Here is a 115,343-nt window from a genome sequence, read left to right as displayed (position 1 = left end):
TATTATCCAGTCTGTTATTTTTCTAGCATTATTATTTTTGTTAGGCAAATTTGCCTGGAAACCTATTTTAAAATCGATCAATGACAGAGAAACTTCTATTGTTGATGCTCTTAATCAGGCTAAATTGGCAAGAAAAGAAATGGAGACTTTAAAAGAGGATAACGAAAGAATTATTCGTGAAGCTAAAATCGAAAGAGATGCTATCCTTAAAGAAGCGAGAGAAATTAAAGATAGAATCGTAGGTGAGGCTAAAGATGCAGCTAAAAATGAAGGCGACAAAATGATTGAAGCAGCTAAGCAAACGATCCAGACTGAGAAAAATGCTGCTATGGCAGACATCAAAACTCAAATCGGTGCTTTATCTGTAAACATCGCTGAATCTATCCTTAAGCAGAAGTTGGATAACAACGAAGCTCAAAACGAATTAGTTCAAAATTATTTAAACAAATCTAACCTTAACTAAGAATGCTTACATCTAAAGTAGCTAAAAGATACGCACAGGGACTGATTGATTTCACCAATGAATCAGGTCAGACAGCTGCTGTATTTTCTGAAATGAAAGATGTAGTGAAGATCATGTCTCAATCTGCGGATTTGAACAAGTTCTTCGGTACGCCTTACATTGATGCAAAAAAGAAAATAGAGGTAGCAGACCAGATCTTTAAGGATTTTTCAGTTTCTTCGCAGAATCTGATCAGACTAGTGATCAAGCACGGACGTGTGAATCAGTTGAAAAATATTGCTCAGGAGTTTATCAATAAGGTAGAGGATATCAACGGGGTACAGAGAATTACTCTTACTACAGCGACTCAGCTTTCTCAAGAGAACCTTGATCAGATCTTAAGATCTACCAATCTGGTAAAAGCAGATTCAAACTTTGATCTTAATGTAAATGTGAAGCCTGATATTTTAGGGGGTTACATTTTAAGAGTAGGTGATCAGCAGATCGATGCATCTGTGAAAACCAAATTGAATCAGATTAAAAAAGATTTTCATTTAAATTAAGAAAAAACAACCATATAATGGCAGAAATAAATCCGGCAGAAGTATCTGCGATCTTAAAACAACAGTTGGCCAACTTCGACACTCAATCTAACGTTGAGGAAGTAGGTACAGTTTTAACCATCGGTGATGGTATTGCTCGTGTATACGGGTTAGAAAATGTACAGTACGGTGAGTTGGTTAAATTTGCTAGTGATGTAGAAGGTATTGTACTTAACCTTGAAGAAGACAACGTAGGTGTTGCTCTACTTGGGGAAAGTAAATTAGTAAAAGAAGGAGATACAGTAAGAAGAACAAACAGAATCTCTTCTATCAAAGTAGGAGAAGGTATGTTAGGAAGAGTAGTAGATACTCTTGGTAACCCTATCGATGGTAAAGGTCCTATTACTGGGGATTTATACGAAATGCCATTGGAAAGAAAGGCTCCTGGAGTTATCTTCAGACAGCCGGTAACTGAGCCTTTGCAGACAGGTATCGTTGCGATCGACTCTATGATCCCTGTAGGAAGAGGTCAGAGAGAGCTTATCATTGGTGACAGACAGACAGGTAAAACTACTGTTGCGATTGATACGATCATCAACCAAAAAGAATTCTTTGATGCAGGACAGCCTGTATATTGTATATATGTTGCCATCGGTCAGAAAGCTTCTACCGTAGCACAAATCGTTAAAACCCTTTCTGATAAAGGAGCTTTAGCATATACTGTAATCGTTGCGGCTAACGCATCAGACCCGGTTCCGATGCAGGTATATTCTGCAATGGCAGGTGCTTCTATCGGTGAGTTCTTTAGAGACTCTGGTAGACCGGCATTGATCGTTTATGATGATTTATCCAAACAAGCGGTAGCTTACCGTGAGCTTTCTCTACTATTGAGAAGACCACCGGGACGTGAAGCTTATCCTGGAGACGTTTTCTATCTTCACTCAAGACTATTGGAAAGAGCAGCGAAAGTAATTGCTGATGACAATATCGCGAGCCAGATGAACGACTTACCTGAATCTCTAAGACCAATCGTAAAAGGAGGCGGTTCATTAACTGCACTTCCGATTATCGAAACTCAGGCTGGTGACGTTTCTGCGTATATTCCAACGAACGTAATCTCTATTACAGACGGACAGATCTTCCTGGAGTCTGATCTATTCAACTCAGGGGTTCGTCCTGCGATCAACGTAGGGATCTCTGTATCAAGAGTAGGAGGTAACGCTCAGATCAAATCAATGAAAAAAGTGTCTGGTACTCTTAAATTAGACCAGGCTCAATATAAAGAATTGGAAGCGTTCGCTAAGTTCGGTTCTGACCTTGATGCTTCTACTTTAGCAGTAATCTCTAAAGGAGAAAGAAACGTAGAGCTTCTTAAGCAGCCGGTAAACTCTCCGCTTCCTGTAGACAGTCAGGTAGCTATGATTTATGCGGGTACTGAGAACTTAATGAGAAACGTTCCTATCAAAAAAGTAAAAGAATTCCAATTAGAATATATTGAGTTCTTAAGATCTAAGCATCCTGAGACAATGGCAGCTCTTAAAGCGGGTAAAATCGACAACGATATTACAAGTGTTCTTAAGCAGGCGGCTAACGACTTAGCATCTAAATATAACTAAAAAATTCAATGTTTAAGGTTTAAAGCTGGCCTTTGAACCTTAAACTTTATACATTGAAAACATAAAATGGCAAACTTAAAAGAAATACGAGGAAGAATCAGTTCAATTTCATCTACGATGCAAATCACACGTGCTATGAAAATGGTTTCCGCTGCGAAACTTAAAAAAGCACAGGATGCAATCGTAATGTTAAGACCTTATTCTGAAAAGCTACAGGAGATCATCCAGAATGTAAATTCTAGCTCAGATCCTGATCAGGTTTCTATTTATGCTCAAAAAAGAGAGGTTAAAAGAGTACTTTTCATCGCTGTAACTTCAAACAGAGGTTTGGCTGGTGCTTTCAACTCTAATGTTGTAAAGGAGCTAAACATCCAGTTTCAGAATAAAGCTCAATATGAGGTTGAAGTTCTTACAATTGGTAAAAAAGCTTACGATGCTGTAAGAAAGACTCGTGCAGTTTACTCAAATGAAAGCGCCGTTTTTGATAATCTGAACTTTGAAGCAGTTTCTCACCTTACTGAAGCAGCCATGAGCAGTTTCAAAGAAGGTAAATTTGACGAAGTTTATGTCATCTACAATAAATTTATTAATGCTGCTACTCAGGAAGTAACTACAGAACAGGTTTTGCCTATTTCTATGGCAGAAGCTAATCCTGCAGAGCCTCAGGTAGAAACAGATTATATTTTTGAGCCGAATAGAGCTGAGATTTTAGATAATTTGATTCCAAAGTCTATTAAAACTCAGGTTTTCAAAGCTGTTTTAGATTCTGTAGCGTCTGAGCACGGTGCAAGAATGACAGCAATGCATAAAGCAACTGACAACGCACAGGAGCTTAAGAATGACCTTGTCATTTTCTACAACAAAGCAAGACAGGCTGCTATTACGAACGAAATCTTAGAGATCGTTTCAGGAGCAGAAGCTTTGAAAAATTCATAAAGAATTATTTTTATATCATACAAAAAGCATCGACACGGTCGGTGCTTTTTTTGTATAATTAAAGTTTGGCAGATAGAGAATATTTATGGTTTTAATTGTTTTTAATGGAGAATGAATAACTCTTTTATCTTTCTTTAGCCTGTAAAACCTTCGGTATTCCCAAATATGTATTCCGTGTTCAAAAAAGATTCTAAATCGTTTTTTAATACTCTGGAGACTTCCATTTTTACGCTTCTATCTTCTGTCTTAGAAAATTACATTCCCAAAATATCTTAACCCCAATGCAGGTTATTTTTATTTTATCTATCTTTGTATCCTAAAAATATACAACTTCTAAATGGACTCGGACATAGTCAGGCTTTTGCTAGCCTTATTTCTTGTTTTACTCAATGGCTTTTTCGTAGCCGCAGAATTTTCAATTGTTAAAGTTCGTTATTCACAAATCCAGTTAAAAGCCGCCGAAGGTAACTCTATGGCAAAGCAGGCAGAACATATTATCAAGCATCTTGATGAGTACCTGTCCGCTACACAGCTTGGTATTACCTTAGCATCTCTTGCTTTGGGTTGGGTAGGTGAAAGCGCTCTGCATCATGTAGTTGAAAGTATCTTCCACTCTTTGAGCGTAGAACTGACTCAATCTACAATTACTACAATTTCAGTAGTAACCAGTTTTGTACTGATCACAGTAATGCATATTGTATTCGGGGAACTTATTCCTAAATCAATTGCAATCAGAAAATCTGAAGCGACTACAATGGCTACAGCAGTACCGTTGAGAGTTTTTTATACCATCTTCAAACCGTTTATCTGGTTGATGAACCTGATGTCTAATACCTTCTTAAGGCTGGTAAAAATACATCCGGCTTCCGAACAGGAAATTCACTCCACCGAAGAGCTTCAGCTTTTGGTAAAACAAAGTGCGGACAGCGGTGAGATTGAAGAAGAGAACTATGAGATCATTAAAAATGCTTTTGATTTTACAGATCATTCCGCAAAACAGATCATGGTTCCAAGACAGAACATCACTTCAATTGACTTTGAAGAAGATATCAACGAAATCATTAATAAGATCATGGATAGTGGTTATTCGCGTATTCCGGTGTATCTTGATTCCATAGACAATGTGATCGGTATTTTCTATACGAAAGAAATTATCAGAGAATATGTTAAAAGAAAAGGGGATTTAAGCCATGAGGATCTTAAAGATCTGATGCGTGATGCATTCTTTGTGGTAGGAAGTAAAAAGATTTCCGACCTACTTAAGATATTTCAGCAGAAAAAACAGCACCTTGCCATCGTTATCGACGAATTTGGAGGAACTGAAGGTATTATCACCCTGGAAGATATTCTGGAAGAGCTGGTAGGAGAGATTCAGGATGAAGAGGATGATGAAGACAAATTGGTAGATAAGATCGGAGATAATATTTATTGGGTTCAGGCTACACAGCCTTTGGACGAGATTAATGAACATCTTCCTAAAAAGCTGCCTCTATCTGAGGAAAGCGAATATAATTCCCTGGCAGGATTCATTCTGCATGAGCTGGAAGATATTCCGGAAGAGAATGATGAATTTGACATGGAGAACTATCACTTCAAAATTCTGAAAATGAATAACAAAAGTGTAGAACTCGTTGAATTAGTGTATGAAGGCCCGAATGTACTCAGTGATCTGGCCGATAAATTAGGTGAAGTTTAAAGAGAGAAAAAGAAATGATTTTTTATAACAGCATAAAAGATTACGAAGATCCGAAACGTCAGTATGAAGAAGAAGTACTGGTACTGGATGATACGGATGAAGTGTATAAGCTGGTTCTTCACAATGATGACATTCACACGTTTGATTATGTGATCGATTGTCTTGTGGAGATTTGTAAGCACACCCTGGAGCAGGCAGAACAGTGTACCATGCTGGTGCATTATAAAGGTAAATGCACTGTAAAAACAGGTTCCCTGGATCTTCTGAAACCCATGCATGAAAAAATGCTTTCAAGAGAATTGACAAGCGAAATAGTATAAATGAAACTCTGCCAGAAGGCAGAGTTTTTTATTTAAAATGTATTTTTTCTTAATATTTATACACTTATTAGTGAAAAATAAGATTAAATTTATTTATATTCGCAATTAAGACACGTCAATTTAATATATAAACCAATGAAACAAAAAATTACTTCGCTTATTCTCTGTGGTATATTATGCTGTTCTGCATTAAACGCTCAGGAATCATCTTTTGAAACACCGGCTAAAAGCTGGATCAAAGAAAACACAAGAAATTTAGGAATTCCAGGATTCAGTGAACTTACACTAAGCTCGGTACGTAAAGGAAATACAGGTGAGACACTGCGCTTTCAGCAGATGATCAAAGATGTGCCGGTTTTTCAGTCTGTAATTGTCGTTCATTTCAACAAAGAGGGCAAAATAAGCTATACCGGAACTGAAAGTTTGAAAAAAAATCTGAAAGAAGTTGATACCGTTCCTTCTTTTCCGGCATCAGAAGCCGTTCAAAAAGCTCATATCGCTTCTAAAACAAAAGGGGCAGTGACTTTTGAAGAAAACAAACTATTTGTTTACAATACAGAATCAGGAGACACGAAGCTGGTTTACAGGGTTGTGACGAGTTCTTTTGACAACCCCGGTAGCTGGGAAACCATTGTAGATGCAAAAACAGGCAGTGTAATAAGCATGCAGGATATTTCTGTAAAGCATCACGATAAAAACGATCCAACGCCAAAGAAAAATAAAAAAGTAACACCAAAGAAAGCTCCCGTAACCGGTAGCGCCTATATTTTTGAACCGGATCCTTTGTCTAAAACAGGATCAGCTTATGCAGGTAACTTTGTAGATAATAACGATGCGACCAATGCCAGCCTTGATGCGGCAAGAACTTTAGTGACTATTCCTGAACTTGATCTTACAGGAGGAGTTTACACCCTAAAAGGAACGTATGCAGAGATTAAAGAAATAGAAGCCCCTGCAAAAGGGATTTTTACACAATCTACCAACCAGTTTTTATTTAACAGAAGTGATGATGGATTTGAAGCTGCTAATGCTTACTGGCACCTTGATAACAGCCTTAGATACATCAACGTAACGTTAGGGATTGTTTGCAAACCTGCACAAAACAATGGTGTATTAAGATTTGATCCTCATGGTTTTAACGGTTCTGATAATTCCCATTATCTGACCGGAAGCGAGTCACTTGGATTTGGAGAAGGTGGTGTAGATGATGCTGAAGATGCCGATGTAATATTACATGAACTGGGACACGGAATTCATCACTGGCTGGCTGGAGGAATTTCCAATGCAGACGGACTGAGTGAAGGATGCGGAGATTACTGGGCACATTCCTACAGCAGAAGCTTAAATCAATGGCCTTCCACAGCTCCTGAGTATCAGTGGATGTTTAACTGGGACGGGCATAATCCTTTCTGGCCAGGAAGAATAACCAATACAACCATGACTTATCCGGGATCAGGATCTTACTATGATAAAGCACAGATCTGGTCTGCTGCATTGATGAGAATCTGGAATAGAATAGGTAAAGAAAAAACAGACAGAGCCTTTTTAGAAGGACTGGACTTAACGACTTCAACTACTAACCAGCAGAATGCCGCTATTGCCGTAAGACAGGCAGGAATTGATATGCTGGGACAATTTGGATTCAATTGTAGTGATATTACGGCTATGACAGAGGAATTTACGGCAGCTGGATATGTACTGCCTGAATACAGTTGTGTACTGAGCACAAAAGAAACGACAAAAGAAAATCTGATTTCAGTATATCCAAACCCTGTTTCTGATCTGCTGATCGTTTCATGGAAAGGAAATAAAGAAGAAAAAGCTGAAATATTCAATATGGAAGGAAGAAAAGTAATGGAAACCACGATAGGAAGCAACAGAAATAAAATTGATGTTTCAAACCTACCGTCCGGAAACTATATCCTGACTGTAAAAGGCATTGAATTGTCTGCAAAATTCATCAAGAAATAAAAATCTTAAATAAAATTTTAAAATCCGGTGTTCAGACATCGGATTTTTTTTGTTTTAAACCAATTTGTAGAAGGATTGTTTTAATTGCATTCATCTAAAATAGTATATTTGTACCAACTATAAAGAAACAAAAAAAGAATGCTTGTAATAGGAATTGCTGGAGGTACAGGATCCGGCAAAACTACAGTTGTTGACAAGATACTGCAACAGCTTGATATCGAAGGAATGAATATCCTTTCTCAGGATAATTATTATCACGATAACCCGAATCTGACACTGACCGAGAGAGAGGCGCTTAACTACGACCACCCAAAGTCTATAGATTTCGATTTAATGATAAAACACGTGAAAGCTTTAAAAAACAATGAGCCTATAGAACAGCCCATTTACAGCTTTGTAACGCATTCCAGAACGGGCGACCACGTCACTGTAGAACCTAAAAATGTATTGGTAGTAGAAGGTATTCTGGTCCTTACGAACAAAGAGCTGCTGAAAGAATTCGATTTAAAAGTATTCGTTCACGCAGATTCAGACGAAAGACTGATCAGGAGAATCAGGCGGGATACCCAGGAAAGGGGAAGAGACCTGAGTGAAGTCCTTCACCGTTATCAGACCACTTTGAAGCCAATGCATCAGGAATTCATTGAACCATCAAAGAATGACGCAGATTTGATCATTCCGAATATGAGACAGAATTCCGTAGCGATTGATTTTCTAACTACTGTTATTAAAAATTCGTTGAGAAAACATTAAAATGGAAGAAAACAAACTTATTAAAGACATCCAGCCGAAGTCTGAAACATTGAAAGTTATTCAGAAATATGTCCTGAATAAATACACCATTACCATCTGTATGTTTCTGGTCTGGATGATATTCTTTGATAAAACATCTTTCCTTGTTATTAATGAACTGAACGGCGAAATCAGCCGATATGAAGACCAGCTGGAATACTATAAAAAGGAATACGAAAAAAACGACACCTTTTATAAAAAGCTGATGAACAATAAATCGGAAAAAGAAAAATACGCCAGAGAAAACTATTTTATGAAAAAACCGGATGAAGAAATCTTTATCCTGGTAGTAGATAGTGCCAATGAGGCGAAAAAATAATTTGAAATGTGAAAAAGTCAATTTGCTTCGCAGTGAATTGTCAATCGTCAATTTTTGTAAATTTACCATTGACTTGCGGAGCAAAAATTCACCATTCACAAGATAAAATAATAATAATGTCAATAGTGAATAGTGAATAGTCAATTTTGTAGATTCACCATTGACTTGCGGAGCAAAAATTTACCATTCACAAAATAAAATAATAATAATGTCAATAGTGAATTGTCAGCTGTCAATTTTATAGATTTATAATTGACTTGCGAAGCAAAATTCACCATTCACCTATTGACCATTAACAAATAGCCAATGTCCAATACAGATATACTTCCAAACTGGGAAGCCTTAGTTAAAAAACAGCTTAAAACAGAAGATATTTATTCTATCCTGAAAAAAGAAAATCTGGAAGGAATAGAGGTGAAACCTTTTTACAGTGAAGTTCAGAAACCTTTGGCCAACCTGCCAAAAGTGGAAGAAAACACTCATCTGGTAGCCAGATATCATGAAAGTCTGGAAGAGGATGTATTTGCGTTTATCTTAGACCATAATGTAGAAACGCTTGAGCAGAAAACGCTTTTTGTTAATAATAAAGATCTGGCCGGCCACATCAGTCCGCAGGAAGAAGATCAGTATTATTCTTTAATTGATGTTTTTAACGAAAACGAAGGGAATATTGATGACCAACTGGCTAAAGAACTTTTGGCCAAAGATTTCAAAAGGAACATCTGTGTGGATATTTCACTTCACCAAAATGCAGGAGCAGCGATTTACCAGCAACTGGGAATTGCTTTGTCAAAAACAAAAGAACTTACTGAAATTTATGGTCCTGAAATTTTAAATAAACTGATTTTCAGAGTAGCTGTAGGAGGAAATTATTTCTTTGAAATGGCAAAACTGAGAGCTTTTAAAATAGTCTTTAACCAACTTTCCAAAGAGTATGGTTTAAATGAGATTCCCTATATTTTTGCTGAAACGTCTTTGAGAAATAAAGCGGTTGCAGATAATGAAAATAACCTGATCCGTTCTACACTGGAACTTGCTGCTGCCATGATTGGAGGAGCAGATGCTGTTTTCAGCAGTAATTATCTGGTCAACAGAAGTACGGACATTTCAGAAGAAATCTCCTTTAAACAGCAGATTGTTTTAGCTTACGAGAGTATCATTAACGTATTTGAAGATGCATCGAACGGAAGTTATTATGTAGAAGATGTCACCAGTCAGATTGCAGAAAAAGCATGGGATTTGTTTGTTGAAATGGAAGAAGCTGGTGGTTATCTTGTGCTTTTAAATCAGGGAGTTATTCAGAAAAAAATCTACGATCAGGCTGTTCAGGAGCAGCAATGGGTAGAAGAAGGGAAAATAAAGCTGATAGGAGTTAATTTATACCCCAAACTGGACGTTAAAAGATCCATTCAAGATCTATACAGCGAAAAGGAAATAAAAGCCGTACGTTGGGCTGAAATGTTTGAATAATTTCATCGGTTCTTTTATTGTATACAAGTGCAGCTTTTTAATTTTTAAAAATTAAACGCAAACATCTGTGAAACCCGTGCTATCTGTGGTTAAAAAAATAATATCCAAGCAATGCAAGAAAAGCTGATCGACCTATTTGAATACACCCATCATTTCAACAGAGAAATGATTAAAGTTATTTCTGAAAACATCATAAAAGTGGATGAAAAAACGATCAGTCTGATCAATCATACGCTTAATGCCCAACAGATCTGGAATTCACGGATATTGGGTGAAGAATCATTTGAAGTCTGGCAGATCAATCCTTTTGAATCTCTGGAAGAAATCAATCATCAGAATTTAAAGAAAAGTATTGATATTATTCAAAAATCTGACCTTGATAAAAAGGTAGCATATCAAAATTCAAAAGGAACAAAGTTTGAAAACAGTATTTTTGAAATGCTGTTCCACGCCATCAATCATTCCACCTATCACAGAGGACAGCTCAATTCACTACTGAAACAGAATGGTATTGATCCATTGTTGACGGACTATATTTTTTATAAGAGATAAAAAAAACATATGATGTTTTAACTTTGCGTAATATAACACACAACAACCAATTAAGGGGCAGCTTGTATTCGTGATGTCCTGCTGAGCGGAGTCGAAGCATTCTTAGTTAGTGTTAAATTATTTATTAATAAAATTCTAGGCGAAATCTGTGGAAAATAAATTAATCAACAAAGAAATTCAAGATTATATCAATGCAAATCTAGATACAGATCTGCATACACTCTTATTAAAAAAATCCCCATTTCCAGATGTTTCCATGCCGGAAATCGTTCAGCAGATCAAAGGAAAACAAACAGCCCGGAAGAAATTTCCGTTTTTACTGAAAGATGGAATTGTTTTTCCACCACAGCTAAATCTGGAACAGTCCTCTTCAGAGAAAACAGCTGACTATAAATCCCAAATTCTTAAAGGAAAGAAATTTATTGATCTGACCAGCGGCTTTGGAATTGACGCTTATTATCTGTCCAAAAATTTTGAGGAAATCACTTTGGTGGAGCAGAATCAGGAATTATTGAGCATTGTGGAACATAACTGGGGCATTTTAGAACGAAAAGCGACATTCATCAATCAGAATCTGGAAGACTTTTTACAGACCAATCAGGAACATTTCGATGTCATTTATCTGGATCCTGCGAGAAGAGACCAGAATAAAAATAAGGTATTTCTTTTGGAAGACCTTTCGCCGGATATTCTTCAGATCAGAGAAAAACTACTCACTACGGCAGATCAGGTAGTCGTAAAACTGTCTCCATTGATTGATCTGAAATATCTGATTTCAGTGGTTCCGGGCATTTTCAGGATCGAAATTATAGGGGTAAAAAATGATGTTAAAGAAGTTGTCATTTTCCTTTCCAATGAACAGAAAGAAGGAATTACAGTGAACTGCATCAATCTTGAAAGCGGAGAATCTGCCTTTAGTTTTACATTTGGCGAGGAAGAGAATAGTCAGGCAATATATTCTGAACCGGAAAAATTCATCTATATTCCCAATAATGCTATTTTAAAAGCAGGAATTTTTAATTTGATCTCAGAAAGGTTTGGGTTAAAAAAACTTCATCCCAACACCCATATTTACACTGCATCCGAAAAGATTAATAATTTTCCGGGAAGAGAAATAGAAATGGAAGTAATTGAATCTAAACAGGTTAGAAAGAAAGGGCAGTTCAATATCATTTCAAAGAATTATCCTTTAAAACCGGAAGATATTAAAAAGAAATACGGGCTAAAAGATGGCGGAAAGGACTATCTTATTTTTACACAATCCAAAAAAGGGAAAATTATTTTAAAATCAGTATAAAAATGTTGCCCCAAAAAGCAGGATTTCTTAATTTTGGGCAATTAAAAATTTAAGAATGAAATCGCTTGCTGTTAAAATAATCATAAACGGCTAAAATGATGCGATTCCATATGACCTTTAAAAAATAAATTTTACATATGAAAAAATTAATTATATGTTTAGCTGTTGCGACGGTAGCTGTAAGCTGTAAAAAGATCCAGGCAGGAGGAAACAAGAATACGCTGAAACTGGAAGAAGGAGTAGAGAGATATTCTGACGACGCTCAGGGTGGAGGTGAAGCACACGGTCATGAAGCTGCTGCAGGACACAAAGAAGCGGCTCCTGCTGAAAAGCATGAGGCTGTAGCTCCTAAAACAGACAGTACTGCTTCTGTAAAGCCTGCTGAAGCCGCAAAAGCTCCGAAAGCTGAACACTAATTACTAGTACACGATATAAAAATGTCCTGCCGAAATGCAGGACATTTTTTGTGCAGATTCTAATGAATCAATTTCAAAATTTAAGGATTAGATAAGCTTTTGTATCACTTGGTAAAAGACTTTATCTGTCCCTTAAGTGTGGCAGGTGATCAGATTTATTTTTCTAACAAAAAAATATTATAAACATTAAGAAATTAAGATCTTAAAAGATAGGGTGCTTAAAAAACTTAAAAAAATCAATTTATTGATTTCTTCATTCAAACAGTAAGCGTGCTGCTTAAATCCTTAATGTTTAAATTAAGAAATAAACTAAAGTTTATTAAGGTTAAGAAAAATAAGATCAATCTTAAACAGACTCTGATAGGTTTGATTAAATTTATTTTACTCCCCAAGTTTTGAAACTGAGCCTGAATAATAACAGTTCTTCGGAAAATTATCTGTTTTTGTTTGCTGCTGCAGACCAATTTTTTTACTTTTAACAAAACAAATTTTTAAAATGCAAGAGACATTAAATTACATTAACGAAAACAAACAGCGTTTCGTGGATGAATTATTTGAGTTACTGAGAATTCCTTCTATTTCTGCAGATCCGGCTTATAAAAATGATGTATTGAAATGTGCGGACGTGTGTGCAGAACATCTTAGAAATGCAGGGGCAGATCAGGTTGAAGTATGTGAGACAAAAGGCTATCCGATCGTTTTCGGAGAGAAAATATTAGATAAAAACCTTCGTACGGTATTGGTATACGGACATTATGACGTACAGCCTGCAGATCCGTTGGAATTATGGAAAAAACCACCTTTCGAACCTTATATTGAGAAAACTGAACTTCACCCTGAAGGAGCGATTTTCGCAAGAGGTTCTGCTGATGACAAAGGACAGTTTTTCATGCATGTGAAAGCGTTTGAAGCGATGATGAAAACGAACACACTTCCTTGTAACGTTAAATTTATCCTTGAGGGTGAAGAAGAAGTAGGTTCTGTGAGCCTTGGAGACTTCGTTAATGAGAATAAAGAAAAACTTTCTTGTGACTGTATTCTGATCTCAGATACGCATATCTATAGCAACGAACAACCTACAGTAACAACAGGTTTAAGAGGATTAAGCTATGTAGAAGTTGAAATCGAAGGACCCAACAGAGACCTTCACTCAGGACTTTACGGAGGGGCGGTTCCAAACCCTATTCACGTACTTTCCCGAATGATTGCTAAATTGATTGATGAAGACGGACATATTACCATCGATGGATTCTACGACAATGTAGAAACAGTATCAGATGCAGAAAGAGCGGATATGAATAAACTGAAGGATAATCCTGAAGAGTTCAAGAAATCTATCGGACTGAGCGGAGTGGAAGGTGAAAAAAGCTATACAACGCTTGAAAGAACCTCTATTCGTCCTACGTTAGACTGTAATGGTATTTGGGGAGGATATACGGGAGAAGGAGCTAAAACAGTAATTCCTTCTAAAGCTTCGGCTAAGATTTCAATGCGTCTGGTTCCTTATCAGACTCCGGAAGAGATCACGGAAAAATTCACGAAGTATTTCGAAAAGATTGCTCCTGATAATGTGAAAGTAAAAGTGACTCCTCACCACGGAGGTATGCCTTACGTATTGCCAAGTGATACCAAAGAATTTCTTGCGGCTAAAGAAGCTATGGAAACTGCGTTCGGTAAAGAAGTTCTTCCGTACAGAAGTGGGGGAAGTATTCCAATCACAGCGATGTTTGAAAAAGTATTGGGAGCGAAGTCCGTGTTGATGGGCTTTGGGCTTGATTCAGATGCAATTCACTCTCCGAATGAACATTACGGATTGTTCAATTTCTATAAAGGCATTGAAAGTATTCCATTGTTCTTCGAAAATTATTCTAAATAATTAATATTTTATAAAGATATTGTATAAAGCGTTCCAACATCGGAGCGCTTTATGCTTTTTTATGATAATATCCCTATCAAATGATATTTTTTTAGTTAATGTATGTGATTATTTTTAGTTCAACCTAAAAATAATACCATGAAAAAAATTTACTCTATCGCACTCTGCTTATTTTCAGCAATTTCCTTCGCTCAGCAGCAGATGATTTCCTTTGAAAGTTTGGATGGATTTTATATAGGAAATATCCACGGGCAGGGAACCTGGATCAGTACCCCAACAGGAGATGTGCCTCCCAATGTTCTTAACCAGTTAATCTGTACAGACAATGCAACAGATGGAATAAATTCTCTGAAGATTGTAAAAGAAAATACATACGGAACTCAATCTATTCCCATTATCGGAGCATTTGATAACCTACCCATTCTGCTTTCTCACAACAGCTTTACGGTTTCTTTTGATATCAATATGTCTCAGCTTAATGGCTCAATTTTCAGCTTCCAGGGATTGAGCAGCGCAGACGAGAAATATGTGGTCAGAGTGGATTTTGATAACACAGGAACGGTTAAAATACTAAAAATGTCTTCAGGGGTTCCTGTCATGGAGTCCACCGCTGCAACTTGGTCACCGAATATGTGGTACAGACTTATGGTGGTAGGAACTTCTACAGGGATTAACTATTTCCTCAATGGAATTTTAATATATTCCGGTACAGCCGCCGAGGCAATGGGGATCAACCAGCTGCGTTTTGTACATGATAATGCGGAAGGAACGGCATATTTTGACAATCTTAAGGTGTATAATCTAGCCATGCTATCAACTGCCAATGTAGCGGCCAATAAAAACAGTATATCAGTATATCCTAATCCTGCCACCGATTTTATTCAGATTAATTCTTCCTGTAAAATAAAAAGTATACAGCTGTATGATTCAGCGGGGAAAAAGATTCCAACAACAGCAGAAAATAACAAAATGGATGTAAGAAACCTTACTGCCGGGCTCTATTTGGTTAATATAAAAACAGAGAATGGTAATTTTTCTGAAAAGTTTATTAAAAAGTAGCTTGATTTCTGTATGATCGTAGTTTTCATTGCTTTAAGGTTTATTTGTCTCTGTATGGTGAATATTGTTGCTTTTTACTGATTCTTTAGTTAAAATATTTTTGTTATGAATGATTTGTAGAAATATAATTTTAATATTGAATTTGCTTTAAAATCATTAAAATGACAGATTTTATATTTTTTAATTAAAAAATTGTTATATAGTAATGTTTTTAAGTGATATTTTTTTTAATTAGAGTAAATGTTCTATATTTACCGGCATAATTAATAAAATAAAAAAAATATCATGAAAAGAAATCTACTATTGAGTTTGACATTACTTTCCGCAGTGTCTTTTTCTGCGCAGGTTCTGGAATTTGACAATTATAATTCTTATACCAATGGGAATGTTGGAACCAATACAACAGGTGCGTCGATGGGACAGGGAAGTATGTATCTATCCGGTGGAGCAGCAGCTGACTATCAAATCGTGACGGGTGACGCAGCACACGGAAAATATCTTCAGATCATTGGGGGTAATGAAGGAACTGCGCTTTCTTCCAGAGCGGCTTATAAAGGCAGTTTTGCTACAGCCTGGGCAGCTAGAACCCCGGGTAATAATATCGTTAAAGGGAAAGTGGATATTTTTACGGGAACATCTACCAATCAACACGCTTCAGGAGTAGGCGTATTTGGGGTTACGGATGGTATCGTGGGTATCAGATATAACTCTGAAACTAAAACAATTAATGGATTAGCCTATCTCGATGTTCCGGGACAAAGCGGATTTTATAATATAACCGGTATTACAACGAATACCTATCCTGCTAATACATGGGTGACTTTGGCATACACGTATAATAAAACATCGGGAGAAATTACGTATCAGATTGGTAATGAAATACCGCTTGTATTGGCCGTAGATGGAGCTGATACCGTAGCAGGTCTTGATCCTGCCAGATTCAGAGTCTTAAGTTCTCCTACAAGAGCTACGGCAACAGGGCCTATTAATGCAGGACCAACCACTTTCGGAATTGATAATTATGTAGTAACAGCATCTAACTCAATTACATTAGGAACTTCTGATGTTGAAACTAAAAAAGCTTCCGTTATAGCGATTGGACCTAACCCAACTGCTGATTATTTAAATATCCTTACAGACTTAAAGATAACCAATCTTGAGATCTATGATATTTCCGGAAGAAAAATTTCTGCTCAGCTTGAGGGAAATAAAGTAGATGTAAAGAATCTTAATCCGGGAACTTATATCCTGAACTTTGAAACGAAAGAAGGCAAAACTTCTGAGAAATTCATCAAAAAATAATTCTGATCAATCTTAGTATCAGTAAAACGCTCCATTCGGAGCGTTTTTTTTGTTTTAAAAAGTACCTGAAATCAGGTAGAAATAAATACTGTTTTTTAAGGATTGATTATTTACTGTTATCAGAATAGCTTTGCTCAACATTGATGAAAAAGAATTTTATACGTAGAAATGAATGAGATAAATAATAATATCAAATTAAAAAATATGTTATGAGAAAAGTTTTATCAATTAATGCGCTTTTATTGGTTTTATGCCAGACATTGAATGCCCAGACCTTAGAAAGCGATCATTTTAATTCCTATATTATAGGGAATGTGGGTACAGATATCACCGCGACTGACCCCGGGCAAGGCGGATTTTATACTGATTTTGCAAACGGATCTAATTCAGAAGCACAGATTGTAAACATAGATGCCGCTCACGACAAATCTTTGCAGCTTACCGGAAGCGCAACGGCGGCCGGAACAAAGTATATGTGGAAGAAAGGACTGGGGGCAGCGTGGGCCGCAAGAACGGCAGGAAATGATATCCTTAAGCTGGAATTTAATTTATACACGGGAAGTGCTACAGGTGGTGCAGGTAGAGCAACGGTTTTAGTGTATGACGGAACAACTCATAAAACCCTGCTTGGCGCTGGCTATGATTATGCTTCACGAAGAACGGTAGGCATTGCAAATTATACCAATACGACGACAGGGGTAACAGGGAACATCCTTTTTTATCTGGAGCCCAATACCTATACTTATCCTGCCAATACATGGATTACATTAAAATGTACATTTAATAAAACGACAGGAACAGTGGTATGGACAGGTCCCGGAGGAATGCTTTACAGCCCTGCCGCAAACTATGTACCAGCTGCGGCTGGGGTAGATCCTTTTGAAATGGATTTCGTTTCAGTGGTTAATGCGGGAAACACAGTGGCTCATATCACTTCTTTTGACAACTATGCACTGACTGCTACGAATAATACGGTGTTAGGTACAAAAGAAGCTATTGTAGAAGAAAATAATATTTCAATTTATCCTAATCCTGCGACTGATTTTATTACGGTAGAATCGAAATCACAGATTATAAAAGCTGAAATTGTTGATATGGCAGGAAGAAAAATGCACGCCAAATTTGATCATCATAAAATTGACGTAAGGAATCTTAGTCCGGGAACTTATATTCTTAGTATTGAAACCAAAGGAAATACATGGTCTAAAAAATTCATTAAAAAATAGAATACTGATAAATCTTAGTAGATATAAAACGCTTCAATTGGAGCGTTTTTGTTATTTTAGAGCATTAAAATTCAAAAATATGTCAGATCAAAAAGTAGCTTATATAACCGGAGGAACCAAAGGAATAGGTTTCGGAATAGCAAAGATACTGTTGGAAAACGGGATCTCAGTCGCGTTTTCAGGGCGTAAAAGAGATGATGTAGAGAAAGCGGAAGAGGAGCTCAGAAAGTATTCTGAAAATGTCCTTGGGGTGGTTTCGGATGTAAGAAGTCTCGAAAGTGAAGAAGAAGCCGTAAAATATACTCTCGCAAAATTCGGAAGACTGGATTTTGTCATTGCGAATGCAGGCTTAGGAATCTTCAAACCTGTAGATGAGTTGACAGCCGAAGAATGGAATGATATGATAGAGACCAATCTGACCGGGGCTTTCTATACATTAAAAGCTTCCGTAGAAGCATTGAAAAAAACAGAAGGGTATTATATTACAGTATCAAGTCTGGCAGGAGCCAACTTCTTTGAAAACGGAACAGGCTATAATGCTTCAAAATTCGGAGTTGTAGGATTTACTCAGGCGGCGATGATTGATCTCAGAAAATACAATATCAAATCTACCGTTATTATGCCCGGATCTGTAGCCACTAATTTTAACGGCAACGTTCCTTCTGAAAAAGATAACTGGAAGATACAGCCCGAAGATATGGGGAATCTGGTGCTCGATATTTTAAGAATGAATCCGCGCGTATTGCCCAGCAAGATAGAGTTTAGAGCAACAAAACCAGCCTAGTAAAAGCATTTAATGTATTGAATAGTAAAAAAATAAGTATTATGCATGCATAATATATTTTTTAATTATATTAGCAAAAGTAAAATATAACAAAATCTCAGCATAAAACAGTAAGGTTTTTTATGCATTAATGGGAAAAAATAAAATAGTACACATGAAAATATTAGTTTGTATCAGTAGTGTTCCAGATACTACTTCCAAGATTAACTTTACGGCAGATAAGTCTGCTTTCGACAAAAATGGAATTCAGTGGGTAATCAATCCTTTAGATGAATTTGCATTGACAAAAGCGGTTAAACTTCAGGAATCTCAGGGTGCAACTGTAACAGTGATCAACGTAGGAGATGCTGCTACAGAACCGGTAATCAGAAAAGCATTAGCTATTGGTGCCAATGATGCAGTAAGAGTAAACCTTGATCCTAAAGACAGCTATTCTACAGCGAAAGAAATTGCTGCTGTAGCTCAGAACGGAGGATATGATCTTATCCTTTGCGGAAAAGAATCTATTGACTACAATGGAGGATCTGTTCCGGGAATGGTAGCTCAGTTATTGAATCAGCCATTCGTAAATGCATCTGTAGGATTAGATGTAAACGGAAGCGAAGCGACTGCAGTAAGAGAAATTGAAGGTGGAAAAGAAACTATATCAGTAAAATTGCCTGCCGTGATCGCAGGACAAAAAGGATTGGTAGACGAAAAAGACCTTATCATTCCGAACATGAGAGGGATTATGTCTGCAAGAACGAAGCCTTTACAGGTTACAGAGCCAACTTCTTCTGAAGTGAAAGTTCAGGGAGTATCTTATGACAGCGTTCCACCAAGAGCGGCTGTGAAAATGGTTTCTCCTGACAATCTTGATGAATTGGTAAGATTACTTCACGAAGAAGCGAAGGTAATCTAATCTTTTAATCCTTAATTTTTTAATCTTTAAATTTTAAAAAAATGGCAGTATTCGTATACGCAGAAAATATAAACGGAGTTTACAAAAAAGCAGCTTTTGAAGCAGTTTCTTATGCTAAAGCGGTTGCAGACCAGGCAGGAGACACGGTGACAGCAATCTCTGTAAACCCTACAGATTCTTCAGATTTATTGTATAAATATGGAGCATCAAACGTAATCAATATCAAAGATGAAGGTCTTAAAAGCTTTTCAGCTAAAGCATTTGCTCAGGCTGTAAGTGAAGTGGCAGACGGAAACACAATTGTTTTCCCTCACACGACAGACGCTTCTTCTATCGCTCCAATGCTTGCGGTAATGAAGAACTATTCTTTAATTACCAATGTTTTGGAAGCTCCTGAAAGCCTTTCTCCGTTCCAGGTGAAAAGAAGAGCTTTCTCAGGAAAAGGGTTCATGCATGCAAAAGCAGAAGGAAACGGGGTGATCATCACTGTTTCTCAAAATGCTTTCGGAGTAAAAGAAAACGGAGTGTCAGGTTCTGAAGAAGTTAAAAATCTTTCAGTAGCGAATGAAGATACTAAAGTGATTTCTCACGAGCAGAGTTCAGGTAAATTAGACCTTAAAGAAGCAGAAGTAGTAGTGTCTGCAGGTAGAGGGATGAAAGGTCCTGAAAACTGGGGAATGGTTGAAGATCTGGCTAACGTTCTTGGAGCTGCTACAGCTTGTTCTAAGCCTGTTTCTGATATCGGTTGGAGACCTCACACAGAGCACGTAGGACAGACAGGTAAAGCGATTTCACCTAACCTTTATATTGCAATAGGTATTTCCGGAGCTATCCAGCACTTAGCTGGGGTAAACTCTTCTAAGACTATTGTAGTAATCAACAACGACGCTGAAGCACCATTCTTCAAGTCTGCAGATTACGGGGTAGTAGGAGATGCTTTCCAGATTATTCCTGCATTAACAGAGAAAATTAAAGCAATTAAAGGATAAAAAAGTCAATAGTGAATTTTGCTTCGCAAGTCAATAGTGAATTTTAAAATTGACACGAAGTAATTCACAATTTACAATTCACATAAAAAATAAAAGCTCGGGCTTTTCCGGGCTTTTATTTTTGCGTAAAAAACTGAAATCACAATAAAAAATTAATCTATATTTGTAGCTATGGATTATAAGCAGCTAATTATTCGCGGAATATCGTACAGCCAGACACAATCGGGGGCGTACGCTTTGTTACTGGAGCATGAAGAAACACATATAAAATTACCTGTTGTCATAGGAAATTTCGAGGCTCAGTCCATCTCTCTCGGACTGGAAAAAGACATCCATCCGCCTCGTCCGCTTACCCATGATTTATTCACAAAATTTATAGTTTCAGCCAATTACGAATTGGTTTCAGTGATCATTTACCAGATCGTAGACGGCGTATTTTTTTCCAATATTAATTTCAAAAATAAAGCTAACGAAGAAGAACTGATCCTTGATGCAAGAACCTCAGATGCGGTGGCCATGGCCGTAAGATTTGACGCGCCTATTTTTACCACTCAGCAGGTTCTGAATGAAGCAGGAATCCTTTTGGAACTGGAAGATGTTTCAAAAGAAGAACAGCCTTTCTCAGAAACGGTACAGTCAGAAGACAATCTGAAAGCCGTATCGATGGAAGAACTTCAAAAATTACTGGATGAAGCCGTAAAGGAAGAAGACTTTGACACCGCTTTGGAAATTCAGGAAGAAATTAAAAGGAGGAAAAAGAAAATTGACTAAAAGAGATACTTTATACTAAACTATGAATTTAAAATTACGACTGACCATCCTCAGTTTTCTCCAGTTTTTTGTCTGGGGAGCATGGCTGATTACGATGGCTAATTTTTGGTTCGGTACAAAACACTGGGACGGAACCCAGTTCGGAGCCGTTTTCGGAACAATGGGAATAGCTTCTATTTTTATGCCGACCATCACCGGAATTATTGCCGACCGCTGGGTGAATGCAGAACGCATGTTTTCGGTACTGCATATCCTTTATGGGGTTGTGCTTTTTATACTGCCTCATTCCGCTGATCCTAATTCTTTTTTCTGGCTGATGCTTCTGGCGATGTGCTTTTATATGCCGACTATCGCTCTTGCGAACTCCATTTCTTACACCATCCTGAAAAACAGCAACCTCGATGTAGTGAAAGATTTCCCGCCGATCCGTGTATGGGGAACCATCGGGTTCATCGTAGCGATGTGGATTACCAATCTTACTGGAAACAAGGCTACGGAAGGACAATTCTATATTGGAGGAGCCATTGCTGTATGCTTAGGAATCTATGCGCTGACTTTACCAAAATGTCCGCCACAGAAACTAATCGATAAAAGCGCTCCTTTATCGGAACAGTTAGGACTGAATGCATTTAAGCTTTTCGGAAGCTATAAAGTGGCTTTATTCTTTCTGTTTTCAATGCTTTTGGGAGCAGCCCTTCAGCTGACGAATGCTTACGGAGATGTATTCTTAAGTGAGTTCTCTCATTTTCCAAAATATGCAGATTCTTTCGTAGTTCAGAGATCTACGATTATAATGTCTATTTCTCAGGTTTCCGAGACTTTATTTATTTTGGCGATTCCTTTCTTTCTGAAGAAATTCGGAATTAAAAAGGTAATGCTGATGTCGATGCTGGCGTGGGTACTTAGATTTGGGTTCTTTGCTTATGGAGTTCCGGATGGATTCGGACTTTCTCTGATTATCTTCTCATGTATCGTTTACGGAATGGCTTTTGATTTCTTCAATATTTCAGGTTCTCTTTTCGTGGAAACAACTACTGATAAAAAGATCCGTTCATCTGCTCAGGGATTATTCATGATGATGACCAACGGTTTTGGGGCTCTTTTCGGGAGTTACATCGCAGGTTGGGCTATTGATAAGTTTTTTACCCACAGATTTACGAACGTTGCAGACCTGACCACTTATCTTGACACGACTCCGGATAATCCAACATTCCTGCAGATTCTTAAAGACAGCTTCAATTCAGCGGTTAATGCTGATGGGACGCTTTCTTCCGTAGTTATGGTAAAAGACTGGCAGAACATATGGTTGTCTTTCGCCATCTATGCATTGGTTCTGGCTATATTCTTCGCCATTTTATTCAGACATAAACACAATCCGGAAGAAGTTTCTTCAGTGAAACATTAATTCTACCGGACTGATTTTTAAAATATTAAATTGCACTTTTGAAAAAAGGTGCAATTTTTTTTTATTTTCAGGCAACCTTTTAAAATAAATTCCGTCTTATAGATAGAAAACGATACATGGAGCATCTCGAAAAGAATTTTGTAATGGCTAAAAAGCAGGACCGCAAGGCCCAGAAAGCTCTGTATGAGATGTTTTCAGCTAAAATGCTGGCCATATCAAATTCTTATACGAATAATATCCATGATGCAGAGGATATCCTGATCAACGCATTTATGAAATGCTTTACCAAGCTGGATGAATGCAGAGACTGGAAGAGTTTTCCGTTTTGGCTGAGGAAAATTGTGGTCAATGATTCCATAAGCTTTGTCAGGAAGAGCAGGAATATCCTGTATGCCGATATAGAAATCGCAGATGATTATTATGATGAAGATGTGGATGAACGACTGGAGGAAATCAATATTGAGGAAATATTTTCACAGATGCCAACGGGATACAGATTGATTTTCAATTTATATGTCTTTGAAGAAAAAAAGCATCAGGAAATCGCAGAGATTCTGAATATTTCAGAAGGGACCAGTAAAAGCCAGCTGAGCAAAGCAAAAAAATGGCTTACCGAATTTTTAAAAGCAAAAGAAAATGAAAAAAGAGATACGGAAACAGTTAAAGTCTGATTACGAGAGGCTCGAAAGAAGCCCTTCTGAGGATCTTTGGGACAGACTGGACCAGAAGTTGGATGAGAACTCTGATGCGCCATTAAAACAGTCTTTTCAGTGGTGGAAATATGCTGCCGTGATATTGTTGTTCATCTCTGCTGGAACGTTTATTTATTTCAACAATTATAAAACGAAATTTGATTATAAGGAAACGGATTATGCCGTGAAAAAAGGTATTGAAAAAACAGTCAATCCAATCAATACTGATTTTGAAAACCCATCTGTTATTTCAAATGACCCGCCGGTTGAGAAGAATGAAGTGAAAATAGTCAGTGAAGATCACAGAAAAAATACCTCTGATAAAGCCTTGCCTCCAACAAAAGAAAAGAAAATAGCAGAGACTCAGGTTACACAGCATAAAGAACAGACTCATACGTTGAAGCAGCCGGAAAATATTTTCGTTAATCCGGGGAAGGTTGAAAATATTACTCCATCCAACGCTCCTGTAATTGCGGAAGTTAATAAGTCAAAACAGAATTATATCAATCCCGATGAACTTCTTCTGGGAAGAGAATTTGACAAAGCCAGGGAAAAAGCCAGTAAGGATGAACGGAAACTGGGAGCTTTCAAGTTCGATAAAGTTGTTCCAAATGTAGGAAATGTAACCGTTTTAGGAGTGACCGTTTACCTGGAATCTAAATAAATCTTAAACTTTTATAAAATCAAAATACTGTCCTGAAGTATGGACAGAGGTAAAATATTGTCTAAAAATTAAAAAAATAAATATGAGAACAAAACTAATTTTAATGGCTGCTGTAATGGCTTTTACATACGGTGCCGCCCAGGAAAAACAAAATGTGAATCCGCAGATTAAAATCTATTCAAAGAAAATTGACAGCATTGTGGTTTCGGAAAAATCCAAAATGAATGCAGAGCTCGATATGATCGATAAAGATTTTAAAGATAAAAAAATCACTTCGGAAGAGAAGCAGAAACAACGTACTGAGATTGCTTCGAAATACCAGCAAACCATTAATGAAAAAGTAGATGCTCAGCAAAGCGAACTGCAGTCTGCTACAAAAGAAATGGTTAAAAATGCAGTCTTTATGGATCGGGACAGCATTCATAAAAATGAAATGTGGGTGGGACTTAACGGGCTTAATATGAAACTGGGACAAAGGAGAAAGACCAATCCGATGCATTCTTTAAAGACAGTGGAGCTTTCTGTCAGTATGATGGGAACTGGCCTGACTTCCAAAAATCAGCCATTTAATTTTTATGATAAGAATTCTGATACGAGAAATACGATTATCAACTCTTCACAAATGGCATTGAGATATGAAGGTCAGGTGGGAGGCTTTAAAAGTCCTGTATTTTACCGTGTCGGCCTCGGAATGAGATTTGACCAGTATGTTCCTAAATATGGAAAGGTTTTCAAACAGGAAGACAACAATCTGTTCGTAGATGATTTTGACCGTGGTAATTTGAAGAAAACCCAGTTCAATAATACCTATCTTTATGTACCGGTAGATTTAAGATTTGTATTGAATCCAAAATATGTGGAGTATAACGGAGTTGAATATCTTGATAACAAAAAGAAGCAGCTGAGCCTGGTAATGGGAGTATATGGCGGCGTGAAAATAGGAAGTGTGAACTACATTAAATATTCCAACGAAAATTCCAGAAGAATTGTAGAAAGAGAAAGAATAATGCAGGGCGTGAATGATTTTATTATAGGTGGGAAATTCGGAATCAGCTATGGCAGTCTCAAAGTATTTGTTCAGAAAGATTTTACGCCTGTGTTCAATGACAGTGCGCTTCTGAAGAATAAATATGGAGTGCAGATCGGTATAGAATTCGTTAATATCATTTTTTAATTACATAATAAAAAACGATATTTATTGTAAATAGTATATTTTTAATTGATTTTTATTGATGCTAACGAATGTTTGTACGCCAATCATCCGTTTTTAAAACACACTGTTTATAAGTGTGTTTTTTTTTGTATTTTGGCACTTTAGTAAATATGAAAAATATTCAGTTATTAGGATTGATTTTAGTAGTGGCAGGCAGTTTTCTGCCGCTTGTACATGTTCCCATTATCGGAAACTGGAACTATTGGAAACTAGATCATTATCTGGCCATTGCCTGCTGGATTTTTGCGGCATGTGCCGTTTTTGGGATTGTGAACAACAATGCGAAAGTGGTAAGATTTTTTGGAGTATTGCTGATTCTGCTATTTGCTTTCACATTGGTGGCCGTCAAAATGCAGTCTCTGGAATATTTCAGCTTTCTGCCATTTAAATCCTGGAGAGAAGCTTTTGCAGGAGTTGTAAAACTGAAGTGGGGATGGGCAGTAGAGTTTTTAGGAGCTTTCCTGATGGTTTTCGCTATAGGCGGTAAAAAAGTAAATAAACGTACACAGATATAACATACATCGATATGAAGCATTTAAAAATAGGAGCAGCAGCTTTATTTATGGTGGTATTTTCGCAGGCTAAATCTCAGTCTACAACATTTGATAAGCCGGACCAGCCAGCCAAATGTAAAAGTATTAGAGATGGAAAGTTTCTGCGGGCCAACTATCCTGAAGAAATATGGCATATGACTGTTAAGGGTAATATTCAGACGGAATATTTCAATAATGGGAAAGATCATATCAAATCAACGCTTGTTTTTGTAGATGACTGTAATTACAAGGCGATAGTTCTGGAGAAATCAGACAAAAATGATCCGGTGCAGATTGGAGATGTTTTCAATAATCAGATTATAGAAACGCAGGACAACTCACTGAAAGTACAGTCTAGAATTGAAAAAGACCAATTCGAGGTGGTTTACATAAAGGTAAAAAAATAGAATAGTATAATGAGGCCGTAAGGCAGCATTTTGTTTAAAAAAGTAAAATATAATACACATGAAAGAAGTATTCATTGTTTCCGCAGTAAGAACACCTATCGGGAGTTTTATGGGAAGCCTTTCAACGGTTCCTGCTACGAAGCTGGGATCTGCTGCTGTAAAAGGAGCATTAGATAAAATCAATCTTGATCCGAAAAATGTTCAGGAGATTTATATTGGAAATGTGCTGCAGGCAGGAGAGGGGCAGGCGCCGGCCCGTCAGGTGGCATTGGGTGCAGGTCTGTCTATTGAGACGCCTTCTACTACAGTAAATAAAGTATGTGCTTCAGGGATGAAAGCGGTAACTATGGCTGCACAGGCTATTAAAGCAGGTGATGCTGAAGTGATCGTTGCCGGAGGTATGGAAAATATGTCTTCAGTTCCTCATTACTACAATGCTAGAATCGCTACTAAATTAGGCGATATCAAAATGCAGGATGGAATGGTACTGGATGGCCTTACAGATGTTTACGGTAAAGTTCATATGGGAGTATGTGCTGAGAAATGTGCTGTAGATTATGGTATTTCAAGAGAAGATCAGGATAATTTTGCGATAGAGTCTTATAAAAGATCAGCAAAAGCATGGAGCGAAGGGAAATTTACGGAAGAAGTAGTTCCTGTAGAGATTCCTCAGAGAAAAGGAGAGCCTGTTATCTTTGCTGAAGATGAAGAGTACAAAGCAGTAAACTTTGACAGACTTCCTACACTTCCTACAGTATTCAAAAAAGAAAACGGGACAGTGACAGCAGCTAATGCATCTACTTTAAATGACGGTGCTTCTGCTTTGATCCTTGTATCTAAAGAAAAAATGGAAGAATTAGGACTTAAGCCTTTAGCTAAAATCGTTTCTTACGCAGATGCAGCTCAGGAGCCTGAAAACTTCACAACTGCCCCTGCAAAAGCGCTTCCAATTGCTCTTAAAAAAGCAGGTTTAGAGATTTCAGATATCGATTTCTTTGAATTCAACGAAGCATTCTCTGTAGTAGGTCTTGCTAATAATAAAATCTTAGGACTGGATGCATCAAAAGTTAACGTAAACGGAGGAGCAGTAGCCATCGGACATCCACTGGGAAGTTCAGGATCCAGAATCATCGTGACGCTGATCAATGTATTGAAGCAAAATAATGCTAAATACGGCGCTGCAGCTATCTGTAACGGTGGTGGAGGAGCTTCTGCTATCGTGATTGAAAATATGTAAAATTCTCTTACAGAATATTTTGCCATTAAGGAATCGATAATTTTTCTAAATTCTTATCGATTTCTTAATGGTTTTTCTATTTTTGTGCTACTAATATTTATTTGAAATGTCTGAAATTGAGAATCAACAACCTCAAAACATAAAAAATAATCCTCGGATTATGAAAGCCTGGGCCGTATACGACTGGGCGAATTCTGTTTATTCACTGGTGATTACATCCACTATTTTCCCTATTTATTATTCCATACTCACCACAGCTTACGAGAAAAAGGAGTACGTGGAGGAAACAAAATCCTGGATTGATGTTCCTGTAAGGCATATGATCAAGATTTTCGGGAAAGAATATCAGCCGGATGCGGTATACGGATATTCACTTACGATATCATTTTTTATCGTAGTGTTGCTTTCTCCGTTCCTGTCTTCACTGGCGGATACGATTGGAAATAAGAAATCATTTCTGCAGTTTTTCTGTTATCTTGGGGCTACCTCATGTATGGGATTAGCTATGTTTACTGGGATGCACAATGTATTTCTGGGGCTCCTCTTCAGTATTACGGCGAGTGTCGGGTTCTGGGGAAGTCTGGTGTTTTACAACTCTTTTCTGCCGGATATTGCGACCCGGGATAAGCAGGATGCACTTTCTGCAAAAGGATATGTGTATGGATATTTAGGTTCTGTAGTTCTGGTGGTGATCTGTCTGGTACTGATCCAGGTTTTTGCAAAAGGAGCGGCACAGCAGCTTTTATTTACAAGAATCAGCTTCCTGTTGACCGGCGCATGGTGGTTTGGGTTCTCCCAATACACGTTTAAGCATCTTCCGCAATTTGGGGATGTGAAAGAAAAACTTCCAAAAGATTTAGTGCTTTTAAACTATAAGAATATCTTTAAAAAGCATGAAGAGCAAGGAGGTTTCTTTGAAGTTTTGAAAGATAATATGAGCTTCTACAAAGACATTGCGAAGGAAAGTTTCCATGAACTGTTCAAAGTAGGGGGTGTATTGTTTAAAGATAAAAACCTTAAATTCTTCCTTTCCAGTTTTTTCTTTTACAGTGTAGGGATGCAGACCATTTTCTTAATGGCGACCTTATTTGGGAAAAGTGAAATCAATCTGGCTCAGGATAAACTAATCGGAACGCTATTGGTCATTCAGATCGAAGCCATTATCGGAGCTGTTATTTTCTCCAGATTATCAAGAAAAATCGGAAATAGAAATGTCATCTCGATCGCTATTGTATTATGGATCGTTGCCTGTCTTTGGGCTTACTTCCTGAACAAGGAAAATCCTACGGTAGAATATCAGTTCTATGGAGTAGCAGCGGTAGTCGGATTGGTAATGGGCGGACTTCAGGCGATGTCAAGATCTACCTATTCAAAACTTCTTCCGGAAGACTCTATGGAAAATACCACCTATTTCAGTTTCTATGATGTATTGGAAAAAATAGCGATTATTATCGGAACATTCATCTTTGCTACATTGATCGAGCATTTCAATAATATGCGTATTGCTGCGCTTTCCATGACTTTATTTTTCGCGACAGGTCTCGTCCTGATCCGTTTTCTTAAAGTGAATATGTTGAAAGAGAGAGATACCCTGTAAAACAGCGATATTTTTAAAGCTTGTTTTAATAAAAATATAAGATGTCTTAAGTGTAAGGCATCTTTTTTTATTCAGTGATGGAGGATAAAAGAAAACCGTTAAGTTTTATAAATTGCCAGACTGTAGAATAGATGTATGTTTTTATATGTTAAATGGAATCAGGGAGATTGCTGGCATTTTAATTGTATCAGACTTGAAAAATAAATTAATATGAAAATTATGAAAAAAACACTGGCTCTGGGTATTATTTTAGTTGGAATCAATATGACGTGTGCACAGACAACAACGAAAATCAAAACCAAATCTGCTCATGGTAAAAGTGTGCAGACTGATAAAAAAATTGAGGTTGATGGTGTGGGAAATAAGCAGACTTATTCGTCAGATGGAGGAAATGCATCAGTAGAAGGAGTGGATAATGTAATTACCATCACCGGTTACACTGGAAAGCTGGAAGTATCCGGTTCCGGCAATACAGTCTATGCAGATAAGGTTTCCCGTATAGAGCTGGAAGGATCCAATAACAGGGTGTTCTATAAAACATCTCCCACAAAGTCAGGAAAAGCTGAAATTTCCTCAACAGGAGTGGGCAATAGTGCCGTGAAAAAATAGCAGAAAATCTCCAAACAAAGATAAAAACAGGAGCTGAATGTAATTATTCAGCTCCTGTTTGGTTAATATAATTCTATTGTCTCCGATGAAGATATTTATAAACCGTTATTTATTTGTTGTGATTTATCTTAAAATCAAATCGAATTGTTATTTATTTTTCACTAAATATTGATTTTTTTTGTTTATTTGTAGATCTAATTCAATGAAAAATGATTAAAAAAATTCTACTTTTATGTCTGATAGGATGCTTTGCCTTTGGTTTCTCGCAAAGCTTGAGACCCATTGCGCAAAAAATTACTGAATACCATGCAGAGAAAAATACTTTTCAAAAGTATGATCTGTTTGAGGTTAATAAGAATTCTCCTAAGTTTGCTGAATACAAAAGAGCAGCGACGGACATTACAGCCATCACGGTAAAATCTGCAGAACTGAAGAAGCTGGTCAAAGAAAAACCCGAATACCTTGAAATTAGTTTTCCTTTCGATGGAGGCAAACAGATCACTGTGGAACTTTATAAAAACCAGATTTTCACCAATGAGTTTAAAGTGGTTACCAACAAAGGGGAGATCGTGAATTATACGCCGGGTGCTTACTACATCGGAATTATCAAAGGAGATCATACCTCAGTTGCTGCCTTTAGTTTCTTCGATAATGATATCGTAGGCGTAGCTTCTACTTCTGAGCTGGGGAATGTAGTCCTCGGAAAAGCAAAAAATTCAGAAGATTTTGTAAGCTATTCCGAATCTAAACTGACAGGAGCTAATCCTTTCGTATGCGGTGTAGATGAACTCAAAGAAAACCAGGCCAAAAATATCTCATATGATCCGTCTTCAAATAAAAAAGCAATGACGGAAAACTGTGTGAGAATTTATTATGAGGTATGTTTCAAGCCTTATCAAAATAATAACTCTGATGTAGCCACTACGACTAACTGGCTTACCGCTGTTCATAACAATATTGCTGCACTTTATAGCAATGATGAGATCAGAGTAGCATTGAATGAAATCTATATCTGGACCACTCAGGATCCTTACACAGGAACACCCAATGCGAATCTTTCCAGCTTTAGAAATAACAGACAGACCTTTAACGGGGATCTTGCCCACCTGATCAATGCTCCGGCTACGACCAGTGTGGCGTACATCAATTCTCTATGCGGAACTTACAAGCACGCGTATTCAGGAATTTCTCAGACCTATTCTGAGGTGCCGGTATATTCCTGGACTATTCAGGCGATGACGCACGAAATGGGGCACAGTTTAGGATCTCCTCACACGCATGCCTGTGCATGGAACGGGAATAATACAGCGATTGACGGATGTGGAGCTCAGGCAGGTTACAGTGAAGGTTGTACAGGCCCAATTCCTTCCACAACGGTTAAAGGTACCATCATGAGCTACTGCCACTTAGTTGCAGGGGTAGGAATAAGCTTTAGTAATGGTTTTGGACCACAGCCGGCAGCCTTAATCAGAAGTACTATTGATTCAAAGCCTTGTCTGGGAACCAATTGTACTACGGCATGTGGAACGACGATTACCCAAATGAATATTTCAAATATTACCCAGGTTTCAGCCAATGCAGCATTTACTGATGCTGTTTCGACGACATGGAAATATAAACTTAACAAAATGGATGGAACACTTGTAGAATCTGGAAATACCACATCTCAGGCGCTCAATTTCAACAATCTGCAACCCGCAACTTATTATAATCTGTCTGTTGGCACAACCTGTTCTGCATCCAATGCTTTTCAGAGAACACAGGTATTCCTTACAGATGCTGCATGGTGTGCAGGTGCTCTGTTTACAGATACCGGTGGCCAGACTGCAGGCTATGGAAATAATGAAACCATCGTTAAAACATTTTATCCGGCTTCCGGAGCCCTTACAATGAGCTTTACAGAATTTGCACTGGAACAGGATTATGATTTTATGTATGTGTATAATGGCCCTTCCACAGCTTCTCCTTTGTTTGCCAATGGAAATAATCTGACAGGGAATACAGTACCTGGCCCATTCACTTCTACCCATTCTTCAGGAGCTATTACGGTAAGGTTTGTATCTGATCCGGGCGTTACAGGAAACGGCTGGAAAGCTGGTTTTTCATGTGCTGTCTTGGGAGTTGATGATGTTACTAAAACCGATAACACCATAAGTATTTACCCGAATCCTGCTAAAAGTATAATAGTTATTTCATCTAAAGATGCTTTGAAATCATATAAAATTTATGATGAATCAGGACGACTGGTCATTTCAGCTTCTTCATTAAAAGGGAATAAGCAGGAAGTTAATATTTCCTCGATCCAGACAGGGAATTATATTGTAACTGTGGAAACGGATAAACAAACGGTGAATAAAAAACTGATTAAACATTAAGAAAAGTAAGGAAGTACGATGTTTGAAGGGAAATTATGGAGAATAAAAATTGAAAAAGTAAATAGTATTTTGACCATTTCAAATGATGTTAATGATCAGAGATGATAAAACCAATATAGCTTCCATCATCCTTTTTCCATCTTGCAATCTTAATAAAAAAAGCCTGATTATTTCAGGCTTTTTTGCTGTATTGAAGCTAAAAACTTTTTTTTATACATAAATAAATTGGAATTCGGCGTGGGTTTTGCTTATATTCAGCGGAATAATTTTAACTTTGTAAAAAGATTTATTGTCAAAATGACGAACCCTCTATTTTATGCAAAAATAATTCTGTTCGGAGAATATGGGATGATTGAAGACTCCCAGGGGCTTGTAGTACCTTACAGTTTCTACAAGGGAACCCTTAAATTCTCAGATTTGAGTTCTGAATTTGAACTTAAATCCAACAGACATCTGCAGAAATACTCTGACTTTCTTGCAGCGCTTGATCTTTCTGATGATTTTCAGTTGGATATTGAACGCTTGAAAAACGATATTACATCCGGACTTTTCTTCGATTCTAACATCCCTCAGGGATATGGTGTGGGAAGTTCAGGAGCTTTAGTAGCAGCTATTTTTGAAAAGTATGCGCTGAACAAACTGGATCCGGAGCAAATCTCAAAAGATAATCTGAAGAAATTAAAAACCGTTTTCGGGGAAATGGAAAGCTATTTCCATGGTAAAAGTTCTGGAATGGATCCATTGATCTGTTATATGAACCTGCCAATCCTTATCGAAAATAAAGAAAACCTGGACCGGGTTTCCATTCCGGAAGGTGAGGAAGGAAAAGGTGCCATATTCTTAATCGATAGCGGTATAACGGGCGAAACCGGACCAATGATCCAGATCTTCTTTGAAAAAATGAAAACGGAAGGTTTCCGTAAGACATTAAAAGAAGAGTTTATCCGTTACAACAATGCCTGCATAGAATCATTCCTTAAAAAAGATATGAATCCTTTCTTCAGAAACCTGAAAAAGCTTTCTCACTGGGCGTATGAACATTTCCGTCCTATGATTCCTGAAAGTATTTTCAACATCTGGAAAAAAGGACTGGACTCTAATGCCTATTATCTGAAACTCTGCGGAAGCGGCGGCGGCGGATATATCCTGGGCTTTACCAAAGACTATGCGAAAGCAGAAAAAATGCTTGACGGCTTCCAGAAAGAAGTGATCTACAGATTTTAATTAGGTTGGAATGAATTCTGAAAAAGAAACTTTCCAATCTAAAAATTATGTATCAAAATCTATATTTTACAGATTTTCACAATTCGTGGGCTTTCTGATCGGTGCAAGGTTTTTTGTAGCAATACTGCTTACTTTTGCCCTGTATGTTTCTACCTTTTTCCTTTTTAATCAGGATGAAACTTTCAGAAAATTCGTCTTCGATTTTAAAGTTCACGGTATTATCTTCTGTACGGTTATAACCATTCTGGCTGGCGGAATTATCAATCAGTTTTACGATCTGGAAAAAGATCATGTGGTAAAACCTTTCCGGACCAGAATTCAAAGCTTCATCAAACAGAAATATTTTTTATACGCTTATCTTGTTTTGACAGCGATATCCCTTGGTGTCGCATGGATGATTTCCCATAAAGTTTTTGCATTCTTCCTGGTCTATCAGTTTTTTATGTGGTTTTACAGCCATAAACTGAGCAGGATTTTAATCATCAACAACCTCACTTTTGTAAGTCTCACACTGTATCCTTTTTTCGGAATGATGGTCTATTATGAAACCTTTTCCAAGAAGGTGGTGCTGATGGCTATTTTTCTGTTCCTGATTCTTTTATGCATAGATATTGTGAAGGATATGCTGACCAAAAGTGTGGACAAAGCATTTGGATACATAACGATTCCGAACTATTTTAAAACCAGAAATACTCAGATTATCATTATTTCTTTATTGGTCGTTACAATGGCTGTTTCTATGAAACTTATTGCCAAAACAGGGATCTCAGGTTTTATGGCCTACTATTTTACGGGAGGACTGTTTGTAATGATCCTGTGCATTTATCTGTTGCTGGATTCATCCAGAAGGAGTAAATTCTTTACACTCAATATATTAAGGTTCTGGGTTTTTGTCGGAATTATCGCAATGCTGCTGAACGGAATTGAGAGCAAATTATAGAAAATTTTCTTTAAATAAACTGAGGTTATTATTACCTTTGCAAAACTAAATTTAATAAAAAGGAATGCCCATTTTTAACGATACTAAAGTTGCATTTGCAGACAAGTCTGATGCACAATTGAGAAAGGCGTACTGGATGTTTAAGATGATTGAACAGCCTGCTCTTACCAGCCTTGGAACTTCTGTCCTTAATTTTACGGTACACAACAATTTTCCTTTCGTGACCGGAATTGTGAAAAGCACTTTGTTTGAACAGTTCTGCGGAGGGGAAACGCGTGAAGAAAGTATGAAGGTGGTGAAACAGCTTTTCAAAAGAGGAGTGGGAAGTATTTTCGATTATTCTATTGAAGGTAAAGAAGATGAAGAAACTTTCGATGCGGTATGCAAAGAGATTAAAGATATCATCAGATTTTCTGTAGGAAATCCTGCGATCCCTTTTATTGTATTTAAACCAACGGCTTTTGGAAGAATTGATCTGTACGAAGCAGTAGGAAATGGTTCAGAATTGACGTCAAGTCAGAAAGAAGAATGGGCGAGAGTGGTCAAAAGATTTGATGAAATATGCAGTCTTTGCCATGAACATGACAAAAAAGTAATGGTAGATGCCGAAGAAACCTGGATGCAGGATGCGGCAGATCATCTATGTGAAGAGATGATGGAAAAATACAACCAGGAAAAGCCCATCGTTTGGAATACCATCCAGATGTACAGAACCGGAAGACTGGAATATATGGAGGGAAACCTTCAGAGAGCCAGAGAAAAAAATTACTTTATCGGGTATAAGATTGTACGTGGAGCCTATATGGAAAAGGAAAGAGCAAGAGCTGCTGAAAAAGGCTATGCAGATCCGATCCAGCCCACTAAGGAAGCTTCAGACAAAAACTATAATGCCGGAATAGATTTCGTGATGAATCATCTGGACAAAGTATCGGCATTTTTCGGTACCCATAATGAGATTTCATCCGAACTGATCATGGATAAAATGAAAGCTAAATCTCTTGAAAATGGCAATCCACACATCTATTTTGGACAGCTTTACGGGATGAGTGATAACATTTCATTTTATCTGTCGGATAAAGGCTATAATGTGGCTAAATATCTGCCTTATGGACCTGTTAAGGATGTTGTTCCTTATCTTACCAGAAGAGCAAGAGAAAACACTTCTGTAGCCGGCCAAACGGGGAGAGAACTTGGGCTGATCAAAAAAGAACTTGAAAGAAGGAGAAAATAAGAATATCCTTTTATAAATATACCGGACCTGCAGTAATGCAGGTCTTTTTTTTGTTGGATGAATTTATAGGAAAAAGTACTGTTTGTTATTCATTTCAATAGTTTCACTCTATTATTGATAATTTTATAAAATTAACTTTATGTTATGTTTGTTTTAAAATTATTAACTTTTTATTGTTTATTTAACTATAATTTTCTATATTTGATTAAACCATAAAAAACTAATATATGAAAAAAACATTACTCGTTGTTGCCATTATAGCAACTAACTTTATCTTCGCACAAACCTTCAGCAATGGTGGTTTAAGTACGGGCGCTACTTCTAGTGGCGGGACTGCGGCACCTGCCGGATATACATGGTCTGAACTTCAGAATAACACAGGAAATACGACAGAATCTAATACCAGTTTGGGATTGGGAGGAACTTTCAGTTCGGCAACAGCAAGCTTTTTTATTGCTGACGACTTTACAGTTCCCGCCGGATCTTCATGGCAGATCTCTACCATTGATTTTTTTGCCTATCAGACCAATTATGCAGGAACTACTGCTCCTTTTAATACGGTGAGGGTAAATATATTCAGCTCAGATCCTTCAATAGCAGGTGCTGTAAGTGTATATGGTGACGATACCACCAATAGATTCAGTGTTGGGGCAGATGCTACTATGTACAGAACAGGAAATACTACGGTACCGCTTGTTACGGCACCTGGTACTGCAAGAAAGATATGGAAAGTTACAGCAAGTACTCCTAAAACTTTAGCGGCAGGAACCTATTGGATAAAATATCAGCTGCAAAATGTAGTGACTGCGAGTGCTGGCTTTTTACCGCCTGTTACGATTGTAGGAAGCAGAGGACTTCCCACATTTAATGCGAAACAGTTTGATGCTGTTTTGAGCACCTGGGTGCCTATTACAGATTTAGGAAACCCTGCAACAGCTCCGGATGTTCCGTTGGACATGCCTTTCGTTATTACATTTACTGCGACCACACTGGGTACACAGGAGACGATGCAGTATGATAACAGGGTTCAGGTTTATCCTAATCCGGCAAAAGATAATTTCAGAATTAATAATCCTGAAAAGCTTAAAATAAGCAGTGTAGAAATTATAGATGCTTCCGGAAAGCTGATAAGAACATTACAGGGTTCGGAAGAATACAATGTTTCAGATTTACCGAAAGGAAACTACATTCTGAAAATAAAGAATGAAGGCGGACTTACAAAAATGACAAAACTATTAAAGCAATAGCTTTAGTTTTCTTCTTCAAATATTTTTTATCCTGGCTAATTTCTTTGGCCAGGTTTTTTTAGGGCTCGAAACTCTCAAATTTTCCGTTTTCATAGAACAGAACAATTCTCTTTATCTTATTAGATTGATTTCCAATAACTTGATTAATGATTTGCTCATTGGGATTTTCTAATCGCTGAGAATCTGATATATTTTCCTGAGTCTTATATGGGGGTGGTATAAACGATTCTCGTGGGCTCTCTTTTACGGCCTCAATTTCCTCTTCAGCTCCGAAGTCTTCATTATCTTTCATCATGGTAAAAAGGTCGGGGAGCGGAGTAGGTTTTCCTCTACCGTCATCAGCTTTTTCTTCAGTTGACGGGTCTACTTCCGGTAATTCTGATTTCAGCATTTCTCCTTCTCCATTGACCAACCAATCCCAAAGAATCTCCGGGAAACTGGATTTGATCTTAATGATGAATTCAAGAGATGGTTTGTTTCTTCCCGAAGTAATATGGGAAATAGAAGAACGCTGCACATCAATCGCATCCGCAAACTCGGAAGGGCTGAGATTGGAATACTCAATAACTTGGGAAATTCTTTCGTTTAAACTCATAAAAATAAGTTGTCAATTGTGTTACAAATGTAAATAATAAAATTTACATAACCAAATTACATAAGTAAACTATGATTTTTTTTATGAATATACAGATGTAAATAGTAGTAACTGGCTTATATTCAGGTGTTTATAGTATTGATTATTCTTTTATATATCTATTTAACAAAGTAAACACCAATTTAATATGATCAATTTTTAGAACTAGTTACCTTTTAAACATTCTGCTTTGGTATGGCTCTCATAATGTCTATTTAACCATTAATTAGATGTTAAATGGCTGATTATTAATGTTTTCAAATGTAAACTCATAAATTACTGCATATTAGCACGAAATAAGGTATTGGTGAGTGATAAAATACCTTTATTTGCTGTATACAAACGTAAATAACACGTATAAATCATTAATTATAAGTGTTTTACAGCTAATTATCTTAAAATTAGGTCTATTAATACGTTCTTCTTTTTTGATGCCAGTAGCAGAGTATACATCAAAGCTAGATTTTGATTGAATTTCACATATAATGGCAAAAAAACAACGATTTACATTTGTATATATTTGTAACTGACTAAGTTTTCCACATTAATCTTGTTTAGTAATATTATGCCTATTTGCTGATTAACAGGCTTTTCTGTACTTAAAGCAATGTTTTAAATATGATTGATATAAACAGTGTAAAGTATTGAATTGTAGTAATTTGCGATATGCTGTTTATATTATATTCAATTAACAATTTTATCCACAGACAAAATGACAGTAGGCGTTGTTTGATTAAATTACAAATGTTAACTAATATTTTTTGCCTAAAAATCATTAAATTTGACTCTTGTAAATTATTTATAATGAATTTTGAACAGATCTATTTTCCAAACCCTAATTTCTTAAATCGCTATATTTCCCCTGAAAAATTATTTTCCTACCTACAGAACAATCTCAGCGGTTACATTCAGGAGATTGGAAGATCGTATTTAGATAAACCTATTTATCAGCTAAGCATCGGAACCGGAACTATTAAAGTTATGGCCTGGTCTCAAATGCACGGAAATGAATCCAACGCTACTCACGCAATGTTGGATCTCCTGGAAACTTTAGATAAGGCTCCGGAAATGAAGGAAGATCTTTTCAGTAAAATCAGACTGGATTTTATTTTTATGCTAAACCCTGACGGATCTGAAAAATGGACGAGGCTGAATGCTGCAGATATTGATCTGAACCGTGACTTTCACAATGAGTCTAGCACGGAGATTAAATACCTTAAAAAAGCTGCTGCTTCCAATACTTATGATTATGCCTTAAATCTTCACGAGCAAAGAACGATTTTCACAACGGACGGGATACATCCTGCTACACTTTCTTTTCTGGCACCTTCGGAAAATATAGAACGTACCGTGACGGAGAACAGAAAAAAATGCATGGCGGTTATAGGACAGATTTATGATCATTTAAAAGAATTAATCCCGAATCAAATCGGAAGATATTCTGATGAGTTTTATCCGACTTCTACCGGAGACAATTTTATTAAAGCTGGAATGCCTACAATATTATTTGAAGGAGGACATTTCGCAGATGATTATCCAAGGAAGGGAACCCGAAAATATTATACAGTAGCTTTATATTATGCATTAAAAGCAATCAGTGAATTGAACTCTGATATTGAAGGCTGGGAAAAATACCTTGAAATTCCGGAAAATCAGGAAACCCATTACGACATTATTTACAGGAATGTCAAACTGAATACGGATCATGAATGCATTCTGGATGTTGCGGTTCAGTACCGGGAGGTGATAGAAGAAGGAAAGGATGAGATATCTTTTGTACCTTTTGTCATGGAAGTGGGCGACGTGAAGAAAAGAAAAGGCTGGATAGAAATAGACTGTACAGGAAAGAAGTTTGTAGCACCGACTAAATATCCGAAACTGGATGCTGTGGCAGAATTTACAATAGAAGACTAGACTATCATTGTGCTTAAAATAAAACGTCCTCAGAAATACTATTTTCTGAGGACGTTGTTTTATGATAGACCAAAACTAGTTTACCACTTTGATTCCATTGGCTACAAATCTGATCTCTTCTTTAGGAGTTTTGATAGCGTCAATTTCAGCCTGAGGTTTTTTAGCATCCTCAGCGTAGTGTTTCTGTTCGTCTATAGAAGTTACTTTTCTTTCTGCTGTTCCTTCAAGAACCACAGTTTTACCTTTTAAGGCAGTAGGTACGAAGAATGCATAATCTTTCATTTTCACGAAAAACTGAGAATTATCTTCAGTCTGAATCGTTAGCCAGCATCCTTTTTTCTCGCATACATCAGTTACTTTTCCTTTCACTGCTACACCTTCCACTTTTTTGTTATCTTTTTTAAGCTTCTTGCTTAATTTATCTACGGTAATGGCTTTAGACTCGGACGTCGAAACAACTCCAGCTCCATAAGCATCACCTACAATAGCATTACCTTCCGGTGGTCCGAATTTTTTCTGTGATGTCTCTTGTGCAAAAGCTAAAGTGGAAACACTCACCGCTGCTGCAAATAATATAGCCTTGAATTTCATTTTTAATATTTTTTTCAAAAGTACTAATTAAAATTGAATATTAAATTGAGAAAAGGTTGATAAAAAACAGGTGGTGCAGTAAATTTTAAACAAATTCCAAAACGAAAGACAGATTTGATTATATTTGACGCCTATACTTGACTATGCAAAAAAAACTGAAACTTTGGGACGCCATTATGTTGGTAATGGGCTCTATGATCGGAAGTGGGATCTTTATTGTAAGTGCTGATATGATGCGGAACCTGGGATCAGGTTACTGGCTGATTGTAGTGTGGGTGATCACCGGAGTGATGACGGTAGCTGCAGCCATCAGTTACGGAGAACTTTCGGCTCTGTTTCCAAAGGCAGGCGGACAATACACCTATCTTAAAGAGATTTTTGGTAAAAAGATGGGATTCCTTTACGGTTGGGGCTTATTTACAGTGATTCAGACAGGAACTATTGCTGCTGTGGCGATGGCTTTCGGTAAATTTACAGCTTATCTTGTTCCTTCGCTGAATGATGCGGCGCCTCTTTTTCAGAGTGGAGAATTTAAAATCACCTGGATACAGATCCTGGCAATAGCCGTTATTCTTTTACTGACTTATATTAATACACGTGGTGTTGAGAGCGGAAAACTGCTTCAGAATGTTTTTACAGGTTCAAAAATCATTGCTTTAGTAGGCTTGATTGCGGCTGGGTTCATCTTGGTGGACTTTTCGCATATGGCTGAGAATTTCAGTTTAGGCTCAGATTCATTTAATAACCTTAAAAAAGATATCAGCGGTAATTTCCTTAAAGAAGGCTGGGAGCCTATCGGGGGAATGACTTTGCTTGGAGGAATTGCAGCGGCAATGGTAGGTTCTGTGTTCAGTTCTGTAGCCTGGGAAAGCGTAACTTTTGTTTCCGGAGAAGTGGAAAATCCGAAAAAGAATATTGTGAAATCAATGATCTACGGAACTTCTGCTGTGATGATCCTTTATATAGCAGTTAATTATGTTTACTTAAATGCTTTGGGCAGGGACGGTATCGCCTTTGCTACCAACGACAGGGTAGCTGTAGCCGCATCTCAGAATATTTTCGGAAGTGCGGGGACTGTTATTATTGCCGTTCTTGTAATGGTATCTACGTTCGGATGTAACAACGGACTGATTCTGGCAGGTGCAAGAGTATTTCAAACCATGGCCAAAGACGGAATGTTCTTCAACTCCGCTGAAAAGAATAATAAAAATGAAGTTCCTGAAAATGCTTTATGGATGCAGGGAATATGGGCTTCCATATTATGCCTGAGCGGACAGTACGGAAATCTTTTGGACATGATCTCTTTTGTGATCGTTTTATTCTACATGATTACCGTTTTCGGGGTTATTTATTTAAGATTTAAAAAACCGGAACTTGAAAGACCTTATAAAACATGGCTGTATCCTGTAACTCCAATTATCTATCTTCTGATCGGAACAGGCTTCTGTGTACTGCTTCTGATCTACAAACAACAATATACCTGGCCCGGATTTGTAATGGTCCTGCTAGGACTTCCGGTCTATTATTTCATTAACAGAAAAAAGACGGCAGATCAATCATAAATTTTAACCGTATAAACCCTATTTAAGGCTTCCGTAAAAACCCGGAAGCCTTTATTATATGCGATATTTTTTGAGGTATTTTCCGATTTATTTCATGAAAATGTGTATTTTGGTAGCTCTTTTTAAGTAAACTAGACCATGAAGTAAAAATAAGAAGCTGACTATGGATACACCAAATTACAGAATGCCTTTTGTACCTTCAACACTCATGACAGAAGGCGGAAGCATTGATATCTGCGACATGGGCGAAAGCATTGCGCACAATATCATGCTGCTGATCACCACCAAAAAAGGCGAGAATAGATATGATGACAACTATGGAAACGACGTCTGGAACCTGGAATTCGACAATGGGGTAACCAGTGCCGTATGGGAAAGCGTTTTCATTAAGAGCCTGAGAAGGCAGATTCAGGAGTATGAACCCCGGATCGTACAGGCGCAGGTTGATGCCCACATTCAATTTGTAGAACACAGCTACGATACCAAAGAACACACAGAAATCAAAAAGAAAGTAAGAATTGCCATCAATGCAAAAATGGAGGCAACGGGAGAGCGTTTCAGCTTTTCTACAGAATTATTTTTAAGTCCGATGTCTATTGACTAAATGTTTTTAACTGCAAGAAAAATTTATGAACTTAGATCAAAATATATACTCCAAAGAATCTGTAAAGGCAAGAATGCTTCAGAACGCCACCAAAGTGTGGGGACTGAAAAGCCCGCAATCTCTGGACCCTTTTGTAAAACTACTGATAGACGCATTCAGTACGGAAGTCTTTAAAGCCAATAACGAGATTCAGACCGTAAACGCCCGTATCCTGGAGAAACTGGCCAAACTTCTGACACCATCCATTTATACCCATCCGATTCCGGCTCATGCGGTGGCTTTTACGCTGCCTTATGATTCTTCGGAAGTATTGCTGGAACATACGGAATTCTTTTTCCGTAAGCAGATGACTTCTACGGTGAAATCAGAATCGGACAAACAGCTGAATATTCCTTTTACCCCTGTGGGAAATGTAAGGATCAATAAAGTACAGACGGCTGTCATGTTTGTAGGAAATACCTGTTATAGTGTAGACGACAGGCTTAATAAAATTCCGGTAGCAAGATTTCCGGGGAAACCTGAAGATTACAGAAAGATTACCATCGGAGTGGATGTCAGCAGATATGCGAGCGAGAATTTCCCTAAATATTTAAGCGTATTCTGTTCAAATCCGGCTTTTGAGCATATGGATTTTGTGTACAAACTTCTTCCTTATATTACGGTAACGAGCAACGGAAACCCTTTATTTGTAAGGGAAGGGCTTAGCTATCTGAGCAATAATCAGCCTGAAGGATATGAGCAGATGTTCAGGGAGCAGTCTATCCGCAACAAAGCGATTGAAGATATTAAAAGTATTTACCGCCATAAATTCATAGAAATCACAGGACTTTCAAGCAGTCTTTTCTCAGAACCCGGAAAATTGCCACAAAATCTGGATTTTCTGGATGGAAAAGAGGAAATTAGAAAACAGATCGGAGACAAGCGTTATTTGTGGCTTACTTTCGAATTTCCACCGCAATTTTCTGCCGAGATCCTGGATAACTTCTCATTTGTGATGAATGCTTTCCCGGTTTACAACAGAGGCTGGAAGAAAACGGAATACAGTCTGGACATTATGGGGAACAATATTCCTCTGGTTACAGACGAAGGTGAACATTTCCTTTATGTGGATGAGGTTCAGGACGGCGACGGAAGAAAATACACCGAAATTCCTTTTACGCCTGCGGATGATCTTAAAAAAGGCCTCTACACCGTAAGAAAAGGAGGAATGGAGCGTTTTACCAACAGAAATGCGGTAGATATGATCGCCAATGTTTTGGAACTGACCAGAGATGAGATCGCTGCATTTTCACTTTTAAACAGGGATAATGTTAAAGGAGTCCTAAGTGAAATGTCGGACAAAATGAAGACGATGGTGCAGAAGGTGAACAATGCCAAAAGAAATATCAGACAGGAACTGAATTATGTGATTATGGAGCCTGTAGAGAAAACAGACCATACGTATGCTTCTTTCTGGGTGACGCACTGTACTTTGGCCAATCATATGCGTCCTGGAACTGAACTTTCCAATCAGCTGAAATCGCAGACCGTGGTACTTCTTACTGAAACAATTGGAGGTGCGGAAGAGCAGAAAGGGACAGACAGTATTCAGGCTTACAAATATGCATTAACGACAAGAGATAAGATCATTTCTCTGGAAGACGTTAAAAACTACTGCAGAATGATCCTTAAAGATGAGGTGAAAGAAGTAAGGGTAAGAAGGGGAACGATGATCAGTAACCGCCCTAAGGAAGGTTTTGTAAGAACCGTTGAGGTAGAAATCATTCCGCAGAACTATTCTTTTTACGGAAGAGCGTACTGGGAAAACATGGCCAATATCCTCAGAAACCAGATTATTTCAAAAGCGATTGACGGGATTGAGTATGTAGTGAAAATAAGCAATGAAGACATCGATCTTGACGAAATATAACCAAACTTAAAATTATAACATATGAAAAAGATTATCGTACTTGCGATGGCCCTGACCTTTACATCGGTGAGTGTCATCAGCTGTAAAAAAGATGTCAGTAAACTGGGTAAATCTGTTTTGAATCTTGGAGGAGCGGATGATGCCAATGCCATCATTGATTTTAACAACAACTTTTTAGATTCATATAAAAGTACGTCCAGACATATCGAAAGTATCCTTAAATATGCTGATGCCGCTTCTGCAAAAGCAAAAGGGGAGAACGTTATGATCATGCCTATTGTGATCAGCTCGATGGATTATTCATTCGGAAAGATCAAAGAGGTACCTTCAGGATTTGGAAAAGACAAAGCAGCTATAGAGGCGGACTTTAATACTTACAAAGCTAAAAAGGAAAACATAGAGAAAAAGTTTGAAGAGCTTAAATCTTATATGACTTCGGAAGATTATAAAGATGATAAAGGGGCGAAAGCAGATGCGATAACAAAGGATATTGAAACTGAAGCGCAGGCTCTGTTTACTTCCGGAGAAAATGTGGTTGCCAAGATCAAACCGGGCACAGATGCCGCAGAAGAAGTGGTTCTGAAAGATCATCCGATGAAAGAGTACATCATTTCTTCTAAAAGTGTCATGAATTCTCTGGATTCCAATATTGATCTTCTGGACAAACAGTATACGGGAAAATTCAACGAAGCGGAAGCTCAGAAAAAGTATGATGAGCTTGCCAAAACGGTAGAAGCGAATTCCAAATTAGAATTCACCGTGAAAGATCCGCAGTATTCTTATAAAAAATCACAGTTTGAAAGTTTCAATAAAACGGCTTCAGGCTTTTTGGATACCTACAGAAAACTAATTCGTGATGCGAAAGGAACAGGAAAAATTTCCGACAGCGATCTCCAGCAGATCGATTCCTCTTACGAATCGGTATTGAATTCATACAATTCATTTGTAAAATAAAGAGCAAAATTGAACTTATAGAAAAAGACTGATACATGGTGTCAGTCTTTTTGTTTTTATTGACATAAGGAAGTCTCAACTTATGACTTTTAAAGAAAAATTTCAGCGCAGTTTTTAAAGTAATTGTTAAAAATAAGCGTCTACTGCTAACTCTCAACCTTCCTCTTTCAGTTCCCTTAATTTTAATTTTCTTAACCGGAGCCTCGATTAAATGAGCCCAATTGATTCTGAGTACGGCATCCTGAAAATTTAACTAAAATTAAACTCTAATAAAAACTTTCCGGTTCACACAATTCCATAAAATTCCGTAATTTTGCACATCGTGATTTTCAGGCAGAGTCACTTCAAATTATGAGCAAATCGACAGAATATATAGAAGTTTACGGAGCACGTGAACACAACCTTAAAAATATTAATGTTAAGATCCCGCGAAACGAACTGGTAGTCATTACCGGGCTTTCCGGAAGCGGAAAATCTTCTTTGGCTTTTGATACAATCTTTGCCGAAGGACAGCGCCGTTATATCGAAACATTCTCAGCGTATGCCCGTCAGTTTTTAGGCGGTCTGGAGCGTCCTGACGTAGACAAGATCGAAGGACTTTCTCCGGTCATTGCCATCGAACAGAAAACAACGAACAAAAATCCACGTTCCACAGTAGGAACGGTTACTGAGCTTTACGATTACCTGCGTCTTTTATATGCAAGAGTTTCTGATGCGTACTCTCTGTCTACAGGGAAAAGACTGGTAAGCTATACGGAAGACCAGATCCTGGATACCATCAAAGAAAATTATAAAGGCGAAAAAATAATGCTGATGGCTCCTGTGGTACGTTCCAGAAAAGGACATTACCATGAACTTTTCGTGCAGATGGCGAAGAAAGGCTACGGCCAGGCAAGAATCGACGGTGAACTTCAGGATATTGAATACGATCTGAAGCTTGACCGTTATAAAACCCACGATATCGACATTGTCATCGACCGTTGGATCATCGGGGAAAATGCTTCTGAAACCAGAATGGAGAAATCTCTGCGCACCGCTATGGAAATGGGCGAGGGGATCATCGGAATTCAGAAACTGGGAAGCACAGATATCGAATACTTCTCGAAAAACCTGATGGATGCCGAAACAGGTCATTCACTGGCGCTTCCGGAACCGAATACATTCTCTTTCAACTCTCCGAAAGGAAGCTGTCCTGATTGTAAAGGATTAGGAACCATTAAAAAGATCAATACAGATTATTTTATTGAGAATCCTAAACTTTCCATTAATCAGGGAGGATTATTACCGCTGGAAGATATTAAATCCAATAAATGGATCCTGTCTCAGATTAAAAATATTCTTGAGATCTTCGGATTGGGAATGGCTACGCCCATGCAGGATATTCCTGAAGAAGCTTTGGATTACATTTACAACGGATGCCACAAAGAATTTAACAAAGACCTGAAATACGCAGGGATTACCAAAAAAATAAAAATAAGTTTCGATGGTCTGATCACTTTTATGGAAGAGATCATCGACGAAAGAGAATCTTACGAAGCGGTGCTGCTGGAAAGACACTTCACCACTGAAGAAATCTGCCCGTCATGCGGCGGAACCCGTCTTCAGCCGGCAAGTTTAAGTTTCAAGATCGATGGAATGAATATCGCCGAGGTGAATGCCTTAAGCTTATCCGATTTAAAAGAATGGTTATCGGATGTTAAAGATAAATTCTCAGAGAAAAATAAAATCATCGCCTTCGAGATCTTAAAAGAAATTGAAACGAGACTTCAGTTCCTTCTGGATGTAGGTCTGGATTATCTAAGCTTAAGCAGAAGTTCGAAAACACTTTCCGGAGGGGAATCTCAGAGAATTCGTCTTGCCACACAGATCGGGTCGCAGCTTGTAAATGTATTGTATATTCTGGATGAACCGAGTATCGGACTTCACCAGAGAGATAATGAAAGACTGATCAGCTCATTAAAAAACCTTAGAGACATCGGAAACTCTGTGATTGTTGTAGAACACGACAAAGATATGATCCTGGAAGCCGATGAGGTCCTGGATATCGGTCCGAGAGCCGGAAAATTCGGAGGAGAAATATTGTGGCAGGGAAAACCAAAAGATCTGTTAAAGGCAGATACCATTACGGCACAATACATCAACGGAAAAAGAAAGATTGAAGTTCCTGCAGAAAGAAGAGTCGGAAACGGTAAAAACATTCTTTTAAAGGGGGCTACAGGAAATAACCTTAAAAATGTTACCCTTGACATTCCATTAGGGAAGCTTGTGGTGGTAACAGGAATTTCAGGAAGCGGAAAATCTTCTCTGATCAACGGAACTTTATATCCGATCCTTAATAAACATTTCTACAGAGCGGTTCAGGAACCTCTTCCATATAAGAAGATCGACGGACTGGATAATATTGATAAAATTGTAGACGTAGACCAGACGCCGATCGGAAGAACGCCGCGTTCAAATCCGGCAACGTACACGGGAATGTTTACAGATATCAGAAATCTTTTTGCAGAACTTCCGGAGAGTAAAATCCGTGGGTACAAGCCGGGAAGATTCTCATTCAACGTAAAAGGCGGAAGATGCGAAACCTGTCAGGGTGGAGGATTGAAAGTGATTGAAATGAATTTCCTTCCGGACGTTTATGTTCACTGCGAAACCTGCAACGGAAAACGTTTCAACAGAGAAACGCTGGAAGTACGTTATAAAGGAAAATCAATCTCCGATGTACTGGATATGACCATTGATGAAGCGGTAGACTTTTTCCAGCCGATTCCTAAGATTTTTGCTAAAGTGAAAACCCTTCAGGATGTAGGATTGGGATACATTACCCTTGGACAGCAGTCGACGACCCTTTCAGGAGGTGAAGCACAGCGTATCAAGCTGGCTACGGAACTTTCAAAAAGACAAACCGGAAATACGCTTTATATTTTAGATGAACCTACCACCGGACTTCACTTTGAAGATGTAAAGATCCTGATGGAAGCCATCAATCAGTTGGTAGAATTAGGAAACTCATTCATTATCATTGAGCACAATATGGATGTGATCAAATTAGCCGACCATATTATCGACGTAGGACCGGAAGGCGGAAAGCACGGTGGACAAATCGTAGCTCAGGGAACTCCTGAAGAGATTGTGAAGTCTAAGAAGAGTCTGACCGGGAAGTTTTTGAAAAGAGAACTGGAATAAGGACTTATATGAACAGTTTGGCACAAAAAGATGGAAGAAATACGAGGTATTATGAAATTCAGGAAGATGGAGTTTTTGTAAGAACTAAATTTGCGAAGGAACTAAATGAGTATAAAATTCATTTTTCAGATATTTATGATGATGAAAGTGTTTTTAGAAAATCAAAAGATCCTGTACTTATCGCTATAGTTATATCTGTGCTGGTGAACTCAATATTGCTCACTATTTTTATTAATGAAAGTTATCAGCTTTCTCAGTCTTCAGGAATGATTGTTTTTGGCATAGCAATGCTTCCTGCTTTAATTGTAACTGGTATATGTAATAATGAGTTCAGGGCTGAAAGTTCTAAAAATATTGCCGCTGCAAAATCACTTATTTTTTCCTACACGAAAAGAGAAATGGAAGAAGTTGACAGATTTATTGTTGAAATTAAAAAGAGTAAAAAAGAATACTATTTGAGAGAATATTATAAAGTAGACAATCTGATCCCTGTTCATACTCAAATAGCACGGATTCACTGGCTTTATGAAAGTAAATACATTACAGAGAGTGATGCACAATTTATTATCGATGAGCTTGAAACCAAAAGAATAATCAATGGATGGTAACATGTCCGGAAAATGATAAAATATAGAAAAGAATTTGTGAAAGCAGATTCTTTTTTTATTTCCCTCTCATTTCATGATAAATAGTTTCAAGCCTTACCCAATAATCCTCCTGCATCCATCCATATTTCTCGTAACTGATCCGGATCATTAAATTTTTAAATCTGTTTTTGGTTTCAATATGAGCTGTAATGGCCTCAATCAGCCATTTTTCATTAAAACAGGCCCATTCGCCCGCAGGCTGAAGCAGATTGGACTGAAGAACCGGGAAAACTTCATAGGTATTAATGGTTTTCACTTCTTCGAAAGTATACGGACTTTCCAGAATTGTTTTTGCAATATATCGGAAATCGGAATCCTGAAGTTCCGTATCCAGATAAAAATCAGAAAGAGCGATCCATACTGGAGTTCGCTCTTTAATACTCGAAGGTTTTAGCATTATACTTTTTTGAATAATGAAAATCTTGTGGGAGTCCGGGATTCTATAAAGGAGAGATGTAAACCTCTATTTTAGTTCCGTCGTAATTAAAAGTTCCGTCAGCATTTCGTTTGCCCAAGACCCATTTCATATCAACAGGCACCGACCATGCTGTTCCTAACGAGAACCCGTTCACAGATCTGATCTCAGAACCGCTTCCGGTGGTAACCGCAGAATGAAACCAGGTCTTATCTCTTACTCTGTAAAAACCAATGGCCTTTCCTTTGGGAATAACGGAGTATCCATCCCATTTCTCTCCTCCGGAATAATCGAACTTATTAAGCCATCCCTGAGCATGATACTGTACAAGTTCAGAAGGGGATATCGCGGCACCTCTCATGTATAAAGCATAAGCTACCACATCATGACATATTCCTTTGTTGTAACTGCCCATATCATCCTGCCCGGAAAGAAGACCGTTAGAGATCAGGGTCTTTTTTGTGGGATCCAGTTGGCCTGCATGAGCTCCTTTTGCTGTTATAATTTCCATATTTTTAATTGTTTTGGTGTATTTTTTTGGCTTAGTGAAAGATACGCATTAAATATTAAACCGTATTTCTCTGGTAATAGATTTATTTTTTTCTATGATAATCTATAAATAATGAAAGCTTTAAAGATTAAAATGTAATAATCTGATGCGGAATTCGTTATAAATTTGTCAAACATAAAATTAAAACGATATGAAAAATCTAAAGAAACTAACGAAAACCGATCTGAAATCAGTGTATGGCGGAGAACCAAAGAAATACTGCGTATTCTGCGAATGGATGAATAAAGTAGTATGCAGCGAGGTTCCAATCGCTCAATGCCCTTAAAAATGCAAAGCTGCTCTCAGAGCAGCTTTTTTTATGATGAGGTTTTACTGATCGGCATTTTGAGTGAATTCTTTCAGGCTTGTTTTCAAATCTTTCGCATTGCCGATAGTGTCAAAACGGATGTTATCAATTTTCCATCCCTGACCGGAATTGATCAACTGTACATAATCTGTCCACTTAATTTTCGGTGGGGATAAAGTGTATTCAAGTTCAACAGCTGCATTAGCTGAGGTTCCGGAAGGATCTATTGTAACTGACTTTATTTTATACCCGGTATATCCTTCGTAGAGACTGGAGAAAACAGCGCCCTCAAACAATAACGGTTTCTCATCCGGGTGATCACTTTTTTTCACTTTTTCAATATCAGCTTCTGATGCATGGATAGCGTCTTCCAAAGTCTTTTTCAGTTCCGGAGAAAACAGACTGTCTGAAAAAGATTGATTGTAAATCGATTTTTTTGAACCGTCGTATTCCGTATACAGCTGATTGACCTTTTGGGTAATTTCCGTATCAGCCGATACAGACGGGCGGGTTTCATTGTTTTTGCAGTTTACCAGAAGCAGGATACCGCTTAAGCATAGAAATAATTGCTTGATCATAATGAGTGTGATTTTTTTTCATTAAAGGCTCAAACCGTATGCCGATTTTTCTAATTTCACTAATTTAATAGGTTAAAAATAAATTGAGCAGTCAATCACAAAAAATGTATACATTTGAGTATAAAACATGATTTGTGAATCCTATTCTTGATGTTGTCGTACGTTCTCTGTGCGTTTACCTTTTTATGGTAATCGCGATCCGTCTTTTTGGTAAAAACCAACTTTCCCAGCTCAATGCAGGGGATGTGGTATTGTTGCTGCTTATTTCCAATGCTGTTCAGAATGCAATGGTAGGACCGGATACCTCGCTGCAGGGCGGTCTTATTGCCGCGTTAGTTCTTTTTGCAGCGAATTTTATTTTAAAAAGGCTCATGTTTGCCAACCGCAAATTCGAAACCTTTATGGAAGAGGATCCTGTCGTCCTGATCAGAGATGGAGTGATAGATCAGCCTGCTTTGAACAGGGTAAAGATCACCCGTGATGAGCTTGAAGAAGCGATAAGAGAACACGGCGTAGAAAAAATACAGAATGTAAAGCTCTCTATTCTCGAGGTAGACGGAAATATCAGTGTTGTTTCTCAGGACGAAACACAGACACAAACGCATTATTCAAGAATAAAAAGAAGAAATAAAAGAAAATACCATTAAAATAGTATGAATTACGAATTACGCGAAATGCTTCCCAGCGACGAAAAAAGGGTGTTGGAAATATTCAGACAGGGACTGGAAGGCGGCATGGCTACTTTTGAAACCGAAGTTCCTACAGCCGAAGCCTGGAATATGGAATATTTCAACGACTGCCGGTGGGTTCTGGAAAATGAAACCAACGAAATAGTAGGGTGGTGCGCTTTGAAACTGGTAAGCAAAAGGGAATGTTATAAAGGAGTGGCTGAAGTAAGCATTTATTTTGAGAATTCTTATCAGGGGAAAGGTTTAGGGTCAGTGCTGCTGAAAAAGATGATTCTCGACAGCGAAAGCCACGGATTCTGGACATTACAGGCCAGTATCTTCCCGGAAAATGAAGCATCCGTAAGATTTCATCAGAAAAACGGCTTCAGAACCGTAGGTGTCCGCAAGAAAATCGGAAAATTGAACGGCCAGTGGAAAGATGTTATCCTGATGGAAAAGAGAAGCGAATTAATACAATAAATAATGAGTAATGGGTAATGGGCAATTTTTAATGCTTAAATAATTAAATCTTTCAATTTTTAAATTGTAAATACTGCCACTCTGAAACACTCCAATTCATTTTGGCATCAACCTTGTTATTTCCCTACTGAAATTTGAAAAAGTAGAAAATGAAAAGTTTGATTAAAATGACGGGAGTCGTAACGGTCCTGTTCATGTTGTCATCATGTGTAGTGCATGATCAGCACGTGAGAAGGGTTCCACCGGGACACGCCAAGAAAATGTATGGGGGAAGTGCAAGGTATTATGCTCCGGGACATGTGAAAAAAAGAGTGTATTATTACGACGATGACGACAGAGGCCGCGGCCACAGACACAAAGGAAAGAAACATCACAGAGATTGAGAAAAATAAAAAAGCCCTGATTTTTTCAGGGCTTTTGATTTATATTTAAAATCTGGATTTTTTAGGATTCAGGAATGTATTGAAGATCATTACCTCGGTTCCGAATTTTTTCTCGACCCTTTCTGCAATGTTCAGCATTTCACTTTTAATGAAGTCTTCCCTGAGGTCTTCATTGTCAAAAATCAAAAGAAGATTATAATTCTTACCTTCGTCTATATAATCTGTGTGTACTTCAGAAAGAATATATTTGTTGACGTCCATCAGGTTTTCGGCCATCTGGACCAGTGTTTCGTCAATATAATTTTCCCATTCTTCAATATTGTTTTTCGTGCAGTGGAAAGTTATACTCAATAAGCTCATATTTTATGAATTTTTAAGATTTTGTGGATAAATTCTAGCACAAAAATCGGTAAAAATTTCGTAAATTAGCCCGTTAATAAAAATTGGAAATAAATAATTTTCAGACGCACAGCTAAAGGTCTGACTGTCATTATAATAAAATTTGTTTATGCAAAAAGAAGGAGAAAGACTGATTCCTATCAACATTGTTGATGAAATGAAATCGTCTTATATCGATTATTCGATGTCGGTTATCGTTTCAAGAGCGTTGCCGGACGTAAGAGACGGCCTTAAACCCGTTCATAGAAGAGTACTGTATGGTATGTATGGATTAGGGGTTTTTTCTAATAGAAAATATTTAAAATCTGCCAGAATTGTTGGGGATGTTTTAGGTAAATACCACCCGCATGGTGACTCTTCTGTTTACGATGCGATGGTAAGAATGGCGCAGCCTTGGAGCTTGCGTTATCCTCAGGTGGACGGACAGGGTAACTTCGGTTCAATGGACGGCGACCCGCCTGCAGCAATGCGTTATACGGAAGCAAGATTGAAAAAAATATCTGATGATATTCTTTCTGATTTAGATAAAGAAACCGTTGACTTTCAGAATAACTTCGATGATAGTATGACGGAGCCTACCGTTATGCCTACAAAAATTCCAACGTTATTAGTGAACGGAACATCGGGTATTGCAGTAGGTATGGCAACCAATATGGCGCCACACAACTTATCAGAATCTGTAGATGCCATCACTGCTTATATCGATAATAAAGATATTACGATCGATGAATTGATGCACCACATTACAGCACCGGATTTCCCTACAGGAGGTATTATCTACGGTTACGACGGGGTAAGAGACGCTTTCCACACAGGAAGAGGAAGAGTTGTATTAAGAGCAAAAGTGAATTTCGAGGAAATCGGAAACAGAAACGCGATTATCGTTACAGAAGTTCCTTACCAGGTCAATAAGGCGGATATGATCGCCAGAACAGCTGAACTGGTTAAAGATGATAAAATTGTAGGAATTCATGAGATCAGAGACGAATCGGACAGAAATGGTCTGCGTGTCGTTTATGAACTGAAAAATGATGCGATTCCTAATGTTGTCTTAAACTTATTATATAAGTATACAGCGCTTCAGACTTCTTTCAGTGTGAATAATATTGCATTGGTTAAAGGAAGACCGGAACAGCTGAATTTAAAAGATATCATTCATCACTTTGTAGAGCACAGACATGAAGTCATTGTAAGAAGAACTCATTTTGAGCTTAAGAAAGCGAGAGAAAGAGCGCATATCTTAGAAGGTTTCATGAAGGTGATTGGTGCTCAGGATTCATTAGACAGAGCTATCGCCATCATCCGTCACAGTGCTAACCCTCAGGGTGCAAAAGAAGGTTTGATCGAAGCATTTGATCTTTCTGATATCCAGGCTCAGGCTATTCTTGATCTGAGATTGGCCCGTCTTACAGGAATGGAGCTTGATAAGATCCGTGACGAGTACGATGCCATCATGAAAGAAATCATGAACTTGGAAGACATCTTAGCGAACGAGCCGAGAAGATTCGAGATCATCAAAGAAGAATTGGCTGAAATTAAAGAAAGATATGGTGACGAAAGAAGAACTGCCATCGACTTCTCAGGAGGTGAAATGTCTATCGAAGACATCATCCCGAACGAAGCAGTAGTTCTTACTATTTCGCACGCAGGATATGTTAAGAGAACGTCTCTTTCTGAATACAAAATTCAGAGCAGAGGAGGGGTAGGAAACAGAGCGGCAACTACAAGGGATGAAGATTTCCTTGAGTACATCGTTTCTGCAACCAATCACCAGTATATGTTGTTCTTTACAGAAAAAGGAAGATGTTACTGGTTAAGAGTATTTGAAATTCCTGAAGGATCTAAAACTTCAAAAGGAAGAGCGGTACAAAACCTGATCAACATCGAACAGGATGACAAGATCAAAGCTTATATCAGAACCAACAACCTGAAGGATGCTGAATATGTCAATCAAATGAGCGTAGTAATGGTAACCAAGAACGGTACTATTAAGAAAACGTCTCTTGAAGCGTATTCAAGACCAAGGGTAAATGGTGTAAATGCTATTGAGATCAGAGATAATGACCAGTTGTTAGGTGCTTACTTAACCAACGGTACTTCTCAGATCATGATCGCTACTAAAAACGGTAAATGTATCCGTTTCCCTGAAGAAAAAGTAAGAGAAGTAGGTAGAGGATCTATCGGGGTTCGTGGGATCAGCATGGAAGATGATGATGAAGCAATTGGTATGATTGTTGTGAATGATCTTGAAAATGAAACGGTTCTTGTTGTATCTGAAAAAGGATATGGAAAAAGAACGGCTGTTTTAGACTACAGAGAAACCAACAGAGGAGGAAAAGGAGTTATCACCCTGAACATTACCGAAAAAACAGGACATCTGATTGCTATTCAGAATGTGACAGACGAAGACGGATTGATGATCATCAATAAGTCGGGTGTTGCCATCAGAATGAATATGGATGAAATGAGAGTAATGGGTAGAAATACTCAGGGCGTAAGAATGATCAACCTTAAGAAAAATGACGAAATTGCAGCGATTGCAAAAGTAGAAATGGATAAAGATGTTGAAGATGACTCTGAAGAAAATGCAGAAGGAACTGAAATTGTAGCTGATAACCAGGAAAACAATACACCTCAGGCTGAAAACGAAAGTCCGGCTGAGGAAAATGAGAATTCTGATTCTGAAGAGTAAAATGTACAATTAATATAATATAGTTATTATGAAGAAACTCATTTTAGGTATAGCAATCGTAGCTTCTGCTTTCGTTTTCGGTCAGAAGGGCGATGTAAATGCCAAGTTACAGGAAACGAATAAAGCGGCAATGGATGCATATACTGCAAAAAATTACACCGTTGCTGCACCGAAGTTTTTAGAAGTATATAACTTGCTAAAAACGAATGGACAGGAAGATAAGATATACATGTATTATGCAGGGTTGAGTTATGCGTTAGCAAATAACAGCGACGAAGCGATCAAGATATACACAGAGCTTATCAATTCCGGTTTTACGGGTATTCAGACTACGTATACTGCAAAAGAGAAAAAGTCCGGACAGGTAGTTCCTTTGGATAAAACAACCTGGGATCTTATGAAGAAGAACAGTGACTATTCAGATTTTAAAACTGAACAGACTCCAAGTGTTGAACCGGATCTTTATGAAACACTAACTACATTGCTTCTTAATGCAAAAAAGCCTAATGAAGCATTAGCGATCATTGAAAAAGGATTGGCAAAATATCCTAACAATGCTAAACTTAAAGATGCTCAGGGTACTGCGTATTACGAGTCCGGAAATACGGAAAAGTTTATCGGAACTCTTAAAGAACAGTTGACTAAAAACCCGAACGATGCTACCAATTGGTACAATCTTGGGGTAATGCAGTCCAAAAATCCTGCTTCTTTGGAAGATGCTATCGCGTCATTCAAAAAAGCAATCGAGATCAAGCCTGACTTTGATAACGCTTATCAGAACCTTGTATACAGCGTAATCGGGGACGATTCTAAAATCGTAGACCAGATCAACGCGACAAGAAAAGAAAAGCCGGATGAAGCTACCAAGCTGATTGATGCAAGAAGAGAGAGATTTGCGAAAGCACTTCCTTATGCTGAAGGATGGTACAAAGCTGCACCAAAGAACATCGATGCGGTTACTGCCTTGAAAGAGATCTATGTAGTCACTAAAAACATGGACAAAGTTAAAGAAATGAAAGCTAAAGAAACTGAGCTTAAAGGACAGCCGAAATAGTCATTCTTTAATTGAATAATAAACAAAGCCGGAACAGAAATGTTTCGGCTTTTGTTTTTCATGATCCGAAAAAGACCTCTGTTTTTTCCTGTTATTATCGTTAAATTTCACCTTAAAAATTCTCTGTAATTCCGTATCTTTGAGAAAAATTTTTTACAAGATGATAGAGTGGAAAACCGTCAAAGAATACGAAGATATTACCTATAAAAAATGTAATGGTGTAGCAAGAATTGCTTTTAACAGACCAGAACTTCGAAATGCTTTTCGCCCAAAAACTACTTCCGAACTGTATGATGCTTTTTATGACGCCTCTGAGGATTCCTCAATAGGTGTTGTTTTGCTTACCGGAGAAGGGCCAAGTCCTAAAGACGGAGGCTGGGCTTTTTGTAGCGGAGGAGATCAGAAAGCGAGAGGACACCAGGGATATGTAGGAGAAGATGGAAGACATCGTCTGAATATTCTTGAAGTTCAGCGTCTGATCCGTTTCATGCCAAAGGTGGTGATCGCGGTTGTTCCGGGATGGGCTGTGGGTGGCGGACATTCACTTCACGTGGTGTGTGATCTTACTTTAGCGAGTAAAGAGCATGCTATTTTCAAGCAGACTGATGCGGATGTAACAAGTTTTGACGGTGGATACGGATCTGCTTACCTGGCAAAAATGGTAGGTCAGAAAAAAGCCCGTGAAATATTCTTTTTAGGAAGAAATTATTCAGCTCAGGAAGCGATGGATATGGGAATGGTGAACGCTGTAATTCCACACGCTGAATTAGAAGATACAGCATACGAATGGGCACAGGAAATTTTAGCTAAATCTCCACTGTCTATCAGAATGCTGAAATTCGCCATGAACCTTACAGACGACGGAATGGTTGGCCAGCAGGTATTTGCCGGTGAAGCCACCCGTTTAGCGTACATGACGGAAGAAGCGCAGGAAGGAAGAAATGCATTCCTTGAAAAAAGAAAACCGGACTTCGGAGAAAATCAATGGATCTCTTAAATATCAGTGATGAGCAATAAGTAATCGGCAATATTTTCCCATTACTTATTACTCATTACCCATTACTTATATATTATGTCGGATTGGATAAAAGCCGCAAGGCTAAGAACTTTACCGCTGTCATTAAGCGGAATTATTATGGGGGCTTTCATTGCAAAATGGAGGCTTTACCGTGAAGGCGGAATATGGGACTGGAGAATTTTTGCTCTGGCTCTTTTAGTAACGCTGTTGTATCAGATTTTATCAAACTATGCCAATGACTACGGTGACGGCGTAAAAGGAACTGATGCCAAAAGAATCAATGAAGCGGAAGCAAGAGCGGTAGCCTCAGGAAGAATTTCGGCAAAGCAGATGAAAAATGCAGTCATTCTTTTTTCTGTATTGTCTTTTGTGGCAACCATCGGGCTTTTATATGTGGCATTTTTTCCTGATTTCATGAAAGAGTTTTACACTTTCATTGGATTGGGCGTTGCCTGTATTTTAGCAGCCATTGGTTATACGGTAGGAAAGAAACCTTATGGATACATGGGATTGGGAGATCTTTTTGTATTTGTATTTTTCGGATTGGTTTCGGTATGCGGAAGTTATTTTCTGTTTACAAAAACCTTCAGCTGGGATATGTTGTTACCGGGAACAGCCATCGGAATGATGAGTATGGCGGTTTTAAACCTGAATAACATGAGAGACATTGAAAGCGATAGACTTTCCGGGAAAAACAGTTTAGCCTTGAGAATAGGCTTTAAAAATGCAATGATCTATGAAATGATCCTGTTGCAGCTCCCGTTGATCTTAATCCTTGTCTTTTTAGGGGTGAATGGCTTTATACAGGCTCAGAACTATTACGTTTTTATCGTAATGATCCTGCTGTTGCCACTGATGAAGTTGAGAAGAAATATCATGACTGTAAAAGAACCAAAAGAATTGGACCAGTACCTGAAACAGGTTGGGATCATGACTTTTATGATGGCAGTTCTTACAGCATTTGGACTTAACTTTTTTAACTAAAATAATACCACTATGAGTACTGATGTTTTTGTTGAAGCTCAGATGCTGATCAGAAAGCCGGTTGCGGATGTTTTTGAAGCATTTATCAATCCTGAAAAGACCACACAGTTCTGGTTTACAAAATCTACCGGGAAACTGGAAGAAGGGAAATCTGTGACGTGGGAATGGGAAATGTATGGCGTGAAATCCAATGTAAAGGTTCACAATATTGTTCCTAATCAACTGATCAAAACAGAGTGGGGCGATCCGGCAGTACAAGTAGATTACGAATTTAAAGAAATGGAGAAAGGAACGCTGGTGGTTATTAAAAGCTATGGCTTTGCCCAATCGGGTGAAGACCTGCTCAGAACGGTTAATGACAATACTGGCGGTTTTACGACAGTTCTAGACGGTTGTAAAGCTTATCTTGAACATGGGATTAAACTAAATCTCATTGAGGATAAATTTCCCCGGAAATAATACATGAAGAATGCTTTAGTCTACAAAATAACCTCCTGCTTATCCATTTTGTTGGCAACGGTATATTTGTATGAACTGATGAGTTACTTTGAAGGGTTTAAAAAATTATTCTTAGAAATAAGTCCGGTTGCCTTGGCGCTTACGGTTTTTCTAATCATTAATCTTTTACTTTCAATTTTACTTTTAACGAAAAAAATAAAAGTAAAACGGGTTCTCATCATCTTTCAAATTCTCATAATCATAGTAACAATTTGGGCATTATATGAAATTTATTCTTTTGAAGAAATCATCATAGATTCCCGGATTGTCTCTTAATTTAAAAATCATTAAAAATGAAAATACAATTTTTAGGACAAAACTGTTTTTTGTTTACGTACAAAGACAAAACAATTTTAAGTGATCCTTTTTACAATTACCAAAAAGCAGAATCAGGCTTTGATATTTCGGCGCAGAAGATCGATTATATCCTGCTGACTCATGCTCACGGTGATCATATTGCAGATGTGGCGGAAGTACTGCAGCACCATCCGGATGCTACCGTAATTGGAGTGCCTGAAGTATGCGCCTATTTTGAAACAGCGAAAAATAAAGATGATGTGAACTTAGGAGGATCGGCAAAAATCGACGATCTTAAAATTTCCATGGTACCGGCTCATCATACGAGTTCGTTCCCGGATGGGAGCTATGGAGGCGTTCCTGTAGGCTATATTTTCAGACTTCCTGAAGGAAAGAACATCTATTTAGCCGGAGATACCGGAGTAATGGCTGATATGGAGCTGTTCCCAAGGCTTTACGGGAATATCGACCTGTCTATCCTGCCGATCGGAAGCCACTATACGATGTGTCCTAGAAAAGCTTCTTTCGCAGCCGCAGAATTATTGAAAACTCCGAAAGTGATCGGTTGCCACTTTGATACTTTCCCTGCGATTAAGATTGATCACGAAAGTGCACTGAAGCATTTTGCAGATAGAAATGTAGAACTGGTTCTTCCTAAGTTAGGAGAGGAGTTTGAATTTTAAATAATAAATGAAAGGTAATCCGGAAATTAGAATGGAAATGTTGAAAAGTATAGAAACAAAAAAAGATAATCTTCCAATTACCTTACTTCAACTTCAAATAAAAAAAAATGGCAAGCTACCTAAATCACACCGCTACGACCAATTACCTTTGCTGTGTTCCCACCCTGGAGGGTTCTCAGGAGCTGGTTGTTTAGGACTTGCCGTTGCAAAGGTAGGAATAATTTATAAACTTCAAAATATTATTAAAGAAAATTAGTGAAAAAAATGCCGTGATAGCGCTAAACAGCTGGAATTAAGGGCGATAATTTTTCAACTTTTTTTAAAAAATCTAACATGACGAAAAGTCCATCAACATTAGGAATTATACTTTTTATCGCTACAATGATCATCTTTTTTGTAGCTTATTTCTTTTTCTCAGGAATCAATTATTTTGAAACCTCGCTGAAAATCAATGCGTTCGTACTGCCGATCATTTATGCGGGAGCCGCGTTCTGGTCCGTAAAATCGTTCTGGAACAAAAATAGAGTGGTCAGTTTTAAAGATGCGTTTTCAAGAGCGTTTGTTCCGATGTTCATCGGAGGAATTCTTTCCATCTTCAGTATCTATGCATTCCTGAACTTCGTGGATAAGGATGCGAAAAAGCTTCTTAACTACCAGTATGTGCAGAGACAGAAAAACGAATTGGATACTGAGTATCAGTCTGCAAGGAAAATTATGAAGCATCAGAAAGACATTGATGAATTAGACAAAAAGTACAAAGAAAGGCTTCCAAGCTTCTCTCCCGAGGCCGTTAAAGGAAAAGATATGCTTACGGCAAGTCATTTTTCAGGATATTTTGCGGCAATTCTTATATTTTACGTAGTTTTGTCAGTGTTTTTTGGAGCGTTTTTCAGAACGAGATCCGTTTACCAGGAAACAGAAAATCAAGAATAATTTTTATTAGAATTAAATGAATTTATCTATAGTTATTCCGTTATTAAACGAAGAAGACTCTCTGGAAGAGCTTTTTTCAAGGATTGATAATGTATGTTATACCAACAGCTTATCGTATGAAATCTGGTTTGTAGATGACGGAAGTACAGATCTATCGTGGAGTATCATCGAAAATATGAAGGTTCAGTACCCTCAGATCCACGCTATCAAATTTTCCAGAAATTATGGTAAATCACAAGCCCTTCATGCTGCTTTTGAAAGAGCAAACGGAGATGTGGTGATCACCATGGATGCTGATTTACAGGATTTTCCTGAAGAAATTCCGGAACTTTACAAAATGGTTATTGAAGACAATTACGACATCGTTTCGGGTTGGAAAAAGAAACGTTTTGACAATGTAATGACGAAAAATGTTCCGTCAAAACTGTTCAATGCGGCGGCCAGAAAAGTTTCAGGCGTTTATCTTCACGACTTCAACTGCGGTTTGAAAGCATACAAAAAACAGGTGGTGAAATCAATTGATGTATACGGAGACATGCACCGTTATATTCCGGTACTAGCTGCTAATGCCGGTTTCAGAAGAATCACGGAAAAAGAAGTACAACACCAGGCAAGACCTTACGGAACTTCAAAATTCGGAACCGAAAGATTTATCAGAGGGTTTCTGGATCTTGTAACACTCTGGTTTGTAAGTCGTTTCGGAGGAAGGCCAATGCATTTCTTTGGTGCGGTGGGAACTGTCATGTTCATCGTAGGTTTTCTTTCTGCACTTTGGCTGGGCGTTTCAAAACTGATTGATGTAGCAAGAGGAATTTACGGTCACCTGATTACCAATAACCCTTGGTTTTTTATCGCTCTGACGATGATGCTTATGGGAACATTGCTTTTTATAGCCGGATTCTTAGGTGAAATGATCATCAGAACGAACAGGGAACATAAGAATTATAATATTGATGAAGTGATCTAATACGTTAAATACATCATCAATAACCCATAAAATCCCCAGGAAGGTTTAAGCTTTTTGGGGATTTTTATGCAATTTTTTTTGGTAATCGCTAAGGCGCAAAGGTTTTAGAATAATGCTGTTTTAAGACACAAGAAAATCAATGATTTTCAGCAAGGTTTACTGAATTAATATTTTTACAGGAATAGAATGTAAAAACTCTGTCATAACCTATAAGGTTTTATTAACGGTTGAGAAAATTAAGATTTCAGCAAGGTTTACAGTATAAAAATTTGAGCAGTAATCAATTTTATCGCAGATAAAATCCTCGCGCCTTAACAATGTAAAGTAGATAATAATCTTCGCGCCTTTGCGAAAAACCAAAATCATCCAACAAATCAAAAAATACAGAATATTAGCAGAAAACGCAATTACAGAACCATTTCCGAAGCCTTTTTTCTTTATATTTGTGTGTAATTTATAAAATTGATAATAGAACAAAACAAGCTGGCAAAATTTATTTTAGTCTTTTTTTCCTTTCTTTTTCTATCTTCCTGCACATCATCCAGACTTCTGGGATCCTGGGAATTCATAGATTTATATGATGGAGTAGTGACTGAGATTGACACCTTGAAGTCCAAAGAAAATAATTCCAAATATGGAACAGGAACTTTGACTTTCAATATAGACAATTCCTTTATTTCAATGGAAGAATCTGGAAATTATCGAAGAAAAAATAAAATACTGAAGATGAAATATCCTGCTGTGGATACTGTTGTGATGAATATTTCCCATATAAGCAAAGATTATTTATTACTGTCAGCAGGAAAAGATCCGAAAACCTGGTTTTACAGAAAAAAATAAAATGTACAGATTTTTACAATGAACCCAAAAAGCTGTTTGAACTGCGGTCATAAGATCTCCGGTGAGTTTTGTTCTCACTGCGGACAGAAAGCAGATACAGCAAGAATAACCCCGCATTCATTGATTAAAAGTGATATATTAGGATCAATCTGGCATATAGAAGAACGGTTTTTCAGAACATTGAAACACGTTTTATTCGGTCCCGGAAGAATGGCGATGGATTATATTTCCGGGAAAAGAATTAAATATTACAATCTGTTTTCATTGTTGCTTATTCTGTTCGGATTCAATGTGTTAACAATGCATTTTTATTTAGATCTGAACCCAGCGGAAATTCCGAAAGACAGTGCTAAAATCATGCAGTTTTTTTCTAAATATTCCAAAACCATCCTTTTTGTAATCATCCCGCTGCTTGGGGTGAATGCTTTTTTCATTTTCAAAAGGATAAAATTGAATATTGCCGAGCATTTTATCATCGGAACAGTAAGCCTGTTAGGAATTTTAATCCTATTTTTGTTTAATGATATGGTAAGTCTTATCGGTCTGTGGCAACCTGCAGCGAAGATTTTTGCTATTCTGGATAAGGCTTCAGTTGTACTTCTCGTTCTCTTTCCGGCAGTTACGTATTGGAATGCATTTAAAAACTCATACTCAAAACCGGGCCTGCTTTGGAGAGTATCGGTACTGTATGTCCTGATGGGAATAGAAAGTCTTACCATAATTACGATTTTATATAGAATATTTTAAATTGAATATGAAAAAAATACTATACACATCCCTGCTTGTAGCGGCGGTTTCCTGCGGAAAAGTCTCTCCAAAAGGAACGATTGAAAGGAAAGACGTGGATGTTTCAGAATTTGTGAATCTGGATATGGAAGGTAAGTTCCGTGTATTTTATGCCAGAGGGGATAAGAATTTTGTAGAAATTGAAACCTATCCCAATGTAGCCAACAATCTGGATGTAGAGGTAAAAGAAAAGACCCTTTTTATCAAAGAAAAAAGGGGTACTAAAGGTGTAGATTTCTATAATGTGACGATTTATTCAAAATATAATCTTGAAAAAGTAGCCGTTGCAGACTCTGTGGAAATGAACATTTCGAGCGAAATTAAGACCGACAATTTTAGGCTTAATTTAAAAAATAATGCTACATTTATGGGTTCAGTGAACACGAGAAGAGCAGAAGTAGACATGCAGAATAAAAGCCGGGCCAACTTTTTGGGACTGACGAAAAATGCAGTGATAAAGATCTCAGACACAGCAAGTCTTATTGCTCCTTACTGGAAAATAGAAAACCTTAATATTGACTCAAAAAACGGAAATTACGCAGAAGTGAACGTAAAAGATTCTCTAAAAGGAAATATTCAGAACACTGCAAAATTCATCTATTATAACAACCCGATCCGTGCCTTTAAAATTGATAAGCAGGCTCGTGTGGAGAATAAGAAATTGGATTAATTAAAATAGAACGGAAGATGGAAGCTGGAGGAGGGAAGTTATTATAGGTAAAAAAGAAATGAATGAGTTTCAAATTTGAGAAATTGATTATTTGGCAAAAAGCTATGGATTTCGGGGAGATTATTTTTAAATTGTCTCAGAGTTTTCCAAAAGATGAAGCTTTTAATCTTACTTCTCAGATAAGACGGGCATCAGATTCAATAGGACTTAATATTTCAGAAGGAAGTATTTTACAGTCGAAACCGGAATTTAAGAAATTTCTTGGATATGCAACCCGTTCTTTAGCTGAAACCGTGACTTGTCTCTATAAGGCAAAAAATAGAAATTATATTTCAGAGGAAGAATTCAGAAACTTGTATAATGAGAGTTATAATCTAATGAATCAGATTATAGCTTTTAGAAATCAGTTAAAAGATTAAGGACTAGAAGTCAGATAAATAAAAGTAAATAAGAAGTGGAAAGATTGAAGTTGAGACAAAAACATCTCCTATCTTCGAGCTTTCATCTTCCGAACAAAAATAAACAGAATAGTAAAACAAAAGCAGGATAGATGAATTTGGATATAGAATTCCTTCCATCTTCAAGCTTCCCGCTTCCAAACTTAGATACACATATGACAACATTAGAAAAAGCGCAACTTTGGTTAAGTGATACATTCGATAAAGAAACAAGAGATGCTGTACAGACTTTGATCGACAGCAATTCCCCGGATCTGGAAGATTCTTTCTACAGAGAACTTGAATTCGGAACAGGAGGAATGAGAGGTATCATGGGAGTAGGAACCAACCGCTTGAATAAATATACATTGGGACAGGCTACACAGGGACTGGCCAATTATATGCTTCAGCAGTTTAAAGGAGAGGAAATTAAAGTAGCGATTGCTTATGACGTTCGCCATAATTCAAAAGAATTCGGGAAACTTGTGGCTGATGTTTTAACGGCCAACGGAATTAAAGTGCTTCTTTTCAAGGATCACAGACCGACTCCTGAATTATCATTTACCGTAAGAGACAAAAAATGTAACGGAGGAATTGTATTGACCGCATCTCACAATCCACCTGAATACAACGGGTATAAAGTGTACTGGAATGACGGTGCACAGATTGTTCCGCCCCATGATGAAGCCATTATCAATGAAGTGTATTCTGTGAAATTTGACGAAATTAAATTTGATGGAAATGATGATCTGATCGAATGGATCGGGGAAGAGCAGGACGACGTTTACATCGATGCCTGTCTTGAAAATTCTACGTACCAGAATGTAGGGAAAGAGAATTTAAATATTGTTTTCACGTCTATTCACGGAACAACATACACAACGATTCCGAAAGCTTTGGAAAAAGCAGGATTCAAAAAAGTGGATCTGGTAAAAGAACAGATGATCCCAAGCGGGAATTTTACTACGGTAGAATCTCCGAATCCTGAAGAACCTGCCGCACTGGAAATGGCTATGGATCTGGCAAGAATTACCAATGCTGACATTGTAATAGGAACTGATCCGGATGGTGACAGATTAGGAATTGCCGTAAGAAACCTGGATGGAGACATGCAGCTTCTGAATGGGAACCAGACGAATACGATCCTTACGTACTATATTTTAAATGAGTGGAGAAAACAGGGAAGAATCACCGGAAAAGAGTTCATCGGGTCTACGATTGTAACCTCTGATATTTTCTTTGATATTGCTCAAAAATTCGGTGTTGAATGTAAGTCCGGATTGACAGGATTCAAATGGATTGGGAAAATGATCCGTGAGGCGGAAGGAACGCAAAAATTTGTTTGTGGTGGAGAAGAAAGTTTCGGTTTTATGACTGGAGATTTTGTCCGTGATAAAGATTCATGCGGAAGTATTCTTGTTGCCTGTGAGATCGCTGCATGGTGTAAAGCCAACGGAAGAACAATGTATCAGTACATGATTGAGATCTATGAAGATCTGGGAATGTATTACGAAGGACTGGTGAACATCGTAAGAAAAGGAAAAGAAGGTGCTGAAGAAATTCAGAATATGATGAAAAACTTCCGTGAGAATCCACCGAAAGAACTGGCCGGATCACTGGTAGAAGAAGTGAAGGATTTTAAAGAACAGACTAATTTCACGGTTTCAAAAAATGAAACAAAAGTAATGAACGACATTCCAAAATCGAATGTACTGATTTATTATACCCAGGACGGAACCAAAGTTTGTGTACGACCTTCAGGAACTGAACCGAAAATTAAATTTTATATCTCTGTAAAAGATACGATTACGTCTGAAGCAGATTTTAAAGATAAACTGAAATCATTAGAAGCTAAAATCGAGGACGTAAGAAAAGATTTGAAATTAGATTAATTCAAGATCTTCAGAAGATGATAAAAAAGATTGTAGCAGTCTGTATGCTCTCTGTACTTGTTTTTTCCTGTAAAAAAGAAGTACAGAAAGTAGCGGAAACCAAAACAGTGAATGATTCAATCACTCAAACAGAAATAAAAGAAGATCTGTTTAAGCCTATTGATACAGCCTGTTCAACAGCTAACAAAACGGAGGATTATATTGCCGCTCTTCAATGGTATAAGGCTAAAACTGATAAAGAAATTGCAGTTAACAGCCCGGAACAAAATGATAGGCTGTACGAAGATTATGTCAAAATAAGAACAAAGTATACAGACTGTCTGAATGGTTTACATCAGGATATATTAGATCAATATACCGATTACCATACCAATGAACCGGATACTTATCGTTTGCCGGACAACGTAAAAAAAATTGCCGCTGAACTGAATAAGGCAGGTCTTGAATTTCGTGTTATGGGAGAGGGACTGACAGAAATTCACTCAGTGTACGGATATGATTATGCTGTATTTAAGAATAAAGTGACTCCTGATTATGAGAGCTATATTCTGCAGTTGGCGAATGACAGTAAAGAGAATTATGCTATAAACGGAGGTCTGATGATTACCTGGGAAGAATTAGGGGACAGACTGATCGCTTGGGAGAATTTTATGAATAAATTTCCTAAAAGCCCGTTGATAAAGAAAGCGAAAAGAGAATATGATGACTATTTATTAGATTATATTCTTGGAATGGACAGTTCCCCGACTTATGACAGAACAGAAGGAAGATTGATGGATGACACTAAAGAAGAGTACAGCCGGATCATAAAAAAATATCCGAATTCAAGGACTGCAAAAAAAGCAAAAGAACTGATAGCAGCTTTTGACGCGCATACACCTGTGGATCAGATAGAAGGCAGGATTAATTTGAGAAGATAATATTAGTAAATTTAAATAAAAATAAAGTGAAAGTTTCAAAATTAGCGGCGAACCTGATTGGTTCCGAAATCGTAAAAATTGGTAATGAAGTAAATGATTTAAAAGCAAAAGGAGCGGAGATAGCCAATCTTACTATTGGTGACCTGAATTCTAATCTATATCCTATTCCGGCATTGCTGAAGGAAGAGATTCAGAAGGCATATCAGAATAATCTGACGAATTATCCGCCAGCCAACGGACTTTTATCTTTAAGAAAAGAAGTTTCCAAAGACCTGAAAAACAGATGGAATCTGGAGTATTCACCCAACGATATTTTAATTACTGCCGGATCAAGACCTTTGATCTATGCGGTGTATAAAACCATTGTAGATGAAGGTGATAAAGTAGTATATCCTACACCGTCATGGAACAACAACCATTACGCTTACCTTACTTCCGCAGAAGCTGTAGAAGTGAAGACCACGCCTGAAAATAATTTCCTTCCGACAGCAGACGATCTGAGACCTCATTTAGGAGGAGCAGTTCTGTTAGCGCTTTGTTCGCCATTGAACCCAACAGGAACTATGTTTACAAGAGAGCAGCTTTCAGATATCTGCGAACTGGTTCTTGAAGAAAACAAAAAAAGAGGCGCAGACGAAAAACCATTGTACCTGATGTATGACCAGATCTATTCTAACCTTACTTTCGGGGCAGAACACGTAGATCCGGTTTCTCTTTTCCCTGAACTGAAAGAATATACCATTTATATCGACGGAATCTCTAAATGCCTTGCTGCAACAGGTGTACGTGTAGGATGGGGATTTGGTCCTGCTCACATTCTGGATAAAATGAAAGCTCTTCTGACACACGTTGGAGCATGGGCGCCAAAACCTGAACAGGAAGCTACCGCTAAATTCTATGAAAACCCAGAAAATGTAAATGTTTTCGTGGAAGATTTCAAAGGAAAATTAGAGGAAAGCTTAAAAGTTCTTCATGGTGGAATCCAGGATCTGAAAGGAAAAGGATTATCTGTGGAAAGTATCGAACCAATGGGAGCTTTGTACCTTACCATCAGACTTGATTATATCGGAAAAACAAAACCGGACGGATCTGTGATTGAAAATTCTTCTGACCTGGTTTTCTATCTGATTAATGATGCTGGTGTTGCTCTTGTACCGTTCTCAGCTTTCGGAGAAGCAAAATCTGAACCTTGGTTCCGTGCTTCTGTAGGAGGTTTAGCTGTGGATGAGATCAAAGTAATGCTTCCGAAGCTTGAAAATGCTCTGAATAATCTTAAATAGTTTTTAATATAACAGTATAGCAATGTATCAATATAACAATTCCAGTACTTACAATATTGGTAAACTGTTAGATTGATACATTGTTACATTAAAAATAAATAGATGCTTCGACTTCGCTCAGCATGACACCGTTATAGTCAATTGTTAGCATTAGCAGTGTCACGCTGAGCGCAGTCGAAGCGTTTTTGAAAACCAAACAGTAACTTATCGTCATAATATTAATTTATAATCAATGAAAATCATAGCTGTCATTCCTGCGCGTTACGAAGCAAGCCGTTTTCCGGCAAAGCTGATGCAGATGTTGGGAGATAAAACCGTTATTACAACAACATATAAAAATGTTGTGGAGACGGAACTGTTCGATGAAGTATTTGTAGCTACGGATTCAGAAATTATTTTTGAAGAAATCGTGAAAAACGGAGGAAAAGCCGTGATGACCGGACAGCATGAAACGGGAAGTGACCGTATTGCAGAGGCCGTACAGAACATCGATTGTGATATTGTGATCAATGTTCAGGGCGATGAACCTTTCCTTAAATTAGAGCCTCTGAGACAGCTTATCGACGTATTCAGAGATGATGACAACCAGGAAATTTCTCTGGCTTCCTTAAAAATCAAACTGACGGAAAAAGAAGAAATCGAAAACCCGAATAATGTCAAAGTCATTACGGATAACAATGGGTTTGCACTGTATTTCAGCCGCTCCGCGATTCCTTTCCACAGGGAAGTTTCTTACAATGTGAGTTATTTTAAGCATATCGGAGTTTACGCTTTCAGAAAACATGCACTGCTTCAGTTCTCGAAACTGGAAATGAAACCGCTGGAAATATCAGAAAAGATAGAATGCATCCGTTATCTTGAATATGGAATGAAAATCAAACTGATAGAAACCAATTTCATCGGAGTAGGAATCGATACACCCGAAGATCTGGAAAAAGCACGGAAATTAATTTAAAAATAGATTGGGAAAAGATTAACATTACCTGCACTCAGCGCTTTTGTTTTTTTGCCCAATTCCTCTTATATTTGAATGAATATACAGGCTATACATGAGGATTTTATTTTTAATAGTATTGTTTTGCTGTTCAAATCTGAAATGCCAGAACTTGAATAATAAAAAATTCTATGCCCAAATGAATCATAGATGTCAGGCAACAACAAATGGAGCGATCGATATCTACACATTTCTTGTGCTGGAATTTAAAAATAACAAAATCTATCCTTCGTATTTAACGATACCGTCTCAACAGCAAAGTATAAAAGATCCTATTAATTATAAATTTGAAAATAAAATAGTATATCTTGCAAAACCATTAGATTTTAAAGAAGATCTGGGGACTGTTTTCACTAAAGTAAATGGAAATCTGGTGCCCAAAAAGAAACAGAATGAATCGAAATTTATTTTCAGACCTTCTTTAGACCATTATTTTAAAAGAAATAAATGAAAAAAATAATATACTTAGTCCTTTTAACGCTTACCACTTCACTGTATTCTCAGACGGCAAAAGAAATTATAGACAGGAATATAGAACTGTCCGGAGGACTGACGAATTGGAAACTATTGAATTCAGTACTGTTACAGGGAAAAGTGATTTTAGGAATCAAAGATGAATATCCTATTAAAATTTACCAGCAGCGTCCCAATCTGACCAAAACGGTGATCAGCATCAGCGGAAAAGAAACGGCGATTGAAGGCTTTGACGGAACGAAGGGATATGCCATGAATTATGCGACCAACAAGCTTCAGGAATACCCTGAATATGTTTCAGAAAGTTTTGATAATGATTTCATCGACTGGGAAAGCAAAGGATTTGATGCCAAATATCTTGGAAAAGAAAAAGTAGGAGAGATCTACTGTCATAAGGTAGAACTGACGAAAAATGTCAATAAGAACATCTATTATTTTGACGTTAAAACGTTTATGCTTTTAAAAGAAGTTAAAAAAGATGATACGCTGATCTACTCGGATTATAAAAAAGTAGGAAACCTGGTCATGGCTTTCAGAATAGAATCTTCAAGCACCAAAAAAGACGGTGATTATATGATGATCCTGAATAGAATTGACGTCAATAAAGTATTTCCGACCAATATTTTTAAGTTTTAATTAAATATATTTACTTAGTGAAACGGTTGCTGTTTCATTAAGGTTAAATAACTCCGGCAAAACTGCCAACTAAATTGTAAAGAAATGAAAAATATTTTCTTATGGCTGCTTTCCACTGTGGCATTTTTACAGAGCTGTATCAATCAGAAAAGCGAAGTTTCTCAAGCTAAAACCAATGAACTTATGGGAAAAACAATATATGACTTCAAAGTTGAAAGCCTTGACGGCAGCGAAATCAACTTTGCCGATTTTAAAGGAAAAAAAATCCTTATTGTAAATACAGCATCAGAATGTGGATTTACGCCACAGTATGCAGATCTGGAGAAAGTGTATGAAGAATATAAAGACAAATTGGTCATTGTAGGATTTCCAGCCAATAATTTTGGAGGACAGGAGCCTGGAACCAATACCGAAATCGGAGCATTCTGCCAGAAAAATTATGGCGTTACATTTCCATTGGCTGCAAAAGTTTCTGTAAAAGGAGATGATACCGCCCCAATTTTCAAGTACCTAACGGAGAAAGAATTAAACGGAGTGAAAAATACCACGATCCTATGGAACTTTACGAAGTTTCTGATCGATGAAAACGGAAAACTGGTTGATACCTTCATCAGCACAACAAAACCTACTGACGACGCGGTTACAAAGTATCTGAAGTAAGATAAAAGCTATACAATAACGCTTCGACTCCGCTCAGCATGACAAAATCTAATACCGTATGTATTTTTTACTGTCACGCTGAGCGGAGTCGAAGCGTTTATTTGTTATGAAACGGTTATTTCAGCTGATCTTCTTTTTTGATCTTCTCATCCTGTTGTAAGATAAGGCTGTGCTCATTCTCCAATTTTTTATGTTCAGCGAATATCACCTGATCTTCTTTAGTCATCTTATCATGATCGATCATTAATTGGTCTAAAGCCAGTTTCCCTTCTTTATGTTTCTTTTCAAGTGCATCATGTTGCGCTATAATTTTTGAATGACTGGCTATGAGTGCCGCATGATTTTTCAAAATAGTCTGGTGAGCAGCTTCTGTTTTGTTGTGCTCACTTGTTTCAGGTTCTTTTAATGCGCTATGAATCTTATTAAATTCCTCATGCTGTTTTTCCATCTTCGAATGGGAATCTTCAAGTACTTTGTGCTCAGCTTCCAGCTTAATGTGTGCTTCAGATAATTCTTTTTCTATTGCTGCGGAATTATCATTTTTACAGGACCACAGACTTAGTGCCACAACTGCAGCAGTTGCTAAAAATAAATTTCTCATCATTTTGTTTTTAAATTCGAACAAATATACATTATAATAATGAGGTATATTTATTTCGTAATAAAATGATGTATTTAGTGATATATTGTCTTTATTTTAAATCTAAAATGAAATATTTATGAAAAAATACTGCAATTTAATAAGTATAAATCATTTTTATTAACCCGCAATCCTAATTTTCAACCTTCTTATCCGCAAAACAAAATATATTTCCCAGTTTAATACTGGAATAGCCATTACTTTTTATTTTAGAAGAATTGATCATGGCTTTGGCCAAAATATCTGTAGGCAAAGGTTTTTGACTTTCCAACAGACCAAGTTTATTTGCGAATTTTATAATTCTGCTGCCCAGGACTTCTCCTGTTCTTCCTGAATCTCTTCTTTCCAGCATTCCGGGTTTAAAAATAGTAATCTTCGTAAAATGCAGTTGTTTGACAGCTTCTTCAAGTTCCCCTTTCATCTTGGAATAGAATATCTTAGAGGTAGGATTGGCTCCGTAGGCTGATACGAGGACATAATCTTCCACATCATTTTCTTTGGCCGCCTTGGCAAATTCATACTGATAACCGAAATCTACTTTCCTTTGCGCTTCCTTGCTGCCGGCATCTTTAAGCGTAGTACCCAGACATGAAAACACAACATCGCCTTTCACTTTGTCTTTCCATTCTTCAGGATGTTCAAAGTTGACTACATGCACTTTAAGCTTGTCATTTTGAACATCTACAGGTTTTCTGACAAAAATATCGACTTCTTCAAACTCCTTGTCATTAAGCAGTTGTTTCACCAGATCTTTTCCTGTAGCGCCCGTAGCACCAATAACTAAAGCTTTCATAATAGTTGTGATTTGTATGGATAGTATTTTCTTTCTTAAATTTACTAAATTTGAAATTAATATCAACGATCATTACTCACTTATCATATATATAAAACAAAAGACGCTCAGCATAGCAATTGCTCATTACCTATTACTCATTACTTATAAAAACCATGGATGCCAACGAAATTCTAGACTATTGTCTTGCCAAAAAAGGAGTTACAGAAACTTTTCCTTTTGATAATGAAACCCTTGTCATGAAAGTAGGGACGAAAATGTTTTTACTGATGGGACTGGAGAGACAGCCATTAGGAATTAATGTAAAAACCGATCCTGAATGGAGCGCAGAACTCCGCGAGCAGCATCCACAGATCACCGGTGCCTTTCACATGAATAAAACCCACTGGAATTCAGTGTTGTTAGACGGTTTGAAAAGAGATTTGATCTTTAAAATGATTGATCAGTCTTATGATCTGGTATTTAAATCTCTGACTAAGAAGGTTCAGGAATCGATCAATAATTCATAAGGTAAGGAAGAGAGAAATTAAATTTTTTTTTTCTCATAGGGGTGAGGTATGAAGTTTGTTATTAATATTTTTAATCAAAATTAGGATTAACCAAAAATCAAAATATTATGAGAAACTATTTTTCATTGCTTGCTATAGCAGGTACATTGACGTTATTAAGCTGTAATACAGTAGATAAAAAAAATAACACAGCCAGTGCAGATTCCAATACTGTAAAAATAGAATTCTCAGGAACAGAGAATTTTACGATTAAAAATCCAAAATTGAAAGTAAGTTTATACGGAGCCGATCCCAATCTAGCTGATGCTCCTGCCACATTAATCACGGAAAAAGAATTTGAACAAAAATCAATTCCTTTCACGATTGATTTACCTGTACCAAAGGACGCAGAAAGCCGTATTAGTCCAAAACCTACTGGGGCTGTTAAATATTACATAAGCCTTGACTGGGATTCTGATGGAAATGGAAAGTCGAATGAAAAAGGAGATATATTTATAGATCACGATAAACAGTTCCCTACGGTGACATTAAATAACGAAACGCAGAAGGTTTACTTAAAAATATTAAAATAAACCTGATAAAAAGCCGGCTTATATGATAAGCCGGCTTTTTTTATATTTTTTAGAAATTAAACTCTTCAGTTAATCTTTTATCTTCATCCAGTCTCTCGATCAGTTTTTCAAGACCTTCAAATTTGATTTCATCATGGAGAAAATCTCTGAATCTTACCGTGATTCTTTCATCATAAATATCTCCGTCAAAATCAAGGATATAAACTTCAACGGTTAGCTTTTCACCATTCACCGTAGGATTGGTGCCAATGCTCAGCATTCCTTTATATTGTTGGCCTTTTACTTTTGTTTCTACAATGTAAGCGCCTTTTTTAGGAAGAAGTTTAATGGATTCTGTATCAATATTAGCCGTAGGATAGCCGATGGTTCTTCCGAGCTTTTTTCCGTGAACTACAGTTCCGGAGACAGAGTAGGAGTAACCCAGCATTTCATTGGCTGCTTTAATATTACCGGTCAGAAGGGCATTACGTACTTTGGTTGAACTGATATTGTTTTCGTGGATATTGATGGCTTCCATCTGTTCCACATCGAAGTCCAGTTCTTTGGACAGTTTTTGAAGAAGTTCGAAATTCCCGCTTTTATTTTTTCCGAACGAATGGTCATATCCTATAATAAGGTATTTCACATTCAGTTTGTCTATCAGGATCTGACGTACAAACTCTTCTCCGGTAAGGTTTCTGAATTCATCATCAAATTCTTTCAGGAATAAATGATCGATGTTGTATTTTTCGATCAGTTCTTTCTTTTCATCTACCGTATTGAGAAGCTTCAGATCTTCATTTGGGTTAAAAACAAATCGCGGATGCGGCCAAAAAGTAAGGATAGCTGTCTCCAGATTATTCTCTGAACCTACTTTTATCAGTTCGTCGATGATACTTTTATGCCCGAGATGTACTCCGTCAAACATTCCTAAAGACAGTGCTAAAGGCTTTTGAGAGGAATAATCTTTAAAATTCTTGAAAACTTTCAAAACGGAAAAATTTGACTGCAAATATAAAACCTTTATTTTGAATAGGACGAGTTTTGAGGTGCCGATTCGGTGATGTGTTGATTTGTTAATTCGATAATTGAATGATTAGACCATCAGAAATTGCAGGATCAGATAAGAAAATCTGGAATTTTGCAGATAATTTGTTATTTTTTATCATTCCAGACCCTGAAACTCGAACCCCGAAAACCCCGAATCTTGCATTTCGCACCGAAATCTCTCAAAAAGTATGATAAAAATCTTTTTTTTACCAATTGTGGGTTTATCAAGAATCATTATATTTGCACCAAGAAAAAATTTAGCAATGGCAAACCAAATTAAAGGTAAAATTTCTCAAATTATTGGTCCGGTAATCGACGTAGTATTTACAGACGTGGAAGTAATTCCAAGTATTTATGATGCGTTGGAAATTACGAAAGGGAACGGTGAAAAAGTAGTCTTAGAAGTAGAGCAGCATATTGGTGAAGATACAGTAAGATGTATCGCAATGGATGCTACAGATGGTCTTCAAAGAGGGCAGGAAGTAATTGGATACGGAAATCCTATTACAATGCCAATCGGTGATGCTGTAAACGGAAGACTATTCAACGTTGTTGGGGATGCTATCGACGGACTTCAAAATATATCTAAAGAAGGTGGTCTGCCTATTCACAGACCAGCTCCAAAATTTGATCAACTTTCAACTTCTGCAGAAGTTTTATTCACAGGTATTAAAGTAATCGACTTAGTTGAGCCTTACGCAAAAGGGGGTAAAATTGGTTTGTTCGGTGGTGCCGGTGTAGGTAAAACAGTATTGATCCAGGAGTTGATTAACAATATTGCAAAAGGACACGGAGGTCTTTCTGTTTTCGCCGGAGTAGGTGAAAGAACGAGAGAAGGAAATGACCTTTTGAGAGAGATGCTAGAATCAGGTATTATTAAATACGGTGATGATTTCATGCACTCTATGGAAAACGGAGGTTGGGATCTTTCAAAAGTAGACATGGAAGCTATGAAAGAATCTAAAGCTGCATTCGTTTTCGGACAGATGAACGAGCCACCAGGAGCAAGAGCTAGAGTAGCACTTTCTGGTCTTACATTAGCTGAGTACTACAGAGACGGTGGTGAAAGCGGACAAGGTAGAGACGTACTTTTCTTCGTAGACAACATCTTCCGTTTTACACAGGCTGGTTCTGAGGTATCTGCACTTCTTGGTCGTATGCCATCTGCGGTAGGTTACCAACCAACGCTTGCTTCTGAGATGGGAGCGATGCAGGAAAGAATTACTTCAACTAAAAACGGTTCAATTACTTCAGTACAGGCGGTTTACGTACCTGCGGATGACTTAACTGACCCGGCTCCTGCAACAACGTTTGCTCACTTGGATGCAACTACAGTACTAGACAGAAAAATTGCTTCATTAGGTATTTATCCAGCTGTGGATCCATTGGCTTCTACGTCAAGAATCCTTGCTCCGGAAATTATCGGGGCAGAGCATTATGACTGTGCTCAGAGAGTAAAAGAAATTCTTCAGAGATATAAAGCCCTTCAGGATATCATCGCGATTCTTGGTATGGAAGAACTTTCAGAAGAAGATAAATCTGTAGTGTACCGTGCTAGAAAAGTTCAGAGATTCTTATCTCAGCCTTTCCACGTAGCTGAACAGTTTACAGGTATTCCGGGATCATTGGTAGATATCAAAGATACGATCAAAGGTTTCAACATGATTATGGATGGTGAATTAGACCACTTACCGGAAGCTGCTTTCAACTTGAAAGGAACGATCGAAGAAGCTATCGAAGCGGGACAAAAAATGTTAGCTGAAAACGCGTAACTAGATAAATAGAATAAAGAAAAAAGAGTAAAGACACTGTCTAATTCTTTTTTCTTTTCTCTTTTCTCTTTAATCTAAGAAATATGAATATAAAAATTTTAACACCAGAGTACGTAGTTTTTGAAGGAGAAGTAGAATCAGTATTATTGCCTGGAAAGAATGGTGAATTTCACATCATGAAAAACCACGCAGGAATTGTTTCTTCTTTAATCGGGGGAAAGGTGAAGCTTTTTACCAATTCTGTTGGAGAAGCTTACGCTAAAAACCTGACTAAGGAAAATGATAAAGAGTCAGTTTTCTCTTATCCTATCAAAAGCGGTGTTGTAGAATTTAATCATAATAAAGGAATCATCCTTTGTGAATAATTAAATGAAAAGCTAAATATATTTTCAAGAAAGTGTAACTTTGGTTACACTTTTTTTTATGTGTAAAAGTCTGATTTTATGAAGAAAAGTACAATCATATTCTTTACCGTTCTGGGGATATTATCTAACGCCCAGAATTTCAAAACCAAAAGAGGAATTGTAAGCCTGGACGGAATTCATGTCGCTAAGATCGTCAATAAGTCCAATACCTATACTTTCCTGGATCTCAATGAAACCCCGATGTATACCATTGAGTTTGTTGATAAAAGTATAGTGGATTCTGTAAGAGACAGTTATATTAAACTGAATCGGGTGTATAACAGGGATAAAATCATAGAAATGGATTATATTTCTCCGTCTGCATTTTCGGGAGAAGAAAAATCAGCGGTTTATACTTCGATCAAAGGCTTGAAAATCATCGATAATAAAGGGATCAACATTAAAAATTTAGATGAAATCTTTAAGAATGTTCCCAAGAGAAAGCTGGATTCCAAGACAAAAGATGCTTACACCACCAGAAGCAAAATCGATAAAATGAATATCGAGGTCAATAAAGTGGGAGAGATCCTGTCCAATGGCGTTCCGGTAGGATATTTTACGAATCTTCCCGTAAGTTTCGGCTCGGAAGACACCATTTCTGATAAGACATTTGTAGATATTGAGATTTATGATGCTAAAAGCAAATTAATCGGAAGATATGTCACCACTACCAAACAGCTGAAAACAGCAGGAGGAAAGAGTTTTACGCTTTACAGGGAAATGTCCGGAAGAGCATCCATTTTAAAATATCCGACGTATAAGGCTATTGCCGAACGGATGGCGATTATGGATCCGACTTTTATTAAGGTTCAGGAAAAAGTGACGGTAGGTCCTGTTCAGAAAGAAAGTGCCGAAAAGTAAAAATAGACTAGATTTTAGTCAAAAACCATAAAAATCCCGGAAAATCAATTTTCCGGGCTTTATTTTGTTCAAAAATTAAAGACTCAAAATGACACCATTTTCCTTAAGTTGTTGCATCGGTTTTGAAAACCAAAACAGTTCAAAATCTTCGAAATTTTCTTCAAACTGATTCTTAAGTTGCTGAGCTGTAACTTTTTTCGGATTTTCTATAGAATTTTCTTCCAGAACTTTCATCAGCCATTCCGCCTTATCCTGCTCCAGATCTATCTTTACAATATTCGTTTTTAAGTGGAATGTAAGAAGCGTATATGGCCCGGAGTACTTCTTTTTATTTTTTATGCGATTCTCAGCGATTACGTTTTTGGTTAAAAACACCACTTTTGAGTTGCCTTTAAAACCAAATTGGTTTTCATCCAAAAGACAGTCGTGAATATGATCAGGATGAACCTGCGTTCTTGGAATTTTAAAATCAAACCAATCCTGAAGCGGAAATTCAAAATTGATTCCGTGCATATAATTGAAAAGAGACTTTTTCAGTCCGAAGCTGAATTTGCTGTGATCAATTCCGGTTTTGTCTTTGAAATCAATATCGTTGTTGGCAAACAGAATTTCTTCTTTCACGGGAGTCACTCCAAATTCTTCAGGATTAATTCCGACAGGTGAGTGGGCGGTCATGGCAAACTGATGCCAGAATCCACTTTGCAAAATTCCCATTTCGAACATCTGTCTTACCATTTCCAAAGAATCCACCGTTTCCTGAATGGTCTGGGTTGGGTAGCCATACATCAGATAAGCATGAACCATGATCCCGGCTTCCGTGAAATTTCTTGTCACTCTGGCAACCTGTTCTACCGAAACTCCTTTATCGATTAATTGTAACAATCTATCACTGGCTACTTCAAGTCCACCCGAAACCGCAACGCATCCTGAAATTTTTAACAGGTAACATAAATCGCGGGTAAAGCTTTTTTCAAAACGGATATTCGTCCACCAGGTAACGACCAGATTTCTTCTTAGAATTTCCAAAGCAACTTCACGCATCAATGCCGGTGGTGCGGCTTCATCTACAAAATGGAATCCGGTTTCACCTGTTGTTTTGATGAGCTCTTCCATTCTGTCAACTAAAATTTTAGCTGATATAGGTTCGTAGATTTTAATGTAATCTAAAGAAATATCACAGAATGTACATTTTCCCCAGTAGCAGCCATGGGCCATTGTCAGCTTGTTCCATCGTCCGTCGCTCCATAAGCTGTGCATTGGATTGGCAATTTCTATCACCGAAACATATTGATCCAACTTTAAATCAGTGTAATCCGGAGTTCCGATATCTGCCTGTTTGTAATCGTGTCTTTTGGAATTATTTTTATAAGTAACCTTTTCGTTTTCAATTAAAAATGTTCTTTTGTACTCAGCTTCTTCTGAAGGATTTAATACATTACTGCACAGAAGTTCTAGAGGAAGTTCACCGTCATCAAGGGTAATAAAATCAAAAAATTCGAAAACCCTCTGATCTTTTACTTCCCTCAATTCGGTATTGGGGAAACCTCCGCCCATCGCAGTTTTGATGTGAGGATAATGTTTTTTAATGAACTGTGCACACCTGAAACCTGCATATAAATTACCCGGAAAAGGAATTGAGAAACACACCAGTTTAGGCTGAACCCATTCTAATTTTTCCTGAAGAATCTTTAAGGTAAAATGATCAATAAAAGTCTGATCTCCTGATAGTTTTGAATATAATTCATCAAACGAATTCGCACTTTTTCCAAGACGTTCCGCATACCTGCTGAATCCGAAATCCGCATCAACATTTTCAATAATATAATCCGAAATATCCTCAAGATATAGAGTAGCAAGGTGCTTGGCTTTATCCTGAAGTCCCATATTTCCAAATGCAAAATCCATGTCGTCCAACTGATTGAAACGGGAAGCTTCTGGAAGGAAATTCATGCTGCAGATCTGTCTGGCCAGCGTAGGATTTTTGCCCTGCAGAAAATGAATAACCTGATCTATTGTTTTCAGATATTCTTCGCGAAGTGCATAAATTCTCTGTGAATTTTCCGAGATCTCCTGAAGATTAACCTCTGTGTTGAAAATTTTCTCAATTCCGTTTCTTGAAAATAATTCCAAAATAACATCCAGTCCCAGATCGGTCTGATAGCTGGAAATATCTTTGGTATTCAGAAAGCCTTTTATATAAGCTGTTGCAGGATAAGGTGTATTGAGCTGGGTAAAAGGCGGAGTGATGAGAAGCAGATCTTTCAACAGGAAATTTTTCAAATTTATTTACATTCAATCGGAGTTTAAATAATTGTATAACAGTATTTTAATGATATTGTTACAGTCCATATCTTCTCTCAGATTGCGAATGCAAAGATAGGCAATTTGTAAGGTATACTGCAAGTGACATTATTGAATAATATACCTATTGATAGGTTGTGAAATTTAAGCTGTATTTATAGAAATAGAGACTTAGGTTCTTTGATTTCAATATACTTCAGGAAAGATTCTTCATCAAAAAATCCGTTTTCATCAAGGATTTCAGGAATCAGTACAGATGCTTCATTTCCACGTTCAAGGGCTTTATTTTCTATTAATCTTCCTGATCTTCCTTCTATTGTATTGTGAGTGCTGAGTAAATATTCGGAATATATTTTACTCTCAGAAACAGTATATTGCCCATATTCTGCAATAAGCGAAGTGTTTATATTTCCTTCGATATACGTCTGATGATCATTAGCGGAGGCCCCAAACAACACATTGCAGGAGAGGCTTCCCGAGGAAAATAAAGAACCGTTAACTATAATATTTTTAGCTTTTATATCACCCATCACGATAAGCGTAACGTATTCTTCAACGAAAAGATTTCCGGTTAAATGAATATCGCTTTCAATAAGAATAATGATAAAGCCGTCACCCGGTTCAGTAACTAAATCCAGAGCAGTTGTGCTTTCATTTTTCATAAGAAAAATTTCCGGGTCGTCATTCTCAGTGTCCAGCTGTAGCGCTGTTTCTCTCATTTTTTCCACTGTTTCTGCATCCATTATTTCAAGAAACTCTGAGAAACTGTCTTCATCCCAATCGTCTCCGCTGGTGAACATCAATTCTAATGATTCATCAATGGCAGCATATAATCTTTCTGAAGTTTTTTTCACCTTCTGATTTAATTGTTCTCTTGTTAGTTTTTCTGTTCTTGTCATTGGTGTTCGGGATAAAATAAGGAAAATATATCTGTATAGATTAGAGTACAAAAATAGGTTAAAAAACTATTGAGGAATTAAAAGTAAGTTTAAAATTAAGTTAAGAACAGTCTCCCCAATTTCTAATTCAGTTTTTTTTGATATATTGTCATAGAGATTGATTTTATTAATCAAACACACCTATTCACAATGTCGAAAGAAACCGCTCCGCTTATCAGTTATTTTAAAACTTATATTCCTCTGTCAAAGGAAGAAATTGACGTATTGGAAGAAAGGATAACCGAGAGGAGAATAAAAAGAAAACAGTTTATTTTGCAGGAAAATGAGGTGTGCCAGTATTATACCTTTGTGGTTTCCGGATGTTTTAAAATGTTCAGTATTGATAAAAACGGGGTAGAGCATAACCTGCAGTTTGCTTCTGAAAATGACTGGATCGTAGACATTGACAGTTTCCACAACAAAAAGCCCAGCAAATTACACATCGTAGCCCTTGAAAATTCTGTTGTGCTGCAGATTGAAAAACACGATCTGTGGTTTTTATATACTTATTATCCAAAGTTTGACCGGAACTTCAGAGTGATCATTGAACACAAATTTATCGAACTTCAGAACCGTATGCTGCAAAATATCAGTGCGACAGGAGATGAAAAGTATGAATTCTTCCTTAAACAGTACCCGCAGCTGGCCAACCGTCTTTCCAATACACAAATCGCTTCATACCTGGGAATTACGCCTCAATTTCTCAGTAAAATCCGTGCGAAAAGGATAAAAGATTAATCCGTTTTATGAAACTATGTTAAGATTTCGCCTTACCAATTGTTAAGATGTTTTCTTAAACTTGTTTGCCGGTTTTTCACCGTTATCTGTGCTAATTTTGACCCATACAAAAACATTAAAATTTACAAAAAATGGAAACACAGAAAAAAGTAGCAGTGATCGGATTGGGAAATATCGGTAAAGCAGTAGCGAACAATTTAGTAAACAATAAGCATAACGTTATCGTAGCCACAAGAAATGCAGACGAAGCAAATGATTTTGCTGCGCAGTCAGGTGGATTTGCAAAAAGCACAACAATTGAAGAGGCGATCAATACAGCGGATATTATTATTCCTGCGATATGGTTTGGTGCTTTTAAGGATTTCTTTAATGACAACGGAAACAGTTTACAGGGTAAAATCATTGTTGATGTTTCCAATCCAATTGCTCCGGACGGAAATGGAGGTTTTAAAAAAATTATCGGAGAAATGGAGTCAGCAGGAGAGCTGAACAAAGCCATTCTTCCTAAAGGGGCTAAACTGGTTAAAGCCTTCGGAACACTGGGTGCAGGAACACTGGCATCATCTTCCAATCATGAACCTGAAAAAGACGTATTATTTTATGCTTCTGATGATATGGAAATCAATAATGATATTGAAGAAGTGATCAGAGAAACAGGTTTTGAGCCTTTGAGAGTAGGAGGTATTGATCAGTCTATCCGTATTGAGGTTTTCGGAGATCTTCATGAATTCGGGAAACTGGGGAAAGCCGTGAACATTGAGGAAGCTAAGTCAAAACTGTAATGATGAAAAAAATATTCATCGCCGCTCAGGTTATATTCCTATTATCAGCCTGTACCGAAAAAAAAGAAAATAGCAATCCTGCAATTAGCCCATCAACAGAAAAAAATACAACAATGGAAAATGATATCAAAAAGAATATAGAAGAAACTCTTCACGCCTACGAAAATGCCCTTAATGCTTCATCTACTGAACAGGTATTGCCCTTGTACACCAAAAACGGCATATTCATGCCTCAGGGAGCACCAAGTGCTGAAGGTCAGGAACAATTAAAAGGAGGTTACGATTTTGTTTTCAAAATGTTAGAGCTTAATGTAAAGTTTAGAATTGATGAAATTACCGTCATCAATGAAAACTATGCGGTTGCCCGTACCATGTCTAAAGGAACACAGCTGATCCGCGCGGAAAATAAAACAACGCCGGAAGAAAACCGTGAACTGTTTGTCCTGGAAAAGGAAGACGGGAAATGGAAGATCGCCCGATATATGTTTAACAAAGCGAAATAAAAAAATGCATGACGTTAGTCAGGCATTTTTTAAGGTCTTATGTGAATTGCGTTTTGACTTTCTGTTGTCTGAGATTACGTTGAGCGTAACACCTAAAAGAATCAGTGTGATGCCAATGAGTAAATTGGTAGTGAACCGTTCATGAAACATAAGAACACTTACCAATACAGCAACTACAGGTTCAAGCGCTCCCAGAATAGCAGTGGGCGTAGATCCGATATATTTGATCGCGTATACCAAACACAGGCTGGAAATAACCGTGGTCAGGAAGGCAAAAACAATGAAATTTAAAAAGACAGAGACTGAAGGAATCGCAAAAGATTCACCTTCGGCTGATGCCTTTATCATAAAAAATGCTGAAGTGAAAAGCATGGAGTAGAAGGAAAGTTTAAAACCTGAAACCTTCAGATCGGATTTATTCACGATCACCATATAGAGCGCATAAAACAGTGAACTCAGCATGACAATCCCTAGGCCTGCAAAATTGATCTCGAGACCTTTTCCTTTTAAACATAAAACGATGACTCCCGCAAATGCAAAAAAGAGAGATAGTACAGATAGTTTGGTCAGTTTTTCCTTATAAAAAAAGAACATGATCAAAGCAACGATGACCGGATAAATGAACAAGACCGTAGAAGCGATTCCCGGCGTCAGAAAATCATAGCCGATGAACAGAAATTCTGAGGACAGGGCATAGCAGACTCCCAACACAGACAGAATCAGCGCTTCTTTTTTATTGATCTTCAGACTTTCTTTGGAATACAGCAGATATCCTCCGACCATCAAAGCCGAAAATAAAAACCGGTAGAACAAAGTAATGTCCATTGAAAAATGCGCCTTCTTCAGCGGCAGGATAAAGATCGGGATCAGTCCAAATGAAACCGACGACAAAACTCCCAACAGGTAACCCTTAAATTTCATTTGCTATTTATTTTATAAAAAACCACTGAAAATAATTCAGTGGTTTTATTAATTTATATGATGATATCGGGATTACATTTGTTTGTACTCGATATTCATCTGTTTTTCCATTTCTCTGTAATGTCCGGAAGTTAGTTTTTCACGGATACCATCGAAAGCGGCTAATGTTTCATTAATTTCTGAATCTGTGTGCGATGCAGTAGGGATCAGTCTTAGTAAGATCATTCCCTTAGGAATTACAGGATATACTACTACTGATGTGAAAACGCCGTAGTTCTCTCTAAGGTCTTTCGCAAGAAGGGTAGCTTCAATTGTAGTTCCTTCAATGAAAACCGGTGTTACACAAGTATTGGTGTTTCCAAGGTTGTATCCTCTTTCTTTCAGACCGTTTTGAAGTTTATATACATTCTCCCACAATTTAGCTTTGATTTCCGGACGTGTTCTTAAAAGCTCCAGTCTTTTTAAACCTCCCACTACCATTGGCATGGTTAGAGATTTAGCAAAAATCTGAGAACGAAGATTGTATTTTAAAAATCTGATGATTGTTTCATCTCCGGAAAGGAAAGCTCCAAAACCGGCCATAGATTTAGCAAAAGTAGAGAAATAAACATCAATCTGATCCTGACATCCCTGCTCTTCACCAGCTCCCGCTCCGGTTTTACCCAAAGTTCCGAAACCATGTGCATCATCTACTAATAATCTGAAATTGAATTTAGATTTTAAATCGCAGATTTCTTTCAGTTTCCCCTGCATTCCTCTCATTCCGAAAACCCCTTCAGTGATCACTAAAATTCCTCCTCCGTTTTCTTCTGCTACTTTAGTGGCTCTGGCTAGGTTTTTCTCTAAACTTTCTATATCATTATGCTTGAACGTAAAGCTTTTCCCCATGTGAAGGCGAACTCCGTCTACGATACATGCGTGAGAATCGGCATCATATACAATGACATCATGTCTTGTCACCAATGCATCAATAGCTGAAACCATTCCCTGGTAACCGAAATTCAATAAATAAGCAGCTTCTTTCTGAGTGAATTCTGCCAATTCTTTTTCCAATTGCTGATGTTGCTGAGTTTCTCCTGACATCGCTCTTGCGCCCATCGGATAAAACATTCCGAATTCTGCAGCGGCTTTCGCATCAGCTTCTAAAACTTCCGGGTGGTTACAAAGTCCTAAATAATCGTTTGCACTCCAGAAAATTACATCCTTACCTTGAAATTTCATTCTTGGACCAATTGGACCTTCCAGTTTTGGGAAAACAAAATACCCTTCAGCATAATCTGCAAACTGTCCCAATGGACCTGGATTTTGTTTAATACGTTCAAAAATATCTAACATTTTGTATAGTAATTTTTAAGTGAAAAAGTCTTTCCTGTAAAACACAAAAGACTTTATTGGTATCGTGGTTTATATATATTTCTATTTGATGAATTCTGTTTTGAAAACTTCATCGTAGTTGTGTACGCAGTTATTCACAAAACCCTGTTCAGCCATCCATTTGTCGCTGTATACCTTTGTAATATACCTCGAACCGTGATCCGGGAATATCAGGACAATGATATCGTCTTTGGTAAGTTCGTGAGACTGTGCATACTGGATCAGGGCCTGTGTAACAGCTCCTGTGGTATATCCTCCCATGATGGCTTCTTTAAGCGCTATTTCACGGGTTCTGTAAGCAGACATCTCGTCATTTACCCTTACAAACTCATCCACCTTGTCAAAAAGAAGGGCGGCAGGGATCAAATTTTTCCCCATTCCTTCGATCTGATAAGGATGTACATCTTCTTTATGGATCTCTCCGGTTTCGTGGTAGCTTTTCAGGATAGACCCGTCAGCATCCACACCGATGATCTTGATACCGGGATTTTTCTCTTTTAGAAATTTCCCCGAACCGGACAATGTTCCACCCGTTCCAGTGCAGGCAAAAAGGTGTGTGATTTTACCCTCTGTCTGCTCCCAAATTTCAGGACCTGTAGTCTGGTAGTGTGCATCAATATTCAACTCATTAAAATATTGATTGATGTAAACTGAATTTGGTGTCTCTGAAGCTATTCTTTTAGCTACTTCATAGTATGATCTCGGATCGTCTGCCGCTACATTGGCGGGACAAATGTATACAGTAGCCCCTAATGCTTTTAAATAAGCAATTTTCTCAGGCTTCGTTTTGTCGCTTACCGCCAGAATACATTTATATCCCTTGATAATACAGACCATCGCAATAGAAAAACCGGTATTTCCGGAAGTAGTTTCTACAACTACTGAATCTTCCTTTAATAAACCTTTTTGTTCAGCGTTTTCTATAATATGAAGTGCTATTCTATCTTTTGTGGAATGTCCAGGATTATATGATTCTAACTTGGCATAAACGGTTGCAGGAATATCTTTTGTAACAGTATTAAGCTTCACCATAGGAGTATGTCCTATTAGGCCAAGAATATTATCGTAAACATTACTCATTATTTGTTATTTTCAATAAAAATCTGACCGCAAAAATACAAAAAAATAAATAATTACTAAACTTTTGTTTGATTTCAAGCCAGCGATTCAGCAAAATTTATTTTCTGATTTGCAATCTTACGCGAAGTACGATCACAAATACTACGCCAAATTTTTTAAATTTTGTTAAAAACACCACGGAATGCTATAAAAGCCTTATTTTCGCGTAATTGATTTAATACTATGAAAAATTGGACTTTTAAGCAATGGAACACCGTTTTAGGATGGGTGATTTTTGTCATTGCATTTTTCACGTACTTGTCGACCATAGAACCCAATTTCAGTTTCTGGGACTGCGGCGAGTACATTTCCTCAGCTGTAAAACTTGAAGTAACGCACGCTCCCGGAGCTGCTTTATTCCAGATCGTGGGTGCCGTGGCAGCCATTTTTGCTTTAGGAAAAGGAGAAAACTATTCTATCGTCATCAATGCGATGTCTGCATTGTTCAGTGCACTGACGATTTTATTCCTATTCTGGACGATTACACATTTTGTAAGAAGACTTTTAAACAAGGATTTTGATGAAGTAACGAAGCACCAGGAAATTTCTATTCTTTTTGCAGGAGCGGTAGGCGCATTGTGCTTTACGTTCTCAGATACCTTCTGGTTTTCTGCAGTAGAAGGAGAAGTATATTCCATGGCTTCCATGTTTATCGCTTTGCTGGTTTGGCTGATTACGAAATGGGAAAACGAGTACCTGGCGAAAGACAGCGAAAGATGGATCATCCTTATTTTCTTTGTATTAGGACTTTCTGTAGGGGTACACATGATGGGGATGCTTGCAGTACCGGCCGTATGTCTGGTTTATTATGCAAGAAATTACAAATTTACCTGGAAAAACTTTATCTGGGCTAATGCGATCACGCTGGGAATTTTGATCATTGTTTTCAAAATTATTTTCCCACTGATCATGACGATGTTCGGAAGACTTGAAATATTCTTCGTAAACGGACTTGGACTTCCTTTCCACTCAGGAACAATCGTTGCATTTATTTTAATGACAGTAGCATGTTTCTTCATTATTAAATATGCAAGAAAAGCTAAGAAAAATATTTATCAGACCGCTGCATTGTCAGTGGTGTTTATGATCATTGGTTTCTCATGCTGGATGGTGATTCCTATCAGAGCGAATGCGAACCCTCCAATGAACCTTAACGATCCGGATACGGCAATTGGTATGCTGGATTACTATAACAGAGAGCAGTACGGTGACTGGCCAACTATTTACGGGCAAAACTATACCGCTTTCCTTGATGCGAACGGAATTGAGAAAAATGAAGACGGAAGTTTCAAGACTCAGAAAACAGGTGAGATCTACGAAAAGGATGAGAAAACCGGAACGTACAGAAAAACGGGTGACCGTTTCAATTATGTTTTCAGCAAATCTCAGGTAAGCTTAATGCCGAGAATGTTCAATGAAGATAAGGATGTGATGGCGAACTACATTTCAATGTACGGAGCTCCTGATTTTACCTTCAATTATGCCAATGAAGATGTGGCAGACAATCCTCAGGCGAAGCAGATCTTTGACGAATTGAGAGGAAAATATGAAGATAAATCTATCACAGCAGCAGATTATCTGAAAGTGAAGCCTTATAATCTGATTAATGTTCAGAAGCCTTCACTGGCTCAGAATATGGACTATTTCATTACATTCCAGAACGGTTATTATTTCGTAAGATACCTGATGTGGAACTTCGTGGGAAGACAAAACGACCTTGAAGGAAACATGGAAAACACCAAAGGAAACTGGATCTCAGGAATTTCTTTTATAGACAATGCTTTATTAGGAAATCAGGATAAAATGCCTGCAAAATTCCAGAATGAAAGTACGGTGAAGTTCTTCTTTTTACCATTAATTTTAGGACTGATCGGATTCTTCTTCCAGTTAAACAGAGACTTTGGAAGATTTTATGCACTTCTTTCCTTATTTGTTTTAACCAGTGTCGGAATTGTTTTCTATACAGGAGTAAAACCATTTGAACCAAGAGAAAGAGATTATGCGATGGTAGGCTCGTTCTATGCATTTGCGATCTGGATCGGAATGGGAGCCGGCGCTATTTTATGGTTTATCCAGTCCAAAGTAAAATCTAACGGTGCGAATATCGCATTAGGTGTAGTTCTATTGGGTGTCCCTTTCATGATGGGCTTCCAGAACTATAATGTACATGACAGAAGCAACAGATATACGGCTTATGATTATGCTTATTCCGTATTAAAATCGCTTCCGAAAAACGATATCTTATTTGTTTACGGAGATAATGATACCTATCCGGTATGGGCAATCCAGGAAACAGAAAGATTCAGAGATGATGTAAAAGTGGTGAATTTCACGCTTGCTTCCACACCTTGGAACTTAGATCAGATCAAGAGAAAAACATATAATGCGGCAGGAATTCCAAGCCAGTTGACTCACGATGATTACAGAGACGGGGTGAATGACCAGATCTATATGATGAAGAAAGAGGATTGGGAAGGCGTTTTCTCTATGTTAAAAGAACAGGGCGTTCCGGATACCCAATTCGCGGCCTTCAGAAAATACCTTACTCAGGATTCATTAACGCTGAAAGAGGCGGTTAATTTTATCAAGTTCAAATCTCCTGAAAAAGACGAACTTTTAAAAATGTATTTCGGGGAAGAGAAATTTGAGAAATACAACATCCTTCCGGTGAACAAATTCATTCTTCCTGTAAATAAGGAAAATGCATTAAAGGCAGGAATCATTAATCAGGCAGATCTTCCAAACGTAGTGAACCAGATCATGATTATCTATAAAGGAAACACACTTTATAAAAACAACCTGATCATGCTGGATATGCTGGCGAACTTCGACTGGAAACGTCCAATCAACTTCTCATCAGGAGGAATTTACGATAACGAAAATATTTTCTATCTGAACGAATACCTTCAGTTTGACGGATTCAGCTACAGATTGGTTCCTATCCATACCGTTCAGAACGTAGACGGAGACATGGGAAGAGTAGATCCTAATTCTTTATATAATGTAGTGAAAAACTTCAGATGGGGTAATTTCAAACATTTAAAGAGCCACTTTGATGAAACCGCTACATCCAATATCATGAGCTACAGAATGTCAGCAAGCAGAGCCGCTTCAGCACTGGCATTAAACGGTCAGAAGGCTAAAGCAGTAGAATTACTTGATCTTGCATCAAAAGAAATACCTGCTGAAAAATTCAATGATCCACGTTCACTGAGTGCTATGGTAACAGGATATATCATTGCAGGACAGGAGAAAAAAGGTCTTGAGCTGGCAGAAATCCTTAAAAAAGGAATTTTTGAAGAGTATGATTATTATCTAAGTCTTGCTCCGGCAGATCAGAACTTTGCAAGAAGACAGATGAGAACGAAACCTATGGAATATTCTCTTGTTGTTGCAGCCGTTACAGATGCCTATAAGAAGCTTGGACAGGATGATAAAGCCTACGCATATCTTGTAAAATCCATAGAGCCGATTGATAAAAAGTTTAATGCTTTCATCAAAGAGCTTCAGGTGATGGGGAAAGAAAAGGCAATGAAAGAGTCTGAAAATGTACAGAAGATCACGCCTTTCTACCAGTATCTGTTCGATGTGATGCAGCCTTTTGATTCTACGTATTCAAAAGAAAAAGAGGAGCAGATCACCACAGCTATTATCAAAGTAACACAATAAAATACTTAACAAAAACGGAACTTCGGTTCCGTTTTTTTGTTATTGGGATTCCTGAATTTTAAGATTATATTTGTCAAACAAAAAATGCGTGATGGCAAAAAATACAATTAACAGGATCCCCATCTATGCCGTAATTTTTACGGTTGTCTTAAAACTTCTTTTTTTACTGACTCATTATATTCAGGAAGATGCATTCATTACCTGGAGAGTAGCCCAGAATTTACTGGACTATGGTGTGATAGGCTTTAACGGCGAAACCAAAATTTCAGCTTCTACCACCCATCTGTATGTTTTTGTTTCTTATCTGTTCAATCTGGTTTTCGGCAAAGAATATTTTATTGAACCTCTTTTAATTTTCAATTCTGTCCTTTTTACAATAGGAACTTTATTTCTTGCGAATCTTACCCTTAAAAACCCATGGCATAAAGCTATTTTTATATTTTTAATCGGAATATTGCCGCCAGCCGTGAAGATCTCCATCCTCGGAATGGAATATGGAATCCTTTTCTTTCTGGAAATGGCGCTTCTGTATTATGGCTTCAGTAAAGGCAAAAGATGGGCGCTTATTTTTCTGCCGGTTCTGATCATGTTTACAAGAATCGATACGGTAATTTTCCTGGGGATTGTATTTCTGGTAGACATTTTCTGGAACAGAAAGGTGAAATGGAATTACGTTTTTGGGGGAATTCTGGGGCTTTTATTTGCCTTGTCCTTCAACTGGCTGTATTTTGGAGAGCTGGTGAATAACACGATTGTAGCCAAAAAACTATTATATGAGCATAATTTTACTTTTGAGCAAAATCTTAATTATTTCCTCGTGAGCTTTGGTAATTTCTGGGGAATGCTGAAACTTCCCGGAAACTTCAATCCGGTTACCGTCATTGTCTTGATTTTTGAATTGCTTTGCTTTATCTATCTTGTCAGACAAAGAGAAAAGAGGAATTATTTTTTATGGATGATTTTTATTTTCGGTTGGGCAAAACAGATTATTTTTCTTTCTCAAAAAAGCTTATTCGACTGGTATTACTGGGTTCCACAGCTACTGCTTTTCGTTCCCGTTCTTATTTTTGTCCTGGAGCAGAAGGAGAGGAGAAATCTATGGTTGTCTTTGCTGGTTGTATTTTATATAGTTCCAATGCTTGCTTTCCAAACGGTACATGCCATTGCAACAGGAAACGGAGAGTGGAATTACCGAAGAGGAATCGGACTGTTTCTGGACGCTTTTGAAAAAGATAAAAAGCAGTGGATTCTTTTGGAACCTGCGGGATATATTCCTTATTTTTCAGGATTAAAAACCATTGATGAAGTAGGATTGGTGGATAAGCAAATCCAGACGGAAGTGAAAAAAGATAAAACCCATTATTGGATTAATACCGTCAAAAACAGGAAACCAAAATACCTTCTTTCCTATAGAAATTTATTTCAAGGGAGTGATGCTCTGTATTATCAGACACATTACAAACTGATGAAAGAATTCAGGATAAAAGACAACCTGAAAAGCGATAATCCCATTCTGGAAAAAATCTATCATCTTAAACCATCAGGAACAGATTATAATTTGTACATTAAAATTGATTGAAATAATCAGAAGTTAGAAACTAGAAGTTAGAAATTAGATGTGAACATTCAATATTCTATTACCCTATAACCTGCAACCTAAACCCTCTCACCTAATCCCTGAAAAAATGAAATACTGTGCTTTTCTCCGCGGCGTGAACGTAAAAGGAACCAATATGAAAATGGCTGATGTCTGCCAGGTTTTTAAAGATGCCGGAATGCTGGACGTAGGTTCGGTATTGGCTTCCGGAAATATTGTGTTCTCTTCTGATAAAAAAGCTGATGATTTAAAGAAAATTTTAGAAAAGGCGATGTCGAATCATTTTTCTTATGAAGCTTTTTTATTCATCAAGTCTCAGGAAGAAACGGAAATATTCTGGAACAGTATTCCTTTTGAAAAAAATGATGATCTGCATATCTACGGATTTGTAGGAAATCCCGGCGTGGAAAGTGTTTTGATGGTAGCGTTTGAAGCTGCTTCCAAAACTGAAAATGAAAAGGCTGAGATCGTTAATGACTTATTTTACTGGCAGGTTCCGAAGGGAAATACGCTGGATTCTTCTTTTGGAAAAGTCTTAGGCAAGAAAAGTCTTAAAGACCAGTTCACGAGCAGGAATATCAATACTTTTGAGAAGATTTTGAAGAAAATGAGTTAATCAATTTATTTATTTTAACCACTGATTTCACAGATTAGCACAGATGATTGCGTATATTTTTTATTTATTGAATATTTTAAAGAATGCTTTTTATCTTCCCTAATCCCTAATCCCTAATCCCTAATCCCTAATCCCTAATCCCTAATCCCTAATCCCTAATCCCTAAAACCCGTATTCCGCAGCTCGAAACCCTTCCTCCAATCAAACCCCTCAAATAATTTCCGATTCTGAAACTTTATAAGTATTTTTACTGAACTTTTTAATGTAAATAAAAATGATCCAGTATTTAGATAATATCCAACACAAAGATTCAAAAAACTTTTTCCTTATTGCCGGTCCGTGCATCATTGAAGGTGAAGACATGGCGTTAAGAATTGCAGAGAAAGTAATTCAGATCACAGATAAATATAATATTCCTTATATTTTCAAAGGGAGCTTCAAAAAGGCGAACAGAAGCCGTGTAGATTCTTTTACATCAATTGGTGAGGAGAAATCTCTTGAGATCCTTAGAAAAGTGGGCGAGACCTTTAATATTCCTACCACAACGGATATCCATGAGAATGAGCATGCGGCACTGGCTGCACAATACGTTGATGTATTACAGATTCCTGCATTTTTAGTACGTCAGACCGATCTTTTGGTGGCTGCGGCTGAAACAGGAAAATGTGTAACGTTGAAAAAAGGGCAGTTCCTTTCTCCGGAATCAATGAAATTTGCAGTTCAGAAAATTACAGATTCTAATAATCAGAAGGTGGCTATCATTGAAAGAGGAAATTCTTTCGGATATACAGACCTGATCGTAGATTACCGAGGTATTCCAACGATGAGAGCATATGCGCCGGTGATTTTAGACGTTACCCATTCATTACAGCAGCCTAACCAGAGTTCTGGGGTGACTGGTGGAAGACCGGACCTTATAGAAACAGTGGCCAAAGCAGGTATTGCGGTGGGAGCAGATGGACTTTTCATCGAAACGCATCCAACGCCGGAAACCGCTTTGTCAGACGGAGCCAACATGTTAAGATTAGATTTATTGGAAGATTTGTTACAAAAATTAACAAGAATCAGAGAATCAATTTTGTAATTGTTAAAAAATCCCTATTTTTAGAAATTCTTAAAACATTTCTTTTGAAAAAACTAGTTTTACCGTTGAGCCTTATGGTTCCTATGCTTATTTTCTCTCAAAATAGAAAAAGAGATACAGCAGATAAAGTAACCGATATTGAGGAAGTCGTTTTCCAGAAAAAAGTAGTCGGAAGAACGAACGACATTACCAATGTCAAGATTTCAGCAAAAGATGCTAAAAATGTAGCCTCTATAAGTGGCGGAATTGAAGGACTTCTTAAAACACTTCCTTCCGTAAATTCCAACACCGAGCTGTCTTCCCAATATATGGTGCGTGGTGGAAACTATGACGAAAACCTTATCTACATCAATGATATTGAGATCTACAGACCTTTTCTGATCCGAAATTCACAGCAGGAAGGGATGAGTATCATCAATCCTGACATGGTTTCTTCAGTCAACTTTTCGGCCGGAGGTTTTGAACCCAAATATGGCGACAAAATGTCTTCAGCTCTGAATATCTATTACCGTGAACCGGAGAAATTTGAACTTTCCGGGGAAGCGAGTTTGATCGGGGGAAGATTAACAGCAGGTCTGGCTTCAAAAAATAAAAAACTGACTGCTTTATTCTCGGGAAGATACAGAAATACCAATCTTGTTCTGAATACCTTAAATGAGGATACGGATTTTAACCCTACCTATTGGGATTTCCAGTCATACATCAACTATCACTTCAGTGACAAATTTTCCATGTCATTCATCGGGTATTATTCCAAGAATGATTATGAAATGATTCCTAAAGCGAAGAGTGTGACTTTCGGTAGCTTACAGCAGCCTATTACTGTAAACATTGGTTATAACGGCCAGGAGCAGGATATGTATAAAAACATGATGGGAACTATTTCAATGAACTATAAGCCTTCTGATCAATGGAAGTTTACATTGGACAGTTTTGCCTATCAGAACAGAGAAAAAGAATATTACTCTATCGCTTCAGGGTATGAAATCCAGACTTTTGATCCTGTAACTCAATCGCCCAATCCGTCTTTTGATGGGGGCGGACAAATAGAACATGCCAGAAACGACCTGTATGTAAAAACGTATGGAACACAGTTCAGAGCAAAGTTTTCTCCGAATGTCAATACAGATATTGAAGTCGGAGCTAAATACGAAAAAGAAAATCTGAATGATAATACCAACGAATGGAAGTTGGTAGATGCTGCAGGATACAGTATTCCGTTACCTGTTGATGATCCGAGAACCGGAGCTTCAGGAGATTTGAAGCTGTTTTATCACATCGCAGGAGTCAATCAGATTGAACCTACGAGGCTTTCCGCATATGCTCAGTATTCTCAGAAATTTTACTGGGGAGCAAGCAAAGTATTTGTAAATGCCGGAGCCAGAGTTTCCAACTGGAGCTTTAACAAAGAAACCATCTTTTCTCCAAGAGTTCAGTTTGCAATCAAACCTGACTGGGATACGGATATGCTCTTCAAACTTTCGGGAGGGGTCTATTATCAGGCACCTTTCTATAAAGAGATCAAGGATCTGGACGGTAACTTTAACACCAATATAAAATCTCAGCGTTCCATGCAGGTCATTCTTGCCAACGACTATGAGTTTTATATGTATGACAGACCGTTTAAGCTGACTACAGAAGCTTATTACAAGAAAATGGACGATCTGATTCCTTATTATATGGATAACGTGAGAATCCGTTATTCCGGTAAAAATAATGCATCAGGTTATGCTTACGGTATTGACACAAGATTATTCGGGGAATTTGTTCCCGGAGTAGATTCATGGTTGTCTGCGAGCTATGCCAGAGTGTATGAAAATATTGATGGGAAAGGAGATATTCCAAGACCTACCGATCAGAGATTCAGATTTGCGATGTTCTATCAGGATTATATGCCGAAATTCCCGTCTATGCGTGTGAACCTTACCTTGGTATATGCCATGGGACTTCCGAACGGAGCACCTGTTTTCACAGATCCTTATCAGTACCAGAGAACACTTCCTTCATATAAAAGGGTGGATTTAGGGCTTTCAAAGGTATTTATTGATTCCAAAAACAAGAAAAACCGTTCCGGATTCTGGGGTAATTTTGATGAACTGACTTTAGGGGTTCAGGTTTTCAATGCATTTAACATCAACAATACGGTGGCTAACCAATGGATCACAGATTACAACACAAGTTCAATGTATGCGGTGCCTGTACGTCTTACGGGGCGTTTCTTCAATGTGAAGCTGGAATTCAAATTGTAAAATAGAAGTTAGTAGGGATTCCTTATAATTTCGAAAACGACTCAAACTGAAAAATAAGCAAAAGCTCCTGAATATTTCAGGAGCTTTTTTGTTGGGCAGAATTTTATAACAAGTATACACAATTTTATAACAGCAGTTTCAGGGATATTTTTACCTTTGTCTTACCAATGAAAAAGATTCTCGCCATATTTTTCTCTGTTTTCTACTTCGGATTTTCTTCCGGAGCAGCATTCAGCGTACATTTCTGTATGGAGGAGTTTGTTTCCGTAAGCCAGAAAACCACGGATATCTGTGGCAAATGTGGGGTCAAAGAAAAAAAAGGATGTTGTAAGACTGAAATCAAGGTGGTAAAAGTAGATGATTCCCAGAAATCTGATCTGCTGATGATCGACTTTTTAAGCCAGATCGTTCCAACACTTACGGAACAGCCTTTTTTCTTTGCCGACAAATCTTTTTCCGCTACAAAATTTACCCAGATAAGAATCAATGGGCCACCCGAATACAAACCGGTTCCCATCTATCTCAATCATTGTCATTTTAGAATTTAAGATCCGTCTGTTGTCTGGTAGTGTTCAGATAAGCATTCCTTCGTGGACGACACGGTTCAGCGCATCATGCGTTTCAGTTATTCTTTACTAAAAATTAATTCTAAAATTTAAAACAATGAAAAAATATATCATTACAGCAGCATTTTCTTTATTCTCAATCGTTTCACTTTCTGCACAGTCTAAAAAAGACGCTCAGGTTTCAAAACTGTATCAGAACTACATCGCTATCAAATCAGCTTTAGCTTCAGATGATGCCGATAAAACTTCAAAAGCTGCCACAGAATTCATTAAAACAGCCTCAACTGTTGATTATAAAATGGTTTCTGAAGGCAATCTTAATATCCTGAGAAAAGACGCCACCGTGATTTCCGATGCCAGAAATATTTCGGCCCAAAGAGAAACTTTCTCCAACCTTTCTGAAAATATGATCGCTTTAACCAAAGAGTTCAAACTATCTGAAAAACCGGTGTATGTACAGCATTGCCCAATGGCTGATTCAAACTGGTTAAGCGATGAAAAACAGATCGCTAATCCTTACTACGGAAAATCCATGCTTACTTGTGGAAGTGTAAAGTCAGAAATAAAATAATTATTATAATTAGTTTTAAAACAATAAGTTGTGTAGCTTAATTTATTATTGACTTTAAGCTGTGCAGCTTTAAAAAGTTCGGAATAGTATGAAAAAATTCATCTTGTTTCTGATGCTTTTGTTCTCTGTTTTTACATTCGCACAAACAACGAAAACCTATTATACCTGCCCGATGCATGCCGAGGTCGTATCTTCAAAACCTGGAGACTGCCCGAAATGCCATATGACGCTGGTAAAGAAAACCGTTGTAATGAAACCGAAAGCTACGGTGCAACCGGAGCAGAAAATAGTACAGAAGCCAACGGAAAATAAAATTAAGGCTAAGGCCAAGACTAAGACTGAGGTAAAGATTAATACAAACCCAAAAATTGAAACGAATCCTCAACCTGAGCCTGAATCTCAGCCTCAGACTAAAACAGAACCATCGGTATTTAAAAGAAATTCTGAGAATGGGAAAGTAACATTTGGTGGAAAGACGGTGAGATATGATCTGTATGTAAAAGATACGATTGTGAATTTCACCGGAAAAAACCGAAGAGCGATTGCCATCAACGGAAAACTGCAGGCTCCAACCTTATATTTTACAGAAGGAGATACCGCAGAGATCTATCTTCACAATATGTTGAAGGAAAATACAGGCCTTCACTGGCATGGCGTGATTCTTCCCAACGAGCAGGATGGGGTTCCTTATCTTACCACAAAGCCTGTAACACCTGGTGAGACGCATTTGTATAAGTTCAGAGTATCTCAAAACGGAACATACTGGTATCACTCACATGAAGCATTACAGGAGCAGATCGGAATGAATGGAATCCTGGTTTTCAATAAAAGAGAGGGCGAGCCTAAAGTATCTTATACAAAAGAAATTCCGGTATTACTTGGAGACTGGAGCGATGAAGATCCGATGCAGATTGCAAGAAGGCTTCACATGGCGAATACAGATTGGTATGCCATTAAAAAGAATGCGGTACAGAGTTATTGGGAAGCCATAAAATCCGGAAACTTCGGGACAAAAGCCGTGAATGAATGGAAGAGGATGGAAGCCATGGATGTCAGTGACGTTTATTACGATAAATTTCTCATCAACGGACTTCCAAGCACTGAGTATTCCAATCTGAAAGCCGGGGATAAAGTAAGGCTAAGAGTCGCCAACGGTGGTTCATCCACTTATTTCTGGCTGAATTATGGAGGCGGAAAAATAAAAGTAATCGGAAATGATGGTAATGACGTGGTTCCGGTGGAAGTAGACCGCCTGATTGTCGGGGTTTCCGAGACCTATGATATTGAAGTGACCATTCCTGAAAACAAAAGCTTTGAATTCCGTTCTACATCAGAGGACAGGGTAGGACACGCTTCACTTTGGCTCGGTTCCGGTGAAAAAGTGGAAGCACCGAATTTGCCGAGACTACTGCTCTTTGAAGGAATGAAAATGATGAACGGCATGATGGAAATGAGCGGTAATATGAAACCGATGAATATGACGATGGGTAATCAGATGATGGATATGAACGAAGTAATGTATCCTGAACTTCCGGAGAGTCAGCGAAAAATGACCATGAAACACATGAATGAAATGATGGGGATTAAGATGAAGGAAGAAGACCATTCAAAGGTAGTTTCGGGACATGAAAATCATTCCGGGATGGATATGAAGGAAGAGAAAACGATCAAAAGGCTGTCCTATAATATTTTAAAATCTCCTGAAAAGACGATTCTTCCGGATGAAAATGTAAGAGAACTGAAATTTACGCTGGAAGGAAATATGAATCAATACCTGTGGACGCTGGATAATAAGACGGTTACAGAAACAGATAAAATTTTGGTGAAAAAAGGGGAGATCCTGAGAATTACGATGTATAATAATTCAATGATGCGCCACCCGATGCACCTTCACGGCCATGATTTCAGACTGATCAATTCAAAAGGAGAATATTCCCCGCTGAAAAACGTAGTCGATATCATGCCGATGGAAACCAATACCATTGAATTTGCAGCCAACCAGGATGGCGACTGGTTTTTCCACTGTCATATTTTATACCATATGATGGCCGGAATGGGAAGGATATTCAGCTATGAAAATTCAAAACCAAATCCACAGCTGCCGAACCGAAAACTGGCCTGGAAAAATTTCCTGAAGGATAATAAAATGATCAGCTCCATGGGAATGCTGGATATCGCAAGCAATAAAATACATGCGGAAAGTATGACGATGTTCGGACCGAGATGGGCGAATCTGAACCAGTTTCACTCTAACTGGGATTTTGATCATTTTGAAGGAAATGTGAAAGTAGGAAGATTCTTAGGGAAATTCCAGTGGGCACTTCCTTACGCAGGTTTCAGAATTCAGAAAAACCATGAGATTATGGAAAGGCAGATGACGGAAGATATGGGAATGAAATTCCGGGGCAAAAAGACATGGTTCGGACAGGAGAAGGCTTCAAAGAATCAATATGCTTTCATGGTCGGTGTACAGTATCTTTTGCCGATGCTGGTCACTGCTGATGCCAGTGTGGATCAGAACGGGAAAGTATTATTGGAATTGAACAGAGAAGATATTCCGATTTCCAGAAGAGTCAGAGGAAACTTCAGTCTGAATTCGGATGGAGAATTTTCAACAGGATTGAGATATATTCTGCAGAAATGGGTATCCGTATCCGGAAATTATGATAATGAAATGGGCTGGGGAGCCGGACTTACGCTAACCTACTAAAGAGAAGGCTGTCAGATAATGACAGCCTTTTTTAGTTTTAAACACAAATAACACAAATCTTTTACACGAAAGGCACAAATAAATTCTATCTACCCGGAGTTTGGGATAAGCTTTTGATAGGTAGTAAATAGATGAAGGAACGGTTATCCTTGTCAAGGTTCTAAATCTTGACAAGGATCAAGAATGAAATTACCAACACCCGTAGTTATTCTTTCTGCTTCCTATAATTTAAATTTTCTCACCCAGAATTCAGGTTATTGAATCGTGTTATTTGTGAACCCATTCGTGTCATTTGTGTTTAAAAACTAGAAACAAAAAGCCGGCTCATAATTAAGATGAACCGGCTTTCTTTATTTAGCCCCTGAAATCAATTTCTATTTTATTTTGAAGCTTTCGGAGCGGCTTCTTTTGCTTTTTCAGCGGGTTTATAGGTCACATTTTTGATATCAACTGTCATTTCTTTCAGACGTTTGGCTACCGCTTCCGGCATCTCTTTCTGATATCTTCCTCCGATGACTTCTGAAAGGAATTTCTCCGTTTCCGCATACATCGCCATATTATTAACCGGTTTTCTGAATCCGTGTCCTTCATCATCTGCCAGGATATAATTTACTTTTTTTCCTTTTTCACGAAGAGCGATCACAATTTGGTCAGCCTCAGCCTGTTTTACTCTTGGATCATTGGCTCCCTGAATAATCAATAAAGGTTTTACAATTTTATCTACGCTAAACAGTGGACTTGCTTCCTTAATCCGTTTCTTGCCTTCTTCTGTCCTTGGATCGCCTACCATCCCGTATAAAGAGGCACGTGCCGCTTCCCAATAGGCAGGAATAGAATCCATGAGTGTGAAAATATTACTTGGTCCCACGATGTCCACTCCTCCGGCATACAGATCGGGCGTAAAAGCCAAACCGGCCAGTGTGGCATAACCACCATAGCTTCCACCCATAATGACTACTTTATTTTTGTCAGCGATTCCATTGTCGATAAGGTATTTTACGCCCCAGGTAATGTCATCCTGCATCAGTTTCCCCCATTGTAAGTCGCCGCCGTTTTGGAATTTTTTACCGTAACCTCCGCTTGCTCTGAAGTTGGGTTGCAGTACAGCATATCCTCTGTTGGCTAAAAACTGAACAGTTGAGTTGTATCCCCAGTTATCTCTTGGTCCTTTTGGCCCTCCATGCACCAAAATCACTGCCGGCAGGTTTTTCCCTGTAGATCCTGTAGGGATAGTAAGGTATCCCGGAATTTCCAGACCATCGCTGCTTTTGTAAGTAACAGGAGTCATAGAAGCCAGGTACTTTTCAACTTTTTTCAATTGAGGTCTTGGGGTATACTGAAATACAAGTTCCTTGGTTTTCGCATCGAAAAAGTAAGCTTCAGATGCATATTTATCGCCCCAAACGGTAATTAAAAATTTAGAATAATCTTTTGTAGAGCTTGAGAAATCAACTTCTCTTCCCGGGAATTTACTTTGCAGGAATTTATAGTTAGCCTCCCATGTTTTGTCTTTCCAATAATTTTCAGTCTTATCGCCGGTATAGGACGTTGAAATCATTTTTCTTGTATTCCTGTCCATAGATAATCCTCCGAAATCCACTTTCCCTTTCGGATCACTTTCTATTTTCGTGGTTTGCCTGGTTTTCGGATCCATGAGAAACAATGTGGATTTATCCAGATCACCCTTATCGGTTACTAAGTAGAATTTTGAATTATCTTCATTCCAGCTGGCAATATAAGCACCTTCCGTTACCAGTGTTTCATAGATTGGGGTCAGTTTATCGCCTTCTTTGTACAGGAATTGAGTGGTTCCTTTTTCATCTGTTTTAGACAGTACTCTTAATTTTTCATCCCAATCGAAGTCGTAGCCTGTGATGCGCTCCTTATTTTCATACATCTTTTTCAGTTCACCGGTAGAAATTTTCAATGAATAGAGATCGTGCCATGCTTTATCTCTATTATTCAGTCCGATGATCATCAGATCGGGGTCTTTTCTGCTCACCATTTGAATTTGAGCGGTGACTTCCTTGAGCGGTGTCAGATTTCTTGATTCAGGAACGACTTTATCCACATTTGCGGTAGGATCTACGGCAAAAATATTCATATTTTCGTCCCCGTTGTTGTCCTTTACATACAAGATGTACTTCCCGTTTTCCGACCAGAAGTATCCGGCCAACGGACGTTTGCTGTCAGTCAACGGGCGTGCTTTATCAAAAGGTTCATCCACCTTTTTTACCCAGATATTCATGATTCCTTCATATTGTTTCATAAAAGAAATCCATTTCCCATCGGGGCTTAGCTGTCCACCGGAAATTTCAGGATTTCCATAAAACAATTCTCTGTCCAGCAATGGAACTTCCTGTGCGTGTGTGATCTGCAGTCCAATCATTAAAAGTAACAAATAAAAGATTTTTTTCATTTTTCATTTTTTTTATATTTAAATGTATGAAAAAAAAGGGTTCATAATATATTTAGAAAAAGAATAGTTCAATAAGCTAAATTGCTGTATATTATTAATTTAAGTCATTGTTTTATGTGTTTATTTTAATATAAGCAACAATGTTGCAATAATTTTTTTAATCAATTATTTTAAAAATAGATCGTTTTATTATCTGTTTAACTGGGTTAGAAGGGTATAATTCTAAAAAATAAAAATAGAGTTATTAAAAAACGAAGGTTTAACAATTATATTTAGACTTTACATTTCCAGCCGGATGATTTTTTCTGCCAGCTTTTGATGGGTACTTTCGGGAATTAACCGCATAAAAAAATTACGCAATGCATTTCCTTTTTCCCACTGCGAAATCTTTCCGATTTTCCAGCTTGTATCTACGATGTAATCTACTTTTTTCCTTCTAATCTTTTGGAATTCCCCAAAAATCTTGTTAAAATCCCGGCTGTTTTCCAATAATTTCCCGATGATATAAGCATCTTCAATAGCCTGACAGGCGCCCTGACCCATATTGGGTGTGGTGGCGTGGGCAGCATCTCCGATCAGACACAGGTGATCCGAATGCCAGTTGGGAATAGGAGACAGGTCAGTAATATCGTTAAGGATGATATTTTCTTCTAAAGTTGCATCAATAATCTGTAAAATCAGAGAATGAAACTCGCTGAAATTTTCCGCCAGTGTGAAGTAGCGTTTGTGTTTTCGGTCATTAACCAAAGCATACCAATAGACTTTTTTCTCAGAAATTTTCACAAAACCGAAACGTTTTCCTTTTCCCCACATTTCAATGGCTTCTTGGTTAAACTGTTCCGGTAAGTCGAATTCTACAAGTCCGCGCCAGCATTTTTGGCCTGCGTTTCTGATGCTTCCGGTTTGCAGAATCTGGTTCCGGATGTTGGATTTAATGCCGTCTGCACCAAAGACAATTTCACTTTCCGTCTGGATTCCGTTTTCAAAATCTAAAATATAGTTCTCCTTTTTCTCTATTTTGCGTAAAGAATGATTGAGATGGATCTTTTCATAGCCTATGTTTTCTGCCAAAATTTTCTGGAGTTCTGCTCTGTGAATGGCGACATTACAGGAACTGTATTTTTTTTCCAGTACAGCTATATTGGTTTTAGTGATCGGTTTTAAAGATTCATCCGTTATAGAAATTCCGTGAACTTTATTGCCGGCATTTTCAATTTTTTCTTTTAAACCTAGTTTGTCAAAGATCTGCATGGCATTGACGGCCATCATGATTCCGGCGCCTACAGGTTTTATTTCCGGGGCAGATTCATAAATGCTAAAGTCAAGCTGTTGCTGCTTCAGAATATTTCCCAGAGTCAGTCCGCCAATTCCGGCTCCTATGATTGAAATGCTGTTCATGAGAATCGGTTTTAATCTTGCTTAAAGGTTAAAATATAATTTTCAGATACTTTTTTAAATCCGTATTTATTGAAAAAATGATGAGCTCCGGTGTTATCAAGACCGCTTTCCAGCATCATAAAACTGATGTTCCAGTTTTTAGACTCTTGCACAGCTTTTTTCAGAAGTGTACTTCCAAGCGATTGCCCGCGTAGAGAATGATCTAAAAGCATATCTTCCAGTACGGCGTAATTTTTAAAACCATGGATTATATTGAAAACCAGCATTCCGATGATTTTTCCGTCCTCATTTTCAGCAACAAGAATACTTAATCGCGAGGTATGATCCGCATCAAAACCAGAATTAAACTGCGCTGTCAGTATGTTTTTAAGGTCAGGGTTCCAATGATTTGAATCTAAGGCTCTTCCTGAAATAATCTCACCGTGGGAGATATAGGAATCTGTTTTGTGTGCGATGAAAAAATCAACCAGTTCTTCAGTTCGTGTAGTATCGTTAAGCCATTTTGTGGTGTAGTTCATTATTTTATTTCAATTTTTTTCAGTTGGTCAAGAAGTTGATTCTGTTTTTTGATAAAGTTTTCCAGGCTATCCGTTTTCATAGGATGTGCATTCTGGTATTTTCCGATTTCAGGAAGTGTTTTTCTGATTTTAAAGGCGGTGTACAGATTATTGATGTCATCACCATTTTTATTTACTTTTGCGATCAGTTCTTTTACTTTGCTTATTTTCTGGCTGTAAGCTTCATCGTTTACTTTGATCTCTTTTTCCAGTTGCTGTTTTAGAAGGGAATCCTTAATAGTACCGGCCTGCAGATAAGCATCGGCATAATAAGATTCAGATTTATGGAGTGTTGTTCCATAAATTTCCAGCACCTTTCCATTTTCTTCAAACAAATGAGTCAATCTGTCGTCCAGAGCTTTCAGATTTTTATCATTTTTCATCAGTTCAAAATAAATTTTATCGATCATATTATCCTTACGATAACTTTTCAAAGAACCTGAAACGGATGATTCTGCGTTGTCAACAGCATTTTCCACAGCCGGAACATTTCCGGGTTTGTTTTCTTTACAGGAAAGCATGGATAAAGCCAGAGCGGAAGCGAAAAGTATTTTTTTCATATTTTTTTTAATTGGTGTTCCTTATTAGTTGAAGATAGTCTAAAAATTGTTACATCACTTATATAACTGAATGCAAATCAATATTTTTATTTTTAAAATTTAAAGAAATTTTAAAATTCCCTATGGCTGTATCACCTGTTATTTTTAGGATATCATTGTGTATTTCTTTAAGGGAAGTTATAAACCTTGGAGAAACGGATGGGAAAATTTCCGGACTGCTGCTTAGCTGTAGAATAGGGCCGTTGAAATGAATAATAAAGATTTCGTCATCTAAGAAAACAACCTTTGCCTTAAAGTAGGTGAGTTTAGAGCTCATCTTGGAATAGCTTTCTATATTGGTTTCAATATTTTCTACGAGTGTATAGTCTCTGTCATGTATGTATTTAAAAAAAATAGTCCGTCTATGTCTGTGATAAAAATAGAGCAATAGATTGATTAAGACAAAAGCTAAAATGATTCCTCCGATTAAAAAAGATACATCTGTATTCATACATACAAAAATAAAAAAAACGGAGCCTGAAAACAGACTCCGCATACATTGTTTTTACGCTAAAAATTATTTACCCAGATAAGATTTCAGGATCTTGCTTCTGGTATTATGTTTTAGTCTCTTAATTGCTTTTTCTTTAATCTGACGTACTCTCTCTCTTGTAAGATCGAAAGTTTCACCGATTTCTTCTAAAGTCATCGGGTGTTTCCCGTTCAGTCCGAAGTATAATCTTACCAGATCTGCCTCTCTTGGAGTCAGGGTATTCAATGCTCTTTCAATTTCAATCTGAAGAGATTCAAGCATCAAATCTTTGTCCGGGCTCGGAGATTCTCCTGAACGCAATACATCATAAAGATTAGAATCTTCACCTTCTACTAAAGGTGCATCCATAGACAGGTGTCTTCCGGAGTTTTTCATAGATTCTTTAATATCTTCCTCACTCATGTCAAGAACTTCAGCCAATTCTTCCGGAGAAGGTGGTCTTTCATTTTCCTGCTCAAGGTGAGCGTATGCCTTATTAATTTTGTTGATGGAGCCGATTTTATTCAACGGAAGCCTTACAATTCTAGACTGCTCAGCTAATGCCTGTAAAATTGACTGACGAATCCACCATACCGCATAAGAGATAAATTTGAAACCTCTAGTTTCATCGTACCTTTTTGCTGCTTTCATCAATCCTAAGTTACCTTCATTAATCAAATCGGGTAAAGAAAGACCTTGATTTTGGTATTGTTTAGATACGGAAACTACGAAACGAAGGTTGGCCTTGATTAATTTCTCCAGTGCTGCTCTGTCGCCCGCACGTATTCTTTGTGCCAATTCTACTTCTTCGTCCGCAGTGATCAGTTCCACTTTACCAATTTCCTGCAAATACTTGTCTAATGAAGCAGTTTCCCTGTTGGTAACCTGCTTAGTGATTTTTAATTGTCTCATCTATTTTTATCCTCAAAAAAGAGTTACTATATATTATACGTATGAAGTGATAAAAAGGTTACACCAGTTTTAATTATTTTTTAAATTATGGGTTGGGAGGTGGATTTTTATGATAGATATAAGACATCAGATGTCAGATATCAGACGGATTGTATATATTTAAACTAAACCTTGAGATATAATTTTTCAACCTTAATCTTACTCCGAATACTCTTTCAAAAGCTGTCTGTAGCTCATCAGGATAGAAGATTTTGAAATAAATCCTATGAAATCATTGTTTTCACTGGTTACAGGAAGATTCCACACGCCGGTATCATCAAAGATCTGGAGAATTTCCAAAGGCTGGTTTTCACGGTAAATGACTGCCGGAGGAGCTTTCATAATCTGAGATACAATTTGAAGGTTGTCAATTTCTTTGTTAAATAGATACGGCCTGATATCATCCAAAGTAAGAATTCCTTTCAGTTTTCCGGCTTCATCCGTTGCCGCGAAAATATTTTTGTTTCCGTTTTTTACCAGTTCAAATAATTCATTGACTGAAGCATTTTCATTAATCGTTTCTGAATATTTATCAATAAAATCCTCCGTTCTTAAAGCAAAAAGAAGGTTCTTATCATGTTTATTGGTGAATATTTTCCCCTGGTCGGCCAGAGATTTTAACTCCGGAGAAATCGGGGAGAACCATTTGGCGATAAGGTAAGAAATGATCGAAACAATCATTAACGGAATAAAAAGATCATATCCGAAACTGGATTCGGCGATAAGGAATATGGCTGTCAGAGGGGCGTACAGTACACCGCTCATCGCTCCGGCCATTCCTACCAGCACAAGATTCGTTACCGGAACATCTGTAAACCCGATATGCTGACATACCAATGCAAACAAATACCCAACGGTACCTCCTGCAAAAAGCGACGGTGCAAAATTACCGCCATTCCCTCCGCTGAATATCGTAAAAGACGTGGCAAAAGCTTTCAAAAGGCAAACCAGCACCAAAAATATAATAATAGTCCAGTCGCCGATCTCAAAATATCTGAAGAAACTGTTTCTGATAATAGAGTGGGTACTTCCGTTGGTAAATTCTTTTACCGTTTCATATCCTTCCCCGAATAATGGCGGAAAAAGGACACACAACAGCGACAGCACCAGACCTCCGAACATCGCCTTACGCATCCTCGAAAGCTTCAGCCCTTTGATAAAGTGTTCAACTTTTTGGGAAATGACCACAAAATAACGGGCATAAAGGCCGGTTACAATACCCAGAATAAGATAGTAAGGAACATTTTTATAATTAAAAGCTTCTCTTGCATAAAATCTGAAAAGGATATCCTCCTGAAGCAGAACCCTTGACAAAAGACTTCCGCAGACCGCTGCTACCACCAAAGGAATAAAGTCTGTGAAAACCACGCCTGTCAGAAGAATTTCAAAAGCAAACATAATTCCTGCAATAGGAGCATTGAATGCTGAAGCAATTCCCGCCGTAGCGCCTGCAGCCAATAATAGGGTTCTTTCTTTGTAACTGAGTCTGTAAGTTTGTGCATAATTGGAACCGATAGCCGCACCCGTAACCGCAATAGGACTTTCCAATCCGGCAGAACCTCCAAGACCAACCGTCACCGCACTCTGAATAACCTGCGAATACATTTTTACAGAAGCCACGATGCTTGAATTTTGGGCAATTTCATACAAAATAGCACCAATTCCTTTTCGGTCCTGACCTTTAAAAATAGTAATCACGATCGCTGTGGTCAGTACAATTCCCAAAAAAGGAAAGACAATATAAAACAGGATTTGATACTCAAAATGAATATGGGTAATAAAATTATGAATGGTATGCACAAGCGTTTTCAGGATCACTCCGGCCAAACCGGCGGTACAACCCACAAGGATTCCGGAAAGCACCAGAAACTGATTTCTGCTGAGTCTGTTATTCAGCCAATGCAGGATCAGCTCGTAGCTGCGCGCCTTTTCCAGTCCGTACTCCTGAAAGTCTCGTTTAAATTTTAGAAAGCTTAAATACTTTTTTTTATTGTGAATTTTCACCTGGGAACCAATTTTAAAACCGTAATGGTTCTGTAAATTTATGAAATATCTTTATAAAAATTTTCACTAAAACAGTCCTTAAACGACAATATCCCTACTTAAGCAACTAATAAACAGGTTATTGCTTGATTTTAATCTTTTCTTCTTAATTTTTAATAAGTTTGAATCAGTCAGAATCACAAGACATCAAGTGACTGGTTCCAGACTGTCTTTTCTCAGGTTGTTAATGAAATAGGAGGGACTTACTCCGGTCTCCTTTTTAAAGATCACTGCAAAAACTTCCCTTGATGAAAATCCGCAGGCTTCCGCGAGATAACTGATTTTGTATTCCCTGTAAATTGGGTTTTCATAAAGTTTATTGGTGATATAGCTGATCCGGAGACCATTGATGTAATTGTTGTAATTGTTTTCTTTGTACAGTTTAATAATTTCAGAAAGATATCTCGTGTTGGTATTCAGATCATTGGCCAGCGAAGTGAGGCTCAGGTCTTTCTTGATGAACTTTTGAGATTTTTCGAATTTTTCAAGCTTAGTCAGAATCATTTTCACGGTTTCATCGGTGATATTAATGCTTTTCTCTGAAGATATTTCCTGCTGTATGGTTTCTGCAGGAGCTTGTTCATGAGCCTTTTTCAGGTTTTGAATAACGGCCGCGTAGCTGTCATGCAGTTTTTTCTGATTTCTCTTCCATAAAAGCAGTCCACCTACAAACAGAATCACGATACATCCAAGGCTAAGCAGCAGAATTTTCTGAATATCCCCAGAATGCGTTTTGCCCTGCTCATCCAGCATCTTTTTTACGGGCGTATTGATCGTCTTTTTTTCTTCGTTGACGAGGCTGTCATTAAGCTTGGTGTACAGGTTCATGTATTTTTTTGAAGCGTCTTTATTTCCCAGTTCCACATAGGATTTGAAATAAACCTCATAAATATCTCTTCGGATATAAGGAATCTTTATAGCTTTCTCCAGCTGCTCGGCCTTTTCTGCGTAATAGACGGCTTGACTGTATTTTTTCTGATCATGATATAACCAGGCATATTCGTTCAGGATGGTGACTTCGAGGTTTTTAGAGACGGGATATGTTTTATTCTGAGCGATTTCCAGGGCTTTTCCAAAATAATTTTCGGCATCTTTTATCCGGTTGGAAGCTACGCTGGTCATCCCCAGATTCATATGACACAAGGCGAGGAGATGATATTTTCTGTCCATAAAATCTTTAGTGTCTCCCATATGAACAGCGCTTTCCAGAGCTTTTTTCTGATAATAGATGACCGAATCCAACGGCGAATTCACATGAGCTGCATGCGATCCAATGCCCGTGTAGATTAAAGATTTCAAATAATTCTTTTTATCAGCAGACGTTATTTGTTCAGCAATTGTTAAAGCTTTTCTGAATTCTACGATACTTTCATTATTAAAGCCTAATTCTGTATAGGAATTGGCTCTTAAACGGTAAATATTAGCCAGCTTTGCATCATCTTTTGCTTCCAGGGCCTGTTTTTCTGCTTCTGTGCTTAGGTCGATTACTTTTTTGTGATTTCCGGCATCAAAATACCTGGCCATAAGGATGGTGATGCTTTCCAGCATTCCTTTTCTATAATCTGTTTTTTTGGAAATACGGTAGATCTCGTTCGCCAGTTCTATGGATTGGGCAGGATTGTTTTTAGCCAATTCTTCAGCCCGGGTAATTTCTATGTCAACTTGGGCATTTGTAGGAAATTCAGAATTGAACTGAGCCTGAAATAGCCCAAAGACCAAACAGAAGAGAAGTAAAACGGTGGTTTTCATTGTGTGTTTTTTGAAAGAGCAAATTAAGTACAATATTAATAATTAAAACCTAATGTAAGTGTAATATTTTCAGAATTAATTGTATTGATTGAAATTATTAATGAATTGATTGTAAATTATTTAAATCCAAATTTTAGGTTATAAAACTGACTTGTTGGAAACTGCCTGAAAAGTCCACTTATTTCAGAAAACATTCCTTTCATATCTTTTTAATTCAACTTTTTAAATTTAATATCATGCCCTTTTGAAAAGAAGTTTAATGTAAATAAGAACGAAAATGATGAAAAAAAAATTTCTGTTTTGAAAACCGGAACTCCGGATGTATAGCTGAAAATCGTTGTCAAATAACGGAATTATATCTTTTGACGAGCTTGCTCAATGGTGGTAAGATATTCAGAATTTACTACAGGATCTGCTTTTGTATCTCCGGATAAACATATAATCTTGTATCAGGATCTTATATGCTGTACTATATATCATATATAAAATCAGGCTGAAAATTCTAAAACACAATTATGAAAAGCAATAGAACGGTCAGGATTTCTAATCTCCTCAATTAGGGATTTTGTCCTATTGCTTTTCCTTTATTCAGTCTTCATTTTATTCAACTTAAAGAATAAAAATTTAATCCTCAGATATTTAAACACAAATAGTAAAAAAATATGGATCTGAAAAATCTCAATATTGGATCAATGATCAAAGACAGAGTTGCTGAAAACGACATTGAAATGAGTCGTATCTGTAAATTTTTAAACACGTCCGAAAATGAAGTCCTCAACATGTACCAGTCTTCATCTCTGGATACGGAATTGCTTCTGCGATGGGCCAAACTGCTGGAATATGACTTTTTCAGGCTATATTCCCAACATCTGATTCTTTATTCTCCACAGTCTTCTATGGATTATGTACAAAAAAGGAAATTGCCGGATTCACTTCCTGCTTTCCGTAAAAGTTTGTATAACAAGGAAATCATTGAATTTATACTGGACAAAATCAGAAAGGGGGAGATGACCAAATCGAAAGTGATGTCTGAATACAAAATTCCCAAAAGCACCCTTTACAAATGGCTCCATAAATATAGCCTGATAGAAAAATAAACACACACACACGATGAAAAATATCCCCGATTACAAAAGAATTTATACAGATCTCGTCAACGAAAAATATCCTGAAAAAAAGGAGGATTTTAAAATCATACTTTCCAAAAAGAATTTTTCCGTACTCGATGTCATCCAATGTAACAGTATTCTTGACGACAGAGAAGATAAGAGCACATTTAATTTTAATCAGAAACACCGCTCTTTCGATCAGCAATCGATTCTGGAAATACTGGATTATCAGAAGAAGCATAACTGGAACAATTCTCAACTGGCTCAACATTTTAAACTAAGCAGAAATACCATTGCAAAATGGAAGAAGAAGTTTGTATAAAGAGCTTTAAAGTAGCGTATTACAGACTTTAATTAATGTGATTTTTTCTGAAAATAGTACAACTGATATTTCCGGTTCTCAAATAATTTATCAAATTTTGTATTCATGATATAATTTTAATTTTCAATTTTAAAAATAATTTCAAAAAGATTACTTTACTTTGTGGTTTGGAATTCAACAGTTAATAAATCAATTAAAAACCAGTAGATTCCATACAATAAGGACAAATAAAAAAACACAACACAATGAAAAAAAACCTGCTATCCCTGGCTTTGGTTGCTTCGTGCCTTATGAGTGCACAGATAGGAATCAACACCAGTTACCCGCTAGGCAATCTGCATGTAGACGGTGCAAAAGATAATGCAGCTTCGGCAACTCCCGCACAGATCAGCAACGACCTTATCATTACCAACACAGGCTTTATAGGAGCTGGTGTTTCCAATCCCACTGTAAAACTTGATATGAGATCTGCAGGCCTGCAGAATGCAGTAGGCCTGGGTTCCACAACGATGACAGCCAATGCTGCCGGCGCAGGAGCCGTAAGATATGAACCGACTCAGGCCAAAATTCAGGTATCGGATGGAAATGTCTGGGAAACAGCATTGATCCTGCCTACCAAAGCGGTAGTCGTGGCAAGAATGACAAGTCCGTTCTCAGTAGCCTACAATTCCGATGTCAATATTACCGGATGGGACGAAGTGAGAGACCTTTCCAACAGTTTTGATCCTTCCACAGGAATTTTCACTGCTCCACGAGCTGGAGTGTATACATTTCTGATGACGTATAATTTTGTTTCCGGTTCGGTGGCCAATTCTTCTGAAGTTACCAGTCAGTTTTACAGCCCTACTACAGGTGCTATTCTGGCCCGTTCCTACAAGACATTTGCCCGCGCCAATGAAGATGCTCAGGTGGGTGGTTCTGCGGCGATTACGGTGAGCTTAAATGCCAATCAGACGGTACGTCCGCAACTTAATCAAAATATTGCAGGATCTGCTGCAAGAGCTTTAAGGGTGAATGCAGACTGGTCCAATCCGGATGCAGGTTTCAACAATCTGACTATTATTGAACATTAAAAAACACAAAAATGAAAATGAAGACTCTCTATAAAGGACTGATCTTTTTCCTTCCCTTCTTTATGCACGCGCAAACCGGGGTATTCACGAAAGACCCTATGCAGACCTTTCACGTAGATGCTGCTAAAGACAACACCATTGTTCCACCTGCCACACCTCAGATATTAAATGACGTTGTAGTCACCTCTGACGGAAAATTAGGAGTAGGACTCTTAAACCCAATAACAAAAGTAGATGTCCGTTCTGCTGATCAGAAAGGAATTATTGGTTTGGGGACGAGTACACAGACCGCTTCAGCTGCCGGTGGCGGAGCGATCAGATATAATACAGGAAATATTATTCAGTATTCCGATGGTGTCGCATGGCATAATCTTCCTATGACCTTACCTCCAAAAGCATTGGTGCTGGCTAATAAAAGCAGCGCTCTTAGTTTAACCAATAATGCAACAACACAGGTGGATGGATGGTCCGTACTTACCGATGCTCAGTCTAATTTTACTGCGAGCTCAGGAACTTTTACAGCGCCGAGAAATGGATTTTACATCGTTTCTTTTAACATTACACTGGCTGATGCGAATATTGCACAGAACTCCAGAATAGAGACTATCATTGAAAGCAATACAGCCACGAATAATATCCAGACTTACAGAAGTGTCAATTCATATCCGGCCTGGGATGTTTCTACGGTGAATAATATTGTAGGAGGCAACTGTACCGCTATTTTCAATCTGTCTACAGGGAATACGATTCAGTTTAAAGTGTTCCACAATTTCGGAGGCAACAGAAGTATAAACACAGCCAACAGCGGTACCAATAACAGTATCAGCATTTACGAACTATAAACAAAGGATGATGAAATTAAATAAAAAAATGATGCTGTTCATAGGTCTTGGAGTCCTTTCCAGCAATGCATCAGCACAGATAGGTATCGGTATTAATAATCCCGGTTCAACCAATGCCGTTGAGATCAATGCAACTGAAAAAGTAGTGATTGACAAAACCGGAAAAATAGGTGTAGGCGTAGCTGCTCCCAAAACGGCTATTGACCTTAGAAACGGAGTTAATGGTTCTATGGCAATAGGAATGACCAATCAAACCGCAACCGAAGCCGGTGCCGGTGCTGTACGTTACAACCCGAACCCAGCCATCGGAGTGCAGGGATATATCGAATACTCTGACGGAACAGTCTGGGTTCCCATTTTACCTTATGGAAAGCCAAGAATCGTAGTGATGGCAGAAAAAACAAACAATAATTCTACCGTTTTTGAAACCGGTCTCTGGCCGGTGGGAGATTATACAGACGGAATTCCGGGAAGATCTTCTGCTTATCTTACGTCATGGACTGAAAAACTGGATTCGGATTCCGGGCAGCCAAGAACGAATTTTAATCCTTCTACAGGAGAGTTTATTGCTCCAAGAGCAGGGGTTTATTTTGTGACTTTTACTTTTGCGCTTGCACCAAGCCAGGTGAATACCAGTTTCGGACAAAACCAAACTGAAGCGATCTGGGAAGTAAGAAATCCTTCCAACGCAGTGATACAGAGAATTAAAACCAACAACGGTTACCCACAGGATACAGGAAACGCTCCCAATGCAGTGATTGTTGGGTCCGCAAGTACAGCAAGTTTATATCTGAATGCAGGGGATAAACTAAGACCTTTTGTATGGATCAATGTATCCTGGGATCCGGACAAACGTCCTCTCCTGAATACAGGTGGGTACAATGTTTTGACCATTGTTGAGCAGTAATTATCAAAGTATCATTGAATTTTAATTCTTCAATGTATAGATTCGGTAACTAGGTTTAAATTGTTATAAAACAGCAATTTAAACCTATTTCTTTAAAAGATGGTTCTTATCCGTTTTTGCTTTCATGGGTAAGCCCTGCACGATGTTTGCATCCTGTTTATGACCAACACTTAAAATACAGTTATATGAAAACAGATGTTTTAACAGAAAAGCACAGATTAGGAATAGGAGGAGTTGCCATAGGAACTGCCTTCGAAAATATAAGTGATGAAAAGTCGCATCAGATCCTTCAGGCCGCATGGGACTTGGGTATCCGTTATTATGATACCTCTCCGTGGTACGGACTTACAAAAAGTGAAAGAAGATTCGGCGATTTTCTGAAAGATCAGGACAGGAATGATTTTGTGTTTTCAACCAAAGTAGGACGACTTTTCCATGAGGTTCCGGAGTCTGAAGTTCCGCCTACCATGTGGAAAAAACCTTTGAATTATGATTTTAAGCATGATTATACCGCGGATGCCATCAAAAGGTCCATTGCAGACAGTTTACAGAGAACAGGACTGAATCATATTGATATTGTGTACATTCATGATCTGTCTGAAGATCAGGTGGGAGACCGTTATCCTTATTTTCTGAAACAGGCAAGAGAAGGAGCCTTCAAAGTGCTTTCCGAGCTACGTAGTCAGGGCATTATCAAAGCCTGGGGAATGGGAGTGAATAAAATTGAACCCATTTTAGACTGCATTGAATCTGCGGATCCTGATATCTGTCTTTCTGCTACCCAATATTCAATTCTGGAACATGAAGATGCGGTTGACAGGCTTCTTCCGGCTGTAAAAAAAGCAGGTGTTAAACTGGTTTCGGGTGCAGGGTATAATTCAGGGTATATCGCGGGAAGAGAAAGATACAATTATAAAGATGTAATTCCAAAGGCAATGGCAGAAAAACGATCCAGAATAGCAGATATTGCTCACAAACATAACACGGATATTGTTCATGCCGCCCTGCATTTTGTATTGGCCTCTGATGAATTTGCTTCTATAATACCCGGAGCAAGTACAACAGAACAGGTCAAAGATAATGTGAATGCTCTTCATGCAGATATTCCGGCAGACTTCTGGAATGAACTGAAATCTGAAGGATTGATCTACGAAAAAGCCCAGGTTCCCAACCGTTAGTGATAAATTATTTTTATACATTAATTACTTGTTAAATTTATTCTTATGATCTGGAAAATGTCTTTTAAGGTTTTACTGATGATTGCTGTAATGGCGCTTCTTCATTCCTGCAGCAATAAAAAAGCTGAAGATCTTCAAGCGGTTCTTGCTAAAAAAGAATCCCAGACATCCGGAATGCTGATCGGTGAAAAAGGATTTGAATCTGCGAAACTGGACTATCTGATCGCTCATGATTACATAAAAGCGCTGTATATCATCGACA

General features: G+C 37.7%; 110 protein-coding genes and 1 other RNA gene (2 of these 111 running past the window's edge). 88 read left to right on the top strand and 23 right to left on the bottom strand.

Annotated features, from left to right (window positions below; genetic code table 11):
- The 35 genes from BUA72_RS16415 to BUA72_RS16245 form a co-directional block, all read left to right on the top strand.
- On the top strand, positions 1-463 hold the 3' portion of the coding sequence (locus BUA72_RS16415; protein ID WP_034725377.1) for a F0F1 ATP synthase subunit B. The gene continues 35 nt to the left of window position 1, outside the view; the window shows 463 of its 498 coding nt (coding positions 36-498); its start codon lies beyond the left edge, outside the window; the stop codon is at positions 461-463.
- Between the two features lie 2 nt (positions 464-465).
- Entirely contained in the window at positions 466-1,005 is a 540-nt protein-coding gene (gene atpH / locus BUA72_RS16410; protein WP_034725379.1) for an ATP synthase F1 subunit delta, read from the top strand.
- 17 nt (positions 1,006-1,022) lie between these two features.
- Entirely contained in the window at positions 1,023-2,600 is a 1,578-nt protein-coding gene (gene atpA / locus BUA72_RS16405; protein WP_047455481.1) for a F0F1 ATP synthase subunit alpha, read from the top strand.
- Positions 2,601-2,666: 66 nt separating this feature from the next.
- Positions 2,667-3,536 (top strand): ATP synthase F1 subunit gamma, encoded by an 870-nt coding sequence (gene atpG, locus BUA72_RS16400; RefSeq protein ID WP_047455479.1) that lies wholly within the window; start codon positions 2,667-2,669, stop codon positions 3,534-3,536.
- A 337-nt stretch (positions 3,537-3,873) separates the two neighbouring features.
- The gene (locus BUA72_RS16395; RefSeq protein ID WP_072923956.1) at positions 3,874-5,232 is read left to right on the top strand and encodes a hemolysin family protein; all 1,359 of its coding nucleotides are present in this window, start codon (positions 3,874-3,876) and stop codon (positions 5,230-5,232) included.
- A 14-nt stretch (positions 5,233-5,246) separates the two neighbouring features.
- A complete protein-coding gene (locus BUA72_RS16390; protein WP_047455475.1) occupies positions 5,247-5,552 on the top strand; it encodes an ATP-dependent Clp protease adaptor ClpS in 306 nt (101 codons plus the stop codon).
- A 135-nt stretch (positions 5,553-5,687) separates the two neighbouring features.
- A complete protein-coding gene (locus BUA72_RS16385; protein ID WP_072923955.1) occupies positions 5,688-7,523 on the top strand; it encodes a T9SS type A sorting domain-containing protein in 1,836 nt (611 codons plus the stop codon).
- Positions 7,524-7,661: 138 nt separating this feature from the next.
- Positions 7,662-8,276 carry a uridine kinase gene (gene udk, locus BUA72_RS16380; protein ID WP_034725384.1) on the top strand — a complete coding sequence of 205 codons (615 nt, stop codon included), beginning with the start codon at positions 7,662-7,664 and terminating at the stop codon, positions 8,274-8,276.
- 1 nt (position 8,277) lies between these two features.
- Positions 8,278-8,634 carry an FtsB family cell division protein gene (locus BUA72_RS16375; protein ID WP_047455472.1) on the top strand — a complete coding sequence of 119 codons (357 nt, stop codon included), beginning with the start codon at positions 8,278-8,280 and terminating at the stop codon, positions 8,632-8,634.
- A gap of 306 nt (positions 8,635-8,940) precedes the next feature.
- Entirely contained in the window at positions 8,941-10,104 is a 1,164-nt protein-coding gene (locus tag BUA72_RS16370) for a methylmalonyl-CoA mutase family protein (RefSeq protein ID WP_072923953.1), read from the top strand.
- 111 nt (positions 10,105-10,215) lie between these two features.
- The gene (locus BUA72_RS16365; protein ID WP_072923952.1) at positions 10,216-10,656 is read left to right on the top strand and encodes a DinB family protein; all 441 of its coding nucleotides are present in this window, start codon (positions 10,216-10,218) and stop codon (positions 10,654-10,656) included.
- Between the two features lie 148 nt (positions 10,657-10,804).
- Positions 10,805-11,953, top strand: coding sequence for a class I SAM-dependent methyltransferase (locus BUA72_RS16360; protein ID WP_072923951.1), 1,149 nt, complete (start codon positions 10,805-10,807; stop codon positions 11,951-11,953).
- A gap of 137 nt (positions 11,954-12,090) precedes the next feature.
- Positions 12,091-12,369, top strand: a complete 279-nt coding sequence (locus BUA72_RS16355; RefSeq protein WP_072923949.1) for a hypothetical protein — start codon at positions 12,091-12,093, stop codon at positions 12,367-12,369.
- 496 nt (positions 12,370-12,865) lie between these two features.
- Positions 12,866-14,245 carry a dipeptidase gene (locus BUA72_RS16350; RefSeq protein ID WP_072923948.1) on the top strand — a complete coding sequence of 460 codons (1,380 nt, stop codon included), beginning with the start codon at positions 12,866-12,868 and terminating at the stop codon, positions 14,243-14,245.
- Positions 14,246-14,383: 138 nt separating this feature from the next.
- Positions 14,384-15,304 (top strand): T9SS type A sorting domain-containing protein, encoded by a 921-nt coding sequence (locus BUA72_RS16345; protein WP_072923946.1) that lies wholly within the window; start codon positions 14,384-14,386, stop codon positions 15,302-15,304.
- 285 nt (positions 15,305-15,589) lie between these two features.
- The gene (locus BUA72_RS16340) at positions 15,590-16,606 is read left to right on the top strand and encodes a T9SS type A sorting domain-containing protein (RefSeq protein ID WP_072923945.1); all 1,017 of its coding nucleotides are present in this window, start codon (positions 15,590-15,592) and stop codon (positions 16,604-16,606) included.
- A 209-nt stretch (positions 16,607-16,815) separates the two neighbouring features.
- A complete protein-coding gene (locus tag BUA72_RS16335; protein ID WP_072923944.1) occupies positions 16,816-17,832 on the top strand; it encodes a T9SS type A sorting domain-containing protein in 1,017 nt (338 codons plus the stop codon).
- A gap of 79 nt (positions 17,833-17,911) precedes the next feature.
- The gene (locus BUA72_RS16330) at positions 17,912-18,616 is read left to right on the top strand and encodes an SDR family oxidoreductase (protein ID WP_072923942.1); all 705 of its coding nucleotides are present in this window, start codon (positions 17,912-17,914) and stop codon (positions 18,614-18,616) included.
- A 154-nt stretch (positions 18,617-18,770) separates the two neighbouring features.
- Positions 18,771-19,517, top strand: a complete 747-nt coding sequence (locus BUA72_RS16325) for an electron transfer flavoprotein subunit beta/FixA family protein (protein WP_034725666.1) — start codon at positions 18,771-18,773, stop codon at positions 19,515-19,517.
- A 41-nt stretch (positions 19,518-19,558) separates the two neighbouring features.
- Positions 19,559-20,506, top strand: a complete 948-nt coding sequence (locus tag BUA72_RS16320) for an electron transfer flavoprotein subunit alpha/FixB family protein (protein ID WP_072923941.1) — start codon at positions 19,559-19,561, stop codon at positions 20,504-20,506.
- A 171-nt stretch (positions 20,507-20,677) separates the two neighbouring features.
- Positions 20,678-21,277, top strand: a complete 600-nt coding sequence (locus tag BUA72_RS16315; RefSeq protein ID WP_034725399.1) for a bifunctional nuclease family protein — start codon at positions 20,678-20,680, stop codon at positions 21,275-21,277.
- A 22-nt stretch (positions 21,278-21,299) separates the two neighbouring features.
- Entirely contained in the window at positions 21,300-22,682 is a 1,383-nt protein-coding gene (locus BUA72_RS16310; RefSeq protein ID WP_047455451.1) for a nucleoside permease, read from the top strand.
- Between the two features lie 116 nt (positions 22,683-22,798).
- Positions 22,799-23,353, top strand: coding sequence for an RNA polymerase sigma factor (locus BUA72_RS16305; protein WP_047455449.1), 555 nt, complete (start codon positions 22,799-22,801; stop codon positions 23,351-23,353).
- Positions 23,319-24,038: a hypothetical protein gene (locus BUA72_RS16300; RefSeq protein WP_072923939.1), complete on the top strand. Its 720-nt coding sequence runs from the start codon at positions 23,319-23,321 to the stop codon at positions 24,036-24,038. The genes BUA72_RS16305 and BUA72_RS16300 overlap by 35 nt, the downstream gene beginning before the upstream one ends.
- A gap of 82 nt (positions 24,039-24,120) precedes the next feature.
- Positions 24,121-25,212 (top strand): hypothetical protein, encoded by a 1,092-nt coding sequence (locus tag BUA72_RS16295; protein WP_072923938.1) that lies wholly within the window; start codon positions 24,121-24,123, stop codon positions 25,210-25,212.
- A 149-nt stretch (positions 25,213-25,361) separates the two neighbouring features.
- A complete protein-coding gene (locus BUA72_RS16290) occupies positions 25,362-25,766 on the top strand; it encodes a hypothetical protein (protein ID WP_072923936.1) in 405 nt (134 codons plus the stop codon).
- Between the two features lie 11 nt (positions 25,767-25,777).
- Positions 25,778-26,191 carry a hypothetical protein gene (locus tag BUA72_RS16285; RefSeq protein ID WP_139259631.1) on the top strand — a complete coding sequence of 138 codons (414 nt, stop codon included), beginning with the start codon at positions 25,778-25,780 and terminating at the stop codon, positions 26,189-26,191.
- Between the two features lie 58 nt (positions 26,192-26,249).
- The gene (locus BUA72_RS16280; protein WP_072923933.1) at positions 26,250-27,428 is read left to right on the top strand and encodes an acetyl-CoA C-acyltransferase; all 1,179 of its coding nucleotides are present in this window, start codon (positions 26,250-26,252) and stop codon (positions 27,426-27,428) included.
- 106 nt (positions 27,429-27,534) lie between these two features.
- The gene (locus BUA72_RS16275; RefSeq protein ID WP_047455438.1) at positions 27,535-29,025 is read left to right on the top strand and encodes an MFS transporter; all 1,491 of its coding nucleotides are present in this window, start codon (positions 27,535-27,537) and stop codon (positions 29,023-29,025) included.
- 219 nt (positions 29,026-29,244) lie between these two features.
- Positions 29,245-29,634 carry a DUF3060 domain-containing protein gene (locus BUA72_RS16270; protein WP_175548909.1) on the top strand — a complete coding sequence of 130 codons (390 nt, stop codon included), beginning with the start codon at positions 29,245-29,247 and terminating at the stop codon, positions 29,632-29,634.
- A 209-nt stretch (positions 29,635-29,843) separates the two neighbouring features.
- A complete protein-coding gene (locus BUA72_RS16265) occupies positions 29,844-32,009 on the top strand; it encodes a T9SS type A sorting domain-containing protein (protein ID WP_072923932.1) in 2,166 nt (721 codons plus the stop codon).
- A gap of 297 nt (positions 32,010-32,306) precedes the next feature.
- A complete protein-coding gene (locus BUA72_RS16260; protein ID WP_047455523.1) occupies positions 32,307-33,233 on the top strand; it encodes a mevalonate kinase family protein in 927 nt (308 codons plus the stop codon).
- A gap of 10 nt (positions 33,234-33,243) precedes the next feature.
- The gene (locus BUA72_RS16255) at positions 33,244-34,173 is read left to right on the top strand and encodes a UbiA family prenyltransferase (protein WP_072923930.1); all 930 of its coding nucleotides are present in this window, start codon (positions 33,244-33,246) and stop codon (positions 34,171-34,173) included.
- Positions 34,174-34,237: 64 nt separating this feature from the next.
- Complete coding sequence (locus tag BUA72_RS16250) at positions 34,238-35,404, top strand: proline dehydrogenase family protein (protein WP_072923929.1); 1,167 nt, start codon at positions 34,238-34,240, stop codon at positions 35,402-35,404.
- 227 nt (positions 35,405-35,631) lie between these two features.
- Positions 35,632-36,651 carry a T9SS type A sorting domain-containing protein gene (locus BUA72_RS16245; protein WP_072923927.1) on the top strand — a complete coding sequence of 340 codons (1,020 nt, stop codon included), beginning with the start codon at positions 35,632-35,634 and terminating at the stop codon, positions 36,649-36,651.
- Between the two features lie 58 nt (positions 36,652-36,709).
- On the opposite strand, the gene BUA72_RS16240 is transcribed toward BUA72_RS16245, so the two are convergent.
- Positions 36,710-37,246: a helix-turn-helix transcriptional regulator gene (locus BUA72_RS16240; protein ID WP_072923926.1), complete on the bottom strand. Its 537-nt coding sequence runs from the start codon at positions 37,244-37,246 to the stop codon at positions 36,710-36,712.
- A gap of 843 nt (positions 37,247-38,089) precedes the next feature.
- Between BUA72_RS16240 and BUA72_RS16235 the strand changes: the two genes are divergently transcribed.
- Positions 38,090-39,199, top strand: coding sequence for a M14 family zinc carboxypeptidase (locus BUA72_RS16235; protein ID WP_072923924.1), 1,110 nt, complete (start codon positions 38,090-38,092; stop codon positions 39,197-39,199).
- Between the two features lie 75 nt (positions 39,200-39,274).
- Here the strand turns inward: BUA72_RS16235 and BUA72_RS16230 are convergent, their stop codons facing one another.
- The gene (locus tag BUA72_RS16230) at positions 39,275-39,790 is read right to left on the bottom strand and encodes a DUF4920 domain-containing protein (protein ID WP_072923923.1); all 516 of its coding nucleotides are present in this window, start codon (positions 39,788-39,790) and stop codon (positions 39,275-39,277) included.
- A 143-nt stretch (positions 39,791-39,933) separates the two neighbouring features.
- Here BUA72_RS16230 and BUA72_RS16225 point away from each other — a divergent pair, with 143 nt between their 5' ends.
- The 6 genes from BUA72_RS16225 to BUA72_RS16200 all read left to right on the top strand — a co-directional run bounded on the left by BUA72_RS16225 (position 39,934) and on the right by BUA72_RS16200 (position 48,610).
- Complete coding sequence (locus BUA72_RS16225; RefSeq protein ID WP_072923921.1) at positions 39,934-41,352, top strand: APC family permease; 1,419 nt, start codon at positions 39,934-39,936, stop codon at positions 41,350-41,352.
- A 163-nt stretch (positions 41,353-41,515) separates the two neighbouring features.
- The gene (locus tag BUA72_RS16220; RefSeq protein WP_034725422.1) at positions 41,516-41,956 is read left to right on the top strand and encodes a GPW/gp25 family protein; all 441 of its coding nucleotides are present in this window, start codon (positions 41,516-41,518) and stop codon (positions 41,954-41,956) included.
- Positions 41,957-41,981: 25 nt separating this feature from the next.
- Positions 41,982-43,865 carry a type VI secretion system baseplate subunit TssF gene (locus BUA72_RS16215; RefSeq protein WP_072923920.1) on the top strand — a complete coding sequence of 628 codons (1,884 nt, stop codon included), beginning with the start codon at positions 41,982-41,984 and terminating at the stop codon, positions 43,863-43,865.
- A 21-nt stretch (positions 43,866-43,886) separates the two neighbouring features.
- Positions 43,887-44,819, top strand: coding sequence for a DUF6845 domain-containing protein (locus BUA72_RS16210; RefSeq protein ID WP_072923918.1), 933 nt, complete (start codon positions 43,887-43,889; stop codon positions 44,817-44,819).
- 351 nt (positions 44,820-45,170) lie between these two features.
- A complete protein-coding gene (gene uvrA, locus BUA72_RS16205; protein ID WP_047455420.1) occupies positions 45,171-48,002 on the top strand; it encodes an excinuclease ABC subunit UvrA in 2,832 nt (943 codons plus the stop codon).
- Between the two features lie 8 nt (positions 48,003-48,010).
- Positions 48,011-48,610, top strand: coding sequence for a hypothetical protein (locus BUA72_RS16200; RefSeq protein WP_072923917.1), 600 nt, complete (start codon positions 48,011-48,013; stop codon positions 48,608-48,610).
- A gap of 55 nt (positions 48,611-48,665) precedes the next feature.
- On the opposite strand, the gene BUA72_RS16195 is transcribed toward BUA72_RS16200, so the two are convergent.
- Both BUA72_RS16195 and BUA72_RS16190 read right to left on the bottom strand, forming a co-directional pair.
- Positions 48,666-49,046 (bottom strand): DUF7079 family protein, encoded by a 381-nt coding sequence (locus tag BUA72_RS16195; RefSeq protein ID WP_072923915.1) that lies wholly within the window; start codon positions 49,044-49,046, stop codon positions 48,666-48,668.
- A gap of 43 nt (positions 49,047-49,089) precedes the next feature.
- Positions 49,090-49,575 carry a hypothetical protein gene (locus tag BUA72_RS16190; protein ID WP_072923914.1) on the bottom strand — a complete coding sequence of 162 codons (486 nt, stop codon included), beginning with the start codon at positions 49,573-49,575 and terminating at the stop codon, positions 49,090-49,092.
- Between the two features lie 190 nt (positions 49,576-49,765).
- On the opposite strand from BUA72_RS16190, the gene BUA72_RS16185 reads away from it, so the two are divergent.
- Positions 49,766-49,900, top strand: coding sequence for a bacteriocin-like protein (locus BUA72_RS16185; protein WP_034725432.1), 135 nt, complete (start codon positions 49,766-49,768; stop codon positions 49,898-49,900).
- 44 nt (positions 49,901-49,944) lie between these two features.
- Here the strand turns inward: BUA72_RS16185 and BUA72_RS16180 are convergent, their stop codons facing one another.
- Entirely contained in the window at positions 49,945-50,499 is a 555-nt protein-coding gene (locus BUA72_RS16180) for a YqhG/Tai3 family protein (RefSeq protein ID WP_072923912.1), read from the bottom strand.
- Between the two features lie 134 nt (positions 50,500-50,633).
- On the opposite strand from BUA72_RS16180, the gene BUA72_RS16175 reads away from it, so the two are divergent.
- The 3 genes from BUA72_RS16175 to BUA72_RS16165 all read left to right on the top strand — a co-directional run bounded on the left by BUA72_RS16175 (position 50,634) and on the right by BUA72_RS16165 (position 52,030).
- Positions 50,634-51,146 carry a DUF421 domain-containing protein gene (locus BUA72_RS16175; protein ID WP_034725433.1) on the top strand — a complete coding sequence of 171 codons (513 nt, stop codon included), beginning with the start codon at positions 50,634-50,636 and terminating at the stop codon, positions 51,144-51,146.
- Between the two features lie 6 nt (positions 51,147-51,152).
- On the top strand, positions 51,153-51,647 hold the full coding sequence (locus BUA72_RS16170; protein WP_072923911.1) for a GNAT family N-acetyltransferase: 495 nt from the start codon (positions 51,153-51,155) through the stop codon (positions 51,645-51,647).
- 149 nt (positions 51,648-51,796) lie between these two features.
- Positions 51,797-52,030 (top strand): hypothetical protein, encoded by a 234-nt coding sequence (locus BUA72_RS16165; RefSeq protein WP_072923909.1) that lies wholly within the window; start codon positions 51,797-51,799, stop codon positions 52,028-52,030.
- 45 nt (positions 52,031-52,075) lie between these two features.
- Here BUA72_RS16165 and BUA72_RS16160 read toward each other — a convergent pair whose 3' ends face one another.
- Positions 52,076-52,390, bottom strand: a complete 315-nt coding sequence (locus BUA72_RS16160; protein ID WP_034725437.1) for a DUF4286 family protein — start codon at positions 52,388-52,390, stop codon at positions 52,076-52,078.
- Between the two features lie 148 nt (positions 52,391-52,538).
- Between BUA72_RS16160 and gyrA the strand changes: the two genes are divergently transcribed.
- The 6 genes from gyrA to BUA72_RS16130 all read left to right on the top strand — a co-directional run bounded on the left by gyrA (position 52,539) and on the right by BUA72_RS16130 (position 59,655).
- The gene (gyrA, locus tag BUA72_RS16155) at positions 52,539-55,121 is read left to right on the top strand and encodes a DNA gyrase subunit A (RefSeq protein WP_072923907.1); all 2,583 of its coding nucleotides are present in this window, start codon (positions 52,539-52,541) and stop codon (positions 55,119-55,121) included.
- Between the two features lie 28 nt (positions 55,122-55,149).
- A complete protein-coding gene (locus tag BUA72_RS16150) occupies positions 55,150-56,175 on the top strand; it encodes a tetratricopeptide repeat protein (protein WP_072923906.1) in 1,026 nt (341 codons plus the stop codon).
- Positions 56,176-56,335: 160 nt separating this feature from the next.
- Positions 56,336-57,172 (top strand): 1,4-dihydroxy-2-naphthoyl-CoA synthase, encoded by an 837-nt coding sequence (locus BUA72_RS16145; protein ID WP_034725441.1) that lies wholly within the window; start codon positions 56,336-56,338, stop codon positions 57,170-57,172.
- A gap of 75 nt (positions 57,173-57,247) precedes the next feature.
- Entirely contained in the window at positions 57,248-58,177 is a 930-nt protein-coding gene (gene menA, locus BUA72_RS16140; protein WP_072923904.1) for a 1,4-dihydroxy-2-naphthoate octaprenyltransferase, read from the top strand.
- A gap of 12 nt (positions 58,178-58,189) precedes the next feature.
- Positions 58,190-58,636 (top strand): SRPBCC family protein, encoded by a 447-nt coding sequence (locus BUA72_RS16135; protein ID WP_072923903.1) that lies wholly within the window; start codon positions 58,190-58,192, stop codon positions 58,634-58,636.
- Between the two features lie 332 nt (positions 58,637-58,968).
- Positions 58,969-59,655: a metal-dependent hydrolase gene (locus BUA72_RS16130; RefSeq protein ID WP_072923902.1), complete on the top strand. Its 687-nt coding sequence runs from the start codon at positions 58,969-58,971 to the stop codon at positions 59,653-59,655.
- 105 nt (positions 59,656-59,760) lie between these two features.
- Here the strand turns inward: BUA72_RS16130 and ffs are convergent.
- An RNA gene (gene ffs / locus BUA72_RS16125) (signal recognition particle sRNA small type) lies at positions 59,761-59,858 on the bottom strand.
- A 130-nt stretch (positions 59,859-59,988) separates the two neighbouring features.
- Here ffs and BUA72_RS16120 point away from each other — a divergent pair.
- The 13 genes from BUA72_RS16120 to BUA72_RS16060 all read left to right on the top strand — a co-directional run bounded on the left by BUA72_RS16120 (position 59,989) and on the right by BUA72_RS16060 (position 71,144).
- The gene (locus tag BUA72_RS16120; RefSeq protein ID WP_072923900.1) at positions 59,989-60,588 is read left to right on the top strand and encodes a DUF4199 domain-containing protein; all 600 of its coding nucleotides are present in this window, start codon (positions 59,989-59,991) and stop codon (positions 60,586-60,588) included.
- Between the two features lie 16 nt (positions 60,589-60,604).
- Complete coding sequence (locus BUA72_RS16115; protein WP_034725454.1) at positions 60,605-61,555, top strand: glycosyltransferase family 2 protein; 951 nt, start codon at positions 60,605-60,607, stop codon at positions 61,553-61,555.
- 462 nt (positions 61,556-62,017) lie between these two features.
- The gene (locus BUA72_RS16110) at positions 62,018-62,395 is read left to right on the top strand and encodes a hypothetical protein (protein ID WP_072923898.1); all 378 of its coding nucleotides are present in this window, start codon (positions 62,018-62,020) and stop codon (positions 62,393-62,395) included.
- Positions 62,396-62,413: 18 nt separating this feature from the next.
- The gene (locus BUA72_RS16105) at positions 62,414-63,142 is read left to right on the top strand and encodes a DUF3667 domain-containing protein (RefSeq protein ID WP_072923897.1); all 729 of its coding nucleotides are present in this window, start codon (positions 62,414-62,416) and stop codon (positions 63,140-63,142) included.
- 7 nt (positions 63,143-63,149) lie between these two features.
- On the top strand, positions 63,150-63,851 hold the full coding sequence (locus tag BUA72_RS16100) for a GIN domain-containing protein (protein WP_072923895.1): 702 nt from the start codon (positions 63,150-63,152) through the stop codon (positions 63,849-63,851).
- A gap of 62 nt (positions 63,852-63,913) precedes the next feature.
- Positions 63,914-64,270, top strand: coding sequence for a four helix bundle protein (locus BUA72_RS16095; protein WP_072923894.1), 357 nt, complete (start codon positions 63,914-63,916; stop codon positions 64,268-64,270).
- A 194-nt stretch (positions 64,271-64,464) separates the two neighbouring features.
- The gene (locus BUA72_RS16090; protein WP_034725672.1) at positions 64,465-66,180 is read left to right on the top strand and encodes a phospho-sugar mutase; all 1,716 of its coding nucleotides are present in this window, start codon (positions 64,465-64,467) and stop codon (positions 66,178-66,180) included.
- 17 nt (positions 66,181-66,197) lie between these two features.
- The gene (locus BUA72_RS16085) at positions 66,198-67,100 is read left to right on the top strand and encodes a hypothetical protein (protein ID WP_072923892.1); all 903 of its coding nucleotides are present in this window, start codon (positions 66,198-66,200) and stop codon (positions 67,098-67,100) included.
- A 26-nt stretch (positions 67,101-67,126) separates the two neighbouring features.
- Positions 67,127-68,380, top strand: a complete 1,254-nt coding sequence (locus tag BUA72_RS16080) for a pyridoxal phosphate-dependent aminotransferase (RefSeq protein WP_072923890.1) — start codon at positions 67,127-67,129, stop codon at positions 68,378-68,380.
- Positions 68,381-68,612: 232 nt separating this feature from the next.
- Positions 68,613-69,335 carry a 3-deoxy-manno-octulosonate cytidylyltransferase gene (kdsB, locus tag BUA72_RS16075; protein WP_072923889.1) on the top strand — a complete coding sequence of 241 codons (723 nt, stop codon included), beginning with the start codon at positions 68,613-68,615 and terminating at the stop codon, positions 69,333-69,335.
- A gap of 178 nt (positions 69,336-69,513) precedes the next feature.
- On the top strand, positions 69,514-69,825 hold the full coding sequence (locus BUA72_RS16070) for a hypothetical protein (RefSeq protein WP_139259630.1): 312 nt from the start codon (positions 69,514-69,516) through the stop codon (positions 69,823-69,825).
- Positions 69,822-70,484, top strand: a complete 663-nt coding sequence (locus tag BUA72_RS16065) for a histidine kinase (RefSeq protein WP_072923885.1) — start codon at positions 69,822-69,824, stop codon at positions 70,482-70,484. The genes BUA72_RS16070 and BUA72_RS16065 overlap by 4 nt, the downstream gene beginning before the upstream one ends.
- 84 nt (positions 70,485-70,568) lie before the next feature.
- Positions 70,569-71,144: a glutathione peroxidase gene (locus BUA72_RS16060; RefSeq protein WP_047455378.1), complete on the top strand. Its 576-nt coding sequence runs from the start codon at positions 70,569-70,571 to the stop codon at positions 71,142-71,144.
- A 115-nt stretch (positions 71,145-71,259) separates the two neighbouring features.
- On the opposite strand, the gene BUA72_RS16055 is transcribed toward BUA72_RS16060, so the two are convergent.
- Positions 71,260-71,745: a hypothetical protein gene (locus BUA72_RS16055; protein ID WP_139259629.1), complete on the bottom strand. Its 486-nt coding sequence runs from the start codon at positions 71,743-71,745 to the stop codon at positions 71,260-71,262.
- Positions 71,746-71,917: 172 nt separating this feature from the next.
- Positions 71,918-72,577, bottom strand: a complete 660-nt coding sequence (locus BUA72_RS16050; protein ID WP_072923883.1) for an NAD(P)H-binding protein — start codon at positions 72,575-72,577, stop codon at positions 71,918-71,920.
- Between the two features lie 155 nt (positions 72,578-72,732).
- Here BUA72_RS16050 and BUA72_RS16045 point away from each other — a divergent pair, with 155 nt between their 5' ends.
- Positions 72,733-73,086: an MmcQ/YjbR family DNA-binding protein gene (locus BUA72_RS16045; protein ID WP_034725474.1), complete on the top strand. Its 354-nt coding sequence runs from the start codon at positions 72,733-72,735 to the stop codon at positions 73,084-73,086.
- A 107-nt stretch (positions 73,087-73,193) separates the two neighbouring features.
- The gene (locus tag BUA72_RS16040) at positions 73,194-73,658 is read left to right on the top strand and encodes a hypothetical protein (RefSeq protein WP_072923881.1); all 465 of its coding nucleotides are present in this window, start codon (positions 73,194-73,196) and stop codon (positions 73,656-73,658) included.
- A 49-nt stretch (positions 73,659-73,707) separates the two neighbouring features.
- On the opposite strand, the gene BUA72_RS16035 is transcribed toward BUA72_RS16040, so the two are convergent.
- Positions 73,708-74,628 carry a bifunctional riboflavin kinase/FAD synthetase gene (locus tag BUA72_RS16035; protein ID WP_072923880.1) on the bottom strand — a complete coding sequence of 307 codons (921 nt, stop codon included), beginning with the start codon at positions 74,626-74,628 and terminating at the stop codon, positions 73,708-73,710.
- Positions 74,629-74,950: 322 nt separating this feature from the next.
- Here BUA72_RS16035 and atpD point away from each other — a divergent pair, with 322 nt between their 5' ends.
- From atpD to BUA72_RS16020, 3 genes are all read left to right on the top strand, one after another.
- Positions 74,951-76,459: a F0F1 ATP synthase subunit beta gene (gene atpD, locus BUA72_RS16030; protein WP_047455518.1), complete on the top strand. Its 1,509-nt coding sequence runs from the start codon at positions 74,951-74,953 to the stop codon at positions 76,457-76,459.
- Positions 76,460-76,542: 83 nt separating this feature from the next.
- Positions 76,543-76,824, top strand: a complete 282-nt coding sequence (locus BUA72_RS16025; RefSeq protein WP_034725479.1) for a FoF1 ATP synthase subunit delta/epsilon — start codon at positions 76,543-76,545, stop codon at positions 76,822-76,824.
- Between the two features lie 78 nt (positions 76,825-76,902).
- Positions 76,903-77,724: a hypothetical protein gene (locus BUA72_RS16020; RefSeq protein WP_072923878.1), complete on the top strand. Its 822-nt coding sequence runs from the start codon at positions 76,903-76,905 to the stop codon at positions 77,722-77,724.
- A gap of 75 nt (positions 77,725-77,799) precedes the next feature.
- On the opposite strand, the gene BUA72_RS16015 is transcribed toward BUA72_RS16020, so the two are convergent.
- Positions 77,800-79,989, bottom strand: coding sequence for a B12-binding domain-containing radical SAM protein (locus tag BUA72_RS16015; RefSeq protein WP_072924182.1), 2,190 nt, complete (start codon positions 79,987-79,989; stop codon positions 77,800-77,802).
- Positions 79,990-80,180: 191 nt separating this feature from the next.
- The gene (locus BUA72_RS16010) at positions 80,181-80,924 is read right to left on the bottom strand and encodes a hypothetical protein (protein WP_072923877.1); all 744 of its coding nucleotides are present in this window, start codon (positions 80,922-80,924) and stop codon (positions 80,181-80,183) included.
- A gap of 189 nt (positions 80,925-81,113) precedes the next feature.
- Between BUA72_RS16010 and BUA72_RS16005 the strand changes: the two genes are divergently transcribed.
- The 3 genes from BUA72_RS16005 (at position 81,114) to BUA72_RS15995 (ending at position 82,986) form a co-directional block, all read left to right on the top strand.
- The gene (locus tag BUA72_RS16005) at positions 81,114-81,701 is read left to right on the top strand and encodes a Crp/Fnr family transcriptional regulator (RefSeq protein ID WP_072923875.1); all 588 of its coding nucleotides are present in this window, start codon (positions 81,114-81,116) and stop codon (positions 81,699-81,701) included.
- Between the two features lie 131 nt (positions 81,702-81,832).
- Entirely contained in the window at positions 81,833-82,483 is a 651-nt protein-coding gene (locus tag BUA72_RS16000) for an NADPH-dependent F420 reductase (protein WP_034725484.1), read from the top strand.
- A 2-nt stretch (positions 82,484-82,485) separates the two neighbouring features.
- Positions 82,486-82,986, top strand: coding sequence for a YybH family protein (locus tag BUA72_RS15995; RefSeq protein WP_175548908.1), 501 nt, complete (start codon positions 82,486-82,488; stop codon positions 82,984-82,986).
- A gap of 18 nt (positions 82,987-83,004) precedes the next feature.
- Here the strand turns inward: BUA72_RS15995 and BUA72_RS15990 are convergent, their stop codons facing one another.
- From BUA72_RS15990 to BUA72_RS15980, 3 genes are all read right to left on the bottom strand, one after another.
- Positions 83,005-83,907: a DMT family transporter gene (locus tag BUA72_RS15990; RefSeq protein WP_047455359.1), complete on the bottom strand. Its 903-nt coding sequence runs from the start codon at positions 83,905-83,907 to the stop codon at positions 83,005-83,007.
- Positions 83,908-83,979: 72 nt separating this feature from the next.
- Entirely contained in the window at positions 83,980-85,242 is a 1,263-nt protein-coding gene (locus BUA72_RS15985; protein WP_034725487.1) for an aminotransferase class I/II-fold pyridoxal phosphate-dependent enzyme, read from the bottom strand.
- Positions 85,243-85,323: 81 nt separating this feature from the next.
- Positions 85,324-86,361, bottom strand: coding sequence for a PLP-dependent cysteine synthase family protein (locus tag BUA72_RS15980; protein WP_034725489.1), 1,038 nt, complete (start codon positions 86,359-86,361; stop codon positions 85,324-85,326).
- 222 nt (positions 86,362-86,583) lie between these two features.
- On the opposite strand from BUA72_RS15980, the gene BUA72_RS15975 reads away from it, so the two are divergent.
- The 8 genes from BUA72_RS15975 to BUA72_RS15940 all read left to right on the top strand — a co-directional run bounded on the left by BUA72_RS15975 (position 86,584) and on the right by BUA72_RS15940 (position 99,462).
- The gene (locus BUA72_RS15975; protein WP_072923874.1) at positions 86,584-90,069 is read left to right on the top strand and encodes a glycosyltransferase family 117 protein; all 3,486 of its coding nucleotides are present in this window, start codon (positions 86,584-86,586) and stop codon (positions 90,067-90,069) included.
- A gap of 91 nt (positions 90,070-90,160) precedes the next feature.
- Entirely contained in the window at positions 90,161-91,648 is a 1,488-nt protein-coding gene (locus tag BUA72_RS15970) for a glycosyltransferase family protein (protein ID WP_072923872.1), read from the top strand.
- A 106-nt stretch (positions 91,649-91,754) separates the two neighbouring features.
- Entirely contained in the window at positions 91,755-92,282 is a 528-nt protein-coding gene (locus tag BUA72_RS15965; RefSeq protein ID WP_072923871.1) for a DUF1697 domain-containing protein, read from the top strand.
- 274 nt (positions 92,283-92,556) lie between these two features.
- A complete protein-coding gene (gene kdsA / locus BUA72_RS15960) occupies positions 92,557-93,366 on the top strand; it encodes a 3-deoxy-8-phosphooctulonate synthase (RefSeq protein ID WP_034725494.1) in 810 nt (269 codons plus the stop codon).
- Positions 93,367-93,410: 44 nt separating this feature from the next.
- Positions 93,411-95,615 carry a TonB-dependent receptor plug domain-containing protein gene (locus BUA72_RS15955; RefSeq protein ID WP_072923869.1) on the top strand — a complete coding sequence of 735 codons (2,205 nt, stop codon included), beginning with the start codon at positions 93,411-93,413 and terminating at the stop codon, positions 95,613-95,615.
- A gap of 167 nt (positions 95,616-95,782) precedes the next feature.
- Positions 95,783-96,163, top strand: a complete 381-nt coding sequence (locus tag BUA72_RS15950; RefSeq protein WP_228407903.1) for an HYC_CC_PP family protein — start codon at positions 95,783-95,785, stop codon at positions 96,161-96,163.
- 115 nt (positions 96,164-96,278) lie between these two features.
- Positions 96,279-96,752, top strand: a complete 474-nt coding sequence (locus BUA72_RS15945; protein ID WP_034725497.1) for a DUF3347 domain-containing protein — start codon at positions 96,279-96,281, stop codon at positions 96,750-96,752.
- 88 nt (positions 96,753-96,840) lie between these two features.
- Complete coding sequence (locus BUA72_RS15940; RefSeq protein WP_228407902.1) at positions 96,841-99,462, top strand: multicopper oxidase domain-containing protein; 2,622 nt, start codon at positions 96,841-96,843, stop codon at positions 99,460-99,462.
- A 379-nt stretch (positions 99,463-99,841) separates the two neighbouring features.
- On the opposite strand, the gene BUA72_RS15935 is transcribed toward BUA72_RS15940, so the two are convergent.
- The 8 genes from BUA72_RS15935 to BUA72_RS15900 form a co-directional block, all read right to left on the bottom strand.
- Positions 99,842-101,881, bottom strand: a complete 2,040-nt coding sequence (locus BUA72_RS15935; RefSeq protein ID WP_072923864.1) for a S9 family peptidase — start codon at positions 101,879-101,881, stop codon at positions 99,842-99,844.
- A gap of 279 nt (positions 101,882-102,160) precedes the next feature.
- Positions 102,161-103,279 (bottom strand): FAD-dependent monooxygenase, encoded by a 1,119-nt coding sequence (locus BUA72_RS15930; protein ID WP_072923862.1) that lies wholly within the window; start codon positions 103,277-103,279, stop codon positions 102,161-102,163.
- Between the two features lie 11 nt (positions 103,280-103,290).
- On the bottom strand, positions 103,291-103,797 hold the full coding sequence (locus BUA72_RS15925) for a GNAT family N-acetyltransferase (RefSeq protein WP_072923860.1): 507 nt from the start codon (positions 103,795-103,797) through the stop codon (positions 103,291-103,293).
- Entirely contained in the window at positions 103,797-104,396 is a 600-nt protein-coding gene (locus BUA72_RS15920; protein WP_072923859.1) for a hypothetical protein, read from the bottom strand. The genes BUA72_RS15925 and BUA72_RS15920 overlap by 1 nt, the downstream gene beginning before the upstream one ends.
- 58 nt (positions 104,397-104,454) lie before the next feature.
- Positions 104,455-104,886, bottom strand: coding sequence for a hypothetical protein (locus tag BUA72_RS15915; RefSeq protein WP_072923857.1), 432 nt, complete (start codon positions 104,884-104,886; stop codon positions 104,455-104,457).
- A gap of 66 nt (positions 104,887-104,952) precedes the next feature.
- Positions 104,953-105,819: a sigma-70 family RNA polymerase sigma factor gene (locus BUA72_RS15910; protein ID WP_002979276.1), complete on the bottom strand. Its 867-nt coding sequence runs from the start codon at positions 105,817-105,819 to the stop codon at positions 104,953-104,955.
- Between the two features lie 198 nt (positions 105,820-106,017).
- A complete protein-coding gene (locus BUA72_RS15905; RefSeq protein WP_072923856.1) occupies positions 106,018-107,862 on the bottom strand; it encodes a chloride channel protein in 1,845 nt (614 codons plus the stop codon).
- Between the two features lie 186 nt (positions 107,863-108,048).
- Positions 108,049-109,650 (bottom strand): AraC family transcriptional regulator, encoded by a 1,602-nt coding sequence (locus BUA72_RS15900; protein WP_072923854.1) that lies wholly within the window; start codon positions 109,648-109,650, stop codon positions 108,049-108,051.
- Between the two features lie 662 nt (positions 109,651-110,312).
- Between BUA72_RS15900 and BUA72_RS15895 the strand changes: the two genes are divergently transcribed.
- The 7 genes from BUA72_RS15895 to BUA72_RS15865 all read left to right on the top strand — a co-directional run.
- Positions 110,313-110,747, top strand: coding sequence for a helix-turn-helix domain-containing protein (locus BUA72_RS15895; protein ID WP_072923852.1), 435 nt, complete (start codon positions 110,313-110,315; stop codon positions 110,745-110,747).
- Positions 110,748-110,760: 13 nt separating this feature from the next.
- Complete coding sequence (locus BUA72_RS15890; RefSeq protein WP_072923851.1) at positions 110,761-111,081, top strand: helix-turn-helix domain-containing protein; 321 nt, start codon at positions 110,761-110,763, stop codon at positions 111,079-111,081.
- 245 nt (positions 111,082-111,326) lie between these two features.
- A complete protein-coding gene (locus tag BUA72_RS15885; RefSeq protein ID WP_072923849.1) occupies positions 111,327-112,154 on the top strand; it encodes a complement C1q domain-containing protein in 828 nt (275 codons plus the stop codon).
- Between the two features lie 11 nt (positions 112,155-112,165).
- Entirely contained in the window at positions 112,166-112,996 is an 831-nt protein-coding gene (locus BUA72_RS15880) for a complement C1q domain-containing protein (RefSeq protein ID WP_072923847.1), read from the top strand.
- A 28-nt stretch (positions 112,997-113,024) separates the two neighbouring features.
- The gene (locus BUA72_RS15875; protein WP_228407901.1) at positions 113,025-113,903 is read left to right on the top strand and encodes a hypothetical protein; all 879 of its coding nucleotides are present in this window, start codon (positions 113,025-113,027) and stop codon (positions 113,901-113,903) included.
- A 185-nt stretch (positions 113,904-114,088) separates the two neighbouring features.
- Positions 114,089-115,081 (top strand): aldo/keto reductase, encoded by a 993-nt coding sequence (locus tag BUA72_RS15870; protein WP_072923845.1) that lies wholly within the window; start codon positions 114,089-114,091, stop codon positions 115,079-115,081.
- Between the two features lie 45 nt (positions 115,082-115,126).
- Positions 115,127-115,343: the 5' end (the start) of a hypothetical protein gene (locus tag BUA72_RS15865; RefSeq protein ID WP_072923844.1), read on the top strand. 320 nt of this gene lie beyond the right edge of the window; 217 of the gene's 537 nt are visible here — the first part of the coding sequence; its start codon is at positions 115,127-115,129; the stop codon falls past the right edge of the window.

Source organism: Chryseobacterium sp. OV279 (genome assembly GCF_900128945.1).
Classification (GTDB): domain Bacteria; phylum Bacteroidota; class Bacteroidia; order Flavobacteriales; family Weeksellaceae; genus Chryseobacterium.
This window is presented reverse-complemented; position numbering and strand designations above follow the sequence as displayed.

Bases quoted from the DNA above. Each gene is read 5' to 3' on its own strand.
- atpH (WP_034725379.1), top strand. From the start codon at position 466: ATGCTTACATCTAAAGTAGCTAAAAGATACGCACAGGGACTGATTGAT.
- atpA (WP_047455481.1), top strand. From the start codon at position 1,023: ATGGCAGAAATAAATCCGGCAGAAGTATCTGCGATCTTAAAACAACAG.
- atpG (WP_047455479.1), top strand. From the start codon at position 2,667: ATGGCAAACTTAAAAGAAATACGAGGAAGAATCAGTTCAATTTCATCT.
- BUA72_RS16395 (WP_072923956.1), top strand. From the start codon at position 3,874: ATGGACTCGGACATAGTCAGGCTTTTGCTAGCCTTATTTCTTGTTTTA.
- BUA72_RS16390 (WP_047455475.1), top strand. From the start codon at position 5,247: ATGATTTTTTATAACAGCATAAAAGATTACGAAGATCCGAAACGTCAG.
- BUA72_RS16385 (WP_072923955.1), top strand. From the start codon at position 5,688: ATGAAACAAAAAATTACTTCGCTTATTCTCTGTGGTATATTATGCTGT.
- udk (WP_034725384.1), top strand. From the start codon at position 7,662: ATGCTTGTAATAGGAATTGCTGGAGGTACAGGATCCGGCAAAACTACA.
- BUA72_RS16375 (WP_047455472.1), top strand. From the start codon at position 8,278: ATGGAAGAAAACAAACTTATTAAAGACATCCAGCCGAAGTCTGAAACA.
- BUA72_RS16370 (WP_072923953.1), top strand. From the start codon at position 8,941: ATGTCCAATACAGATATACTTCCAAACTGGGAAGCCTTAGTTAAAAAA.
- BUA72_RS16365 (WP_072923952.1), top strand. From the start codon at position 10,216: ATGCAAGAAAAGCTGATCGACCTATTTGAATACACCCATCATTTCAAC.
- BUA72_RS16355 (WP_072923949.1), top strand. From the start codon at position 12,091: ATGAAAAAATTAATTATATGTTTAGCTGTTGCGACGGTAGCTGTAAGC.
- BUA72_RS16350 (WP_072923948.1), top strand. From the start codon at position 12,866: ATGCAAGAGACATTAAATTACATTAACGAAAACAAACAGCGTTTCGTG.
- BUA72_RS16345 (WP_072923946.1), top strand. From the start codon at position 14,384: ATGAAAAAAATTTACTCTATCGCACTCTGCTTATTTTCAGCAATTTCC.
- BUA72_RS16340 (WP_072923945.1), top strand. From the start codon at position 15,590: ATGAAAAGAAATCTACTATTGAGTTTGACATTACTTTCCGCAGTGTCT.
- BUA72_RS16335 (WP_072923944.1), top strand. From the start codon at position 16,816: ATGAGAAAAGTTTTATCAATTAATGCGCTTTTATTGGTTTTATGCCAG.
- BUA72_RS16330 (WP_072923942.1), top strand. From the start codon at position 17,912: ATGTCAGATCAAAAAGTAGCTTATATAACCGGAGGAACCAAAGGAATA.
- BUA72_RS16325 (WP_034725666.1), top strand. From the start codon at position 18,771: ATGAAAATATTAGTTTGTATCAGTAGTGTTCCAGATACTACTTCCAAG.
- BUA72_RS16320 (WP_072923941.1), top strand. From the start codon at position 19,559: ATGGCAGTATTCGTATACGCAGAAAATATAAACGGAGTTTACAAAAAA.
- BUA72_RS16315 (WP_034725399.1), top strand. From the start codon at position 20,678: ATGGATTATAAGCAGCTAATTATTCGCGGAATATCGTACAGCCAGACA.
- BUA72_RS16310 (WP_047455451.1), top strand. From the start codon at position 21,300: ATGAATTTAAAATTACGACTGACCATCCTCAGTTTTCTCCAGTTTTTT.
- BUA72_RS16305 (WP_047455449.1), top strand. From the start codon at position 22,799: ATGGAGCATCTCGAAAAGAATTTTGTAATGGCTAAAAAGCAGGACCGC.
- BUA72_RS16300 (WP_072923939.1), top strand. From the start codon at position 23,319: ATGAAAAAAGAGATACGGAAACAGTTAAAGTCTGATTACGAGAGGCTC.
- BUA72_RS16295 (WP_072923938.1), top strand. From the start codon at position 24,121: ATGAGAACAAAACTAATTTTAATGGCTGCTGTAATGGCTTTTACATAC.
- BUA72_RS16290 (WP_072923936.1), top strand. From the start codon at position 25,362: ATGAAAAATATTCAGTTATTAGGATTGATTTTAGTAGTGGCAGGCAGT.
- BUA72_RS16285 (WP_139259631.1), top strand. From the start codon at position 25,778: ATGAAGCATTTAAAAATAGGAGCAGCAGCTTTATTTATGGTGGTATTT.
- BUA72_RS16280 (WP_072923933.1), top strand. From the start codon at position 26,250: ATGAAAGAAGTATTCATTGTTTCCGCAGTAAGAACACCTATCGGGAGT.
- BUA72_RS16275 (WP_047455438.1), top strand. From the start codon at position 27,535: ATGTCTGAAATTGAGAATCAACAACCTCAAAACATAAAAAATAATCCT.
- BUA72_RS16270 (WP_175548909.1), top strand. From the start codon at position 29,245: ATGAAAAAAACACTGGCTCTGGGTATTATTTTAGTTGGAATCAATATG.
- BUA72_RS16265 (WP_072923932.1), top strand. From the start codon at position 29,844: ATGATTAAAAAAATTCTACTTTTATGTCTGATAGGATGCTTTGCCTTT.
- BUA72_RS16260 (WP_047455523.1), top strand. From the start codon at position 32,307: ATGACGAACCCTCTATTTTATGCAAAAATAATTCTGTTCGGAGAATAT.
- BUA72_RS16255 (WP_072923930.1), top strand. From the start codon at position 33,244: ATGAATTCTGAAAAAGAAACTTTCCAATCTAAAAATTATGTATCAAAA.
- BUA72_RS16250 (WP_072923929.1), top strand. From the start codon at position 34,238: ATGCCCATTTTTAACGATACTAAAGTTGCATTTGCAGACAAGTCTGAT.
- BUA72_RS16245 (WP_072923927.1), top strand. From the start codon at position 35,632: ATGAAAAAAACATTACTCGTTGTTGCCATTATAGCAACTAACTTTATC.
- BUA72_RS16240 (WP_072923926.1), bottom strand. From the start codon at position 37,246: ATGAGTTTAAACGAAAGAATTTCCCAAGTTATTGAGTATTCCAATCTC.
- BUA72_RS16235 (WP_072923924.1), top strand. From the start codon at position 38,090: ATGAATTTTGAACAGATCTATTTTCCAAACCCTAATTTCTTAAATCGC.
- BUA72_RS16230 (WP_072923923.1), bottom strand. From the start codon at position 39,790: ATGAAATTCAAGGCTATATTATTTGCAGCAGCGGTGAGTGTTTCCACT.
- BUA72_RS16225 (WP_072923921.1), top strand. From the start codon at position 39,934: ATGCAAAAAAAACTGAAACTTTGGGACGCCATTATGTTGGTAATGGGC.
- BUA72_RS16220 (WP_034725422.1), top strand. From the start codon at position 41,516: ATGGATACACCAAATTACAGAATGCCTTTTGTACCTTCAACACTCATG.
- BUA72_RS16215 (WP_072923920.1), top strand. From the start codon at position 41,982: ATGAACTTAGATCAAAATATATACTCCAAAGAATCTGTAAAGGCAAGA.
- BUA72_RS16210 (WP_072923918.1), top strand. From the start codon at position 43,887: ATGAAAAAGATTATCGTACTTGCGATGGCCCTGACCTTTACATCGGTG.
- uvrA (WP_047455420.1), top strand. From the start codon at position 45,171: ATGAGCAAATCGACAGAATATATAGAAGTTTACGGAGCACGTGAACAC.
- BUA72_RS16200 (WP_072923917.1), top strand. From the start codon at position 48,011: ATGAACAGTTTGGCACAAAAAGATGGAAGAAATACGAGGTATTATGAA.
- BUA72_RS16195 (WP_072923915.1), bottom strand. From the start codon at position 49,046: ATGCTAAAACCTTCGAGTATTAAAGAGCGAACTCCAGTATGGATCGCT.
- BUA72_RS16190 (WP_072923914.1), bottom strand. From the start codon at position 49,575: ATGGAAATTATAACAGCAAAAGGAGCTCATGCAGGCCAACTGGATCCC.
- BUA72_RS16185 (WP_034725432.1), top strand. From the start codon at position 49,766: ATGAAAAATCTAAAGAAACTAACGAAAACCGATCTGAAATCAGTGTAT.
- BUA72_RS16180 (WP_072923912.1), bottom strand. From the start codon at position 50,499: ATGATCAAGCAATTATTTCTATGCTTAAGCGGTATCCTGCTTCTGGTA.
- BUA72_RS16170 (WP_072923911.1), top strand. From the start codon at position 51,153: ATGAATTACGAATTACGCGAAATGCTTCCCAGCGACGAAAAAAGGGTG.
- BUA72_RS16165 (WP_072923909.1), top strand. From the start codon at position 51,797: ATGAAAAGTTTGATTAAAATGACGGGAGTCGTAACGGTCCTGTTCATG.
- BUA72_RS16160 (WP_034725437.1), bottom strand. From the start codon at position 52,390: ATGAGCTTATTGAGTATAACTTTCCACTGCACGAAAAACAATATTGAA.
- gyrA (WP_072923907.1), top strand. From the start codon at position 52,539: ATGCAAAAAGAAGGAGAAAGACTGATTCCTATCAACATTGTTGATGAA.
- BUA72_RS16150 (WP_072923906.1), top strand. From the start codon at position 55,150: ATGAAGAAACTCATTTTAGGTATAGCAATCGTAGCTTCTGCTTTCGTT.
- BUA72_RS16145 (WP_034725441.1), top strand. From the start codon at position 56,336: ATGATAGAGTGGAAAACCGTCAAAGAATACGAAGATATTACCTATAAA.
- menA (WP_072923904.1), top strand. From the start codon at position 57,248: ATGTCGGATTGGATAAAAGCCGCAAGGCTAAGAACTTTACCGCTGTCA.
- BUA72_RS16135 (WP_072923903.1), top strand. From the start codon at position 58,190: ATGAGTACTGATGTTTTTGTTGAAGCTCAGATGCTGATCAGAAAGCCG.
- BUA72_RS16130 (WP_072923902.1), top strand. From the start codon at position 58,969: ATGAAAATACAATTTTTAGGACAAAACTGTTTTTTGTTTACGTACAAA.
- BUA72_RS16120 (WP_072923900.1), top strand. From the start codon at position 59,989: ATGACGAAAAGTCCATCAACATTAGGAATTATACTTTTTATCGCTACA.
- BUA72_RS16115 (WP_034725454.1), top strand. From the start codon at position 60,605: ATGAATTTATCTATAGTTATTCCGTTATTAAACGAAGAAGACTCTCTG.
- BUA72_RS16105 (WP_072923897.1), top strand. From the start codon at position 62,414: ATGAACCCAAAAAGCTGTTTGAACTGCGGTCATAAGATCTCCGGTGAG.
- BUA72_RS16100 (WP_072923895.1), top strand. From the start codon at position 63,150: ATGAAAAAAATACTATACACATCCCTGCTTGTAGCGGCGGTTTCCTGC.
- BUA72_RS16095 (WP_072923894.1), top strand. From the start codon at position 63,914: ATGAGTTTCAAATTTGAGAAATTGATTATTTGGCAAAAAGCTATGGAT.
- BUA72_RS16090 (WP_034725672.1), top strand. From the start codon at position 64,465: ATGACAACATTAGAAAAAGCGCAACTTTGGTTAAGTGATACATTCGAT.
- BUA72_RS16085 (WP_072923892.1), top strand. From the start codon at position 66,198: ATGATAAAAAAGATTGTAGCAGTCTGTATGCTCTCTGTACTTGTTTTT.
- kdsB (WP_072923889.1), top strand. From the start codon at position 68,613: ATGAAAATCATAGCTGTCATTCCTGCGCGTTACGAAGCAAGCCGTTTT.
- BUA72_RS16070 (WP_139259630.1), top strand. From the start codon at position 69,514: ATGAATCATAGATGTCAGGCAACAACAAATGGAGCGATCGATATCTAC.
- BUA72_RS16065 (WP_072923885.1), top strand. From the start codon at position 69,822: ATGAAAAAAATAATATACTTAGTCCTTTTAACGCTTACCACTTCACTG.
- BUA72_RS16060 (WP_047455378.1), top strand. From the start codon at position 70,569: ATGAAAAATATTTTCTTATGGCTGCTTTCCACTGTGGCATTTTTACAG.
- BUA72_RS16055 (WP_139259629.1), bottom strand. From the start codon at position 71,745: ATGAGAAATTTATTTTTAGCAACTGCTGCAGTTGTGGCACTAAGTCTG.
- BUA72_RS16050 (WP_072923883.1), bottom strand. From the start codon at position 72,577: ATGAAAGCTTTAGTTATTGGTGCTACGGGCGCTACAGGAAAAGATCTG.
- BUA72_RS16045 (WP_034725474.1), top strand. From the start codon at position 72,733: ATGGATGCCAACGAAATTCTAGACTATTGTCTTGCCAAAAAAGGAGTT.
- BUA72_RS16040 (WP_072923881.1), top strand. From the start codon at position 73,194: ATGAGAAACTATTTTTCATTGCTTGCTATAGCAGGTACATTGACGTTA.
- atpD (WP_047455518.1), top strand. From the start codon at position 74,951: ATGGCAAACCAAATTAAAGGTAAAATTTCTCAAATTATTGGTCCGGTA.
- BUA72_RS16025 (WP_034725479.1), top strand. From the start codon at position 76,543: ATGAATATAAAAATTTTAACACCAGAGTACGTAGTTTTTGAAGGAGAA.
- BUA72_RS16020 (WP_072923878.1), top strand. From the start codon at position 76,903: ATGAAGAAAAGTACAATCATATTCTTTACCGTTCTGGGGATATTATCT.
- BUA72_RS16010 (WP_072923877.1), bottom strand. From the start codon at position 80,924: ATGACAAGAACAGAAAAACTAACAAGAGAACAATTAAATCAGAAGGTG.
- BUA72_RS16005 (WP_072923875.1), top strand. From the start codon at position 81,114: ATGTCGAAAGAAACCGCTCCGCTTATCAGTTATTTTAAAACTTATATT.
- BUA72_RS16000 (WP_034725484.1), top strand. From the start codon at position 81,833: ATGGAAACACAGAAAAAAGTAGCAGTGATCGGATTGGGAAATATCGGT.
- BUA72_RS15995 (WP_175548908.1), top strand. From the start codon at position 82,486: ATGAAAAAAATATTCATCGCCGCTCAGGTTATATTCCTATTATCAGCC.
- BUA72_RS15990 (WP_047455359.1), bottom strand. From the start codon at position 83,907: ATGAAATTTAAGGGTTACCTGTTGGGAGTTTTGTCGTCGGTTTCATTT.
- BUA72_RS15985 (WP_034725487.1), bottom strand. From the start codon at position 85,242: ATGTTAGATATTTTTGAACGTATTAAACAAAATCCAGGTCCATTGGGA.
- BUA72_RS15980 (WP_034725489.1), bottom strand. From the start codon at position 86,361: ATGAGTAATGTTTACGATAATATTCTTGGCCTAATAGGACATACTCCT.
- BUA72_RS15975 (WP_072923874.1), top strand. From the start codon at position 86,584: ATGAAAAATTGGACTTTTAAGCAATGGAACACCGTTTTAGGATGGGTG.
- BUA72_RS15970 (WP_072923872.1), top strand. From the start codon at position 90,161: ATGGCAAAAAATACAATTAACAGGATCCCCATCTATGCCGTAATTTTT.
- BUA72_RS15965 (WP_072923871.1), top strand. From the start codon at position 91,755: ATGAAATACTGTGCTTTTCTCCGCGGCGTGAACGTAAAAGGAACCAAT.
- kdsA (WP_034725494.1), top strand. From the start codon at position 92,557: ATGATCCAGTATTTAGATAATATCCAACACAAAGATTCAAAAAACTTT.
- BUA72_RS15950 (WP_228407903.1), top strand. From the start codon at position 95,783: ATGAAAAAGATTCTCGCCATATTTTTCTCTGTTTTCTACTTCGGATTT.
- BUA72_RS15945 (WP_034725497.1), top strand. From the start codon at position 96,279: ATGAAAAAATATATCATTACAGCAGCATTTTCTTTATTCTCAATCGTT.
- BUA72_RS15940 (WP_228407902.1), top strand. From the start codon at position 96,841: ATGAAAAAATTCATCTTGTTTCTGATGCTTTTGTTCTCTGTTTTTACA.
- BUA72_RS15935 (WP_072923864.1), bottom strand. From the start codon at position 101,881: ATGAAAAAAATCTTTTATTTGTTACTTTTAATGATTGGACTGCAGATC.
- BUA72_RS15930 (WP_072923862.1), bottom strand. From the start codon at position 103,279: ATGAACAGCATTTCAATCATAGGAGCCGGAATTGGCGGACTGACTCTG.
- BUA72_RS15925 (WP_072923860.1), bottom strand. From the start codon at position 103,797: ATGAACTACACCACAAAATGGCTTAACGATACTACACGAACTGAAGAA.
- BUA72_RS15920 (WP_072923859.1), bottom strand. From the start codon at position 104,396: ATGAAAAAAATACTTTTCGCTTCCGCTCTGGCTTTATCCATGCTTTCC.
- BUA72_RS15915 (WP_072923857.1), bottom strand. From the start codon at position 104,886: ATGAATACAGATGTATCTTTTTTAATCGGAGGAATCATTTTAGCTTTT.
- BUA72_RS15910 (WP_002979276.1), bottom strand. From the start codon at position 105,819: ATGAGACAATTAAAAATCACTAAGCAGGTTACCAACAGGGAAACTGCT.
- BUA72_RS15900 (WP_072923854.1), bottom strand. From the start codon at position 109,650: ATGAAAACCACCGTTTTACTTCTCTTCTGTTTGGTCTTTGGGCTATTT.
- BUA72_RS15895 (WP_072923852.1), top strand. From the start codon at position 110,313: ATGGATCTGAAAAATCTCAATATTGGATCAATGATCAAAGACAGAGTT.
- BUA72_RS15890 (WP_072923851.1), top strand. From the start codon at position 110,761: ATGAAAAATATCCCCGATTACAAAAGAATTTATACAGATCTCGTCAAC.
- BUA72_RS15885 (WP_072923849.1), top strand. From the start codon at position 111,327: ATGAAAAAAAACCTGCTATCCCTGGCTTTGGTTGCTTCGTGCCTTATG.
- BUA72_RS15880 (WP_072923847.1), top strand. From the start codon at position 112,166: ATGAAAATGAAGACTCTCTATAAAGGACTGATCTTTTTCCTTCCCTTC.
- BUA72_RS15875 (WP_228407901.1), top strand. From the start codon at position 113,025: ATGATGCTGTTCATAGGTCTTGGAGTCCTTTCCAGCAATGCATCAGCA.
- BUA72_RS15870 (WP_072923845.1), top strand. From the start codon at position 114,089: ATGAAAACAGATGTTTTAACAGAAAAGCACAGATTAGGAATAGGAGGA.